This window comes from Paractinoplanes hotanensis (genome assembly GCF_023717965.1).
Classification (GTDB): Bacteria; Actinomycetota; Actinomycetes; order Mycobacteriales; family Micromonosporaceae; genus Actinoplanes; species Actinoplanes polyasparticus.
This window is the reverse complement of sequence record NZ_JAMQOL010000015.1, coordinates 1-115,089: the sequence shown is the minus strand read 5'-3', so window position 1 is coordinate 115,089 and position 115,089 is coordinate 1. Positions and strand designations below refer to the sequence as shown.

Genomic DNA, 115,089 nt, shown 5'->3' with positions numbered 1-115,089 from the left:
CTCAACGAGCGTCGGGACAGACTCGCGGACAGCAGCGGTTTCCGTTCCGACCAGCGGCCGGGTCCGCGCCCGATCAGCGGCTACTTGTTTAATTTGATCTACGACCTCAGCCCGGCCAGGCTAGGTCGAGGTGGCCAGTGGGTCGTTCTCTCTAGCGGCTGTCCACGGCATACGGGTGTGACTCTGATTTGGCGTGCGCCCACTGGTCACCGCGGCCGGGAGTGGCTCAAGAGCGCCTCTGTGTGTCAACCCCTGCCAAGGGTTAGCCTAAGTTGATCTTTGATGAGGTGGCGGTAAAGGACGTTGGTGAGGCGTCGTTTCAGTGCCCGTCGAGCCTCGGCGGGCGTTTTTCCTTCGGCGATTTTGCGTTGGTAGTAGACGCGGCCCGGGCCGGGATCGCGGGCTTGGACCAGCGCGATGGTGTGTAGTGCGGTGTTGAGCTGGCGGTTGCCGGTGGGGTTGAGCCGATGGCGGCGGCGTTCGCCGCTGGACGCTTCCAACGGCGAGGTGCCGGTGTAGCTCGCGAAGTGATCAGCAGTCGGGAAGCGGGAGACATCGCCGACGTGGCCGAGGATCTTGGCGGCGATGAGGTGCCCGACGCCGCGCATGTCCGTGATCGTGGAGTGCGTCTCGGCCAAGACCTGCCGGATCTGGGCTTGGTTGGCGGTCAACCGCTGGTCCAGGTGGCGCAGGTCGGCGATCATTTCGCGGGCGAGGTCTCGACGGCAGCTGTCGGTGGCGGTGATCGGCCGGACGCTGCGCAGCAACGTCGCGGCCTTGTCGGCGGTGAGGTCGAGTGCCGCACCGCCGGGGATCAGGTCACGCAGCACCACGTGGAGCCGGTTGAGTAGCCGGACACGTTCGCGGGCCAGGTCGTCACGGCGTTCGGACAGCAGCCGCAGCCGGGTGTGGTCGTTCTCGGCGATGACCGGCCGCAACCGCGGCCGGCGCATAGCGGCGTGCGCAACGCTGGCGGCGTCCGCGACGTCGGTCTTGCGACTCCCGCCGGTGTCGAGCAGCCGTGCTCGAGCGGCGAGCGTGGCAGGCACGTCCACAACGTCTTCGCCGGCTGCGGCCAGCAACTGAGCGATGCCGCGCCCCAGCCCGGCGGCGCCCTCGACAGCGAAGCGGCGCTGCGGCCAGCGGGCCGCCCACCCGGTCAGCGTCTTGAACGCCGCGGTGTTGATGGTGACCCGCCGCGAGTCCAACGTCTTGCCGGCCTCGTCGAGCGCGACAGCCGTTAGGGAGGACTTGTGCGGGTCGATACCGATCGTGATCACGGAGAGCTGGAACCTTCCACCAGGCGAACAGGGGAGATCGCCGTGGCGGGCAGCCTGACTTGAAGAAATTCTTAATCACGCCTCTGTTGAGCCACGCCACGGCCGGGCGCCGGCCAGCGTCGGCACGCTCTTGATGAGCCAACCCGAGAGCGGCAAGGGGATTGCGAGCCAGTGCCGACCGGCGCCCTGACGCTACGGGCTGCAGACCCATCGCGCCTGACCAAGATTCAACAAGTCAGGGGTATGCCCAGCTCAAAGTAGCGTTGCCCTCCTCGCCCATCGTCCATAGTGTACGAGCGGAGGAGAACAGCGAATGAGTCGTGCGTCAGGTCGTGTGGTGATCGGGATGGATCCACATAAGCGATCAGCCACGATCGAGGTCATCGACGCCCGGGAACGGGTACTCGCCCGGGGCCGGTACGGCACGGACACCGATGGCTACGCGCAACTACTGGCGGCCGGACGCCGGTTCCCGGACCGGATCTGGGCGGTCGAGGGATGCGCCGGCATCGGGCGGCACATCGCCCAACGGCTGGTCGCCGACGGCGAGACCGTCCTGGACGTGCCGGCGAAACTGTCCGCCCGGGTGCGGGTCTTCGACACCGGGCAAGGCCGCAAAACCGACCCGGTCGACGCGCACAGCGTGGCCGTGGCCGGACTGCGGAGCCCCGCTCTGCGCCGGGTCAAGATCGATGATGCCACCGTCGCCCTGCGGCTGTTGGTGGACCGCCGCGACGAGCTGGGCCGCACCCGCACCGAGACCGTCAACCGGATCCACCAGTTGCTGCTTGAGCTGATCCCAGGCGGCGCCAAGAAATTCCTGTCTCACGCCCAGGCCAGCTACCTGCTGCGCACTGCGCCGGCCCCGGTGGGCATCGCCGCGCAGACCCGCCACCACCTCGCCGGTGAACTCATCGACGAACTCACCGCGATCGACGCCAAGATCAAGGCGGCGGACCAGCAACTGCGCCGACTGGTCACGGCGGCCGGCAGCTCACTGACCGACCTCAACGGGATCGGCCCGTCCACGGCGGCCCGACTCATCGGCGATGTCGGCGACATCAACCGGTTCGCCACCGCGGCGCACTTCGCCTCCTGGAACGGCACCGCCCCGATCGAGGCATCCTCCGGCGATCAGAAGCGCCACCGCCTCTCCCGGGCCGGCAACCGGCGCATCAACCGGGTCCTGCACATCATGGCCGTCGTGCAACTGCGCCACGACACCCCCGGCCGCGCGTACTACCGGCGCCGTCTGGCAGAGGGCAAAACCACCATGGAAGCCCTCCGCGCCCTCAAACGCCACCTCTCCGACGTGGTCTACAAGCGCATGGTCAACGACGCCAAACGCGCCCGCATCAACGCGACGGGCCCGGGAGGACAGACGGGAGCGACTCTGCATTCCAGCGCGGACGGCCCAATCCCGACGGTCGCCTCTTCGGACAAGTCACAACCCGGACCCGCCACTCGCAAGCGTAGAACAAACCTCGCCGCAACCCCTTGACTAGAGGGGAACCAAATCAGTGCGTTGAAGGGCTCGGTCCCTCATGCTTGATCGTCGGTTTCTTGACCATCATCGTTGTTGAGAGCCGCGTAGCCGCGGTCTTGAACGAATGGGAAGCGCCTCGATGCGTTGTCTATCCATGCGTCGACGGCTTCCGGCGATTGCCTGATCGCGTCGATGAGGTTCTGGATGACTTCACGTTTGCTGGGATTGATATGTCGATCGAGTTCGGCCTCGGTCACCTCTTGATATGTCATCGCGAGCTGCCAGAAGAACTTCATCAGCACTCGGCACTCCTCCTGTTCGCGGTCGTCAGCGAGGCGCAGCATGACAACGCCCTGAGCCAGGCGGAGCTGTGCTTCGTCCCGGAAGCCGTGGCGTAGATCGACCAAGGACACGAGGGGACATTACAAGGCCACGTTTGGCGCAGCGAGCGAATACATCAGGCGCCCGCTCAACCGCAGGAGCGTGCGTCGGGGCGAACCGACCTGCGATACACCGCGTGACGGCTTACTGCCAGCCGCGCGCACGGTCGGCGGCAGATGAGGGCACTCGTCATAGCCGAGAATCGACCGACTCTGTGTATCCGAACGACGCTGGGACCAGCGACCCACTGAGTCGCTGGGCCGGATTGTCGTCACGGTTCAAAGGATGATTTGGCGCAAGTTTGGAGACGCACGCCGCCAATCCACTAGACAACGCCGTTGAGCCAACACCGTAGCTTTAGCTTACCTTCGCGTTGCCCATGGTGCATGGCCAGGGAACTGCATTTTCGATTCCTTTGGTCTGCGTTGCCACAATTTTAAGGTGAACGACGCCAGAAATCTTCAGTGACTTTATCTCTATATGCTTTCCGCGCACCGTCTTTCCCTCCTTGAGTTCCCTTCCGTCTCCAAGGATGCGCCAATGGCAGGCGCTCGGTCCTTGATCCTCAGGAGCGTCTCCTCTGAGCCCAAGCGCGATATAAAGCTTCGAGTATCGACCTTGGAGGGCGAACTCAACCGCCTCAGATTCGTCTCCGAACGTAGTGGCAAAGCTCATGGAGTAGACGTACTCCCGGCCGTCGATGTAGAAGGTCCCTTTTTCGTTGAATGAATTACTGCCCCCTACTGGTTCTAGGTCATTCAAATAGGCAGGTGGTGGGCCTTGCACCGGACTGGTTGGTGGTGATGTCGGTTGCCGGGCCCTCGAGGAGGGCAGCTTGCTGCCAGTACTACGGGGTCCGTTCGCGGCCCCACCATCCTCGGAATTCTGAAGATCATTCAGGGTGTTACCAGTGATGAAGCTGAACAGGCTGCTGACGTCAGCAACGGCACCTAGAGTGGCAAGAATTGCAACTACAATTCCGCCTACGGTGACCTTTGCGGCGGTGGAGCCTGAAGATCCACTCATTGGTCACCCTTTCGCCGGCCCAGATGCACCATTCGGGATGTTCGAGTTTAGAATCTTGGTAAGTTTCGTTGCCATGCTGGCACGGCATGCACATGCCCGACTAATATCCAATCCTCCTGGTCGGGCCCTGTCGATAGGCCGTACGGCCAGCAATCACGATGGAGGTTGGCGAGTAATCAATGTCCACTTCACGCTGGATGACATTCGCGCTGCGGCCGAGCGTAAGTGCGGGCTCGACCAACATCGGCACGGGAACCGCCCGGCGAAGCTGCGCTGCTGGCGGTGGCTGCGGATGCGGTCGGCGAGGTGGTTCAGGGTTCGGCTGGACAACGAGATCGTGGCGGGGTAGGACAGCATGGTGAGGCTCCCGGTCGGGGCATCGGGTTTGGTCGATTTGCTGTCCTACCTGGAGCCTCGCCCTCATCGATCAGCGGCCCCTGCTGGCCCGCGCTGACCTGCAAGATCAGGTTGGAAAAGGCTCAGTGAATCGCTCATGCCCCGTCCAATCCCGCTGCACCGGTGGGGCGTTCTGGCCGGTCACCGGCGAACGGCCAAGCGATTTCCTCGATGTGGCCTCGGTGCCGGGCCGAGGAGCCGCGCAGCGGCCCCGATGCCTGGGCCGCGCCGGGCATGTTCTCGTGGGGCTGGGCGATGCTGGGCACTCAAGCCCGTCTCATTCGTCGACGGCAAGAGCTTCAAATATCCGATCCAGTATGAGGCGCATACCCGACCAGTCCTGCTTGCCGATGAGGCGACGGTCTGCAAGCGCCGAAATAGCCTTCCGATCGAATGCATCCTGAATGACCTTCTTGCCGACTACTTCTCCCTGATATCGCTTCACCTTACCCATGAATCCCTTCCATTGAATCGGCGTACGATTGCCGCCTTCATCGCTCAGTATATCGTCACCGAGATAGAGCTCAATCGAGCATGCTAGCCCGTTGACGTCCATCTCCAATTCTCCCGTTGGGCCGATCGTCGGGTAACTCCGGGCACTTTCGAGCGGAGGATAGTGGACTACTTTGTAATGCGGCGGCAGGCTGTATCCAGTTAGGCCAAGTACTGCCTCGTAGGCTGCAGCATCATTGTCGAAGAGGGCTATGATTCTGTTCGACACCCCGGCGGCGGCGAAGCTCTTCAGTGTTTTAACGGTCGAGGAGGCGCCACCTTCGTTTCCGAATTCAAAGTCAAAAAACCTAATGTAGTGCGAAAGGTGAGGCATAAGTATCTCGATCGCCGCGCGAAGGACCTTCGAATCGTAGCGCCCTTCAGTTATTACGATTGGCGGGCCGGGATTGAAGACTGCGCGATAACCTGAGCCATCGGTGTCCATTAAGAATCCCCGGTCCAGAAGTCCGTCGTAGTCCATCTCGGTCACATCAAGCGTGACCAAGGCGTCCGGCTCCACAATGCAGGCCAGGATTCTAAGGAGCCAACGTGCGTCCGCCTCCTTGAAAATAGCCAGCGGCCCAGTGGTTGGATGACTGGGTGCGGATGCTTGGCGCTTAAAGGTAATGTGCGCTGAAGCGCCTTCAAGCCAAAGATCGAATGGCAAGTCCTTCAGATGCTCAAGTTTCTCATGGTTGTACTCCAACAAATGGTCCAATGCCGGCAAGCCCTGCAAATCTGCAATGACCTTTTCTAGGCGCTTGACCTCCAAGTCGCGGCTGGCTGCGTATTGTCGGCGTAATTCCTTTTCTCCATAGCCCAATACATCAAGCCTTTGCCTGAGCGTGGATGCGGTCGCTTGAAGGACCGTTACTGCGAGCTGATCGACCAGGCCATCCTCTATCCGCGGCGATCCGGCAGGAAGCAATCCCCAAGCGAATTTGGCTGCGCTGGTTCCGGCTAAGCGCTGCACCTCATTGCTTATAAACAGGTGAAGTAACTCGTCGCGGAAATCATCTTTATACGAAAATACCTCGCGGCTCTCTACATATATGCATTGGTAGGTGTTCATTTTCGCATGGTGGCGCACTGGGGGACCGAGAGTCAAGCCCATATACCCCGTCCGGTTGCCGGCCCCGCCGCTGACCGGGAACTCCGCCCCCGCAGCATGAACTCCGGTGTCCGGTTTGGAGGAGGTGGAACTTCAGACCGTGCCTCTCGCCGAATTAAGTTCTGGGTGGCCTGGGCCGGTGTTTGACATGGGCAATCAGCCGGGCAGCGGACCATCGTGTTGATCGCGTCACTGGGCGACCTTTTTACCCCGACGCAATATTCTCGGCAGATGAATGCGCTGGCGAAGCATGCGCCCTGATCGCCGGACGGATCGAGGCTTCGCGCACATCTGCCGAGCGAGCGTCCGGCCGGCCCCTGGCGTGATCCATGCGTGATCGACGGTCCCGGCGTGGGTCAACCCTGCCTGGCGATGGCCGACAGAAGCCCAAGCCTGGCAATGCTACGAAGCCATGTAATTCCGGTACAGAAAGGCACAGCCCCGGGCGGCACGGCCCAACAACGGACTCGATACCGCTTCCCGAGTCGAGCCGAGCTGATCGGCACGGGCGCCCTCCTGGCCGATTCTCGCCGCGACACCTTGTGGTCACCCCCGTCGGAAGACTCGGTCGACCACGCCCCCGCAAAGCCCGTCCTTTTCGGCCGGGCTTTGGATGACCAGGCCAACGCTAAGGCCGTCCGAAATCGCCGGCCTTTGGCCGCCCAAAGCTGGTCCTTTTGGGCCACAGAGCCCGGCGAAAAAGGACGGCCCTTCTCCTCAGTCCCCTCATAAACCTCCTCCTCAGACGTGAGCGACCCGGTCGCGCAGATCGTCGCCGCCCTCGAAATCGAGGAGGAGGAAGCCAACTTGATCCTCAAAAAGATCTTCACCAGGGCACACGGTCGATCACAGTTCGCGCGCTTCGCGCGAATTCGGGCACCCCGGCCCCGCGCCGTCGGCCCGCGGCTCGTTGCCCCACACGTATCGTGGTCGGATGCGTACGAACGTGCTCCACGTGGAGTTTGGCGTGGTGCTGGATTTGTCCCAATTGGATCTTGGCGTCTCGGAGCTGCCCGGTCTGTGGGAGCAACTGCACGGTAAGTGCAAGTCGGGCACCCTGCAGTGTATCGACCCGGATCACCCGGCCGGCGCCCCGCCGTGGCTGTACCTGCGGGAGAACGAGGACGGCACGCGCGAGGCCCGGCACATCAACTGCCCGGAGCACACCACGTCGGGCGAGAGCGACGAGCACAAGGCGCTGAAAGAGCGGATCGCCAAGGCCGCCGAGTCCGGCGGGTTCGAGGCGATCGTGGAGGACAGCCCGAAGCACCGGCGCCGGCGTACCGACGTGCTCGTGCGCGGCGCCGGCGTGGAGATCGGATTCGAGCCGCAGCTTTCGCCGATCACCGCGGCGACGGTGCGCCGCCGGTCGAAGGTGGCGACGGACGACGGCATTACCCCCGCGTGGATGACGAACAGCCGCACGTCGAAGGTGATCGACCAGGCGCCGTGGGCGCGGATCGACCGGAAGCCGTGGAACGAGTACCTGTCCGACACTGAACTGCCGGTGCGCGGCGGCGTCCGCGCCCTGCGGATCGAGGAGTGCGCGCGGATGGGAACGGTGTGCCCGGACAAGAAGGCTGGCCGCCCCTGTAGGGGCTGGCACGGATCGTGGTCGGACGCGCGCGCCCTGGAACGCTTCGATGACCTGGTGATCAAGGCCGCGGCCCGCGAGCTGGTCCCGGTGAACGTGCAGCGGACCGCGCACCGGTCGGTGTGGTTCTGGGTGCCGGCGTCGGACCTGGAAAAGGTCGACCTGACCGGCACGATCGCCGACGGTGCCACACTCGGCGGGGTCATCACCCGCGTCGACAGTCAGCCCCGTCTCACGGAGTCGGCGTGCAAGTACGGGCAGGACAGCGGCTACCGGCCGTCGGCGTCGCCCGGCGCCGACCGCACCCCGGTGGGAGCCACGCTCGCCGCGCCGCCGCGCCCACCGATGGTGTTTCTGGACTGGTCGAGCGCCGCACACTGGGCGAAGCAGGCGCTCCCGTGCCGGATCTGCCGGAAGGCAACGAACGTGCGGGACCACCAGATGCGCGCCTGCCACAAGTCGTGCGCCGAAGACGAACTCCGCCGTCAGTAACCCGCTGACGGCCCGCGGCCGGCCCAGTGGCTCGGCCCAGGCCGTTCGCGTCATAGGGACCGACGTTATCGCCGCGGTCACGTGGTAGACGCCCTTCTCCACTCGTGCCGCGCCGCGGGCCTCTCGTCGGCCCACTCCGGTCAGGGACGAACCGAGGTCACCGTGCCCTGGGCAGGAGCGCCCACCTCGAGGGTCCGGCCCAACTGGCGCCGGCCGACCTCTGGCGCTTCCGCAGATACGGCCGACGACCAGGACACAAAAATCCGTCCGACCAGGAGTACGCCCTCAACATCCCCGGACGGCTCATGCAGCACCGCCCTGATCGCGGGCTCATCCGTGGTTGGCTCGTAGGTTCGACAGACCGTCAACCCCATCGCCAGCCTGCTCATCGGCACGTCCTGCCTGCTCTTGGCGTCCCGGGCTGCGACCAAGTCGCGGCGGATCTCGTCGGCGACCTCGCCTTCGATCACCCCGTACGTCAGGCAGGCCGCGAGGTACGCGTGCTTCAGCAGCGCGATCTTGCAGCGGTCCCAGTTCGGCAGGACGGCGTCCAGGTCGAGTTCACCGGACGCCAGCATCGTCCCGAGGTCACGGTGAGCGCGCCCGTCGACCACCAGCACGAACTCGCCGGAGGGGGTGTTGCGCACCAGGAGCCGCTTCTCCTTCCGCGGCCCCTGGACGGCGTCCGACCGCAGCAGCGGCCGAGAAATCGCGCCCTCGACCCAGTCGATCAGGTCTGGCTCGACGTAGCTGCCGAGCCGGTTGTTGCACGGCTCGCACGTCAAGGTCAGTTTCTTCCCACCGATCCGCTCTGGCGGGACGTGCTCCTCGGAGGTGGCCGGGTCGCCGCAGATCGGGCAGCGCTCGAACACGCGCCGGTGGATCGGCTCGATCATGGTGAGCTCGACCGTCTCGCCCGGATCGTCGGGGCGGAGCTCGATGTCCATCGCCGTTCCGTCGGGCATGGAGATCGACATCGACTCTGGAGCACGTTGGGTCACATCCGGCAGGCTATCCGGCTTCTGCCCGACTAACGGGGTCATATGTTGTCGATCCGTGGACGTCATCGCGCGCCACTTGGCGAGTGTGATGCGCCCGTGCTCGGCGAACCACTCGCGCAGCTCCTCAGAGCCGAACCGGTCGACACGCCACGCGGGACCGGAGAACAGGCTCCGCGGGTCCACGCCGCGCGCCTCACCTTTCCTAGGAGAGCACATGCCCGCGGGTCGCCGTCGCAGCCAGCACGTACCGGCGCGCCACCTCGGCGTCGTACGCGCGGCGCACCGCCTGCTCGAGCCTTTTTTCCTGCTCGCCTCCAGTGTGAGCGGGGCGGGCAGCGCGGCGCCGGGAGTTCGGTCCGGGAAAACCGGAGCTGCGCACCGCGCTCCAGGTGTTGCGGCTCGGCCGTTTTCCGGTCGCCGCGCTCGCGGCTGCTCGGCATTCCCTCTTGCGGGCGCTACCTCTTCTTCGGCTCCCTGCCGTACTCCTTGACCAACTTCAAGACGTCGAGCCCCGCCGTTCGAGCCCGCATGATCATCCCGGTGTCGTGCGACACCATCGTGACCGGCTTACCTGCCCATGCCTGCACGCTGAGCGCCCGGTCGACGATCTCGTCATCGTCGTTCGGCAGCCGATGATGCCCGGGTGGATCGAGGAGAAGATCCAGCGCGACCGGACCCTTTTCGATCTTCATGCCGCCCTCGCTCGGTCGCTGCGGGTCGCGGAGGACGCGACCGTACACCGCGCCCGTGATGGTGGTGCAGCCGGTCTGGTGCTGGATCGATTTGGTGATGGTCGCATTCCCGTGGAGCCATCGCTCGAGATGCCGCATCTGCACGGTGTGGCCGCGGGCGCCCCACTGTCTTATTTTGACCGGATCGAGCCGGTGTCGGACGTGAACAGGCGAGGGTGACGCACGTTGTCGTTCTTGACAATGTTCACGTCTGCTGGCGGGAAGCAGCCGCTGTCGAGGATGTCGACAGCGGCTGGTGTTGGCGCTGATCACGCGTGTCAGTGCCCGGCCGTCGGCCGGAAGTCTCAATAGCTGTGGTGCAGCCGGCCAGGTGTGCATGAACTCCTCGGCGGTGCGCGAGTCGAGTAGTAGTTCAAGCGGCATCGTTCGTCTCCTCGGGGCTGCCGTGCGTGGGTGGGACCGGATTGCGCTGAGGAAGGTGGAGCTGGACGGCTGCTCACACCGGCAGATGCGGCTCTCGTTGTTCCTGGTGCTCGATGACCGATTCGGCGGTGTCGAGGGCGCTGCTGAGGGCGGCGAGATGACCTGGGGATATGGTCCCGAGCCCGAGGCCACAGGCGGACATCAGGTCGTTCAATTGACGGATTTGCTGGGCTGTGGCGAGGTCGAGGCGCCCAGGGTGGGACAGGAGGGCACGCGCGGCGTAGCCGTCGCTCATGGCCTGGCGGATCAGGCTCGCCGTGACGCGCCGTCGTGCGGGGTGGCCGCCTTCTAGAGCGTCGACGACGATGAGTCCGAGCCGGATACGGAACACCACGAGTCCGGGCTCGCCATGGTCAAGGCGTTCGTAGGCGGTGTGCGCGGCGGCCGTCGGGTCGGCCGGGCTGCCGGTGGGCACGTGGAGGGACAGGCAGGCGGTGACGGCGTCTTCCCACGGTTCGCCGGGCTGGGTTGCGGTGAGCATCGCTCGTGCCTGCTCGCTGCGGCCTGCCACGGCGTGAGCGATGATCGCGACTTGTCGGCCGTCGAGCATGCGGGCGCCGATTCCTTTGTATTGGCCGAGGCGTTGGCTCGCTTCCTCCCAGCGGCCGGCGGTGGCGAGGGCCTGGGCGCCGGTGCCGAGCAGGACCGTCCATAGCCACTTTCGTGTTTCGGCGTGCGTCCCGGGCGTGGCAGTGAGTGCGGCGGCCGGGATGGTGATGCCGTCGATCGTGATGTCCGTGCGGGTATCGATGGCCTGGAACAGCTCCTCCAGCAGCGTCCAGGCGGCGGGGCCGTTGCCCGCCCGGATGTGAAGACGTGCGAGGTTGACGATGGGTTCGAGGGCGTGCCGGGGCTCGTTGGTGTGGGCCGGGGCGATGTTGGCGAGCCGGTGGCACCAGGTCCGTGCCAGGTCGGGTGTGCCGCAGTCGGATGCCACGAGTGCAGCCAGGTTGAACACGGCGGTGGCTGCTGTCACATCGCCGTTCTCCTGGGCGTGGTGTGCGCGTTCCTGGAGGTCGGATACGCGTTCGTCCAGCGGGGCGCAGGGGGGCCGTGTCCGAGCGACCAGGGGGAACCTGCGGGCGATATCCGGGTTCATGAGGCACCGTCGGCCGCGAGAACGTCGAGCGCCGGATCGGGGCCGAAGATGATGTTCGCGGCTGTGGTAGCGAGTGCTGCCTGTTGCAAGCCGGGTATGCCTCGTCGGTTCCACGAGAAGATCACGTGGTGTGCGAGCACGTCTCGTAGCCCGCGGTGAAGGTGGCCGGTCTCGTTGAGGTACAGCAGTGTTTGACCGGCAGCGGCGTATGCCTCGATCAAGGTCTGGTAGCCGGCCAGCGCCCCTTCCTGGCGAGTGAGACTGGCCAGGTCGACGGTGAGGAGTCTCTTCACTGCGTTCAGGAGAGCTGAGGTAGCGCCGGGCGCCGGTGGGTCTCGATGTTCGGCGACGCGTGCCCATACGTCGCCTTGTTCGTACCAGTCGAGCGATGCTTCTCGCATCATCGCCGCCAGAAGCATGATCGACGTCTCGCGCTGGCGGGCGGCTGCGCCATCGTTGTCGAGAAGGAGGTGGCGGCTGTCGTGGTGCCACAGCTGATGCGCAGCGTGCATACCCTCGGCGCCGCCGAAGGCATGGACCTCCGGCTCATAAATCCCCGGGATGACGGCACGTAGGTGGTGGCCTTGGGTGAGCCGTTCCAGTTTGTTGACCACGTAGTTGTCGGCGTCGTGCGCGGCCGGGGCGAAGCGCACCCGCCAACTTTCTTTTCGTACGTAGAACCAGGCGGTGATGTGCTGCTGGCGTTCGGCTTCGGCCATGATCGGGGCGAGGTGGCTCTTGGCGGTCTGCTCGGCGGTGTGCGGGTCGGGGAAGGTGATTGTGGCCTGCCGCCATTCGAGTGTCGTCATCGACGGCCTCCGCTCGATCAGTTGAGGGCGAGGAAGGCGTCCCAGCTGGTGGCCGGGGTGCCTACTGTGGCGGTGTGAAGGGCGAGCGCTGCTCCGGCCGTGCCGTTCATCAGCTCGGGAACGTCGTGCTCGTCGGCGGTGAGCTGGCTCGCCAGGTCACCGGCGAGTCCCGGGATCAGCGCGGCGAACTGGTCCGCTCGGCTCAGGTCGGTGCTCGCGGCGCTCATCCGGCAGGCGGATTGGAGCAACCCGGCCCGGCCGTGGCAGAGCCCGATTCCGTCGAGCCGGTCGCGCTGCGTGGCGTCCTTCAGCACGGCGAGCATCGCCTCCTCCGCGTGCCGCTGACGGTTTGGATCGTTCTGCGCGATCCCGGCGAGCTGCTGCGCGCGGGCGGTTCCTGCCGTGCCGTAGCACCATGACGGCCGGTGCCGGACCGGGTCAGTGCCCGGGGTCACGTGTGCGGGCCACCAGACACCGACGTCGTCGTGTTGACGGTGGGCGTCGGTCCACCGGGTCAGGGCGGCGAGGGCGTCGTTCGCTGCTGGCGTGTTGTGGCCGTGGCCGATGGCGTAGGCGAGCAGGGCGATGACGGCGCTGATGCCATGGGCGGCGCCGAGGTTGCCGTGGCCTTCGGGGAATTTCGGGTCGGGCGTGCCGGCGAGGCCGGCGGGCATCCACCAGGGAGGTAGTCCCGTGTCGTCGCCGAGAGGCTCGGTGAGACGGGTGAGGTAGCCGACCACGCCGGTGCTGAGGGGGTGATCGGGATGTGCGTGCAGCAGGTAGAGGCCGAGTCCGGTCAGGCCGTGAACGAGGTCAAACTCGTACATCGGTAGTGGCCCGCGGCGGTCGATGCGGTCGTGAGCGGCGGCGAGTCGTTGACGGGTGAGGGTCATCGTGGCGTCGGTGAGGTCGGCGTAGGCGCGGCGGTAGCCGCCGAGGGGCCGGGCGGTGTGCAGCATGAACGCCAGTGCGGGCGCGCCGTGGAAGGGATCGGAGTTGCGGCCGATGCTGACCGGCTCGCTGGCCGCGGCACGAATCCAGCGGTGCGCGAGGGCTTCATCGCCGTGTCCGGAGACGGCTCGTTCGATGTGCAGCAGGGCGATGCCGAGCGCGCCTCCCGCGAGGGATTGAGGGCGGGTACGGCCATCGGGCGACGGGCCGACGATGGCGGGGTCGCCGAGCGTGTCGCAGACCGCCACGAGTTGGTCGGCGGGGTTGATGGTGGGAGTCATCACGGGGCGCTCCTTGTCGTCCAGCTCAGCGCGGCGGCGCGAGCGAGGTGGAGGCAGGCTCGTTCGCTGTCCAGGCCGAGCCCGGCGACGCGGACGTGGTGCAGGTGCAGCAGATCAGGCAGCAGCTCGACCGGCGGTACGGCGCTGACGGCGGGCAGCTCGGTGCGCCAGGCGGTCAGGACGAGGCGGCGCTGCGACCATCGGTCGATCACGTTCTTGCCGCCCGGGAGAGCCACTACGGCGGAGCGGTCGTACGGGTTGGCCAGAAGAACGGCCTGGTCGTAGATGTGCCGTGCAGGCGCGGGGCGATGCGTCCGAGTGTGGGCGATCAGCCATCGCAATGCCTCCGTCGGATCACCGATGACCGCCGTGACGAGGTCGACCATGCTGGCGGCGGCAACCGCCTGCCAGTCCGGCGCGGAACGGCGCTCGATGACGGCCAGCTGAGCGAGCGCGGCGGCGGAGTCCGCCGCGAAGACGGCCGTGGTCATGCGGTAGGCGTCCGGACCGCCGAAACGGCCGGGCTCCCCGAAATCGGTGTCCCATTGGACTCGCCGGGTCAGGTCTGCCTCGGCGAGTTCTCGCGTCCAGTCGGTGACGGCGTTGGTGGGCAGGCCGGTGATCCTCAGCCGGAGGTGGGGTTCGGGGTCCGCGTGGCGGAGGAACCAGCAGGTGCCTGTGTCCGGCAGGCTGGCCAGAAGCCGGGGCACGTGCGCGCTCAAGATGGCGGTTTGGTCGCCGGGGCGGGCATAGATTTTCAGGTAGAGGTGATCGCTGCCCGGCAGGGTTCCATGGTTGCGGACGTCGATCGGCGGGCTGATAAGGCGGGGCGCTGGCGGCCGTGGTGCGGTGGCGGTCAGCGGGATGACGATCTCGTGCCGGTGGCCGCCGAGCCAGGCGTCGCCGTCGCGCCCGAGGCGCAGCAGCGCGGTGGGGTGGCGAGTCAGATGGTCGCGCAGCAACGCTTGGTGAGCGGATTCGTTCAGATCGAGTCCAAGGGTTTGATCACCGACTCCGAGCAAGACGGCAGCGGGGCAGGTGGTAACCTCTCGCCACGCGGCGAGCGCCTGCTCCCACCGGTTCCAGGGGGCCTTCCGGTCCGGTAGTTCCTCAGCGCGCAGAAGCCACCGCGCTGGACTAAGCAGCGTGCGGCCGTAGCGCAACGCCGGCAGGAACGGCAGGGCTTTGGCTGCCGGCCCCCATTCCACCGGCGAGCACTGGACGGCGAAGGCCACCGGCGCCTCGGCGAGGAACCGGGCGAGAGGGTGGGCGTGACGTACCGGCTCCACGGCGTTGACCGCGATAGGCTGCAACGCCTGCTGCCGGGACACTGAGACCAGGTATAGGCGATGCGCGTCTGCGGTCACGGCGATGTCGTCCAAGCTGATCGCCGTCGGGGACCCGGGGTGGTACTCACCGACTGGTATCACATGGGGCAGGGTCTGGGCAGCACGGTTGACGTCCAGGCTGATGGTGTAGCGAGTGACCGAGGACAACTGGGCCAGGACCGCTCCTGCGCTGGCTGGCGGGCTTTCGGATGCGCGAGTGGCTATCCGCTGCCGCGCGGATTTGTCGAACAGGTCCAGGAACCTGCCCGCGGTCGCGAACGCTTGCGGGCAGGCTCGCACCACAGACAGGTGGAAGTCGCCCTCCGCTACGTCCTGAAGGGAGTCGGCGTGGACGCGGACAGTGAGTTCGGCGGTCGGAGCGATCTCTGTTGCCGTCGCGCCGGCCAATTTCTCCAGGAGGGCATCGTCGAGGAGCACCTCGTGCTGTCGGCGCAGGGCAGCGTCCTGGGCCACTGCAATCAACCGGCGGTCCCTGTCGTTCAGCACGGCCGCAGCCTCGGCGGGCATCCCGGCGAAACCGGCCGGGTAACCGAGGCCGACCTGGGCATCGACGGCGTCCAGAATAGGGACCACGGCGTGCAGGCCATAGCGATTCAAGAAGCGTGTATGCCAGTCCTGCCATCCGGCCGATGCCGAACGAGCGAGACGGGTCAGCGCTGCGGCGGCGCGACATGCCTCAGCTGTCACCGCCGTTGGCAGCACGAGATCGCAGTCCAACCAAAGGTCCACCCCCACGGCTGAACCCAGATGGATCTGAGCAGCGGAACCGCAGATGTCCCGGCGAAGCGTGGCAGTGGTCGACTTGTCCGAGGCTTGGTCGTGACGCTCTTTCAGGTCACGAAGCTCAACGAGCTGATCCAGTAGCGGAACAGTGCCGCCCTCGGCGGCGATGGCCCCGAGTTGACCCACGAGATACGCGAGTGGTTCGGTCTCGGTAGACGGCGGACGCAGATTGGTCAGCAACACGCGCTGCGCAATCATCTGCCCGACCAGCCGCTCCGCCCCTTCTCGAGGTGCTACGCCGTCCGCCACCAACGTGCCGATCAAGTCCGCACACCGGATCGGATCAGCGGCCAGTGCAAGCGTTTCACGGATGACCTCGGTCGCCTCGATCCGCAGATGTGCCGGCGCACCGCGAGGGTCGCTCGTGGCAGCGCGGTACTCCAGGATCACCTTGTCGGCCCGCTCTACCAGCAAGTTGTTCGCGCGCACCATCAGACGCCGACGGAGTTCCGCGTCGGATTCCAACCGATCGATGACGGCGGTTAGCCACGAGGCCTGAAGGCGAACAACGGGCTGATGCACAGAGCCCCATCGAACGCTGCCGTCGCGGCTTGCAGTGGCCGGGGCGACACCCGCGAACAGACCGAACGGCGTGGCACGAGTAGTGGCGCGCAGCAGGTAGCGCATGACCGCGAACAACACCGCCCGAGCATCGGCGTGGGACGCGCTCCCGCTGATCACGGCGGCGGCCCGTTCGGCGAGGTCTGGGGAGGCGTGTGCCACGGCGGACGCGAATCCGGGAATCGTCAGCGCCGTCTCTGTAAGCCACAGCCGCCATTCGGGCGCAGAGTCACTACTGGTCAAGTCAGGCCAAGAACCGAGTTGATCCGGGCGTAGCACGGCGGCCCTGAGCGTCATGGCGTCTTCGACGCTGCGGTACATGGCGGCCTCCCCAGGTCGCGGTCTGACTGACGTCGGGGTGGGAACGCCCCGGCCCTGCGCGGGCTTGCAGGGCCGGGGCATTCGTTACCTCCGACGTCAGCAGTTCGTCTCAGGGCACGGCCATCCCGGCAAGGCTGGCTGGCCGAACGACGTGCCGGAGGATGCTGCTCGTTAGCAGCTGGTGCAGGCCGACGCGCAGGTGCTGCCGCAGCCGTCCTCGGTCATCTTGATGATGTGCTCGACGGTGCCGCCGGCCTCGATGAAGTCGATGTCGAGGTCGAAGCCGTCGGTGGTCTGGCCCTCGGTGTCGGGCAGGACGATGGCGGGCGGGGACATAAAAACCTCCCTGATAGCGGTGATCGGGGTTCCCCGGTGCTCCCCGGTGAGGTCGAGGAGCACCGAAGCTTCTAGGACCTGTTGCCCGTGTTGGTGAGCCGCGGCCGTCACATGACCGCTGAGTCACTACTTGCCAGGCCAGGCCATGGACCGTGTTGATCCGGGAAGAGGGGGTGGCCGGGCGATCGGGCTGCGGAGATGCGGTTTGGTCAGCAGCTGGTGCAGGCCGACTCACACGTGGTGCCGCACTGGTCCTCGGTCATCTTGATGATGTGCTCGACGGTGCCGCCGGCCTCGATGAAGTCGATGTCGAGGTCGAAGCCGTCGGTGGTCTGGTCCTCGAGGTCGGGCAGGACCGTGGCGGACGGGGACATAGAAACCTCCCTGATAGCGGTGATCGGGGTTCCCCGGTGCTCCCGGTGAGGCCGAGGAGCACCGAAGCTCTTAGGACCAGGCGACGGTCAGGACCCCGTGTCGCTTGGCGGTGTGCCACCCGATGAGGCCGCTCGTGTCGGTCCCGTTCGGGTGGTAGGCGATCTGCGCGGCGTTGCGCCGGTAGTGCTCACCGGCCCAGGTCTGGATCATGGAGAGAAGCTCGCCGCCGACCTGCTCGGCCTGCGGACCATGCGCGATGACGCCGGTCTCGTAGCCGCTCACGGTCTCCGGGTTCTCCCGCTTGACCCGGTAGGCGAAGGATCCGCCACGCACCAGCGCCGGGGTGCCGATACGCACGGTGCGGTCGACGACGCCCTGATCGACGGCGTCCTGCGCGGCGTGCAACATCGGCATCTCCGGCCCACTGGTCAGCAGGTACAGCTCCAGCTCGTCCGGCATGTCGAACGGCTTGCCCGACCAGCTCTGCACCGGCTTGGAGTTGAGCGCCTTACGCAGCGCCGGCACGTCGAAGGTCAGCGTGCTGTTCTGGTCGACTCGCAGGCCGATATCGGGAGTGACGGCAGTCAGCTTCTCGTCGGCGGCGCCGTCGCCCTGCATCGGCACGAACGCGCCGAGCCGGTAGTTGTCGGCGCTCAGACTCGGGCTGTCCGGAGACCGGTCGAACGAGATGAGCCGGGTGATCGCAGCGAAGCGCAACGGCACCACGATCCGGCCATTCGGGGTGAGCTGATCAAGCCAGGCAGGCGGGCTATCCCACGCCCCCACCGTGACGATGATGCGGTCGTACGGCCCGTTATCCGCGACGCCGTGCTCGGCGTCGGCGTGTACCACGTTGACGTGCTCGTACCCTGCCCTGGCCAGACCCGCGCGGGCACGGTCGACGATATCGGCGTCGATGTCCACGGTTGTCACCGAACCGGTCGGTCCGACGACCTCCGCGATCAGGGCGGCGTTGTAACCCCCACTGCCGATCTCCAGCACGTTCATCCCCGGCCCAACGCCTGCCTGTTCGAGCTGAATCGCTTGGATGTTCGCGGCCGAGACCACGCTGGTCTTTCGCCCGTTGGCGTCGGTCTTGGGCCACAGTGTCGTGCCCGTCTGATAGACGTTCACCAGCGGCTCGTCGGGAGCAAACTCGTGCCGCGGCACGGTGTTCATCGCCGAGGCGACGCTGCCGCTGGTGATGGAACCTTCTTTGCGCAAAGCGGCCACCATGGCCTCACGCATGGCGCCAGCGCCATCGAGCTGCACTGTCATCGGATCGATCCCTCCGGTCTGGGTCCGCCGTAGCTACGTCCGGCGATGCCCTGTTGGATCTTTCAGTGGATTTGAGATCCCGCCCAGCAGGGCTGGGACGGGATCGGCTGATCAGGGGCGGGTGGACGATCGGCGCAACGCGCCTTTTCGACCGGTCTTTGTCCCGCCCTGGGCTATGGCCATCCTGCTCGCGGCTTGGGGTCTTGCTAGGACAACGCCTCGACTCCGTAACCCCACTGGGGGATAGCCGCTATCGGTAGGCATTCAGGTATGGCCCTTCAACAAGGGCGAGCCAGGCGGTGCCCGAGTCAGCCGGGGTTGGTCGTGATTGTCCGGTCGGGCTTGCGAACGATGACGCCGTAGGCGACGGCCTCCGCTTCGGTGATCTGCGGGTGGGGTTGGCGGTTGGGGTGCCAGTTCACGACCGATACCAGGCCCGGTGGTAGGAGCTCGAGATCGCCGAGTAGTGCGGTGATTTCGGTGTGGGTGCGGGGGCGGAAGGGGCCGTGCCCGGCGCCGGGTTCGGCGAGCTTGGTTAGTCGTTCGATGTGCTCGGGGGTGAGCGGGTCGAAGGTGACGTGGGATAGGGCGAGGTAGGAGCCGGGTGGTAGCGCGTCGATGATTTGGGCGAGGGCTCGTTGGGCGTGCTGGTCATCGACGACGAAGTGCAGGACGGCGAGGAGCAGGACCGCGACCGGTTGGTCGAAGTCGATGAGTTCGCGGACGGTGGGTGCGTTCAGGACGGCGTCGATGTCGTCGAGGCCCCCTTCGGTGACCGAGACCGCCCCCAGCGGATCGCTGAACATGAGGGCGCGGGCGTGGACAGCGACGAGGAGATCGGGGTCGACATAGGCGACATGGGCGTCCGGGTGCACGGCTTGGGCGATCTGGTGGACGTTGGGCGTGTAGGGCATGCCGCAGCCGATGTCGAGGAATTGCCGCATGCCGCAGTCGTCGGCCAGGAAGTTGACGGCACGGTGCAGGAACGCGCGTAGCTCGCGGGCGGCCTGGCCGACGGAGGGCAGTTCTTCGCGGATCTGCTCGGCGGAGGAGCGGTCGGCTGGGAAGTTGTCCTTGCCGCCGAGCAGCACGTCGTAACGACGCGCGGGCGCAGGCCGGTCGTAGTCGTAGGGGGACTCTGGCGGGGTCATGACTGCCCGCCTTCGCACGGGCCGCCGCAGCAGTGGCCGGGGTTCATGTCGGCGGTCAGGCGGGCCAATACGGCCCGGCGTTGCCCGGGTGGGGCGGCTGGGGCGTGGTCGATCAGCGCGTCGAGGCGTACCGCACACACGTCGTGATGGTCTTCGAGCCCGGGCAAGTAGTCGGTGACCAGCAGCCGGTACCGCGGTCTACCGGGCTGGTAGACATCGGGCAGCCCAGCGCGGACGCGGGTGGCGTCGCCGTTACGTCGGCAGGCGGTCAGCATCGCCTGGTAGACGACTGTGCAGCTGACCACCAGTCCGAGTTGCTGGCTGTGCTGGTTGCGGGCGTGGGTAAGGGCGTCACCGATCTCGCGGAGGGCTTGCCCGCATCGGCCGACCGCGTGCAGGTCGGCGGCCAGGGCGACCCGGTCCTCGATGTCAGCAGGATCGGCCGGCTGCCCCCGCATGCCGAGTAGTTCCTGCCAGATTCCGATGGCCTGTTGCCGATGGCCCTCGCCGCGCAGCGTTTCGGCGTAGGTGCGGGTGGCCGCCACGACCCGGTCGTATCCGGCCGTGGGGAGCTGCCGGGCGGCTCGGTAGGCGTAGCGGGCCCACGGTAGCCACAACTGGCCGTAGGTGGGATCGGCTCCGACGAACGCCAGGGCCGTGTCGATGAGTTCGACCGCGGGTGTCGCCGTGGCGGGATCGAGGCAGGTCAGCCGGGCCAGCCTCGCGTCGGCGTTGGAGTCGGTGTTGCGGTCAGATGCCATCGAACTCACTGGTCTCCAGCAGGGATGTCGGGGTACGGGGTCCGTTTGCGGCCGGGTGGCGCAGCTGGGGCGGGCATGGGGGTGGGTGATCGTGTGGGGCCGGGCGGTGCACCACAGTGGGCGTGGCAGCGGTGTGGTGCACCGCCCGGGTGCGGGGTCGCAACGGTCGGGACCCCTGCAGCTGGCCGTCCGGGCAGGCGGGTGAGAGTTCGCTGGCCCGGGCGGCTTTCCCGCTATCGGGTGGAGTGGGGTTCGGGTTGGCCGGCGGGTCGCCACATGCGGTAGAGGGGTATCTGGTCGGTCACTGCGATGGTGGGCGGGTTCATGTCGGTGTAGCCGTGCCGCTGGTACAGCGCCCGGTTCTGTTCGCCGGTGGCTTCCAGGTAGGCGGGGATGTCCTCGGCGTCGAGCCGGGCGTGCGTGTAGTCCATTAACCGGCTGCCCAAGCCTTGGCTCCACCGGCGGGGGCGCACGGCGAGGAACAGCAGGTGCCAGTGCGCGTCGCTGGGGTGGTGGGCATCCATCACTGCGTCGAGGTGCTGGAACTGTGGCAGGTCGTCACCGGCGAGCTCGGTCGGGTATTTGGCGTATCCGTCCGGTTCGCTCGGCTGGCCAGTGCGGTCAAACCAGACTGCGGCCGCGGTGCCGTCGGCGGTGAGGGTGACGTGGCCCGCGCCGGTGATGGCGTGGGCGATGTAGAGCCGGTACCAGGCGCGGGAGACCGGGCGGCGGCGGGCCGGGTTGGGGACGAGGTAGCGGATCACGTCGAGGTGCAGGAACGCGTCGGCGACGATGTCGGCGACTAGGTCGATGTCCTGCTCGGTGGCGGTGCGCAGGTCCGGGACGGTGCCGGGGCTGGTGCTACTCATCGAGGGGGCTCCTTTCAGACGATGGCGGACAGGGCGGACGTGGCGGTGCTGCTGCGGGCACCACGACCGATGCCTTCGTAGATCTCGGGTTGGGTGCGTTTGAGGATCAGCCCCCAGACGGTGCCACCGGCGAAGATCAGCAGCAGCGCGATCGGCACCACCCGGGCTGGGCCGGTGCCCGGGTCCACGCCGTAGAGCCCGGCGAGGTTGTCGACCGCCAGATACGCCACCAGCAGCAACACGACCGTGGCGAGCAGCGGCGCGATACGGCGCTGCCACATGTTCTCCCCGTGGGCGTCGCGGGCGAAGAACGCGATCACCGCGATGCTGGTCAGGGTGTAGAGCAGTAGGACACCGAGGCCCCCGGTGGTGGAACCCCAGTAGAACAGCTGCACCAGCGGGTCCCAGCCGGCCACAGCGAAGACGATCAGGACGATCAGGGCGAGGCCGGTCTGGGCGAGAGAAGCGTTACGGGGTGCGCCTTTGATGGTGGTCCGGCCGAACAGCCGGGGCAGGACGCCTTCCCGGCCCAGGGCGAAGGTGTAGCGGGTGATGGCGTTGTGGAAGGCCAGCATCGCCGCGAACGTCCCGGTACCCAGCAGAACCTTGCCGACGGTGACCGCTCCTTGTCCGAGCATGACCGCGGCCTCGTTGAAGAACAGATCCGCGCCCTCAGCAGTCGCGCGTTCGATCGGCCGGGGCCCGGCGGCGGAGATCTGCACCCACGAGGCGAGCGCGTACGCCGCGCCGATGATCGTGATGGTGACGTAGGTGGCGGTCGGGATGGTGCGTTTAGGATCTTTGCTTTCCTCGATGTACACCACCGATTGCTCGATCCCGGCGAACGAGGTCGCACCCAGCACGATCAACACGCCGAGGGCAGCGCCGGACAGGTCGCTGACGTTGATCGCCGCGGCGGAGAACGCGAACCCCGAGGTGAGCATGATGGCGACGCTGTACAGCGCGACCAGGATCGTTTCGGCCACGACCAGGAACACCAGCACGTAGCCGGCCACCTTGACCTCGTTGGCCCCGAGAACCGCCACCAGCGCCCACGCCAGGATGGCCGGGACGAGCCAGTGAACATCAAGACCAAGCCAGTCGCTGAGCAGCGGCGCGCCGATCGCCGCGCTGAACGCGCCGTAACAGCACAACTGGAAACTGTTGTACGTCGCCAGGGCGAACCACGACGTGCCGACACCGAACGGGCGACCGAGGCCGTGCGCGACGTAGGCGTAGAACGCCCCGGCGTTCGGGATGTGCCGGGCCATCGCCAGATATCCGACGGCGTAGATCATCAACAAGATGGCCACCACAAGGATCGCCACCGGGAAACCCAGCAGGCCGGTCGCGGCCAACGCGAGCGGCACGACCAAAGTGATGACCGTCAGCGGGGCCACGCTGGACGCGATGGCGGAGCCGATCGCAAACGAGCCAAGCCGGTTACGCGCCAGCGCATTAGACACGCTGGACTGCGCGACAGAGGGAGGTGCGGACACCGGGAGTGCCTCCTGCATAAAAGGGGACGAGGGGTTGGGGTGAAACCTGGAGAGGGGTCGAGCGGTGGTGCGGTTGGGCGGTGGGGAGGGCGGTCAGCGCATGGCGGCCTCACCAACGGCGGCATCAGCGGCCCGCAGCAACTCCCGCAGCATCGCCCTGATGCCGGGTTCTCCCGGGTCGGTCAGACCCGTCTTGATCAGCCCGCCCAGCAAGGACCGCTCATGTGTCGACAACGTGGCGAAGGCGTGATGGTGCAGCCCGGTAGCCAAAAGCAGACCGGCCAGAAACGCGTCCAGTCCGGGCAAGGGCCGTCCGTGGTGCACGGCCTGGGTAATCGAGTTCGCGGGTAAGCCGGAGGCATTGGCATCACAGGGCACGTACCGGGCCGTGGTGCCGCCGAACAACCGGCGGCGTTCCTCACGCCGTACCAGCCCGGTCCGCGACAACCGGTCAACGACCCGGGCCTCCGCCCGCCCCTCATAGGCCAAATACGCCATCCACGCCTTGAGCTGATGACCACGCAGACGGTGCCGAGTCTCCTGCCGCACAGGCGGGGGCCAGCTACCGCGCTCCGATGCCCGCGGCCCGCGGCCCTCGTCCTCGCGTGCCTGCACAGCCGCGCGTTCTTGCTCCTCGGCCTCCATCCTGACCAGCAACGGACGCAACGCCGGATCGGAGGGCAGGTTGGCCCCCGTCCGGAACAACTCACCCTCGCGTAGCTCCAACCACCCGGCGTGAACCAGCTCCGCCAGCAACCCAGCCGCCAGCCCGACCCCCAACGGCCGCTCACCGATCAGACGAGCACCTTTCACGCCGTCGTGCGCCGCAAGCCAAAGATCGTCGGTGAGCCACGTCGGCCCCGCTGACGGCATGACGATGTCCCTTCAACACGTGGAAATGAACAGGCCGCAGATGGCGCCCAGAGAATCGAAAACGTCGCGAGGGGCGCGTCACCCTGGCTATGGCCGCATTCCTCACCGTGGCGAACCGGGGATACGACACCGGGGAAATCCCTTCACTGGCATTGAGGGTGGGGACTCCGCAGGCCCTCGGGGCGGATCTGCGAGAGTCCGGTGGTCTGGAGGGGATGTCGCCGGCGCCAGCTTTGCCGGGCGAAGCCGCGCGACGGCCGCCACGCCCTGCCCAGCAGCGGCGACGGGCGCGTCCTCATGTGCGCGGGACGAACCGCACGTCGTCGACCGTCCCGCCAACCTCTATGCGGCTGTATAGACGGGTCAGCGCCTCGGCCGGCGCTTCCACCCAGCCAGCGGCAGTCATCACCGGATCGAGCCTTACGGCGTCCGCGTAGACCTGGCGCTCGATGGTGTCAGCGTCGATTGGCCGCAGCCTGCACCCGCACACGGCCGTGTACTCGCGTGTGGAGTCCGGTGAGCCCCACCGGCTGAAGCGTGCCCCGCAGCGACAGAACAATCGGCCGCTTAGCGGATATGGGTTGGTCAGGCTGGCCAGGGGAACGAGTTCGCTATGCACGGAGGGGTCCTTCGCCGTCGAAGCGATTGGGCACCGGGCCGCAATCAGGGCTTCTCGGCCATGCGGTTGGTCGCGCCGCACTATGGCGGACCAACCGCACGGCTGGGTCCGGCCACGATCCACGGGGTCATGCAACGACCGCGCGACCGTTGGGCGTAGCGGAGCCTCGTCCAACACTCTGAATTGCTGGCCTACGAATCGAGTCACAAGATCACCGCCGAAGCCTCGTAGCCTAGTCCTCGCAGAGACTAGTCTCAGACAGGAGACTAAGTCTAGACAAGTTGCGTAGCGAAGTTCTGGCCACCGTTTCGTTGTGGCATGCTGACTCGGTGCCAAACTGGCCTACTTTGAGACGCAGGCGCTTAGCCCGCGAGCTGAGCAACTTGCGTGAGACCATCGACATGACGATCGAGGAAGCTGCGGCAAGCGCAGGTATCTCACCGTCCCACCTGTCGCGGGTTGAGCGTGCGCTGGTCGGCGTCCGCGTACCGGCGGTGCGGGCGTTACTGACGACGTACGGCGCAAACGCTTCGATGGCCGCTAGCTTGGTAGAACTCGCTCAGACAGCTACGCAGCGTGGCTGGTGGCATCGATACGCGGGGAGCATCCCCGACAAGTACGCGACCTACATCGGGTTCGAGTCCGATGCGTCGCGCATATGGAACTTCGAGGTAATCTCGATTCCAGGATTGATGCAGACCGAGCGCTACACCCGTTCAATCCTCCAGGGCGGCGTCGCTCGACTTGGAGAGGAGGAGATCGAACGACGGGTTGAGGTTCGCATGCGCCGGCAAGCGCTCCTTCATCGCGAGAACCCTCCGGCACTGTGGGTCGTTCTTGATGAGGCGGCGATCCGTCGGCAGGTTGGCGGAGCCGAGACGATGGCCGAGCAGATGGACCATCTCGTGACCACCGCAAGTCTGCCGCACGTTGACGTCCAGGTGGTTCCGTTCGCAGCGGGCGCGCACCCTGGTACGCCCGGCGCGTTCGTAGTGCTGGGCTTCGCAGACCCCGCCGATCGGGACGTCGTCTATATCGAGACCATGGCCGGCGATCTCTATCCTGAGGTTGACGCCGATGTCCGGGGAGCGATGCAAGCCTTTGACCGGCTGAGGGCGATGGCACTCAGCCCGGATGACTCGGCGTCATTGATTCGGGATGCTGCAAAGGAGTTCGCGTGATCGACTTTAGCCGTGCAACGTGGCGAAAGAGCACAAAGTCCCAACAAAGCGGCCAATGTGTTGAGTTGGCAAAAGTGGATGGCGCTATTGGCGTCCGGGACTCCAAGGAGCCGAACGGCCCCATATTGGTGTTCACGGTCGAAGAAATCGCCGCATTCTTCGACGGCGCCGCTCACGGCGAGTTCGACGATCTTCTCTAGAGCCCGCTCCAACGCGTAGCTCCGGACGCCCGGCCCAGTTCTGTCACCACGCCGGGCGCCCTCGCCACACTCACATGCGCAACCTTGCTGATTGGGTCACAGATCGTCAAACTCGCCCTTGATCGCGCCCGCGATGAACGCACGCCATTCCGAGTGCGTGAACGCCAGCATCGGGCCGTCAGGGTTCTTAGAGTCCCGCACGGCAACACCGTCGGGTAGAGGCGCAACCTCCACACAGTCACCGTTGAGGCTCCCACTGCTCTTGCGCCACACCAGGCGTTCAGACACGTCCGACATGTTGACTCCCTTCGCTGCGTTGGGACCGAGACTGCCACAAGGCGGCGCCGACGACTAGTCTTCAAGCTCGACTAGACTTGATCGGCAGGTGGCGACAGAACGGGATAAGCCGATGCAGATGGACGAGTTGCAGCGCATGCTAAGCAAGGTCAAGCGGACAGTGTTCCGTCTCGAAACGCTGAACTCCTACAGCGCTCCAGGCGAGGCGGAGATGCTGCGCACCTTCAACGATGGGCACCCGTTGCCACCACGTAGCCCTGACACGGATCCATGGCTTCGCATGGTGGCCGACAGCGTGCAAGCTGGCAGACGCTGGAGCAGGGTTCATGTGCTGGACCGACCGCTGTCAGACTATCTTCGTTTCGAACTCTTGGGCTATCAGGGGAACGTCCTGGCCGGCGAGGACGTCCGCATCGCCGACCGGGCTGACGGACCCGAGGCACTGGGTGTCCTTAGGAACGACTTCTGGTTGCTCGACGATGAAGTGGCGGTGGTCATGGAGTACGACGGAGACGGCCGACGCCTGTCCATGGAGTCGATCAGTGATGTAGGCGGCTTTGTCAACCAACGCGATATCGCGATAGAAAACTCTGTCCCACTCCTGGACTACATCCCATCGGTCCAGGATGAGTTGCGTAGAGCCTGGTGAGTCCGGCGGCGGACGACCGAGTCGCGCTCGCGTCCCGACTGCGTGAACTCCGAGAAGACGCGGGTCTGTCGACCACGCGGCTGGCCGCGGAACTGAATTGGTCGCAGTCCAAGGTTTCCAAGATTGAGAACCGTCGCACCAAGCCTTCCGTCGCTGATGTCCAAGCATGGGTGACCGCTACGGGCGCCTCGGACGAGGTCGCTGCAGAGCTGATAGACGTCGCGGAGTCCATCCAAGTGGCGTCCATCATCTGGGACAAAACGCTAAGCGGCGGGCGAGCTGCGCATCAACGGAACATCGCACGTGTTCTTGCCGACGCTACGCGCATGCAGGTGTTCCAGAATGCGGCGGTGCCCGGCCTCCTTCAAACCGCCGAGTATGCCCGTAGCGTGCTGACCCTCGCCGACGTTTTAGGTGTCGGCGACACGGCACGCGCAGCAGCGGCACGAATTGAACGGCAGGCAGCACTCTACGAAAAGGGCCGACGGTTCGACTTCCTCATCTCTGAGGCCGCCCTGCGATTCCGCCCGGTGTCGTTCGATGCGCTCGCTGCGCAATACGACAAGATCCTTTCCGTCTCCACGCTACCCGGGGTGAACGTCGCAGTCATGCCGACTGGCGCGCCGCCGTCGACCGTCCACGCGCACTCCTTCGTGATCTACACGCTGCCCGACGGATCCCAGATGGCGACGATTGAGACCTACACCCGCGAGCTGACACTGACCGACCCCGAGGAGATCAACGTCTACTCCCGGGTGTATGAGGCGCTGTTGGCGGACTCGGCAACCGACGCACGGGCTCGTGAACTACTGAGCGGCTTGCGGACCGAAGCCATGAAGGCAGCACGACGCGGGACAGATCTATGACGGCAGAGCCGCGTACATGGGCGAGGTACGAAATGCCATCATCGTCTGGAGCGCAGACGCGGTGATTAGCGTCGGTGGCTCTTGGGGCACACTCAGCGAGGTGACCCTGGCCATGCGCCGTGGTGACGTGCCAGTGATAGCGCTTGGCGGCTGGCGGGTCGTCGGAGCGGACGGCACGGCGGTACCCGGCATCCGCCATGTGGGCACACCGGAAGAGGCAATTGCCGAAGCGCTCGGGTCCTGAACCGACAATCACCGTCTGGAATCGTCGAGTCTGATTTGACACCAGCAATTGTTAAAGCGATTCCGGTCCTTGCCGGCCGAGGCCGGCGGGAGCGCGGTGCGTAGTGGTCGTTGACCCGAATAGGAACATTCTGACCGTGTCCTGATGCCGAGACCTTCGCAATCTGTCCATCTTTCATTTCGAGGAATCGCGGAAATGAAAAGGGCCCAGCGTGCGCAGGTTGGCGGGCAAGGGTGAACCCCGGCCCGCACCTACGTTGCTATTCTTTTTCCTGATCAGCGACGTGGTCGCTGGCGCGTACTCCTAGCACGCGAACAGTCGTGCTCAGCTTGATGGGCAAATCTTCATCACCTTTGAGAAACGGCTGAATGTCGACGGTTCTGTGCAGGCTCCAGCCAGGGCCGTATGCCTGCTGCCGTTCGTGGCCCGAGACCCAGTACCGGTGATCCGGCTTTGCGCGCGTTCGCCCACTTGCTACATCCGTTCGTCTTGGACCCGATGTGGCGCTGCGGGGTTTGATCTGGACGATGCGGACTTCGGGTGCAGGGCGTCTACTGCGCTGATATGCCCTGGTGGTGCCCTTTGACAGCTTCGCCGAGACCGCTTCGGCCATCTGCTGATTGATCAGGAGCCACGTTGTGGCGAGCGGCCCCAGCGGATGGCTGCCGTCGAGCGGGGCTCTACGCGGAAGGTGTTCGGCGTGGGTGGGGAGCAGCCATCCGATCTCGTGGCGTAGGGCGGGCATCAAGTCGTCGTCGAGGGCGCTGCCAATGGTGCGGTAGCCGATGACCTGCCAACCGTCGGCGTGGGACGTCCATGAGACGGCGGCGAGGTGCCCGGTGCTGCCGACTGGTCCGGGCCAGGCGATCAACCCTGCGGATGAGGGCACAAGTTCGTCGGTGATCCTGGCGGTGGGCTGATCACTGCTGATGGTGTTGACCAGCTCGGTGAACTCGTCGTTGATCCAGTACATGGGCGCGAGGTCGAGCTGGCTGGCCAGGTCCTGGCGCTGCCCGGGATCGTTGATGGGTCCGGGGAGGTCCGCTGTGCTGCGGAGCAACCCGCTGAACCGGTCCCGGATCTTCGGCAGCATCTCGGCGGTGATCCGCGCGGCTGGCCACTTCGTGGTAGTCAGCAGCGTGCGGCCTTCGCGTCCCAAGATGATGCCGCGGTACAACAGGTCGAGCTGCGTGTACTCGTCACTGCCGGCGTGCCATCCCACGATGGCTGCACACCGAGCTGTGAGGGCGTGGATGTCGTCGGCTTCGATGTGCTGAGCGCACCGGTAGCAGACGTGCCACTGATCGTTGTAGGTCCGGAGGGCACCGGCGTCGAGCGCCAGGAATTGGATGAGACCGGTCCGGTAGTTCCAGACCGGTAGCTCGTCGGTGCAGGTGTGGCACCGGTTGAAGGGCCGCCGGACCTGGCCGGCGTCCACGGGGACCACCTCGTGCGCCGCTTCGACGACGGGGTGACGGTATTCGACCTGGCCGCCGTAGCGGTGCTCGGTGAGGACTCTGCGGCAGGTGGCGCAGGCCATGAGGGTCGTGAGGTTCATTCGCCGCTTCCGTTCTGGTCGCGGCGCCGGTCGCGCAGGCGGGACCCTCGGCGGGGGCGGTTGCCGGGCATCGTCATGCCGGGCTGGTGGAAGACGTGCCGGTTCCCGCCCTGCTTCTTGGCGTGGTACATGGCCAGGTCGGCGTGGTGCAGGGCGACGCCTTCCAGCGGGTCGGTGCTGGAGGCGACGGCGATGCCGAGGCTCGCGGTGATCGCGACGGTGACTGGGCCGCTGTCGGCGCGGACGTCTATCGGCTCGGCGATGACGGCGGTGAATTGCTCGGCGATGCGGGCGAGCCGGGTCGCGCCCAGGGGCATGATGGCGGCGAACTCGTCGCCGGAGAGCCGTGCGGCGTGCCCGCCGTGGAGTTTGGCGAGTTGCCCGATCCGGTCGGCGGTTGCCTTGAGCAGGTCGTCTCCGGCGTTGTGGCTATGGGCGTCGTTGATCTCTTTGAACAGGTCGAGGTCGATGAGGAGGGCGACGATCTGCCGGGGCTCGGCGGACGCGGCGGTGGCGGTGTGGATGGTGCGTAGGCCCTTGCGGTTGTGCAGGCCGGTGAGCGGGTCGTGGGTCAGTTGCCAGACGGCGTCGGCCAGCTCGGCGCGCAGCCGGGCGATGATGGGCCGGGTTGCTCTGTGGCTGATCAGGAAGCCGATGGCGGCTCCGAGCGTGGCCGCCACGAGGGTGGCGATCACGAGGGGTGTGGTGAACACTGGGTTCCTCCATCTCTGGTGGAGAAGCCCGGGACGCGCGTTGTCTAGGCGAGGCGTCCCGGGCTCTGGATACGACGACGGCCCGCCATCGGCGGGCCGTTTTTCGTGCTTCGGGCCGCAAGGTGCGCGGCCTGGGATCAGGTGGTTTCGGGGGTCGCGATCGTGCCGTCGAGGCTCCAGGTGGCGTCGACGCGTGCCGGGTACCGTCCGGCGGAGCTCTCGATGCCGGGGTACGGGGACTGGTAGGGCTCGTCGGTGCGGGGCCGCCGGCCGATGACATGGGTGGAGCCGCGCGGGGTTCCCTTGGGCCGCAGCTCGTGGCGCTCGGACAGCACCCTGACGTAGTCGATGTCGGAGGCGTAGGGCACGTAGATGCCGTCGCGGATGGTGCCGCCGAGCCGGTCGCAGCAGGCCACCGTGACGGGGTACCAGCCGGTCAGGGCGACGGTGACGGTGTGGCCGCAGGCCAGGTCGAACTCGAACACGCACAGCCGGTACAGATCCTCGCCGTCATCGGCCGAGCTGGCGGGCGCGGTCGGCGCGCAAGACTGGCAGATCGGTCCGAGATCCGGCTGGTAGCCACCGTCGCATTCCTCGCAGACGATGCGCAGGCAGGCGCGGCATTCACCGGAGGCGACGTCGTTGAGGTCGGTGCCGCAGAAGCCGCAGTCGCCGGTCAGACAGGCGTCGGTGTGCTGCCCCGGGCGGTGCTGGTGGCACGGGTGGTCATGCATGACGACCCTCGTTCAGGTGGTCGTAGACGGTCGTGGCGGTCAGCGCCTGACCGGTGCGGTTGTCGGGGCTGGGGATGGTTCGCCAGCCGGTGAACTCGCACGCCAGGAACGTGGTGGTCTCCTCGCGGTTGATGCCGATGACGTCCCCGGCCGACAGCGAACGCCGCCCCAGCAGCCGGTAGGTGCAGGCGAGCAGGAAGTCCAGCTCGCCACCGTCGGCCTGCCCGCGACGGCCCTGCAGGGCGTCGAGGTCGGCATTGAACACGTGGAACGCCCAATCGGCGATGTCCTCCGGGCTGGTCTCGGCGGGCAGGTGCCGCCAGTGGGACAGGACCTTGGTGAGGGCATGGCCGGGCTCGTACGGGAAGAACCGGCTGTCGGTGTTGTGGTAGACGGCGATGTAGAACAGCGTCATGACCGAGCCTTTCGCTGAGGTCTGAGGGGAACTCATGCTTCGGCCGCCGACGAGGTAAGGGCGGCTTGGAGGTGGCGCAAACCACGGCGTTCTAGGTCGCGGACTGCTTCGGTACTGCGGTCCATGAGCCGGGCGGCGGCGTCGCGGGGGTAACCGTCGAGGTAGCGCAGCTGGATCGCGCGGCGCTGCGCGGCGGTCAGCCGTGCCATCGCGTGGGCGAAGGTGATCCGGCCGAGCCGGACAGGCGTTCCATCGCCAACCTGAACTGAAGGAGCAGGCTGGTGGTCGCGGACGGCGTACGCGGCGCGGACGTAGCGGCGGCGCGACCAGTCATGCTGGTTGCACGCCTTCGCGGCATGCCAGATGAACCAGCCGCGTACGTCGAGCAGCGCGGCGGACAGGTCCGCCAGAGCACCGGTGAACGTCTCCTGCACGAGGTCCGGGATGGCGTCGCGGTCGCGGCCCCGCAAGCGAACGGCCACGTAGCTGGTGACCGGCTCCCGGAAGGTGAGGTAGAGCTCCGCGAAGGCGTCGCGGTCACCCTGCTGGGCGCGATCGAGCAGCGCCAGGATCTCCGGGGCGACTTCCGGCGTCCGGCGGCGTGAAGACACGGCGGCGTAGCGGCATGGCGTACCAGGGTCTTGGTACGGCATGGGACTCCTCCGTCCATGAGGGATGGAATCCGGGCACGCCGATCGGCCGTGCCCGGAGGATGCGCGGGGTTCGCGCGCTCGGCCGGGCACGGCCGAAGTTGTGGTACGGGAGGGGTTATGTGGGGCTCAACCGGGTCATTCGCGGTGGCGCCGACGGTTGTCGGGCTCACGGCGGTAGACGCCCTGGTTGATCATGTCCTCCTCCAGGCGCTCGACCAGGTCGTCCGGGATCACCGCGTACGGCTCGACGGCGGCCACGATGACGTCGGTGTCGAGGACCTGCTCCAACAGACCGAGTTGGACGAAGTCCGGCGAGGTGCCGGGGTCAGTGTCCGGATCGAAGCCGAAGTCGGCGACGGTGCAGAACAGGGTGCGGTGGGGGTTCCAGCCGACCTGGATGGTGTAGCGCTCGCAGCCGGGCTTGGGAGAGAGGGAGTACAGACTCATCGGTGGTCCCTTCGGGAAGACGGCGCAGGCGGGTGTGCTGGCTACTGCTCAAGGCGGCGCAGCAGCAGGTGGGCCTCTTTGAGATGCGCGGCGAGGAGTTCGCTGTTGACGCCGGCGATGCTGAGGCTGTCGGTGACGGCTCCTAGCAGCTCGGCCGGGACGTCGGCGACGCCGGGATACGCTCGGGCGTAAGCGTTCGAAGCGATGCGCTGAATCGTCTGCGTCAGGTGCGCCTGCATCAGGTTGAGACCGCAGATCAGCCGGGCTACCTCGGTGAGGTCGTGGCACCTGGTGTGGTGTCTCATGGTGTCGCCGAGGTAGTCGGCGGCGAGCAGGGCCACGTGCGTCGCGGCGACGGTGCGGGCCGGGTCGCCGGGGAAACGGTGGCTGAGCAGGTCAGCGAGTCGGGCGATGACGGCCTGGCCGTCCTTGCCGAGCTTGGGGGCGTCGGGGAGCTGGGTGAACCAGTCGGTGTCGGGCAGGTACCAGCCGGGTTTGAGCATGTCGTCCTCCTGCGGACAGCAAGAAGGCGGCCACCAGGTGGTGACCGCCGGAGAAAAAGGGGTGTGGGTTACCGCGCCTTGGCCGCGCGGGCGGAAGGCGTCAGCGGTATGGGTGCCAGATCCGAGGATGGCGGCGGCGGCCGACCGTGAAGGTGGGCGCGATGCCGTCGCGCAGGGCAGGGATGAGGACACAAAGGAAAAGAAGGAGAACCCTCAGCGTATGGGGCTGACGGGTCCGGATACCGGGCTGTCAGATCCGCCGGTCTGGCACGACCTGACAGCCCGAAGCCCCGCATCGCCTGTCAGGTCCCGCCGCTCGAGCGTGACCCGGCCGGGACCCGGCGAAGTCCCGCTCGTCGGGACTTCCCGTAGCCGGCGGTCCCGCTGCACGACCGAGGACTACCGGTCCCGACTCCGGGACTCATCTGACGGCCCTTCGGTGGTCCCGCTCCCGCGTTGCACCTGCACAGCTGGGCCCGCATGCTGCGTGACGGCAGCCCACGCAGCCGCCCTCGTCACGAAGGCACGGTCCGCACCTGCCTCACCGTCGCGGCCGACGCCGCACCGTTCTGGCCGCACCGTGACCACCTGCGCGAAGTCACCCGCGACGACGTCATCGCCCACCTCACCACGCTGCAGGGCCGACGCCGTGAGACAGCCGCGACCGCCCTGCGAGGGCTGTTCCGATGGACCAAAACCAGCAAGATGATCTTCCGGAATCCGATCCGCGGCTTCCGCGGCTTCCGTGGCATCAAGGTGCCCGATCCGATCTGGCCACTGCTCGAACCGGACGACGTCGCCGCCAGCGTCACCGCCGCCACCACCGTCCAGGCTCGGCTGTGTGTGGTGCTTGCCGCCGTCCATGCCGCCCGGCCCGACCAGATCCGCGCGATGCACCTCGACGACGTCGACATCGCCGACCGCCGGATAACCATCGCCGCCAACAGCCGCCCGCTGGACGAGCTCACCGCCCAAATGCTGCTCGACTGGCTCACCTACCGTCGCGAACGCTAGCCCCGCACCGCCAACCGGCACGTGCTGATCAGCTTTGCCAGTGCGCTGGGACACGGCCCGGTCAGCGCCACCTGGCTGCTGAATCTACGTGGCCTGCCCGGCACTCTCGAACGGCTGCGCATCGACCACCAGCTTGAAGAAGCCGTCGCCACCGGCGCGGATCCGCTGCACCTGGCCGCCGTCTTCGGATTCAGCGACGGCACCGCCATCCGCTGGGCCCTCAACGCACGACAACTCATCGGTGATCCTCACGCGACCCGCCTCCCCGAGTCGCCGTGAACCCCAGCATCCGCACGGCATGATGTCCCCTCAGAGGGTGTTCCGGGAGGCTATGTCCGTTCTGAGCTGAGGGTGAATAGGCCGGGTTGGCTTTCGGTCAGGATCTGTCGGTTGACCAGGCGTTTCAGCTTGGCGCGGATGCCTTCGGTGTCTTTGGGTTCGGTGCCGATGCCCAGGGCGAGGCAGACGTCTTTCGCGCGTAGGGCGCCGCGGTCGGCAGAGAAGACGGCGAGAATCTGCTGGTAGGGCTCGCTGATGACGGCCGGCTCGGGGGCAATCACCTCGTGTTCGAGGATCTTGGTGAGGGTGTGGCGGGTGGTCGTCAGGTCGGCCAGTTCACACTCGATGCCGGCCGCCTCGGCGGCGAGCTTGGACTGCTGCTCACGTAACTGCTCGAGAGCAGACCGCGCGGCCGTTTCACGGGCGGCGATCAGGTCGAGAATGGTCGTGGTGTTCACGCCCGTTCACCGCCAGGACGGTGTGCTGGTACCCGTCAGCCGGCGCACGAGGTTGGCTGCCGAGGCCCACAGAGTGCGCGACACCGACGACTCCGGGCGGCTTTCGTACTCGCGGACCAGACGCCGGTGCAACATCAACGTGCCGTTGACCTGCTCGACCACCCACCGCTTCGCGACAGGCACGAACCCCGGCTTGGTGTCGGAGCGTTTGACCACCTCGACGTCGATGTCCAACAGGGCTCCGTGGATGGCCAGGTCGTGCTTGAACCCTGCATCCACCCACGCCCGGGTGACGGTCGGGGTGTGCTCGACGACCTTGTCGAGCAGACGGACACCGATCACGGTGTCGGTGACCGACGCCGCGGTCACGACCACCGCGATGATCAGACCGAGTGCATCCACCGCGAGTCCTCGCTTGCGGCCGGGCACCTTCTTCCCGGCGTCCTTACCGGTGGTGGCGGCCGGGACGTGGTTCGCGGCGCGGATCGACTGCGTGTCCAAGACGATCGCGGACGGATCCTCACGGCGGCCGGCTTTCTCCCGGGCCTGGCAGCGCAGCAGATCATGAATGGCCTGGTCGGTACCGTCGTCACGCCACAACGCGAAGTAGTAGTACGTCGCGGACTTCGGCGGCAGGTCATGCGGCAGATACGCCCACTGACACCCGGTCCGGTTCTGATAGAAGATCGAGTTCAAGATCTCCCGCAACGAGTAGCGGCCCTGATGCCCCGACACCGACGGATGCTTTGCTTTCCACGCGTCCAGGAACGGGCCCACCACCGCCCACTGCTCGTCGGTGAGGTCGCTGGGATACGCCTTCCGTTCGCCCATGACCAGCTCAACCAGCATGCCCACCGATCAGACATCAGCCCGGCTCGAAGGTCACGACATCGAGCGATGACGAACTACGGAAACCTCACAAACCACCCTCTCAGGACACCCGGATTCGCCGCACGAATGCTTGGGTTCAGCCAAACTCCTGGAACATTAGGTACGGCGTAGGACCAGGACATCCTCGTGGGCGATGAGGTGGACTGGGACGCCTTCGGAGCGGGCGCGGCGGACCGCCATGAGCGCGAACATCGACGCTCGGTGCACGATTTGCCCGTCGCGGACGGCGGCGAGCATGGCCGCGCACCGCTGGACCGGGACCAGCCCGACTGACTGTGCAACGGCGATGAGTTCACCAGGCAGGTCGATGAGGTCGTCGCATTGGCGGCGTACCGGCCGGCAGGTGATCACCACGGTCCCGCCCGGACGCAACAGTGCGTATGAGGCGGTCAAGATCGCTGCGAACCCGTCGAGCAAGCGGGACCATCCCGCGTAGGCGAGGTTGCCGCGCTCGCGGTCCCCATAGAGGTGGTCCCGCTTGCGTACCCCGGTACTGTCCGCCCGCACGAGTCCGTGAGTCCCGCGTCCGTACGGCGGTGAGGTGAGCACCAACCCGACCCGGCCGACCGCAGACGCAGGCACCAGATCGAGCAGCTGGGTGGCGTCACCGTTGAGAGCCTTCGCCGCGCCGGCCGCGCCTTGAGACGCGGCGAGGGCGACGTTGTCGGCGGCCAAGGCGGCGTAGCGGGGTTCGATGTCGATCCCGATCGCCTCCCGGCCCAGGTGCATCGCTTCGACCAGCGTGGTGCCGGAGCCACACATCGGGTCAAACACCAGATCACCGGGTGCGGTGAACGACGAGATGGCATGGGCGGCCAGGTTCGGCAGCATCTTGCCGGGGTGGCTGGAGGTTTGCGGGACGTAGCGGCCCCGGCGTTGCTCCCGGGCGAGTGTCTGGCAGGTCAGCCAGACCGACGTGACCGGCATGGTGGAGTTGTCAGCCATCGTTCTTTCCGTTCTCCGATGCGCTGCGGGTCAGAATCAGCACGTCGGTGTGGATGTCGAGAGAGATCTGCTGGCCCCGCACCGGTGTCCGGTCAGCTGCCACGATGTGCTGCAAGTACGCCAGCCCGGCCGCTTTCGCGGCGAAGATGACGTCCACCGGCAGCACGACGTCGCCGTGCGGCAGCAACACCGCGACGCAGCCCCCCGGGAACAGGCTGGTGCAGCACCGGGTGAAAAACTCGTCCGGGTCGTCGGCGGGCCACCCGCTGACGATCAGGGACGCCTGCTGCCAGCCCCATCCGAACGGACGAGGGTCTTGAAGGTGGCTGCGGCGGCGGGCAGCGATGATCGCGCGGGCCAGGTGCGGCCCGGCGGTGAGATCGACGATCAGGTCGGCCGGGTGGGTGAAGTTGTGGACCAGCCGCACGCCCATCGCGTTGGACATGGTGTCGCCGACGGTGGGGGCGGGTACCGGCCAGACGGTGATCGGCACGGGCGGGTCGCCGGACACCATGTCCCCCACGGGGACCGGTGCGGGGTGGCGGATGTTGTCGGTCATGGGCACGGTGGCCCCCGGACCGGTGGGCGCACTGACGATGCACAGATCGGCGTTGTCAGGCCGATCGAACCCGGCCCCGCCCTGACAGGACCGGTCAGCACGGCCGGTCAGACAGACCCGTGAACATGGCAAACCTGTCCGGATCGGTCACGACCTGTCTCGGTCCGACAATCGCTTCTGGTGTCAGACCGGACTGTCCCAATCGGAGCTCTCGGTTCTTCGCACCAGGCGGAGGCGCTGCTTCGACGGGACAACATCATGACAACCACCGCATTGACCGCCGCCGAGAAGGCATTCGACCTACTGACTTGCGAGCCCGCGCCGTTGGCCTTCGACTGTCGGCCAGTGCCGGGCCTTCCGGACACCATCATGCCGCTCAACAAGCTGCGCGAGATGCTGGTGTTCGAGCGCTACGACGCCGACACCACCGACGGTCTGTGGAGCCAACTCGCCCGCCACGCCCGCGAATGGGGGCCAGCCTGGGTGGTCGGCGCGATCGGTGTCGCCCTTCCGGCGCTGACCCACTTCGCGGCCAAGATCAGCCGCGGCTACCCCCGGCTGGCCGACGACGTCGATTCCGAGATCTTGGCCGCGTTCCTGCTCGCCCTGCGCACTGCTGACCTGCAAGCCCCTCGGTTGTGGCTGCGGCTGTGCTGGGCGGCCTGGCGCGCCGGGCTCGCTGTGATCAAAGACGACGAGGGCGAGGAACTGCCGCTGGATCTGTCCACCGGTTCCCGGACACCGCGGATGCCGTACGGGCACCCGGACCTGTTGCTCGGCCGGGCCGCCGCCGCCGGCCTGATCACTGACGAGAACGCCGAGTTGATCAGTGCGACCCGCTTCGGGGACACGCTGATCGAGCAACTCGCCGCCGAGCAAGGTGTGACCCCTGCATCTTTGCGAATGCGCCGCCGCCGCGCCGAGCGGGCCGTGGCCGCCGCCGTCACCCGCGGCGAATTGAGCGGAGTTGTACTGGACGCAACATTCGTCGGGGACAGAGCTGTGGAAGCACACCGGAACGGTGTTCTCAGCTTGCCACCGTCGCGGGTGCGGGCAACGGCGCGACTCGCCGGTTGACCTGCTGTGATGGCTTTGTCGTGCTATCTAGTCTAGTGCAAACGCGGCCGTCAGCGAAAGGCACCGCACACCTGCTGCTCACCCAACTCGGACGCGGAGAGGTACCGCTCACCCACGAAGCCCTCGACACACTCAACACCCCCGGCAACGGCGGCACCGCCAACCACCTCGACGCCATCCTCACCGCCAACGGCGTCCTCCGACCCCGGGACCTGGAACTGGCCCGCCTCGAACGGGCCATCCCCGCCACCCTCGCCACGATCACCGACAACGAGCACCGCAAGATCCTCCGCGGCTACGCCACCTGGGACCTACTACGCCGAGCCCGCACCACCTCCATGAACAGCCCGCTGACCCCGGGGGCCCGGCACGCCGCCGGTGAACGCCTCAACACGGCCACCCACCTGCTCGACTGGCTACGCGAGCGCGGGCAGGACCTCGCCGCCTGCCGACAGCCGGACCTGGACGCCTACCTCACCGCGCACCCCACCCGCCGTCACAACCTTCACGGCTTCCTCACCTGGGCGCACCGCACCCGCCGCAGCCGCAAGCTGACCATCACCGAGGGACCGAACCCGCTGCCCAAAACACCGGCCGCCGACGACGACCAGCGGTGGAACCTAGCCCACATGCTGCTGCACGAGCCCGGCTACACGCCCGCCGACCGGGTCGCCGGACTGCTGGTCCTGCTGTTCGGGCAACGCCCGCACCGCATCAGCCGACTCGGCATCGACACCACAACCGGCCAGGTCACCATCACCCTCGGCACCAGCCCGATCAAGCTGCCCGAGTCCCTCGCCGGCCACGTCACCACTCTCCTCGCCACCCGCCGCGCCCGGGTCGCCAAACGAATCACCGACCCCGGCCCCTGGCTGTTCCCCAGCCACACCCCGACCGGCCGGCCCTGCCCGCCACCATCACCCACCGGCTCCAACGCCTCGGAATCCAGCCCAGCAACTACCGCGCCGCAGCCCTGCTCCACCTGGCCGGCGAGATGCCCCCGCCGTCCTCGGCGACCTCCTCGGACTTGGCCGCACCACTGTCCAAGACTGGTCCACCCTCGCCGGGCGATCCTGGGCGGACTACGTTGCTGGCCGCCTACCGCAGACTCAGCCGAACCCGACCAACTGGACGCCGTGAAGCCGAGAAACTACGTCGAGATCCCGCCCTGACAATCACGCCGCCGCTAACCGAACCGCACGGTTTCGGCAGGCCGAACTGATCCGGCTGCATACAGCGCACCCACGCCTTCCGTCCTGATTCACTCTCAGACCGCGGCGAGCGCACCGTGGCGGTCCCCGGTTGGCACCAACCACCCTGCCGGGCAGCGTCTCTTGCGTCCGGATGGAAGCCTGAAAGGCGACCTACGGCATGGAGGTGTGGCCGTGTCCCCACATGAGGACAACCCTGATCCGACGCTTGAGGCAATCAAAAAGATCATCGAGACACTGAACGGGGAACAGCTGGAGAAACTCGAAGGAACGCTCCACGAGGTGACTGAGTCCGAATCTCTTGCCGGACCGGGCGCATGTCCGGCACCTGCCCAGGACGACGCAGGGCTCTGGAACCAAGAGGTCCGGTCATTTATCGATCGTATTGGGTGTATTCTTCCGGATCCCGTAGACCGCCCAGTAGGCGGATCACCCGCAGCCGACGAGGCGATGACCTTCTGCAAGGCGTTGGCACACCTTGCCTCGGGCCTGGTCATACTCGCCAACGTGGTTACCGGGCCGATCAGCCTGGCCATTCAGCAAGTCGCGAAGCAGCTTCAGGCGCCACTGGTCGCCACGGGTGTGGAGCTTGCCCTCGCTGCGGCGAAGGAGTTGGCCGGCGGGGAACTGAAAGCCGAAGTGACCGGGCAACTCAGTGCGGAGGCGATCCTAAGTTTCGTCCCTTCTGGATCGCACGAACTCAAGGCCACCGCATTCCTTCTGCGACTCACCGGGGTGGTCGCGTGCATCGCGGCAGGTGTCCGACCGATAACGCAATGCCCCTGTTGTCCGGACGGGCTGTCCGACACGGGATCCGGTCTCCTCGGAGCATAGAAGGGCACCCGGCCGGACCCGATCTCGCCAGATCCTGCAAGCGATCTGGCGACGCTGTAGAGCTATTAGCTCAAGCAGGGCAAAACGGACAGAGACTGCCAAGAGGCTAGTTCGCCACCTTCTGATACCGCTCGTTCCCAGTTATCTGTCCGGCCCTCGACGCGGACTCCACAGCAGCCTCGACGGCCAGGTCGCCGCATAGCTGCTTCGTGCCAGCAGAACGACAGGGCCGCACCGGCATCCCCGCCGGTGCGGCCCTTTCTCTGTTCGCGGTCAGTCCGACCGATGCCCGCCCAAGGAGTTGCTGACCGGATCGGTCAGGGCGTGACAGGTCGAGGCCGAGTTCGATCGGCCTGACAGCCCGGATCTGGGCGGTGCATGTCATCCACGACATGCCCGCCCGACGGGGACCACCGTGCGGCGAGGCAAATGGTCCGGCATGGCTGGCGCGGCGCACTGACACCGCAACCTTTCGCCACCTGCGAGGAGGAGCGCCCCCACCGGACCTGTCCTGCCTTTGCCCGGTCCCCGCCGCGGCGGCCCGCAGAACTCCTGTGGAGCGTCGCGCATGTTCACGACTCTGTCTGTTCTCTCCGAACTTGCCGCTACGGCTGCTGTGCAGCCGCTGGCGGCTCCCAACCCGAAGCCCATCCCACAAGTGATCGACGGTCTCACCGGCTGGATCATGGGCATCATCGCGCTGGTCGCGACGCTGTTTCTGACCGTCGGCAGCCTGCGCTACATGTCCGCCGGAGGCGACCCAGCCCAGGTCGAGCAGGCCAAAGGCAACTTCAAGTCCGCCCTGATCGGTTACGCCCTGGCCGTCTTGTCCCCTGTGATCCTGCAGGCGTTGCAGGGCATCATCGGCGGCTGATCGATCATGACTGACTGGTTGATGGACGGCCTGGTCAGCTGGCTCGCGGAGAGGGTCATCGACCTTCTCGGCGGGCTGCTGACGTTGCTGGCCTCGTCGCTGTTCGTATCGCCGGACGTCACCGTCCTGCCGCAGGTGCAGTCGATCGCCGACAAGAGCGCACTGATCGTCAACGCCTGCTTCATCCTCGCCATCATCGCCGTCGGCATTGCCACCATGACCGGCGACTCGATCCAGCTGCGCTACGGCATCAAGGAGCTGATCCCGCGATTGGTCGTCGGGTTCGTCCTGTCCGCGTTCTCGGTGCCGCTGACCGGCCAGCTGATCACTATCGCCAACGCCCTGACGGTGTCGATGACCGGCACGACCGCGCCGACCACCGAGACAATCAATTTTGTTGAAACGCGCATCAGCGCGGCGTTGTCCGACCAAGGGTCCGCACTGCTGGTGGCCATCATCGGGCTGCTGATCGTCGTGCTGATGTTCATGCTCGTCGGGACCTGGCTCGCGCGTCTCGGCGTGCTGCTCATCCTCGCCGGAATCGCACCCGTAGCGTTGGCCTGCTACGCCACCCCGTGGACGCAGGGCGCAGCTGAGCTGTGGTGGCGTACCACACTCGGGGCTCTGGCCACACCCGTGTTGCAAGCCGTCGGTTTCACCACGGGCATCGATCTGCTGATCAACCCGGACTCGAACCTGCCGATCCTGCTCGGCCTGCCGGGTTCGGACACCCTGAACCTGCTGCTGGTCGTCGGGGTGCTCTGGGTCACCGTCCGGATCCCGTCGATGATGCGCCGATTTGTGACCGGCCGGGGAGCCCCGAACATCGGTGGTGTCCTCCTGCGGGCCGTGTTCATCCAGGGCGTCACCCGCCACGTGCCGCTGCTGCGGGGTGCGCGATGACCAACGAGGACACCACCCCACACGCCGTGGTTCCGTCCAACGTCAACGAGCCGGACCGGATCGCCTTCGGGCTGACCTTCCGGCAGCTCGCCATCATCGGCGGCACCGGCCTGGCCGGGTTCGGCTGCTACCGCACCTATGGGCCGGTGCTTCCGGCGCCGGTGTGGCTCGTCGCCGGGATCGTCGTGTTCGCCGTCGCCGTGGTCGTCGCGATCGGCCGACGCGACGGCCTACCTCTGGATGCGTGGCTGCGCCACGGGTTCGCCTTGTCGCGCAGCCCACGCACTCTCGCCCCCGGCACGGCGCGGGCCAGCTCGGTCGCGGTCGTGGCCGGCAAACCGAGAATCCCGGCCCCGTTGCGCTCACCGGTCACGAGCATCAGCGGTGCCGGGGTGCTCACCAGCGAGGGCCGAGCCAAGGTGCTGATCGCCTGCGGCACCACCAACATCCACCTGCGCACCGGCAGCGAGCAGAGCGCGCTGCTGGACGGGTTCGGCCGGTTCCTCAACAGCCTGACCGGCCCGGCGCAACTGCTCGTCGCGGCGCAGCGCCACGACCTGAGCACGTACGCGCAGACGACGGCCGACTTCGCGCCGCGGCTGCCGCATCCAGCGCTGCAGAGCGCCGCAGAAGGCTACGCCGCGTTCCTGGTCGATCTCGACGCCGAGCGGGACCCGCTGCGCCGCCAGGTCCTCGCCGTCGTCACCGGCGAACACGCGGGCGATGCCGCGGTCCGGGCCTTGTCCGGCCTCGGCGTCGAGGCCGCCGCGCTGGACGGCCCGGCCGTCGCGGCGGCCCTGGCCGCCGCGGTCGACCCGTTCTCTCCTCCGGTGCCCGGTCCCCGCGCGGTGCCCGGCGCCCCGATCACCGTTCGGAGCAATCCATGAAGGTACTGAGGTCCACGAAGACCGTCACGGCCGCACAGGGCATGCCAGGTCCGGCCGCGCTGTCGGTCAGCCCCGCTTATGTGCAGGTCGGCGATGGATACACCGCGACGTTCGTCGTGTGCGGTTACCCGGCCGAGGTCGGCCCGGCCTGGCTCGACCCGCTGCTGTCCTACCCCGGCCGTGTCGCCGTCGCCGTCCACATCACCCCGGTCGCCCCGCAGTTGGCCGCGCCGATGCTCAAACGCCAGCGCGCCCGTCTGGAGTCGTCGCGTCGTCTGGACGCCGACTCCGGCCGCCTCGGCGATCCGATGACCGAGGCGGCGGCCTCCGATGCCGCCGATCTGGCCGAGCGGGTGGCCCGCGGCGCGGCGAAGCTGTTCGACACCGGTATCTACGTCACCATCCATGCCCGCACGCTGGACGAGCTGGCCACGGTCACCGCCGGGGTGAAGTCGGCCGCCGCATCGGTGTTGCTGGACCTGCAGCCGGCGACGTTCCGTCACCAGCAGGGCTGGATTGCCACCCTGCCGGTCGGTGTGGATCCGCTGCGACAGCGCCGCATCCTCGACACCACCGCCCTCGCCGCGGCGTTCCCGCTCGCCTCGGCCGACCTGTCGGCCCCGGTACCCGGTGTCGTGCCCGCACCCGATGGCGTCCTGTACGGGGTGAACACCACCAGCAACGGAGTGCTGCTGTGGAATCGGTGGGCGCAGGACAACCACAACAGTGTGGTCCTGGCCCGCTCCGGGGCGGGCAAGTCGTATTTCGTCAAGCTGGAAGTTCTGCGCAACCTGTACCAGGACACCACGGTGTCGGTCATCGATCCGGAAGATGAGTACACCCCGCTCGCTGAGCACGTCGGAGGCACGGTCGTCCAGCTCGGTGTGCCCGGGGTGCGGGTCAACCCGTTCGATCTGCCCGCTGACGACCGGCCAGACACGCTGACCCGGCGCGGTCTGTTCCTGCACACCTTGATCTCGGTCATGCTCGGGGTGACGCCGCCGCCGGCTGAACGAGCCGCATTGGACCGGGCTATCACCGGCACCTACGCCCATGCCGGGATCACCGGTGATCCGGCTACCTGGAGCAAACCCGCGCCGCTGCTGCGCGACCTCGCCGCCACCCTGGCCGTGGACGACGACCCGGCCGCCACGCAGCTCGCCGCCCGGCTCGCCCCGTGGACGGGCGGGAACTTCGCCAGCCTGTTCGACGGCCCCACCACCACCGCACCGGACAGCCACCTCGTGGTCTGGTCGCTGCGGCACCTGCCCGACGAGCTCCGCACGGTGGGCACGCTGCTGGCCCTGGATGCGATCTGGTCGAGCATCGACGCACCGATCTCTCGGGGGCGCCGGCGGCGGCAGCTCGTCGTGGTTGACGAAGCGTGGCTGCTGATGCGCGACGGCGAAGGCGCCCGGTTCCTGTTTCGCATGTCCAAGGCCGCCCGTAAACGATCCGCCGGGCTGTGCGTGGTCACTCAGGACGCCGCTGATGTGCTGTCGACCGATCTCGGCCTGGCGGTCGTGTCCAACGCTGCGACGCAGGTACTGATGCGCCAATCGGCGCAATCCATCAAGGCGGTGAAAGAGGCGTTCAACCTGACCGACGGGGAAGCCCGGCTGTTGCTGTCGGCGCCGCGGGGCGAGGGCCTGCTCGTCGCGGGCCGCTCCCGGATCCCGTTTCGCAGCGTCAGCTCGGCCGCCGAACACACCATCGCCGTCACCGGGATCGGCGAGGTGGACCAGTGACCGCCGCCCCGACGTGGCCCGCCGACCTCGGGCACTGGGTCATCGCCCGGCCGTGGCTCGCGCTGGTGGCCGCCACCGTGGTCGTGGCAGGGGTTTTCGGCAACGACCAGTTCCTTGCTTGGCGGCATCGCCGGTTCGTCACCGGCGCCAGGTGGGTGACCATCGCCGCGCCGCCGGAGGTGACGGCTGAGGGCGCCGCCGCGTTCTGGACGACCCTGGCCGGGGTGCTCGCGCCCTCGGTGTGGCGGCGCAGACTTTACGGCTATCCGCACGTCGGCTGGGAGTACACGTGGACCGGCCGCGCGCTGTCGATCCGGGTGTGGGTGCCGGGCACCGTGCCGCCCGGCGCGGTGGAAGCCGCGATCCGGGCGGCGTGGCCCGCTGCCACCATGACCACGGAGGACGCCGACGCACCGATTCCGGCGACGGTCGGTGAGCAGGCGGGCGAGGCGCACTGGCCGCAGCATCCGGATGTGCTGCCGCTGCGGGTCGAGCACGACGCGGACCCGTTGCGGGCGCTGCTGGCCGCCGGGGCTGAGGTGTGGCACCGCGAGTACGCGTGTGTGCAAGTCCTGGCCCGGCCCGCGTCGGCCCGCCGGATACGGGCGGCCCGCCGGGCGGCGGCCACGACGGGTAGCCACCCGCACGGGCGGCCCGATCCGGCGACCCGCGCCGCCGCCGGGGCGGCCCGGCTGGTGATCGAGCCGTTGCTGTGGCTGCTCGAGGTTTTCCTGCCCGGCCCGTCGCGGTCGACCACGGCTGCTCGACCTGTCTCCCGATCGGAGGTCCGGGATCCGGTCGCCGGAGCCGAGGCCCGCGCGGTGGTGGACAAGGCGGTACGGGTGCCGCATTTCGAGATCGCGGTCCGGTTCGCCGTCGCGGCGCAGCCGGACAAGCACTCGCCCACGCCGGAACGGGCCACGCAGATTCAGCGGCGGCTTGCCGGGCTGGGTCATACGATCGCCTCGGCCGCCGCCGCGTACACCGGCCCGAACCGGCTGCGCCGGATGAAGATGCCGCACCCGGTCGCCGCCCTCGCCGGGCGGCGGCTGCGGCGTGGGTTCCTGGCCACCGTGCCGGAACTCGCGGTCCTCGCGGCGCTGCCGCAGGATCTGGCGGTGCCGGGTCTGGACCGGGCCCGGGCCAAGGCGGTGCCGGCGCCGGTGCAGGTACCGGCCGGCGGCCGTGGAGTGAAGCTGCTGGGCCGCTCGCAGGTCGGCCATCACAGCGTCGGCCTGAACGTCGTCGACGCGCGGCAGCACATGCACATCGTCGGCAAGACCGGCGTCGGCAAGTCGACGCTGCTGCTGAACCTGATCCTCGGAGACATCAAAGCCGGACGCGGGACCGTGGTCATCGACCCACGGGGAGACCTGATCAACGACATCCTCGACCGGCTCCCGGCTTCCTATGCCGGCAAGATCGTCATCATCGATCCGGACCAGGAGAACCCCGGTTGTTTCAACCCGCTCGACGATCAGGGCGATCCGCACCTCGCGGTGGACAACCTGGTCGGGATCTTCGCGAAGATTTTCCAGGGCCAGTGGGGGCCGCGCATGGACGACACCATGCGCGTCGCCTGTTTGACGTTGATGCGCCACGCCAAGCCAACGTTGAGTCTGGTGCCGTCGTTGTTGCAGGACCGGCAGTTCCGGGGCCGGTTCACCCAGGGCCTGGACGATCCGGACGGGCTCGGCGGGTTCTGGATGTGGTACGACGGCATCAACGAAGCCTTCCGCGGTCAGGTCATCGCGCCGGTCCTGGCTCGGCTTCGGGCGTTCCTGCTGCGCGATTTCGTCAAGAGCGTGATCGGCAACGCCCATTCGTCGTTCGACATGGGCAAGGTCCTCGACGGTGGGGTGCTGCTGTGCCGGCTACCGAAAGGGCAGCTCGGTGAGGAGACCAGCCGGATCCTCGGCTCGCTGATCGTGGCCCGGGTGTGGCAGGCCGCCATCGCCCGCGCCGCGATTCCGGAGGACGAGCGTAGGGACGCCTGTCTCTATATCGATGAGGTGCACAACTATCTGACGCTGCCTGGAAGCGTTGGCGACATGTTGGCCGAGGCACGTGGCTACCGGCTCGGCATGGCCTTCGCCCACCAGGACCTCGCCCAGCTCCCGAAGGATGTCGCCGCGGCGATCTCGGCCAACGCCCGCTCGAAGGTCGTGTTCAACGTCGACCCGGCCGACGCGCGAGAGCTGTCGCGGCACACCAAACCCGAGGTGGACGAGCACGACCTCGCCCATCTTGACGTGTTCACGGCCACGGCCCGGCTGCTGGTCGGTAACCGGGAACTCCCCGCGTTCACGTTCGTCACCAACCCACCCGCCCCGGCGGACGGGGACCCGACCGCGATCCGGCTCGCGTGTGCCGCCGCGAACACTCCCGCCGGGCAAGAGCCGCCGATGCAGCAGCTTGCCCGGACGGCGATGAAGCGGCGCATGGCCGACCGGGACCGCTGACAACCGGCCGCGTTCGGGGGCTCGTCTGGGTGCGGCATCGGGGGCTCGTTTGGGGGTGTCGGCGACACGAGGCCCCAGACGAGCCCCCTGCCCGTCGCCTGTCAGGTGTCTGAGCTGGCCAAACCTGCCTGACGGCCATCCTGATTCCAAGATCCACACATCCAGACTCCCTACAGGGTGTCCTTCTCCAACGGGGTGATCTCTATGCCGCTATCGCGGACGGCCAGTCTGCTGTCCCTTTATCCCCACATCACCAGCCGTGATCGTCTGCTCCTTCAGCTCCTCGACGACCATCAGGTCCTGACCACCGGTCAAGTCCACCGGATGCTGTTCTCCGCGCGGCGTACCTGCCAGCTGCGGCTGGCCGAGCTGGCCGCCCTCGGCCTGGTCGAGCGGTTCCGGTTCTCCCGCGACGGCGGCGGCAGCCAGCCGTGGCACTGGGTGCTCGGCCACAACGGGCACCGGTTCCAAGCCGCCGCCCACGGGCGGCCCGAGCCCACACCGAGGTCCAGCAACCAGACCGTGCAGCGGCTGTCGGCCAACCCGCACCTCGCGCACCGTGTGCTGACCAACGAGTTCTTCGTCCGGCTGGCCGAGCACACCCGCCGGCACGGCAACGCGCGGCTCGAGCGGTGGTGGTCCGAGCAGATCACCCATAAACAGTTTCGGACCGTCACCGCTGACGGGCACGGCGTCTGGACCGACACTGGCGTCACGGTCGGCTTCTTCCTGGAGACCGACACCGGAAGTGAAGCCCTCGGCAGCCGGGTCGTGGCGAAACTGCACAAGTACGGCGAGCTCATCCGCGGTGGCGGCGCCCGCTATCCGGTGCTGTTCTGGCTCGGCAGCGAGCAACGCGAGGAGCACCTGCACCGGCTGCTGCGGGGCCAGCACACCGCCGTCCCGGTCGCCACCGCCACCCACTCCACCGATCCGGCCTCTCGCGTCTGGCTTCCCCGCGAGGCCACCAGCCGGGTGTCACTGGCCGAGCTGCCCAGCGATCACGGTCAAGCCGTAGCGGCCAACCCCAACTACGACGACGGCGTCCTCCTGCTCTGACAGCGGCTGACAGCTCCACGGCTAGATCTGTCAGTGCAGGTCACGGGCATGATCACCAATCCTGACAGGAGCGAGGCTGTCAGGTCACGAAGCTACGGTGCAGTTTCTTCTTTCATTGTTCGCACCGCCGCCCGTCTCGACCCGCCTTGCGGGACTGCCCGCCCGGCCCCAGTTCACCCATAGCCCACCCTTTCGGTCGGCTCGTGATCTGCGCCCCGTGCACGTTGTCGGCAGCCTTTCCCGCCGGGTCCAGACGCCGCGATCCGGTGGCACCACCACGCACCATCCCATCCCCATCCCGCTTCGCGAAGGGAGCACCCCGTCATGCCCAAGCCCGCCCCGCTCACCGACCAGATTGTCACCGTCTGCTTCGGCCCCGGCGACGACGCCGACTGGTTCGCCGCCAGCGAAAAGGTCAACGACCTCATGGACGCCAACGGCACCCCGGCCCGCCGCTTCCGCATCCGCCACCGCCGCCTGATCGGCTGGCTGACCCGATTCTTCGGCTACTACCTGCTCGACGCCGCCCGCCAATTCGGCGCCGTCACCCTCGCCGCCGGAGGCCGCAAGAGCCGCCTCGACCTCCCCGGTATGTCGCTGATCGCCGCGAACGAAGCCACCGCCCGGTGGCGCGCCTGGCACCTGCACATCAACGCCACCACGAAGCCTGCCCGGGTCTGGGAGGACTTCCTCGCCCAGCACCACGCCGACCCGGACAAGGTCGGCCTGGCCGAGGCACGCCGCCGTTTCGAGCAGCAGCCGCGCGTCCTGGCGATGCTGGCCTACGCCGGCGGTCACGTCTTCGACCCCTACGAGCTGTCGCTATACCAGGCCGGTGAAGCCACCTACGTCGGGCTCTACTGGCGCACCGCGCTCATCGGCGACGCGCTGATCACCACCGACAACCGCATCATGCGGCCCGCCAGCAACTCCCTTGCGGACCGGTTCCGGTTCCTCAACGACGCCTGCATGTACCTGCGGTCCTTGAACGACCGCGCCCGGCTGTGCGCCGTCACCATCGCCTGAACCCCTCTATCCCGAGCGCCTCGAAGACCGGTTGCGGCCCCTGCTGTGACCGGTCTTCGGCGTGCCCGCGCCACGCGAAAGGAGACACCCGTGTACGTCGACCTGGTGGAGAGGTGGATCTGGCGGACCACCGGCCGGACCCTCGATCAGCACGCCGCCGATCCCGTCCCGGCCGCCGCAGCCCTCCCCGCGTCCGCCGATCAGCTGCGCCTCGCCCGCGAGGTGCTGCTCAACACGGTGGACGAGTTCCGGACTCAGCTCATCAACGGCGACGATCTGACCGGCTCGGCCACAGCCATGACGAGCACGCTGAACGAGATCAGTGGCTACGTCAGCGACTACGAGAGTGCTCGCATACACCTCGACAAGCTCTTCGATGACCCGGATCGCACGGTGTATGTGGCCATGAACCCGGTACATCCGGTCCATCGGCGCTACGTCAACCCCGGCGACACCGTCCTGATCGTCCTGCCGCACCACGAGTACCTCCGCAAGCAGCAGATCGCCGGGCGACCCGTACGGGCGCACATCAATACATCCGACGTCGAACTCGACCCCGCCGAATACCCCGGGCCGGTTCGCCTGTCCCACGGACTCGCCGGGATCTACCGCGATACCGAGGCCCGCCTCTACGTCCTGCGCGCCACCGGCGAACGGCGGATCTCCCGCCGCTGAACACGGCACGGCGCCCGCATCCCAGATCTCCGGACACGCGCATGCGGCCTCTACCGGGCGGCGCGATTCTCACCCGCTCGCCTGGTGCCGCTACTGCCCGCGCGGACCGGCGCACCTCCGCCCTGCACATTCAGTGCTGGGCGTCACTTTTGTTCCCGAGGAGGGAAACCCCATGGAACTGCAGTCCCTGACGCCTGCGACGCAGGCCGTTCTCAAGGCGCTGGCCGAACTCGGCCAGGGCAACGTCCACGAGCTGGCCGAGAAGTCCGGCAAGGCCCGCTCGACCACCGACAAGGCCATCCGGACCCTGTCCGAGGCCGGCCTGATCGTCGAGGTCGACCTCGGCACGGACCCGGCCGAGGGCACGCCCACCCGCTGGACCCTGTCGGAGGACACCGCCGCCGCGCTGGACGCCGCCGACCTCAGCGACGACGCCACCGCCGGCTCCGACGAGACCGACAACGACCCTGACTCCGGTTCGACCAACGAGCCGGACGCCCGCCACAACGAGCCGTTCAGCGACGGCGACGGCCAGTCCGAGGGAACCGGTGATCACGACAGTGAGGTCACTGACTCCTCCGACGAGGACGCCGCTGACGGCGAGGACGACACCGACGACGACGCGGATGACACCGGCGCCCCGGCCGAGGCAGGTTCGCGGCCGACCGTCATCGCGGCGCCGCGACCCGGCGACCGCAAGGTCATGGCGATCAAGGGCGTCCTAGCCGACCACGGCGAGGACGGCGCGACCGTTGACATGATCGTCGCCGAGAGCGGTATCAGCCACCCGACTACCATCCGGCTGCTGGCCGCGATGGAGCAGGCCGACGCCGCCCGCCGCCTGCCCGGCCTGCAGCAGCGGTGGATCAGCGGGCCGACCAAGGCATCCGAGGTCGACCCCAACCCGGAACCGCCGCGCTGCGCGCTGTGCTTTCAGGTCATCCGCGGAGTTACGAGCACCCCGGCCGCGGTAGCGGCGGTGCAGAGCCTCATCCGACCGGACGGCACGCTGCACATCGTCGGCCCGGACGACGAGACCCACGTCGTGACCCTGCCCACCCGGCTGCCCCCGCGTCAGCTGAATAACAGCGCGAGCTCCGTGGGCCGTCGCAGCGACGTGACCGTCAACGCCGACGGCAGCCAGCCTTTCGCCCGGGGCGAGCTGGAACGGCTGACCATTGATGTCCTGGCCGCCAACCCGGGCCGGGCGATGACTCCTCAGGAGATCGCCACCGCGATCAGCGCGAAACTCGACGGCCGCACGGTGAGCTCCGGTGCGGTGCGTAACAACTGCACCAAGGCGGCCGCCACGGGCAGCAGCATCCAGCTGGTCTCCGACGCCCCGCTGACGTTCGTGTTCCCGGTGCCCGAGGCCGACAGCAACGGCGAGCAGGCGCCGGACGGCGAGCAGCCTGACGCCGATACACCAGACGGTGACGACAACGCCTCTGCCCGCCCCGACCAGGAGCAGGACAACGGCGAGGCCCACCAGTCCTAACTCCAGTCCCATCCCTTCGCGGGGCCGTAGCGCATGCGCTACGGCCCCGCGCCCGTCTTGACGAGAGGAAATCAACCATGAGTGAACCCGGTGACGACGACGCGGGCAGCTCGGCCGACCGGATGGCACGGATCGCTCTGACCTGGCTCGCCGAACCAGGCAACCGATCGATGTGGTCGCTCGTGCAATCGCACGGGGCGCCGGCCACGCTCGAGCGGCTCCTCAACGGTGACGAGCCCGAGACCGCAGCGGCCGCCATCGCTCGGGCGAAAGCCAACGGTTTCGACCCGCAGCAGGTGGCCGACGCCGCCCTGCACCGTGCCGAGCGGTTCGGCGCCCGCCTGGTGGTGCCTTCCGACGAGGAATGGCCGGAGCGCGTCAACGAGCTGGCGACGTTGGAAACCGGCAGGCCGGGACGCCTCGACCAGGACACCCGGCCGCCGCTGTGCCTCTGGGTACGGGGATCGTGGCCCCTCGCGGAGACGCTGCACCGGTCGGTGGCGATCACCGGTGCGCATGCGTCAACGCCGTACGGCGTAACGGTTGCCCTGGACATCGTGTCAGGGCTGTGCGCGAAGAACTGGACGGTCGTGGCCGGCGGCGGATTCGGCATCGACACGGCAGCACACCGCACGGCGCTGGCCGAAGGCGGCCGGCCGGTGGCAGTTTTGGCGTGCGGCGTCGACCGGCCCCACCCGGTGGGCAACGCGGCATTGTTCGAGCAGATCGCCGAGACCGGGCTGCTGGTCAGTGAATGGCCGCCCGGTTTCGAGCCGCTCAGGCACCGGTTCCTGATCAGGAACCGGCTGACAGCGGCGGCCACCGTCGGCGCGGTGCTGACCGAGGCGTCCCCCCGCAGCGCAGCCATCCAGCTCATGCATCGTGCGTTGTCGCTGCGGCGGGCCGCGATGGTCGTACCCGGCCCGGTCACCTCAGTGATGTCGGCAGGCTGTCACGAACTGCTGCGCTCGCACCCGGCAACGGAACTGGTCACCGGCCCGGCCGATGTGCTGAAGGCACTCGCCCGGCCTGGCCGGCACGACAGCGCGCCCGAGCAACGCCACGGCTCGCTCGACCCCGAGTCCGCCCAGGTGTTGCAGGCCGTGCAACAGCACGGCACGGCCACCCCGGAATCGCTGGCGACGCGGACGGGTCTGCCGCTGCGCACGGTGCTGCGCCGCCTGCCCCTGCTGGAACTCGCCGGGCTGGTCCAGCGCACTGACAACGGCGTCATCGCGGCGAACCGGCCCTCATGAGATCCGCCACCACCTCACCTCTGCTCACCCACACCATCACATAGGAGAGCCCCTTGCCACACGAACTGGAGACTTTCAGCGACGGCACGACCGCGTTCGCCAGTGCCCGCCTGTCGGCCTGGCACCAGCTCGGCACCGTCACCCAGCACACGATGAAGGCCGAAGAGATCATGGCCGCCGCCCAGCTCGGCGACTGGGGCGTACGCACCATCCCCACCGTCGGCATCGACATCGTCGACGGGTTCGAGGTGCGGATCCCCGCCGACGACCGGCGGATGACCGTGCGCCGCAACCCAGTTACCGGGGCCACGGAGTATCTGGGCATCGTCGGCACCGACTACACCGTGGTCCAGAACGAGCAGTGCGCCGAGATGCTCGACCGGCTCGTCGACCAGGTCGGCGGCGCCCACTTCGAGACCGCCGGCAGCCTGCGCCGCGGCAAGAGCGTGTTCGTCACCCTCAAACTGCCCAACGCGATGGAAATCGCCGGAGTCGACCGAATGGACCTCTACCTGATCGGCACCACCAGCCACGACGGCACCGCCGCGCTGCGCGTAGACGCCAGCCCGATCCGGGTCGTCTGCGCCAACACCCAGCGAGCCGCGTTCGCCCACGCCGTCGGGCACTACACCTTCCGGCACACCTCGAACGTCAACTCCCAGATCAGCCAGGCCCGCGAGGCGCTCGGCCTGATGTGGAAGTACATGGAAACGTTCGAACAGGCCGCCGAGCGGATGCTGAACGAGGCGCTGACCATGCGCGAGTTCGAAAAGATCGTCGACCAGGTGTGGCCGGTCAAAGACAACGCCTCCGAGAAGACTCAACGCAACGCCAAGGAACGGCTCGGCACGCTGAAGTACCTGATCCGTGAGGCCGATACCCAGAAAGCCATCGCGGGCAGCCGGTGGGCCGGCTACCAGGCCATCACCGAGTACCTGGACCACTTCCAGCCCGCCAAGGACGAAACCGCCCGCGCCAACCGGGTGCTGACCGGCACCACCGGCGAGCTCAAGCTGACCGCATTCGACCTGCTGAAGGTCTGACCACCCTCCACTCATCACCCGCCCGGGGCATGTCGGCCCGAGCGGGCCGACATGCCCCGGCTCGTCCAGCGAACGGACACGAGCCGATGACCCACAAACTTTCCACCGCACCCAGCGCACGCAGGCCACCGAGTCCGGTGAAATGCACCGGAGACCCCGCCATCCGGGGATGCCGATGACCGCCCGCCGCGTCCCCCAATGGTTCCACTTCGGGCCATGGGTGTTCTCCATCGACGCCGCCGAAGCGTTGATCGCCGCCGCCCCGCACGAACAGCTTGACCTCGATGTCACCGCCTGGGCCACCGCGTACGGCATCACCCGCCTCGACGACCCACACCCGGCGGCGGTCACCCTGATCGGCCCCACCCGCGACGCCGTCGACCGCGACTACGCGATGACCACCGATCTGACCCGGCCCGTGATCCTCGGCCAGCTCAGCATCAACGGCATCCCACCCGCCGCCCTGCTCATCGACGGCGTCCACCGGCTCTACCGCGCCTGGCGCGAAGCCGTTCCACAGCTGCCGGCCTACCTGCTCACCGCCGAGGAGACCCTCCAAATCCGGCACGACAAGCTCCTCGGCCCCGGAAGGACCACCATCGTCCCGCCGGTCATCTGACCACCTTCCTTTCCCGAAACGGAGCCACGATGTCTGTCTACCTGCCGCCGTGGCAGCGCTCCTGCGACTGCTGCTGCCCCGTCCACCACCGGCAGCTCCGCGTCACCTACAACGACCCCGGCTGCGCCTGCGCCATCACCTGCGCCACCCAGCCGCTCACCCTGCTGGCCGACCGCTGGAACTGCGCGCTGTTCCTCGACCCCGCCGGTGACCTTCGGTTCGTCCCGGCACAGCCCAACGGCACCTGGGCCTGGGAGAACGCTGGAGAGGTCGACAGCCGATCCGAATTCTACGAGGCCAGCGTGACCATCGAGGACCTGCTCCGCACGGTCGCGCACGTCCTCGCCAACACCCGCACCTGAAACGAACCCATCAAGGTGGGCCGCCCATGTGGGCGGCCCACGGCCTTTTGTGTTTCACGACCCACAGGAGAACAGCTATGTATCGCGCCCCTCGCCCCGCGTATGACCGGCCCTGCGACTGCACCTGCCCGATCCACCACAGCCAGCCCCGCTCGATCTACAACGAGCCCGGCTGCCACTGCCTGACCATCTGCGCCAGCCAGCCCATGACCCTGATCGCACCGCAGATCAACGGCGCTCTGTTCCTCGACCGTCACGACGTGCTCTGGTACGTGCCCGGTCTCCAACCCGGCCACTGGGACTGGCGCTACGCCAGCCCCGTCCCGGCGGGCTACCCGATGCATGAGACCGGGGACCTGATCACCGACTTGCTCCGTGAGGCAAACACCGGGTTGATCTCGCTCACCCACGTCCAATAAAGCGACAGCTTCCTTCCTCCATGTGGCCGGCCGCGGCTAGCGCGCGGAGACCGGCCCCTATTTGTTTCCGCTGAAAGGTCCAACCACTTATGACCAAAGCCGTCATCGGCATCGTCACCGTCGTCATCGTCGCTTGCCTCGGCCTGCCCGCGCTGCTGCTGTCGTCCGCCATCGGCGGCGGCGCTGGCGGGTGCGCCTTCGTCGGCGCGCCCGCGACCGCCTCCGGGCAGCCGGCCGGAACCGAGCAATGGGACACCGACCAGCTCGCCATCGCCGTCGTCATCATCAACCGGGGCTCTGCCAACGGCATCAGTACCTGGGGCCAGACAGTTGCCGTCGCTGTCGCCATGCAGGAGTCACGCCTGCGGAACCTGCCGCATCTCGGTGCCAGCAACGACTACGACTCGATCGGTGTGTTCCAGCAACGCCCCAGCCAAGGGTGGGGTACCCCCGAGCAGCTCGCCGACCCGGCCTACCAGGCGGACCGGTTCTACGCGAGGCTCGAGACCGTCCCCGGCTGGGAGACGACGCCGCTGGCTCAGGCGGCTCAGGCAGTGCAAATCTCGGCGTATCCCCGCGAGTACGCGAAATGGACCGACGAGGCGATCCGCCTGGTCGAGCGGTACGGGAGCGGGGACACCGCTGTCGGTTGCCCCGTCAACGTCTTCGGAAGCGCCGCTCCGGCACCGCGCAACCCCGACGGGTCCTGGCCCGACCAGACCTGCTCCATCCGGCCCGACCCCACTACCGGCAGCGGCTGTATCACTCCACGCGTGCTGCACCTCGTTCAGCAAGCTACCGCTGCCGGCTTCGGCGAGCCCGGCTGCTATCGAGTCGATGACCACGGCGAGCATCCGCGCGGGCGTGCCTGTGACTGGATGATGACCTCCGGCGGCGAAGCCACCGGCTCCCAGAAAGCGCGGGGCGACGCGATGGCGGCGTGGGCCGTGGCCAACGCCGATCGGCTCGGCATCATGTACGTCATCTGGTACCGCATGATCTGGACAAACGACGAGCAGGGCTGGCACCCCTACAACAACCCGTTGGGCGGTAACGATCCTTCCGGGTGGCACACCAACCACGTCCACATCAGCGTCGAGCGATAAATTCCGTGTGCACTAATTGGAGATGTGAGCGCGTCGCTGGAGGCGAGCGTATCTTGTAATAAGTCGGGGTGTCGTAACAGGTAGGCGTGATTGACGCCCCCACTGACATTGCTCCACTAAGGCCGTTGCAGCGTTTCGATGTTGTTCCGCTTGTCACGTGCTTTTCCCGTCTGGGTGATCATGGCGGCCAATTCAACGTTCCCCAGCACACTTCGCACGATGGTCGCCCCATATACACGAGGCTCGGTCAAAACGGAGCCCCTCACACCGTCATTACCGCCATGTCGCTTTCGTGGCGCGAAGCATTGCCACGCGAGCTCGGCCGGTCGAGGTGGCCGGGGCACATGGGGCTAGATTTGGCGGGTATGCAGACGGTGGGCTGGGCCGGTGTCCGCGACGCCGTCCACGTCAAGGCTCCGGGCGGCAAACTGGGTGCGCCCGGAGCCGCCTCCGGTGGCGGGAGTGTGACATGGCAACGTCCGAACAGCCCGATGACGGCCGCGGGGCTCAGGGCCGGCCGTCGGACAGCTACACCGGTCAAGGTGAGGGCGGCGAGCTGGCGCAGATGCTCAGCGACATGGCCCGCTCGTTGCAGGACGAGAAGAGTATCGAAGACACGCTGCAGGGCATCGCGGCGGCCGCTGTGGGCATGGTGCCCGGCGCTGAGCATGCCGGGCTGACGGTGGTGCGCGGTCGCCGTGAGGTGACCACTCGGGCCGCCAGCGACGATCTGGTGCGGCGTGTGGATCGCGTCCAGTACGAGGCGGGACAGGGGCCGTGTCTGGACGCCGTCTACGACAAACGGACGGTACGGCTGAGTGACATGGCAACCGAAGACCGGTGGCCGGATTTCACCCGCCGGGCGCTGGGCCTCGGCGTCCACAGCATGCTGTCTTTCCAGCTGTACGTGCAGCACGACGATCTCGGTGCCCTCAATTTGTACTCGGCGAAGGCCGACGCGTTCGACGACGAGTCGGAGAACGTCGGCTTGTTACTGGCTTCGCATGCCGCGATCGCCATGGCCGGTGCGCAGAAGGAACACGACCTGTCGGTGGCCATCTCCGCCCGGGACCTCATCGGCCAGGCCAAGGGCATCCTGATGGAACGCCACAAGATCACCGGTGATCAGGCGTTCCACCTGCTCGCCCGCACGAGTCAGCACGCCAACATCAAGCTCGCCGAGATCGCCCGCTACCTGGTCGAGACCGGCGAGCTCACCGACATCCGAGACCGGTAGCCGCCACCGTGAGATTCCGTCGCCGGTGATCAAGGGGACGACAGTGCCCTACGGCATGCCGAGTCGCAGCCGTCGCAAGGAGTCGTCGCGGCGCATCGCCTCAGCCCGTTCCCGGGTCTGCCGGGCGGCCTGCCGGATCGCTGCGGACTGCGCCAGCAACTCCTGCATCGGAACGGGGCCGTGCGATCGAACGATGTCACCGGAAGTGGTGGCCCTGCGCCACACGGTCGGTACCGCCGGCACCGGCAAGCCGAAGATTTCCAACAAGCCGGTGATCTCCAGAACCTGTGCCACCACCGGGGCCGGGTCGACCAGCACCAGCCGACTACCGGCGGTTTGGGCGTCGGCGCGGCACATCAGCAAGCACTGGATCCCGGAGGAGTCCAGAAAACTGATACCGCCGGCGTCGATCTGCAAGATCACCGGCGCCTGATCGCGCACTATGCCGACGATCGTGTCGCGCAGCTGTGCGGCACTGCACCGGTCGAGTTCACCGGCTACCACCAGTCGCACCGGCTCACCACCGGCGGCATTGACGACCTCAAGGTGCAACCCGTCTTCGCGGGCACCGGACGCGGCGCCCATGGGTTCACGATTCATCAGCGGCTCCTCGCGCCCGATGCGATGACCAGCCCACGCTGTTGAAGGCACGACCATCTGCGCCCATGACCCTACGCGTGGCCGACATGCATGTGTAGGTGGCAACCACGCCAACATGCGCTCATGGACTCGCAACGTTCGATGTCATCACTCACGGTGCCATCTCGACGGACCTCAGCCTGGCGTGTCGGGCCGGAGACGCCGCTCCTGGCACAGTCCCACCGTTACCACCGAAAGAGCGCCCCCAGAGCCGCTCTCTCCAGACCCGGCTCGAGCGGACTGGCAGTCAGGAAGTCTGCGGCAATGACGGTGAGAGGTCGGCGTTCGGCTGTTTTCGTCGTTGTTGTTTGGTGGCGTACATGGCGGCGTCGGCTTGGTCCAGGGCGGCGGGAAATCCGTCTTCGGTGGTGACGGCGACCCATCCGATGGAGGCGGCGACGCCGGCGGCCTCGAGTTCCTGGTTGAGGCGGGCGACGGCGATCTCGGCGTCGGCTTCGGTGCATTGGGTGAGGATGATGCCGAATTCGTCGCCGCCGAGGCGGGCGATGAAGTCGGTGTCGCGGATGGCTCGGCGGGCTGCGGTGGCTGCTGCTTGGATGTAGGCGTCGCCGGCGGCGTGTCCGAGGGTGTCGTTGATGGTTTTGAGGCGGTCGAGGTCGAGCATGGCGACGACGGTGGGGTCGGCGAGGCGTTGGAACCGGGCGCTGGTTTGTTCGATGATGCGCTGCCAGGCGCGCCGGTTGGGCAGGCCGGTGAGGGCGTCGGTGTCGGCGCTTAATTGTTCGCGGAGCAGGGCGTTGAGGGAGTGGTCCTGGATACGGTCGGCGGCCAGGGCGGCGGTGAGTAGTTGGCCGAGCATCGCGAGCAGGGGTTCGGCGCTGGCCATGCGGGGGTCGTTGGTGTGGGTGTTGGGGTCGATGCCGCAGATGGCGCCGAACAGGGAGCCGTCGGGTTCGGTGATGGGGGCGCCGGCGTAGGTGCCGATGTCGACGGCTTGGTTGACGGCGGCGTTGGCATAGGCGGGGACGGTTTGGGCGTCGCGGGCGACGGTGGGGGCTTCGCCGGCGGCCATGTGGATGCAGTAGCTGTCCTGCCAGGGGTGGCTGTCGCCTTGGCGCAGGCCGTAGCCGTTGTCGGCGTCCAGGTACAGATACATTTGGCGGCCGTTCTCGACCCGGGTGACGGACCAGAAGGCTAGCGGTATCTGTTCGTGCAGGTAGTCGAGCACAAGCTGGGCGGCGTGCTCGAAGCCTGCCGCCGGGGGCAGGGTGCGCCGATCCGGTAGCTCAGAGGCCGGGGGTTCGGCTGTGGGCTGGGGATCTGGTGTCGGGAGGTGGCTGGGGCTCGCGGTGGGGGCGGTGTTGTCGGGGGTGGGTGCTGTGGTGGCGTCGGCGGGCAAGGTGAAGGTGAACCGCGAGCCGCGGCCGGTTGGGTTGGGTGTGGCGGTGATAGTGCCGCCGTGGCGTTCGACGATGCGTTTGCCGATGCCCAGGCCCAGCCCGGTGCCGCTGTAGCCGGCGGTGCGGTGGGCGCGGTGGAAGGTTTCGAAGATGCTGTCGTGCTGGCCGTCGGGGATGCCGATGCCGTTGTCGTCGATCGTCACGCGAACGTGGTGATCAGCGATGTCGCTGTGGATGCGGATGGCCGGGGTGACGTCGGGGGCGGTGTATTTGATGGCGTTGCTGATCAGGTTTTCGAGCAGTTGATGTACCAGGACGGGGTCGGCGTAGACGGTGTTCAGGTCGCTGATGTCGAAGGACGGTACGGGTGTGCCGTTGCTTTGCGCTTGGTCGATGCGGGCGATCGCGATGTCGTTCACGACGTCGCCCAGCGGGACCAGGGTGGGGGCGAGTGCGGCGTCGCGGGCGGTGGTGTAGTCGAGCAGGTCGTCGATCATGCTGCGCATGCGGCGGGCGGCGCGGGCGATGCGGTTCAGTCCGTCGCGAGCCTTCGCGGGGTCGATCGGCGTTGAGTTGTTCTCGAGGATGTCGGTGAGTGCTTCGGTCCAGCCTTTGACGGTGGTCAGTGGGTTGAGCAGGTCGTGGGCTACCACGCCGGCGAAGGTGGCCAGTTCGTCACGGTGCCGGCGTTCGGCGGTGACGTCATGGAAGATTGTGACGGCGCACCGCCTGCCGTCGAGGTCGCCGGGCAGGGCGGCGGAGCTGACACTGAGCAGACGCCCTTCGGGCACACCGGGGTTGCGGACCAGGATGTCCATGCCGTGCACGTCGGTGCCGGCTAGCGCTCGCCGATTCGGCATCTCCTCGGGTGCGATCGGCTTGCCGTTGGGGTGGAACAGGCCGTAGTAGTCGGGTTTGGCTATCTGCCCGGAGCTGCTGACAACACCGCCCAGCAGCCGGCGCACGGCCGGGTTACGCAGCAGCAGACGGCCCTGGTCGTCGACGACAGTCAGGCCTTCGGTCATGGAGTCGACGATGGCCGTCATCAGCTTCGCCTGTCCGGCGGCTGCTTCCTGCTCGGTTCGCAATTGGTTGACCAGGGCGGCGCGTTCGTCACGGCCTAGAGCGAGAGCCAGGCCGACCACGGCGATCACCCCAACGAAGGCCTGAGCGACCAGGGCCCGGGCCGGGTGCGACGCGATGTTCGCGAACGCGCCGGTGCCGTGCAGGGTGAACAGCACGGCGATTGACCCGAAGAGCAGGTCGTGCAGGACTACGAACGCGGTGGACAGGCGTGAACCGGCCCAGACCGTCATGACCAGAAGGGCGAAGGCCAGGGGCAGGCCGTGTTTGATGCCGAAGACCGCGCTGTAGGCCGCCGCGGACACCCCGACAACGGCGACGTACTCCAGGCGGCGGCCCGTTGAAACGTGCGACCAGCGGGCCCGGATCTGGGCCACATAGCCTGTGGCGGGCCGGGTACGCCACAGGTATCCCCAGGTGAGAAATACCACGCCGATCAGCAGGATGCTGACGGTGTTGCGAGTCATCCACACCGCGGTGGCAGGCCAGGAGTAGGTGCCGTTGACCACCCACACGCCGGTCGGGCCCAGCAGCGCCCCAGCGCCGGTCCCCAGCACCGCAGCGGCGATCAGCCGCCACAACTCGTGAGTGCGGGTCAGCGGGGCTTCACCGCCGGCCGCCCACAGATGTGGCAGCCACCGCTGCACCAGGTAGGCAAACAGCCCCGCTTGGAGCACGTTCGCGAGCACGAACCACACGGCGAGCGTCAGTGATGCCCCGGTGGCGGTGTTCACCACGACCGTCACCACCGACAACGCCAGCACGTCCAGGACGCGCCAGCGGGAGCGGTACTGGGCCAGGAACCACGCCGCGGACACACCGGCGGCCGGCCAGACCAAACTCAGGTTCGTCGCGTCCATCACGGTCAGCCGCCCGGCATAGGTGGCCGCCAGGTAGACGAGCGCGAAGCACAGGGTGCGGATCACCGCCGAGCGCAAACCCATGCCCCCTGTCTCACCCGACGAGCGGCTGCCGCCCGCATGACTGCATGGCAGGCCGCTGAAACAGCGGCCACGTCCAACCATTCGGCACCTGCGGCGGGCTTCTGAGCAGCAAGTCCGGCCTTGGACCCTTGGACCGGATCGATCGCTGGGGTGTGCTCCGGCTCGATGAGTGGAGGGCCTGCAACTGCCGACGGCAGTGATGCTCCCGCATTGCACCCACTGATGTTCTGGCGCACCGCCGCCGGTGCGTCGATGGCATAGGCGGCGGCTCCAGGCCGGTGTGAGCAGGTAAGCAGTGTAAGGCCGCCGGGCGGGCCTGGAGGCCTGTCGGCGTTGCCCTAGGCCCCATCGGGCACGGTGGCCTTGATGGATTCGGGCAACTCGGCTTCCCATTCGCGGCGCTTGCGGCGGCCCAGGCCGATTGCTGGGTGGTACACCGACGGCGCGGGAGAGTGCGGCTCCTGTGGGTACGCGTCGCTGTGCGATCTCGGTGTCCCAGAATCGGCGCATGGCCTTGACGGCGGACTGGTCGGCTTCGTCGTCGCTGGGTTCGTCGAGATCGCCGCTGCCGTCCCGGTCAGCGGCAGTGCGACGACGGCGAGCCCGGCGACGGTTTCGACCGCGTAGGGCGGCGCGCCGATGCGCTGCCGCACCGGTGCAGCGCCCGGTGGGTGCGACCGCCCCGGTCCGCAGCGGTCGACCGCAGGTACAGGCCGTGCGTCACGGCTTGGTGGTCGGGCACGCTGTGCACGGCGATGGACCATCGCAGCACGGGTGTGAACGCCAGCGTGGGCAGCAGGCGGAGGCGACGGCGGATAGCGGTGGTGGTGATGGGGGTCATTTGTCGTCCAGGCTGGTGCGCAGCTTGTGAGCCAGTTCGATGGTGGCCTCGCGGGGTTCGGCATCGAGGTCGGCGAGGGCCTTCGTGAGGGCGCGCAGCAGGGTGCGGATGCCGTCCGCGTCGCCGAGCGCGTGGCGGGCGTGCATCGCTTTGGTGTAGAGAGCCTCGTTGTAGCGGTCTAGGCCGATGGCCGTGTCGAGTAGGTGGGACGCGGCTTGCGGGTCGCTGTCGAGCAGGTCGTCAGCCAGCAGGAGGTGAGCTTCGGTGCCCCAGCGGCGTACCGTCTCGCGGTGCGGCTGGATCCACTCGTAGTCCTGGCCCTCGGCGAGCGGTGCGGCGCACAGGTCGCAGGCGGCGGTGAGTAGTTCGCGGCGGCGCGGCGCGGTGGCGATGGTGGCTTTGCGCATCAGGTCACGCAGGGTCCACACGTCTACGTCGACGGTCGCCGCATCGAGCCGGTACCGTCCGGCGGATTTGATGACGTAGCCGTTCTTCGTTTCTGCGGTGCCGGCGCGACCGAGGACGTGCCGCAGGTTTGAGGCGTTGGTGTGCACGCGCTGGTCGGCTTGGCTGATGCGGGCGTCGGGTTCGAGGTATTCGCCGATCTCGCGGGTGCTGGCGCCGTCGGGGTGGACGGCGAGGTACACCGCCAGTTCGAGGGCTTTGGCGCGTAGCGGGCGGCCGTCAGCGGTGATGTTTTCGATGCGCGGTTTGCCGAGCACCCGCAATAGGGCTCGTTGCGGTGGTGTCGAGGCGGATGCCGGCTCGGCGGGCGTGGTCCGGTTGGCGCGATCAGCCTGCAGAGGAATCGTGGTGGCTGGGACGGTGGCTTCGTCGGTGGACGAGGCTTGGGTCGGTTCGCCGGTCGGCGCTGGTTCCCCGGTGTGGGCTTCTCGGACGGTGGTGAGCAGGGCGCGCGTGGTGGTGATGTCGAGGACAGCCAGCCGCAGCGCGGAGTCGCGGCTGTCGTGGGAGAAGTGAGCGTCGCCGTCGTCGGTGACCGACAGGACCGGGCCGCGCGGCCAATGCCCGAGGACGACGGGGGTGACCTGCAGGTCGTGGGTGAGGCCGAAGGTGACACGGGCCCGGGTGCTGGTGCTGGCGTGCTCAGTGTGGGTGATCAGCAGCAGCGGTGGCAGTGCCTGTTCGGAGGGTGCGTTCTCGCGCAGGGTGTCGATGTCGGTGAGGCTGTGCTCGTCGAGGATGCGGGCGCGCTGCAGCAGATGGGTGTCAAGCAGGGTGAGTGATCGCTCGAGGCTGTCGGTGATGTGCAGGCGCGGCCATTCGGTGACTGGGGCGTCGCCGAGCAGGGTGGCGAGGGTGTGCTGGTCGATGATGACTTCGGCGCGTTGGTCAGGGTTGGCGGGTGTGCCTGCGGTGAGTGCGGTGACGATCAGGCCTCGGGCGGCGGCGTCGGCGCCGGAGCCGACGAGTCCGACACCACCGGACGGCAACCACTCGGGATGATCCGCAGTGGCGGGCGGTGCTGTGATGGCGTGTCGGGTGTGGTGCTGGGCGGCGAGAACGGGGGCGGGCAACTCGTGCAGGTCGTCGTCGGTGGTGCCGGGTAGGTAGCGGCGGCGGCGTTGCAACCAGATGAGGGCGGCGGTGGCGGTGATCGCCACGGCCAAGGTCCAGGGGATGATGCTGCCGTCGGGCAGGATGAGCTCCTGCCCGGCGGTGTCGCGCGCGTTGTCCTCGGCGGAGTCCGCGCCCCATGGGTCAGCGGCAGATGGGCCGGTGGGGCTGGTGGTCTCGACGCCGGGGGTCTCCGGCGGCTGGCCCGGGCCCGCCGATGCCGAGCTGCTGGGTTCGGTCGGGGCGTCTTCGGGTGGTGGGGCCGGGCGCGACGGTGTCCGGGGAGGACGCGCCGGTGTCGCGTTCGGCGGCGGGACCGCGTCGGCGGGCAGCCGCAGTTGCCAGCCGGGGTAGATCAGATCGCAGTCGGTCAGGGTGCGACCGCCCGCGAGGTGGCGGTGTTTGTTGAGGGCGCAGATCTCAGGCCACCGGTCCGGGTCGCCGAGCCACGTGCCGGCGATCTTCGACAAGGTGTCGCCGCGGCGGACGCGGTGCTCGTAGCGGGACTCTCCTGAGACGACCGTGGTCAGGCCGTCACCGGCTTTCGTTTCTTCGAAGCTGTCGGCGTTGTCCCGCACCGGTGACGGTGGGGCGTCTGCCGGTCTGAGCGCTACAGCCGAGACGTTCTGCCCGTACTCGGGTGCCGGTGCGGCGTGAGCTGCTGGAGCGGCAACAGCAGCGGCGGCCGGGCTGCTGACCACCGCGACGGCGGCGGTGCCCGTGAGCCCGACGACGAGGCGGTGCAGCGGCATCGGTAGCCGCCAGCGCCGCGGCCGACGACCGTTCGGCACACTGAGCAGAGTGCCGACCAGCAGGACGGCGAGTACGGCCCATCCGATCCACGCCGCCCAGATCAGCATCACCCCGAACCCGGCGGCGGACGATGCGCTCGTGGCTGCGGTGAACGGGCTTGTGTTCCACCAGGACGACCACACGGTGATGGGGTTGCCGAAGACCGTCCACAGCAGCCAGGGCGGCGCGCCGAGCAAAGCCGCGACCGTCATCGCAGTCCGTATTAGCTGCGCCCACCGTCGCACGGGGCGGGAGGCAGTCGACGGCGCGGCAGCAGCAGCGGCCCACAACGACGGCTGCCGCGCGTACTGCGCCGCCCGGCGGCGCGCCGGTTCCGACATGTGCTCGTCGTCGGTCAACGGTAACCCTCCCAGAGTTTCGGACGAGTCATCTCGATAGCGGACGGTGATCACCGCCCGCTAGATCGCAGCATCGATCTTTCACGATACGGAGAAGTCGTCACGGACCGTCATCACGGTTACCGTCACGGGCCGCGAGGACGGGACACTTCCCGGCATGGCTACCGACGATCATCTCCACCTGAGCATCTACCTCGGCGCGCGCTGGACCGCAGCCGTTGCCTCGGTCGGGTCGCGGACGTGGCCAGTCACCTTCGACGGTCAGACCCGCATACCGAGCGGCGTCTGGATCGACCCGCAAACGGGGAGCGCGACGGTCGCCGCATCCGGTCTCGCTGCCGCAGCCAGCCGTCCCGATGGATACATTCCTGATCCCTTGACGGTCATGCGTATTACACCCGACGACGCCGACACCCGGCCGCTGACGGCTGTCACCGAATTGCTCGCCTACGTGGCCAATACGACTTCAGCGCAGGCCGGGAGCGCGGTGGCGGCGCTGACCGTGACAACCCCGCAGCCATGGGGACCGAAATCGAGGCAACGACTCGCCCACGCCGCCACCGCCGCCGGACTGCCCGAACCGGCCATCGTCACCACAGCAGCGGCGGCGGCAGCGGTAGCGCCGGGCGAACTCGAGAACCAGGCGGGCCGGTTGGTGCTCGTCTGCGCCATCGGAGACGACTTTCCCCACCTCACGGTCCTGGACACCGCCAACCAGTACACCCAACTCGCCGCCACCACCGCGCGTGACCCCGATGTCCCCGGCATCGACCACGCCTTGGCCGCCACGACCCGGCAACGCCTCGGCGTCGAGGACACCTCCGACGGCTTGGACTGGCAGACTACGGCCGAGATCAGCCGCGCCCGCACCGCCTTGGCCGGCATCGCTCGCACACCGGTGCTGCTACCCGGGCACACCGACCCGGTCGTCCTCGAACGCGCCGACCTCGCCAAGGCCTCACAACCGCACCTCGACCGGATCGCACCAGCGCTGCGCCAAGCACTGGACGACGCCGCCATCGACCAAGCCGACATCGCCGCGACCGTTCTGGTCGCCGACGACGCCACCGTCTCGGCTGCAGAGGCCGCCCTCACCGACGCCGGGCTGACACCCCGGACGAATCTCACCCAGCCCGACCAACTCGCCAGTGGAGCCGCACGCCTCACCAGAGCCACCCACCCGAGTGCAGGCCCCACAGCAGCCACCACACGGCTACCGCGCGCCCGGCTCACCGTCAGCAGCCTGACGGCGGTCGTCGTGCTCGCCGCCGCCTCCGTCGCGCTGCTTCTGCAAACCGTCAGTACCGCCGACATCTCCACCATTTCCACCATCATCGTCGGCGTGCGCCTGCCCGTCTCGCAGCTCGCGCTGGCCGCGGTGCTCGCGGCCACCGCGGTCGTCGCGGCAGCGCAGTTGGCCCCCACCACCTGGCTCTCGCCGCAAGGCATGAACGACACCGCCTCCACCGGCTACCTGCTGCGCCGCTCCTACCTCGGCGCAGCAGCAGCCGGCCTCGCCCTCGCCGGTCTCTGGGGCCTGGGCACCGGCGTCGGAGTCGGCTGGACCGACCCGGCCTATCTGCGCTGGACGCTGACCGCCGCCACCCCGATCGCTGCCTGCGCGGTCGTCACCGCCGCGGTATCGCCACGCGTTCCCGCCGCCCGACTCGGCGACTGGCTACCCCGGATGCGACCCCCTGTCTGGCCCATCGCCGTTGCCGCAGCCGGCGTCTACCTCGTCCGTTCCGCCTACACCCTGACCTTCCCCACCAACCTGACCGGCTTTCCCGCCCTCACCGCCAGCGTCGGAGCCGCTCTGCTCGGCGCAGCGACCGCCGCTACCGTCACCCACCGTCTCGGGATCCGACTCGCTCTCGGCTTCATCCTCGTGCCTGGCTACGCCTTGGTCGTATCGGTCAACACCATCGGCTACCTCACCGCCACCTACGTGGCAGCACTGTTGTGGTGGCACCTCGCCGCCACCGCCCGGACGGTGCGCGAGGCCGCCCCGGACAATTTCATCACCCGCTGGCTCACCGAGATTTAGTCTCTCTGATCCTCGGAGAACGCGGCGTGATGTCTCGCAGTGATTGCGGCGCGCAGCGATCACGGCGGGGCAGTTCGCGACGAGCCGATGAGGATTCGCCTGGCCGTGACGACGGAGGCCATGACCTGTTGCACCGCCGGAGCGAGGGCAAAGCTACGGCTCGCGGGCAAGGGGGATCTCGTCGGGACGGAGCTGTTCTCATCGCCGATGACGGATACTCATGATCTTGGCGGGCGCTTTGGCGAATCCGCCATGATCACGAGAATCGATGGGCGCTGTTGTCCGGTCTCCGTGAGGTTGGCGGATTCTCAGACAGCTACAGTAGCGGGTTTCCCAACAGATTCTCGTGCATGGCGGCGGCAGGGGGCCCGCTATGTACACGTATGCGCGGAAGACGTCTCAGGCGATCTGGCAGGTCTCAATGGATCAATGCGATCCGGACGGACTTAACGTTTTCCCCGCGTGCCGCCCGGGGCTGCCGGGAAAGCGTCCCGCGTCTCTGGTAACGCTCCGTAGCTTCGATCGTGGCGCTTCCGCTGGTGCTGCGCTTCCGGATTTGCCGAGTTGAGTGCAGTCGACCATGCGCGGAGTGCGAGTCTGAGCCAGCCTTGAGCTGAACCGCATTTCAACTTCTAGGCTCGCTTCGAACACTTCGCTACCGGAGGAGCCGAGCGTGTCCACTTTCATCCCCGAGCATTACCGATACGCCGCCATCCCGCACATCATGATCGACGGGGCCGCCGACGCGATTGAGTTCTACGCAGCCGCGTTCGACGCCGAGGAGCTGCTGCGTATCCCTCGCCCGGACGGCAAGATTTTGCATGCCGAGCTGCGCATCGGGGCCTCGGTGGTGATGATGGGCGATGTTGAAAGGCCCTTCGTCGCACCGAATGTCGCCGGCGGCACTACCGTGGGGCTGCACGTCTACGTTGAGGACGTCGACGCCCTTCATGAACGGGCTGTAGCAGCCGGAGCGACCTCGATGCAGCCGCCAACGAACATGTTCCATGGCGACCGAACGATTGTGCTGAGGGATCCTTACGGGCACATGTGGATTTTCCTCACCCACATGCATGACGTACCGATCGACGATCTCGTCGTACGGGGTGAGGCTCAGCTGTGAACCCAACGAATTGAACCCTCCGGCCGACCACCGGCAATAGTCCGACCGGCATCCGGATTTGCCGCGTAGAGCGCTGGCTCAGGGCTCGTCAGTCAGGGCGAAATGCTCCGGTGTTTCTTCGAAGACCTCGCGCCGCTCCGGATCCAACTCGCGAGCAGCGTGCTGCCTGATCAGCTCGACGAGCAGCGCACGATCACTCTGGCTCAGGCTGCTCCTGAGGTCAGTGGTGAGGTCACCAAGTACGTCGGAAACGAAGCCTGGATCTACCAACTCATCATCGGAGAGCTCCAGCGCCGCGACGAGATGAAGCCAGGCCCTCAGTAGTGCGTCACGGATGCTGTCGGACATGGCGGTGATCCTAGACGTACGGCCACATCCATTTACGGAAGCGATCCCATCTCTGGTGGCGCAAGCACCTGAGCAGTCGAAACGTGCGCACCGATCTGCCGCAAGGAGTTGGCCTTCTGGCTGGCCGTCGTCGCCGGGATGCGTGGCCACCCCCGACCGCTAGGTGCTTCCGTCGCGCCGCTCGCCTAGCAGGTCAGGGTTATTAGACCGCTGTAGCAGCGCTTCACGTGCCCCGGTGATGAACTGCGTGTTCAGGGTGAACGTCACCAAAGTCGACCACCGAAGGGATTTACCGCGACTTGGCTCAACCCGAACCTCGACGATCGCCGTATATGGCCCGTCGTCGAGCTTCACCTCCGGCCGGTTGCACTGGAACTCGAGGAACTTCTCCACTGCCCGACGACCCTCGACCGCGAAGGGGGAGGCGAACACGCGTGTCTCGTTCACGCCTGTGATCGCGGTCTGGATGGCGTGCCAGTAGAAGACCGTGGTCGTGCCGCCAGCCTTTGGGTGCAGAAGTAGCCGCGCGTTAACTACCGCCAGCGGAGCAGGGGCAGGATTATGGATGATCAATGGAAGGATGAGTAGCTTCTTGTTGCCGGCGAGGCAGCCACCATAGGCATGCGGTGCGTACAGGCATCCGAGGCGCCGAATAATGGAAGAGCCTGAGGCATCTGCGCACCGTACAGCAATTGCTCGGCAGTCCGCCCCGTCGCTTCGGCTGAAGCCCTTCCGGCCATCCGGATCTGGCCGCCGATAAAGCGCACCGACGACTCGCGTCGCGCCTGGCGCGCGGGCCGACGGGCGGTTGCGGGAACAACGCCCGCCGGCGTTGGGCAACGGTACGAGGTCCGACCGCTCCGTGGTGCCCGACATGCTGCGCACTTTGCGCGGTCCTCGCAGGGAGCATCGCGGGCGATTTACCCTGCTATGGGTGAAAGAGTCTGTCATGGGCTGGCGAGCGGTCGCTCTGCGCGCGAGCTTCGATGCTGGTCATGAGCAACAAATCCACGGCGGCGGCGCCGAGCACCGTTTGGCTCGTCGATCGATGTCCGCCGCCTTCCGCTTCACCTCTCCACCCCTCCTGAGTGAGGCCGTCGGGCCCTGGCACGCGAGGTTGAAACCGCCGCTCAGATCCAGGCAGACGCCGGGGTTCGTCACCGTTCCCGTTGAGCACGGCAGTCGGACTGTGTAACGCCGCCGACCTCCGGACCGGAGGGACAGCCGCAGACAGCTACACCGACGTGGGGTCTACAGGCAGGGTCGGTGCTGTGGCGGCTCGGTCTGACGCTTCGCATTTCCGAAGTCCTCGACGCGTAGAAACGCGGACCCGCCCAGTAGCGCCGGCTCAAGCGCTGACACAGCCCTTGTGGCCATGACGGGTGCGGAGCTTGTCGGTCCCAGCGGCCGTAATAGCACCGCGGCTCCACACAGCTCGCTTACGAATACCAGCAGTCCGATCCGACGAGCCGTCGGCCACCCGACCCGACCCATTCACAGCCTTGGAATATCCCCACATCCCCGGCACCAACTTATGCTGCGATTGGCCGATCGCTCTGCAAAGATACTGATTTAGGCTGTGGGTTCACTCATGTCGAGAGCGACGCGATGTAAAGGATGTGGGCTGCAAGCTGCTGCGTCTCATCCTCATGCGCCGGCCGATCATCTCGGCTGGAAGCCTTCAGATCCGGAAACCGGCGGCGGATTTCGGCGGTAAGCTCCTGCAGTGGAACCCAGGCGGGAATTTCTTCAACATGCACCCCGATGCTGACGGTCCGACTAAAGTCATCCCGATCCAACTGTTCGGAGTATTGTGCTAAGCCGACGATAATCGGTTCAAGCAGCTCAGAACGATCAGAAAGTGCCGCGGCAACGCGATCCCGTACCTCGTCATCGGTCTGAATGGACGCAGTCCATCCCAGTAACGGGCGAATATGGAATCGGTTAGTGGACCAGGCCTCGGCCTCGGTCCAGTCGGCAGTCGTCAGCAGGTGCGTAGCTTGGTCTCGCGATTTTGCTTCTAGTTCGGCGCGCTGAGCCTCTCTTGCGACGAACATCAGTGCACGGGCAAGGTGCACAGCGACAGCCAGCGGCTGTCGTGTGGATGCTTCGTCAATCAGTTTCTCGAAGGTAGCGTCGTCCGCATTTCGTGCGACCTTGGCCGTTAATCTGGCTGTTGCGCCTAGCTCAACGGTGAGGAACGACATTAACGGAGGAATGTTGAGGGCGAATCGGGCGGCCTCAACCAGTTCCGCGTAAAGGGTGGGGTCGAATGGGCGCGTATCCACCCGCGCCCAGGGGCGGGCGCGATCTAGGAGTTCTGAATGTTCGCGTGCCAAACGTGCCGTTTCAGTCTCAGTGGGTTGAGGGGAGGGTGCTGCCGGCTCCGGAGGTTGGTCGGCTGGCTGGCCCCTCCATGTTGCACTCAGGGCCGCAGAGCTGCGCAGCAGCTCCGCAATCGCTTCGCCAAGGATGTCGTCGTCTTCCTCGGGCGGACGTCCCGGCCATCGACCAGACGCTCGGAGGACCACTCCTGCAATGCTCTCCACCCAGTCACACCATGGTCGGGTTGCCGGAGCCGCGGCGCGGACCGCGTGCAGCTCGGCCACGAGCGTCGCAACCAGGGGAAGCAGCGCCTCTTCCGATTGCCTGAGGGCCAGCTCGAGGTTTTGAGCGAACGGCACCGTCTCGACGTGCGATGGCTCAGCCGGAGGCAGGAGATCACCTGTCTCAGCGTCCCAGCCGCGGGGCATGCTGCGCTGAACACCAATCCTCATGACGTTCCACGAAGCTGCGGCTTCACGGGGCACCCGCCGCTGCTGGCGAGCAGACTCGACGAGGTGCCCCGCCGCTCGTGCCGCAGCCGTCACGCTGGATGCCGCTGCGATGGCGATCCCATAGTCATCTGGCTGGAACGACGCCTCGATGACCTGCGCAGCCTCGTCGTCGGTCAGCGGCCACGCCTTCTGCACCTTGAAGTGCTCAGCGACCTGGTCCCGCTTCCACTCGCGAAGAAGGTCGACTGGGTAGTGCTCCGGCGTAACGTCGATCTCGCGAGCGTGCTCCAGGCACATCGGCATGAGGTTCGACGAGCTGCGGTTTTCCGCCTCGCTCATCATTGGATCCCAACGCGGACCGCCTTCACTGCGTGCGCAGATATGGGCCACGTGGCTGTTGAGAAGCGTCTCACCAGTGTCGTTGTTCATCGTATACAGTGGCCGACCACAGTCGGGTTTGCCGCACCGGAACGCGGTTCCGTAGAGCTCTCGCACGGTCGCAAGGTCAGGTTTCCTGTGCGAGATGGGCTTGGTCTTCTGCGAAGCGCTCTCCGTCACCGGGCCATTGTCCTACCGCTAGCCGAGCGCCGGTGAGGGGAGGCGTCCCCCACCACCAGTGTCAGCCTTCGCTTGCACCGCCGCCGGCGTCGGCTTCGAGCTGAGGGGCGGGGAGCTGTCGGGGCAGAATCTCCTTTGGGGCCGCTTCGGGAAACACCTCTACCGGCACGGTCCATGGCTCGAATCCGGCTTTCCTGCACCGTAGTAGGAGGCGGATGGGTTGACCCTCGTACTCCTTGGCCCATGAGTCCGTCGTGGCGTGTGTGCTCCAATGCGGCGGGTCCTGCGGGTCCATCGCGAACTTCATGCCCTCGCCTAGCGGCAGTGCGAAGGTCGCTACCGAGCGCCCGTTGCTCGATGCCCCATCGATGCCGGGACGGAACCTAAAGGGTCCCCACACGTGGTTGGCGATCTCCTCGTCAGTGCGGGCGCCCCCGAGGCCGGACCCTCGGCGTTCATGGAAGTCGTCGCGCACGATCATGTCGATGGCGTCGAGGCCGTCAAGCATCAGGGGTCCAACAAGCTCCACGCGGAGAATGCCGTACGTAGCCGTCTGCCGCTGGAACTCGATTTTGAACTGCGGAATCCGGTCCCCTCCCTGTCAGGATGTCGTGAGACACCCCGGCGATCGGGGTTGGCTTGCAGGGCGTGATTGGAGATGCGTACGTGAGCAGCAACAAGCAACCGTCCGAGACCAATGGATCCGGGCCGGTCAACCCGGCTCCGCGTCCGGTCCGGCGTAGCTTCACCGCTGAGTACAAGGCCGCGGTCGTGGCCGAGTACGAGGCCGCCGCACACGGCGAGAAATCCGCGGTCCTACGTCGCGAGGGATTGTTCCATTCTCACGTGCAGGAATGGACCCGGGCGCGTAACACCGCCGCGCCGGCCGGAGCGGCGAATGGTTCCGGGAACACGTCGGCGACGACGGCCCGCCTGTCGCGGGCCGAACGCGAGACCGAACGGTTACGCGCCGAGAATGCCCGGCTGAACGCGAAACTCACCCAGACCCAGGCCGCGTTGTCGATCATGGGAAAAGCACACGAGCTCTTGGCATCACTGGCCGAGAGCACGGACACACCGCCGTCATCGAGCCGCTGATCGAGCAAACCTTGCAAGCCCTCACCACCGCCGGGACACCGGTGCGGACCGCGTGCCGCCTGGTGGGACGGTCCCGGGCCACCCACTACCGCCACGCCCGCGGCCCGGTCCTCGGACCCAAACCCCGGCGCCGGCCCGGTCCGCAAGCCCTCGACACCAGCGAACGCGACACGGTCCTGCAGGTGATCAACCAAGCCGGCTACAGCGAACTGTCGATCGGTCAGATCTGGATCCGCGAACTCGACGAAAACCGTTACTGGTGCTCACTTTCCAGCATGTACCGCATCGCCGCAGCCGCCGGGCAGACCCGCGAACGCCGCCGGCAAGCCACCCACCCGGCGAAGGTCAAACCCGAACTCGTCGCCGACGCACCGTCACAGGTCTGGTCCTGGGACATCACCAAACTGCGCGGCCCGGCCAAAGGCGTCTGGTACCACCTGTACGTCCTGATCGACATCTACTCCCGCTACAACCCAGGCTGGATCCTCGCCGCCGCCGAGGACTCCGTGCTGGCCCGCGACTTCATCGACGAGGCCATCGCCCGCAACGGCCAGGTCCCGCACACCGTGCACGCCGACCGGGGCACCTCGATGACTTCCCAGCCGGTGTCCGCGCTGCTGGCCAACCTGGGCGTGACCCGCACCCATTCCCGGCCCCGGACATCGGATGACAACCCGTTCTCCGAAGCGCAGTTCAAGACCCTGAAATACCTGCACGACTTCCCTGAATCGTTTCCGAATCTGTCCGCCGCGCGGGCGTTCTGCGATGGTTTCTTCGCCGAGTACAACCACGTCCACCGCCATTCCGGGATCGGCTGGCACACCCCCGCATCGGTCCACTTCGGAACCACCGGCCCGATCGACGCCGCCCGCCAGAACACCCTCGACACCGCCCGCGCCGCCCACCCGCAACGCTTCGCCCGACGACCCCGACCACCACAGATCCCCGACCACAGCTGCATCAACCAACCAGCCGAGAAACTACAGAAGATTTAACCCCAAAATGTCTCATTTGACTTGACAGATACCGGTCCGCCCACTCTCGGCGAGCTTCAATCTCAGTCAGCTTGTCGGCGGACGTTGCCGCGTTTCGTGACGCCTGGTAGGTGAACCATGCGATGAATCCGACTGGTATTGCGATGACCGCGCTGGCGACCTGACCCACCGCGCTGGCGAATTCCACCATATCCACGAGGGTCAGGTTAGGCCCTTCGCGCATATAGACTAGGGTGCGGCACGCGGGCGGGGACATCTAGTGGGCTTCCGGGTCGCGCGAACGGCATGCCGCGCCTTCCGCGGTACCGAGCTAGCCGAGTGCGTCACAGCTCGGATCTAGGTAGCTGCGCCCTGGCAAACAGTTCGCCGACGACCGCCACGCCCTCGGCGGTGAGGTCGCCTATGGGCCATGTTGACAGGTGGGGGACAGCTCGAGACAGCTTCACGGACGTGTAGTCCTACCGGGAGGGTCGTAGCTGTGGTTGCGGGGACGACACCTCGCATCGCCTTTCTCCCCGAGGCGGAGGAACACCGGACCTCCCAGCAGCATCGGCAGCGATCCCCGCAGTGACACTTTGGCTACAGAAAGCTTCCTGCGGCTACAGCGACCCCGCACCGGCGAGAGGTCGGCCTCGCAGCCCGACTCATTCAGAACGTTGAAATACCCGCACTTCCCCGGCAAACCAGCAACAGATCACACGCACGGATTTGCTTGATATGCAGGTAATCCTTGGTGATCCAGGGACTGTGCCACGAACGGTGTTTCTGGCCCGATTCGCCGGATTTCGGTCCGGCGGGATGGGCACTGTGAGTAATGACCGCAGAGATCGTGGACCCACCGAAGAAGACCACCGCCAGAGGCCGTTCGCTGTCGCCTGAGCAGGCCGCGGTGGCGGCGATGATGGCCGAGGCCCGGGAACGTGGCCTGGAGCTGACCGGCCCGAACGGGTTGTTGAAGCTTTTCACCAAGAATGTTCTCGAGGCGGCGTTGAACGAGGAGATGACCGAGCATCTCGGTCATGAGAAGAACCAGGCCGGTCAGGGTCGCGAGTCGACGAATGTACGTAACGGCGCCCGGTCGAAGACGGTCGTGTCGGACGCGGCCGGTGAAGTCTCGATTGCTGTTCCCCGCGATCGTGCGGGAACTTTCGAGCCGCACATCGTGAAGAAGCGGCAGCGCAGGCTCGGCGAGGTCGACGAAATGGTGTTGTCGTTGTATGCAAAAGGATTGACCACCGGGGAGATCTCGGCGCATTTCGCGGAGATCTACGGTGCTTCGATTTCGAAGGAAACCATTTCGCGGATCACTGACACGGTGGTGGCGGAGATGACGGAATGGTCATCGCGGCCGTTGGACGCCGTGTACGTCGCGGTGTTCATCGACGCCATCGTCGTCAAGGTCAGGGACGGTCAGGTCGCGAACCGGCCTGTCTACGCGGCTATCGGGGTCACCGTGGACGGCCGTAAGGATGTCCTGGGGCTGTGGGCCGGCACGGGTGGTGAAGGCGCGAAATTCTGGATGAGCGTGCTGGTCGACCTGAAGAACCGGGGCGTCCAGGATGTGTTCTTCCTCGTCTGCGACGGGCTGAAAGGACTCCCCGGCGTCGTCGAGAGCGTGTGGCCGCTGACAACCGTTCAGACCTGCATCATCCATTTGATTCGTAATACGTTCCGGTTGACGTCTCGCGCGGACAGCGACGCGATCAAACGAGACATCAAATTGATTTACACGGCGCCGAACGCTGAAGTCGCATCGGCTGCACTCGACGACTTGGAGGAGGAATGGGGAACCAAATATAGGGCGATGATCCGGTTGTGGCGTAACGCGTGGAACGAGTTCATTCCGTTCCTCGACTATGACGTCGAGATCCGGACGGTGATCTGCTCGACCAACGCTATCGAATCGTTGAATGCCCGCTACCGTCGTGCAATCCGGGCCCGTGGGCATTTCCCGACCGAACAAGCTGCCATGAAATGCCTGTACCTTGTAACTCGCAGCCTGGACCCCACCGGGGCCGGCCGCACCCGATGGACGATGCGTTGGAAGCCGGTATTGAACGCCTTCGCCATCACTTTCGGTGACCGCTGGCCGGCCGCCGAGAACTACTGACCGAACGCCAGAAACACCGTTCGCGTTACGGACCCTTCCCGTTAGAACGTCTCGTGCGTTGTATCGCCCGCAGTTGGTCGAATGCGGCGTTGTTGGTGAGCACGACAGGGAACACGGGCCGTCCGGATTGCCGACTGGCCGTACACCGCCTCAGTAACCGATCCATTATGGCGGAGGAAACAGGTCATTTACTGCAAAGCGGCCGAGTGTAAATGCAAGCTAGCAACTTGCAACCTGGCAGGTTGTTAGCCTCGATCCGTCAGAGGGTTTGCTCCCTGCCTGACCGATTCGGCTTGACCGTTTTGTCCGCGGGGTTCGGGCGTGGGATTGCCACGTGTCGCTGTGGACGCGCGAGGTCTCCGGCCCTCGGGAAGCGACCCTTTCTGCTGGTAGGGCCGGGGTCGGTGGGTCAGGTGGTCAGGGGTAGTGAGCCGAGGCGTTGCCAGCAGAGGGCGAACGCGTTGGCCCAGGGCCAGGTGTCGGGGATGGATAGGACTCGGCGGCGGGCGTGGGTGGCGAGTTTGGCGGGAAGGTGCAGCAGCCGGTAACGCAGGGTTTCGGGTTCGGTGTGGGCGAGTTCGGGTTGGTCGTGCAGGCCGAGCAGTTTGGTCCAGGCGGCCAGGTCCGCGGCGATGTTGCAGGCGAGGATCCAGCCGCGGTTGACGGTCCAGGATTTGCTGGGCAGGTTCCGCAGGCCCAGGGCCTTTCCCACTCGGACTTGATCTTCTACTCCTGCGTGAGAACGATGCAGCACGTCCAAGAACTGCGGGTGGTGCGAGCCTGGCACCCGGTGGATGCGGCGGATGTTGGTGGCGACGATCGCGTACCGCCAGCCGGTCTTGCGTTTCAGATCGGTGAGTTTCTTGGCGTGCCGGGCGGTCGGCCGGGTCCGCCGGACGATCAGCCGCAGTCCCGGTGTCCAGGTGCCGACCCGCTGGTTGAGGCCGGTCAACTCGGCCGTCTGAGCTTGGTCAGTGGCGGTGCCGTCCTGCTGGAGGCTGTCGCTCCAGGCGCCGGCCGGCAGGGCGGCGATCGCGGTCTCGTCGGTGTCGGTGATGGTCCAGCCGACGGTGAACTTCACCGTGCGCCACAGCCGGTTCAGCTGCTGGATGTGTTCGAGCAGGTCGTGGGTGGCTCCGGCCCCGTCGATCCGGATCAGGATCTTGCGCCGGTATTTCACCGGCACCTGGGCGATCGCCTCGCCGAGGACCCGGATGTGGTCGGTGACCGTGTTCGAGCCGGCGTTACCAGGGCGCAGCAGCATGGCCAGGCTCTCGCCGGTGTTCGCGCACCACGCGCCGAGCGGGTGGAACCCGAACCCGCGTTTGAACGTGGCCGCCGCGCCTTGTTTCGGTGAGTGGGCGGTGATCAAGGTGGCGTCCAGGTCGATGACGATCCATCCGGTCAGCAGCTTGCCGGCCACCGCCAGCCACGGGAAACCCTGCGGCCGGCGCTCGAGCAGGTCCCAGACCCGGGCCCGGACCTTCGCCCGAGCCTTGCCGATCCGGCCCAGCAGCACCGGGTCCAGGCCGGCCAGGGCCCGCCGGACGGTTGCCTCCGACGGCGGATCAGCGAACACGAGGGCTTGATGCGCGAGCAGGCCGATGTCGGACATGCTGGTCGCACCGAGCACGATCGCTATCGCCAGGCAGATCAGGACCGTGCCCCGATCCCACCAACCCGGCCCCCGGCCACAGGGCAACGCCTCGTTCAACGCACCGGTCAGACCGGCCCGGTCCGCGCACCGCCGCAGCAGCACCGCACCCACATGCCCCACCAAACCCTTACCACCGGCCGCGACCTGCAGCCGCTGGTCCCATCCGCTACCCTTGCTCACCGGAAAGGTGCACCCGATTCTGCTATGGACTTGATCTAGACACTCAAATCCTTGCAGGTCAGGCGCACCTTTCCTTCATCGGCCTCGATGGCTCAATTCCCCTCTGAACGAGGGAGGTTAGTGCCGCAGGGGCGCCGTCGGGAGTCGCTGGGTGCGCTCGTTTGCCGCTGTGCGTGCTCGTCGATCATTGAGTGGCACCGCGCCTTCCCTACGCCTTCAAGGTGGCCCTCTGGGCCGCACGTGAACCAGTTCGCCGGCCGAGCGCACCTTGCCGCTGCGTTCACGGCGCGGACCGGCGGTGACTTGTGCGCCATGTGCCGCAGATGCCGATGCCCCGCGCTGACGGGGAGCCCGGCGTTGTGGGGCTGGCTACCGACCTCTATCGACGTAGTAATCGCGGGTGCCTTGCATCGGACAAGTTGTCAGGGCTAGCCTGACGCATGTCAGGGTCCGCCTGACACGTGTTGGGAGGATACGCATGACCGCTACGACTCCATCCCGCGAGCTTTTGGAGCAACGATGCTCCTTCTGCGGCAAATGGCCAAACGAGGTCGAGCAGCTGATTGCCGGACCAGGACCGGCCATCTGCAATGAGTGTGTCGGCCTCTGCAATGACGTTCTCGCCGGACGGCGTCCGGATGGAATCCCTTCCTGGGACGGCCAGTCCGACGAGGAACTCACCGCAACGATGGTGCGGATATCGTCACTGCGGATTCAAGTTGATGAAGCCGTCGGACGGGTCGCCCGCATCTTGCGCAGCCGTGGAGTGACCTGGGCGTCAATCGGGGGTGCACTCGGAATCACCCGACAGTCCGCCTGGGAACGCTTCTCCGGCGAGGACTGACAAGGACAGCCAGCCTCCCGCGGCCCTGCCGAGGGCGGCCAGCCGGCCCCCGTTCCAACGGCATACCTCCAGCGGGCGCTCGAGGAAGCCCTCCCGCCGCCCGCCGGAGGCAATTAGACGGGGTCGGCTTGGTTCAAGCGGTGGAGCGTGCTTGCTCCGACTGAGCCGATCAAGACAGTGACATCGGCGGTCACCGCTAGTGTTCGGGTGGCTGATCCTGCCAGGCGGGCTCAAGCAACCGTGTGGCTTACACTCCACGATCGTGCCCCCTCGGGGCAGCACAGCCCATATCCGGATTTGCCGCTGGGCGTGCGCGCACCAGCCAGTCGATGGCTGACGGGCACGAACGAGATCACCCGCGGTGCCCACCCGTGCCGATGGTGGCGTGGTGGTAGGCCAGCTCAGCTGGCATTGTCGCGGAAGTACGGTCGCGCAACGTCGTGCTTTTCGAGTGCCGACTCGTAGAAGCGCAGGATCTGAGTCAGATCCTCGACGGCGGAGTCGAGCGCCTCCCATGCGTCGGTATCATCCCGGGCATGGCGCACCCGGCTGACCGCATCGGCAAACTGTCGCTGTAGCTCGGCGAATGTGTCGCCCTGGATATGGATCCCGGGAAACGCGCGGCCGGCCAGCTGAGTTACCGCAACGTTCCCGTCGCGCGCCAGCACGCGCGCCTGCTCGTCGGTCACCTCCTGATGATTGCACCTCGCCACTGAGCTCCCCCCGCGGTCCACAGGCGCCCTCATCTGGCCGCCGATCGTGCGCGCCGGCAGTTCCGGTCGACCAACGCGTCTCCGCCGCAGCCAGACGTCGCGGTGTAGCGGGCCGGGGAACCCTACGAGTTGTTGATCAGTAGGCGTTAAGCTCTCGGCGGGTTCGGGATCGATCGACGAGCTGGAGAGTCAGCATGGGCACCTGGGACGTTGGGCCGTTCGACAACGACACCGCTGCCGACTGGTGCGGTGACTTGGACGAGGCCGCCCCAGAGCAACGAGCTGGGCTGATCCGCGATGTGCTGAGCCGGGTCGCCGAGCACGGCGACGAATACCTCGACAGCGACGAAGCGGCGAAGGCCATCGCTGCTGCGGCCGTTGTCGCCTCACAACTGCCGGATGCGACGGTGATCGACACTCCTACGCGCCCGACTTCCTGCTGGAGGGCGGCAACGTAGAGGTAGACGACGAGGTCCCTGCGACAGCTGTGCGAGCCCTCGACCGGATCGTCCAGGAGGATTCGGAGTGGCGCGAGCTGTGGGAAGAGTCCGAGGAGTTGTATCCGCTGGCGCTCGCCTCGCTGCGATCCATCCGCGCCACCCTCGAGCAGGCGATCAACCGGTGAACTGGGCTGCTCGTAAACCGGCGCACGGCTTAACCGGCACTGCGTTCTGAACCAACTTCGCACGCGATTCACCGCGTCCAAATCTGCCGCGATCTGAACGCTACGCCGCGTCACGGCGTGCACCCGACGCCTGGCTCACGGACATGCCGAATTGAGTGCGTTCCTGGAGTTCACTGGACCATTTCTGCTTGCACGAGACAAGACGCGATCAGCTTAATGGATCGGGTTGCTGCTCCCTTTGTAGCGAATCTCGTGCCTCGTTCAACAAAACAAGCAGACGATCGAGTTCACCGAGCTCGCGCACGGTACCTTCAGCCAAGCGCTCGCCGTCAAACTTAAAATGGAGAGCCACCGATATTCCTGCGGCGATCTTCGGACCCAATGAACCTATCTCGTCGAAGATTGCAATCAAGTTGTCCGGCGCCCACGCACCCACCAGACTCTGAATATCAGGCAGTTCGTCGAGGAAGCGACGTCTTAGAATTCCGGCTCGGGCCTCCAAGTCCTCCACCTCACGCGCGTCTGTGCTCGCGTGGGCGGACCAGTCTTCAAGTGCAGCTAGCCGCGCCCGCATCTCCAACACGAACAATCGCGTACGCGCGACGAAGCGGAGGATCTCTCGGTAATCGTTGCGGATCGCTTCCCGTCGCTCCCTTGCGAGAGCGTCAAGGCGGTCGTCAGCGCGTCGTTTCGCCTCGACAGTCTGAGCCCGTTTAGCCCGCTTCGCTTCCCCCAACTGAGCAAGGAAGGTGGCGGCCAAGGTCCCTAGGATGCCCATACCAGCGATCAAGACGGCGACCCACCACGGCAATGGCTTCACGCGACTAACAGTATGCGGTGAGCGGCAGAGGCTCACTCTTGCGGTGCCTCGCGTCGCACGGCACGTACGAATGGTGGTTCGAGGGCACGCAGGGCCAACGGCGTGGCGGGGAGTCTACGGAGGTTTCGAGTGTCCCCGATCCGCACCTTCCTGTCTGGCGGCGCCCTGATCAGGTGCGCGGATCAGCCGCGATCCGAGCGATGTTGGATCAGGCCAAGTGGTCGCAACTCGGCGAGCAGGTACGGCCCAGGAGATGGCCGAGATCCCGCAGGAGCCTTCCGAGTCGCTCGACTTCATCAGTGGTCGGCGAGGTGATCGGGGAGCCGGCCGCGACATGCTCGCCGACCTCATACAACGTCGCGTAGAGGCCCTCTGCGGTCGCCCGGTCGAGCCGTAGCGAGATGTCGTCGGTCACGCGTTGAAATTACTCTCATGCCGCGAGTCGCTCGCCACAGAGCGTGATCGAGGGCTGGGGCGGCTCTTGTGGACATTCCGGGGATCGGCGTCGTTCTACAGCGAAAACGGGTTGCGGATGCCGATGTTCGAGGATGACAGTTGCGGTCGTGACAGATTTGCCGCGCTCCGAGCGTCACGGTTAGTGGTATTCGGCGCCGGACGTGGGCCGAGGCCTGGTCGGGTGGATCACCGCCCTGGGCGACCGTGGGGCCGAGGCCGAGTCGGTAGCATCCGGGGATGCAGCCGCGACGGCATCGGATGCGTAAGCAGCAGCGCCGTGACTCTGCCCGGGAGTGGATCCGCTCCGGTGCGGCGATCACCGTGAAGAGCTACGCGAAGCGGTACGGCGTCGACCGGTACACCGCGTACGACGACCTCACCACGCTCGGGGTCACGCTGCCAGCCTCGGCCCAGCGGTGGGTGCAGCGCCCACCGTCTACCCCGCGACCGGTGGCTCGACGCGACGCCGGTCCGGCCGACAATTCGTGGATCATGTTGGAGGGGCGGCCCTTCTTCGTTGCGGGCTGCACCTCGGGAGGGCTTCCGTACGGCATCTACGAAGATGAGATGGAGCCGTACGATGGCATGCTGTTCTGAGCCGGCGCGGACCACCAGGCGTGGCGCTCATGCCGGCGGTGACGCACCGTGAGTTATGACTACCTCTTCTTTTCCCGATCAAGCAGTTGCTGCGTCCGACGAGCGGGTGCTGCGTGCGGCGGTGGCCGCGTACCTGGGCCGCTACCGTGGCGAGTCCCGGGTGCACACCGGATCTGATCTCAAGGTGTTCCTGACCTGGTGTGCAGGTCAGGGTTTAGATCCGTTGAACCTGGGCCGGGTCGAAATCGAACGCTACGTGCGCTGGCTGCAGGAAGTCCGCCGCTACCAGCCATCGACCGTGTCTCGCCGGCTCTCGGTCGTGGTCGGTTTCTACCGGGTGTGCGTCATCGACCGGCTCCTCGCGCACTCGCCGGCCGACTATGTGCGCCGGCCACCGATGCCCGCCGAATCACCGACTCTGGGGCTGGGGCATCTGCAGTTCGAAGCCCTGATCACCACCGCCCGGCTGTCGGCCAACCGCAACGACTTCGCGTTGATCGCGATGCTGGGCCTGCTCGGGTTGCGGATCTTCGAAGCTTGCGGGGCGAACATCGCCGATCTCGGCGAGGAACACGGCCACCGCGTCCTGAAGGTCCGCGGCAAGGGCGACAAGACCGTCCTGGTCCCGTTGCCGCCGGCGGTGGCCCGGGCGATCGACCGCGCCGTCACCGGCCGCGAGCAGGGCCCGATCCTGCGCAACACGGTTGGTCGGCGGATGGATCGGCACGCCGCGACCCGCCGCCTCAAGCGCCTGGCCGAGACGGCCGGGATCCGGATGCCGCGGATGCACCCCCATATGCTCCGTCACACGTTCGTCACGACCATGCTCGACGCGGGCGTCAGCCTTCGCGACGTCCAGATCGCAGCTCGGCACGCCGACCCGAAGACCACGATGCGCTACGACCGGGCCCGTAAGAACCTCGACCGGCACCCCAACTACATCCTCGCCGCCTACATGGCCTCCGGGACCTGACGAGGCCTGCTGACTCCGAAATCCTGCTCAACCAGCAGGCGACGTGCAAAGTGAGGCCTGCCACCCGGTCTGCCCCCTCACCAGCCGGTCAGTCGCCTGGAGCACATCCACGCAATCGCGAGAGGGACGATCATGCGCAATCGGCACTCGGACATGCCGATGAGCGAGCGGTGGCGGAATCTACTCACTTGACCGGACGCAAGTAAGGATCTCTGGGTCAAGAAGCGAGCAGATTGGCATCGACGACACGGTATGCAGCGGGCCTGGCTGGGTTAAGCGCTAGTTTCGGTGGCGGTAGATCGTCGAACCAGGTCGGTCAGCAGGTCATGCTCGGCGGCGCCTTTGACGCCGTCGATGCGTAGGCCTGTACACCGCAACGTGCGATGCAAGCTGATCGGAGGTCCCACCTTCCAGTCGTCCATGAGCGGGAACAGGTTCATCGTCCGGTCAACTCCGCCAGACAGAGCGAATCCGCCGGAGAGCCGTACGCTGCTGACCGCGCCGGTGTGCGCCGTTATCTGCCACAGCGGTCTAGGCTCCGCGGTGCCGTCGAGGTCGACGCTCCACAGTGACAGCTGCCCGTCGGCGTGCCCCAGTAGCAAAAGCGCCTCGGTCTGGTCGAGAAGCCGGCCGTCCAGACAGATCGACGATGGGAGCGGCAGAACCCGGCGAGGGGCCGAAAGACCGTTAACCGGCCCAGACCACATAACTGTCTGCGCTTTGTCCTGAGAAATCACGCAGTCCGGCCCGAGCGCCAGCATTGAATAGCCTGAACCCCGGATTACCTTGGCGGACTCCAGCACGCGCCCGTCAGGTAAGAAGACCTCGATCTTCGAGGCGCCCGATCGCTGCTTGCGCCGCTCCAACACGGCCCTCTGCTTCCGGACCGCTACAGAGATAATGGTGGAGTCCGCTGTAAACGCGCAGAGCGGCGCCCACTGGTCGTCAGCTCCGGCGCCGAGCACGGTGACGCGGCGATGCGGGTCGGTGCCGCCCATCACGAAGACGTCCTTCTGCGGTGTGAGGCTCAGCGACTCCGGGCGGAAGTCCAAGTCGGCGATCGTGACGCAGATTGCGCGGCGGCCTGCCTCGACGCGCCAGCGGCGAATGCTGTTGTCGGTGTATCCGGCGAAGACCGTACTGTTGTCCTCGTCGAGCGCGATGGACACAACTGCCGCGGTTTCCTCGAGTTGCACTCCAGTGAGATCGCAGTGGCTGAGGTCCGCGCCGGCCAGGCTGGTGTTGTCCAGGTTGGCGTACCGCAGGGTGGAGTGCCGGAACGTCATTCCGTCTAGGTCCGCCCCGGCCAGATAGACGTAGTCGAGGGCCAGGTGGGACCAGTCGCCGTGCGGCAGATTGCCGTTCAGGGTGTAGAGCAGGGTCATAGCGTTGCCGCCGAGCGTTTTGCCGGCGTAACGGGGCAAGGTCGCGCGGCGTGTAAGGCTGTGCAGGACGTCGGTGAACGTCTCCACGGCGGTGTTCGGAGCGACGTCCGACGGGTCGCGCATCAGGTGTGTCGCGAAGTGCACGATCTCCGGCTGCAGGGGGACCCGGGAGAGCATCGCGACCGCCTGGTCGGATTCGCCGGCGATGGCACGGACCAGTGCCCTGGCGATGAAATACTCCCGCATTGAGCGGTGGAAGAAGTCGACGGTCCAGGTCTGCGACGCTCCGTCCCGGACGGGCTTGAGCAGTGACCGAGTACCGACGCGGGCTCTGGCGTCAGAACCGGTCGTCTCCGGGTCGGCGCTCGAGGCGCCAGACATCTGCCACAGCATCTCCGCGAGGTCATCGCTGCGACCTACGGCGATTTCCCGCAGATCGACGTACTCGGTGGTGGACTCGTGCAGCTGCAGCGCCACCTCTTCGAGGATCGCCTGCAGGTTATTGATGAGGTCGTCGTCGATCGCCGGCGACGCCTCGATGCGCAGGTCGCGGATCTTCCGGGTCAGGCTCTCCCGGACGTAGCTGCGGTACAGGATGAGCTCGTTGAAATGGTCATTGGGCAACGCCGGCAGCGTCGCCTTGATCATCTGCAGAAACAGCGGTTTCGCTGCGAGCCCGATCGGATCGTACAGGCGCTGCAGCCGCTTCAGCTTCGCCTCGGCGCCGATTGTCCTTGCATGTGCGCGTAGGTGTTCGAGGCGCGCCTCCAGGGAGATCGGCGCGATCCGGACAACTCGCGGATCGCCCGCGTCGTTGACAAAGTTCTGATAGTCCCGCAGGTGGCTGTAGAAGTGCGGGCGCGAGGTAATGAGGATCTTGGAGTGGGGAAACTGTGCGATGCACTCCGACAGCCGTGCGAAGTTCTTCGCCATCGCGTCCGGGTCGAGTCGTGCTGACATCTCGTCGAACCCGTCGAGCACGATCAACGTCCGATAAGTCTCGGAGAGGTCCTGCCACTCCCTGGAATTCGACTGGATCTCGGTCAGCCGAGCGGCCAGCAGGTCCGCCGCGCCGGGATGCTGTCGGATTGCCCGCAGCGGGATCCGGAGAGGAATCGTGCCGCTTTCCGGATCGGCGAGGAACTCCTGCGCCAAGGCCCAACCGAGTTGGTAGCTGAAGAAGGTCTTGCCGTCCCCGAAGTCGCCCAGCAGCAGCAGACACTGCCGGGTGTCGTCGTCGAGCCAGTCACGCACGGTGGACATGAGGGTTCCAGGCAGCGGCGCGCCGGTGTCCGAGAGGGCCTCAAGACTTACCGGATGGTGCCAGACCTCGGTGAAGTCCTCGGGGTCTTCCCCGATTACGTGGTGCCGCGACGGGGTGCGCAGGTAGCGCAGCCAGTGGGCGGCAAGGTTAGGCACCGGCTTGATCCGATCGCGCCACTTCTGGACGATCGTCGCTTGTTCGTCGTCGCTCAGCGGGCCCGGCTCTCGGTCGTATATCGCCCGATACACCTCGGGAACCAGGCGGAATAGGTCGACGATGCCGTGCTCCGGCGACCAGACCTGGATGGTGAACGGGAAACGGCGTGTCTCGTTCCAGGTCTGGATCATCAGGCTCAGGTCGTTGGTGGGGTCCAGGTGCGGGGAAACGAAAATCAGGTGGTTGACCAGGTTCTCACGCCAGTGAAAATCGGTCTCTAGGAGCTTCGGCGCGACGGCGGCCAGCGTCAGGTGGTCCTGGCTGCGGTAGTTCTTGCATTCGACGTGACATCGGACCAGCCCGGTCACCGCGTCGGTTGCATCAAACTCGATGTCGTGGCCGAACTGCGTGCCGCCGTTCTGTCGGCGCAGTCGCTCGATGATGCGGCCTTCGGCGCGCGCGGCCGGCGTGAACAGTCGTTGCAGCAGCCGTACGAAGGCGACCTCCAGCGTCGCGCCTGCCACCTCGGGACGGCTCGTCGGGATCGCCGGAGGCTGGACCGCCGGAATCTCGGTGAGTTCATCGGCGGCCGGTGGTTCCGGGGCGTCGTTGCGGGACTCGAGCACGCGGGTCGCGGTTAAAGCTACCCAAACACCCGTGATCCACTCGACGCGGGCAATGTCACCAGTCTCTACCAGCCGCAGCACGTTTTCGATTTCCGCCCGGAACCCGTTCGACTTGAGTTCGTCCATCGCCGCCCGAGCTTCTTCATAGCGGCGCTCGACGATCAGTTGCCGGACATCGTCCCACTGACCACTGTCCTGTTGCTCTACGATCGCGGAGATCAATTGACCTTTGCGCATCCGTGCGGTTCCGCCGATTCCCAGGCTCGCTGCCAGCGACTGCAACTCAGGAAACAACATCGCGCTCAACCCGGTACCGCCACGTCGCCTCTTGGCCGACGACGGCCCCGACACGGCTTCACCTCGGGAATCGGTTTCACCCAGAGGGACGGTGTCGCTCGAAGCGACGGTGTCACCCGGAGAGCCGACCGAATTTTGTCGGCTCGCTATCGCGGAGATCAACTCACCTTTGCGCATCCGTTCGGTGTCGGAGATTCCCAGGCTCGCTGCAAGTGCCTGCAATTCTGGAATTAACAGGGCATTCAATCCGGTACTGCCGCGTCGCTTCCTAGTCCGCAATGGCGATGGCTCCTCTCCGCCCGAAGGGTGGGCCGGATCTTGCCGGCTCGCGATTGCAGAGATCAATTCACTCTTGCGCATCCCTGCAGTTTCAGAAATTCCCAGGCTCGCCGCAAACGCCTGTAGTTCCGGAAGCGGCATTTGAGACAGGTGCGCGGGCGGAGCAGCGGTCACATTCTCTCCTGAACCAGGCACGGTGAACACGGGGGTGAGATCCGCCGACTCTACCTGTAGAAATTGATCACCCGTTAGTAGTGGATCGCCGCGCCGGGGCACACCTACGTTGCCAGACGGCAGGCACTATGACGGAACACCGCGACCATCCGGATCTGCCGCGATCCGCGCTCGGTTGGCTCTGCTCGCGAGTTGTGACACCAGCGGCCCGTGAGTTTTGCTTCCACTGATCGGTTCACCCGATGATCAATCTCCGCGAGTTGTGACCGCATTTTCGTCGGCTGCCGGAGGTTCGGCGCGGCCGGCTGAGCACTCCATGCGGCTGCGCGTGAGCGCGAGCATGTCGATCAGCCACCCGGGGCCGCCGGTGATGTCGCGGGCGCGCATGAGGGTGTCGAGCTCGCGGCGGACGGCTGGGCTGGTGCTGGCAAAGAACTCCTCGCAGATTCCGAGGATCGTCGGCAGCAGATCATCCTGGGGTTCGCCCGAATCCATGAACACCTCGGCGGCGACATTGAGTGGTGCAAGCGGGCTCAAACCCGTGCGTGGGTGGACTGATCGGTGCGTGCGCGGGTCTGGGCGAGCCGGTAGGAGTCGGTCCCGGTCTCGATGATGTTGCCGCCGAAGGTGAGCCGGTCGACGATCGCGGCGCAGAGCCGCGGGTCGGTGAAGGTCTTGGTCCAGCCAGAGAAGGCTTCGTTGGACGCGATGGCGACGGAGGCCTTCTCTTCCCGCTCGGTCAGGACTTGGAAGAGCAGCTCTGCGCCGCGCCGATCAAGTTCCATGTAGCCGAGTTCATCAATGCAGAGCAGGTCGACGCGTCCGTAGCGGGCGATCGTTTTGGCCAGCATCTTCTCATCGGCGGCTTCGACGAGCTCGTTGACGAGTTTAGTGGCCAGGACGTAGCGGACGCGATGCCCGGCCATAGCTGCCTCGGTGCCCAGAGCGATGAGCAGGTGGCTCTTGCCGGTGCCGGAGTCACCGATCAGGCAGAGCGGTAGCCCCTTCTTGACCCAGTCGCATTTGGCGAGGGTGTGGACGATGGCGGGGTCGACGTTCGGGTTAGCGGTGAAGTCGAAGGTCCGTAGGGCCTTGTCCCGCGGGAAGGCGGCAGCTTTAATGCGGCGTTCGGAGCGGCGGCGAGCCCGGTCGTCGCACTCGGCCATGAGTAGTTCGGCAAGAAAGCCGCGGTAGGTCATCTGATCACGAGCGGCGGCTTCGGCGAGGTCGGTGAACTGGGATCGGATAGTGGGCAGGCGCAGCAGCCGGCAGGCGGAGTCGATCGCGGCGTCGGCGGCTTGCTCGGTCAATCCTCGGTGGCGGTTGGTCATGACCCCGTTCCTTCCGCTCGGCGTCGTAGGAGTTGGTCGTAGGCGGTGACCGTGGGCAACGGCCGGGTGTCGGCGGGTAGCTGAGCGAGCCGCCGCTCGGTCAGAGAGATCACGTTGGCCGGCAGTGCCCGCGGCGCGGGCGGTGACATGGACGGGCGGTCGTCGGCCTCGGCGAACTTGCGGGCCTCGAGTGCGACGGCGTCCGCGGTCAGCGCTCCGGCGCGGACGGCGGTAGCCAGGCCGGCAACGACGTGCTCGTGGAGCATGTGCCGATGCAGCAGGAGCACCTCGATCAACGCTCGGGTTCCGGCGGCGTCGCCGTGGGCTTTGCGGGCCGCGGCCCACCAGGCGTCGTGGACCGGGGTGAACCTGCCTGCCGCGCGGGCCTGTTCCAGGGCGGTGGCGCCCGGCAGCGCCCCGGGCTTGCGAATCAGGCCTTCCAGGTAGTGGTCGAGATCGAGCCGTGAGCCGCCTTTGGCCATCAGCCGTTCATGCCAGGCGACCTGTTCCCGGCCGTCATAGACGACCAGGTGGGAGGCGTGCAGCTGGACCCGGACCGGGCGGCCGACCAGGCGCACCGGGACTGAATAGCGGTTCGTGCGAACGGTGACCTGGCTGTAGCGGTCGACGCGAGGTGTCAGCCAGATGCCGGTCTCGAAGTCGTCGTCCGGCAGCCGCATCAGTAGCGGCTGTTCGACAGCGAAGTCATCGCCGACAGTACGGTCCCGGGCACCGATGCGCCGGACGTCGTCCTGATCGTCCCACTGGTCGATCATGGCGTTGAGCTGATCGAATGAGTCGACGCGCGGCACTGGAACAAGATGGTTGCGGCGGAACCAGCCGATCTGGCCCTCGACGCCGCCCTTCTCGTGGGCCCCTTCGATGCCAGGCTGGCAGTAGAAGACATCCAGGCCGTAATGGGAGCGGAACGCGGTCCAGCGCTGGGTCTCGATCCGCTGCCGCGAGAAGCCGAGCACCTTGGCGACCGCCGAGCGCAGATTGTCGTAGCGAATCTTGCCGGTCGGCACCCCTCCGAGCCGCTTCAGCGCATGGGCGTGCCCCTCGAAGAAGGCCTCCTGACCGCCGGACGCGAAGATCCGGTGGATCGCCTTGCCGGAGAACGACATCCGGAACGAGAACAACATGCAGGTCACCGGCTCACCCCGCAGGTTGATCACCACCTCGCCGAAATCGACCTCCGCCTCAGCGCCCGGCCGGTGAGTCTGCGGGAAGAACACCTTGATCGGACCGCGACCTGACTCGGCCCTGATCTTCGGCTTGCGGTCCGCGACGTAGGTCCGCACAACCTGGTAGGAGATGTCAGCCATGCCGTGTTCGTCGAGCAGCCGGTGATAGATCCGCCGAATGGTGTGCCGCTGCTTGCGCGGGGCATCGAGATCGGCCCGCAAGATGTCGTCGATCGCAGGCTTGAACGGGTCAAGCTTCGATCCCCTCGGCGGCATCGTCTTGCGTGGCGGCGGTAACGCGGACGCCATCGCCGCACTGACCGTGCGCCGGCCGACGCGGTGCTTTTCCTCGATCGCCCGGCCCGACATCCCCGCAGCGAGATCGCGGCGGATCGCCGCGAACAGCTCGATCTTCGACATCCGCGGCATCGGCCGGCCTCCGTCTCGGGTCAGCCGATGCTCCCACCGCCAAGCTTGGTGTCGAAACTCGCGGACATCGAATCCATCCGATCGAGCGTCCACCTCCAGTGGTGTCGAAACTGACGGACAAACGCCATGTCAGAGCAGGTCCTACTCAAGATCCGGGGGCAAAAGAGATAGTGACCAAGAGCGCGGCAGGCGCGACTCCCTGGCTGATCAGGGCGCAGTCTCAACGGCGTTTGGTGTGGCAGACAGGCCGGATTGGTCCGTGCCGCCGGCTGCTGCCTGCGCCGCCCGCTCGATCGTCGCCCGGTGTGTCGCGCGGGCCGCCGTGTCGATCGGCTCCTCGTACTTAGCCATCACCCCGGTCCGGCCATCGAGCTGCTCGCGCAGGATGTCGGCGTGGCCAGCATGCCGGGTGGCGTCCTGCAAGACATGGACCATCATGTTGAACAATTTCACGTCGGGGCTCGGCCACCACGGCACGTGACCCAAGGCGTCGATGGGAAGCTCTTTGATCGTCGCGTCTGCATGGTTCCAGGCGCGCTGGTAGAAGCCGATAATCTGCTCGCGAGTCTCATCCGGTGCCACCCACAGATCGCTGCCGTCCGCGTCCTGCCAGCGCGGTAGCGGCTCCGGGAACGGGCGGGCGAAGATCTCACCGAGGTACCGGGCCTCCCAGGTCGCCATGTGTTTGACCAGGCCGAGGAGGTTGGTTCCGGTCACCGTCAGAGGACGTCGGATGTCGTACTCGGACAGGCCGTCAAGCTTCCACACCAGTGCCTCACGGGTCTCCTTGAGCTGGCAGTGCAGGTAGTCCTTAGCGAAGTCATCGATCACGGGAAACGAGCTTGCCACGCGGCAACAAGACGGGCCGCCCTGAAGCTCACAAATCTGTGGTGTCAAAACTCGCCGACATGAAATCCAGCGACGATCTTGCGGTGCCGAAAGTGGTGTTCATCCGGTGTCCGGACCTACGGAGATAACCACTCGGTCCGGGCCACCGCCGTCACGGTCGGTGGACGACCACGGCAGGCCGGCCTCCTGTCGTGCCGATCAGGGGATGTCTGCAGAACGGCGTCGTACGATCACCGCAGCCGACGGACAGTGTCACAGCTAGGGAGCGCCGAAGTGGCTGAGCACGCACTCATCCTCACGCTCGGACTCGGCGGGAGCAGCCTGCCGAACGAGGAAGAGCTCACGGCCGTCCGCGGTCTCGAGCGAGAGGTCGAGGCGGCACTTGCCGCCGATGACGTCGGCGAGTTGGACGGGGACGAGTTCGGTGCGGGATCGGTCACCATCTACTTATATGGCCGCGACGCGGACCAGATGTTCGCTTCAGTCGAAGGCATCGTTCGGCGATTTCCCTCGACATCGCGCAGCGCATACCTGCGCTACGGCGATGTTGGCGATGACACAGCGGCCGAGAAACGTCTCCAGCTGTAGCTGGCGAACGTCCGCTCATACCGCCGACCGGGCGCGGCGGAGCGTTGCCTATCTGCAGTCCGACGCGATGTGACCGTTGCCTTGCTTCCCTACGCTCTGGCGTGCTTGATCCGCGTTATGAGATCGTCCAAGGCAATCGCGCCGCTGGTAACGACCGTTATCACCGGGCAGACGCCGAGAGGCGCGGCTTCCTTCTCCCAGCGCGGCCACCCATCGTCGAGTTGGCGCTCGTCGTTGTGAATCCAATGTCGGCGTCGCGCTGCGTACCGGGTCTTGGCGAGCTGCGCGGGCACGTCGCACCAGACCTCGACCACACTAGTCGCGCCGCATCGGCCCAGTCCGGCCTCGACGAAGCGCAGATCTCGCGGCTTGAACCACCAAGACTCCATGACGACCTCACCGGACATGGCTGCTGCGAGGGTCCACATCATCTCACTCGACGCAATCCCCAGAGCCTGGTGCGCATCCGCGGATATGACGTCCGCGACGGCTTCCTTGATCGCGTCCTTGGAGATCAATGGCGCATCGAGGGCGCCCGCCAGTTCCGTTGCCAGGGTGGTCTTGCCTGATCCAGGCAGCCCGTTGACGATCACCAAATCGAGCACTTGGCGATGATGCCAGCACGCCGATGCTGCGCGCTCGCCGGTGCACGGATGTCTGCCGCGATCCGGGTGGTGTCGGCTACCTAACGTCCGGTTGTCGCCGCGTGATGTCATCGGCTGCTCCCAGCAGTTCAGGCGCGAGCTTTGAACGGGCGCCGAGAACTTCTATGCCAACAAGTCGGCCGGCGGCATCAAAATCGAGGTTGATCATGCCCTCTACAGCGACAGGGTCGCAGGGGTACATCTTCGCTATCTGAGCTCCTTGCGGTTGAAGGTAAATGTAGGCCGCATCGGCCTCCTGGTCATACGTGATCTGCAACGGCAGCATGGCTGAAATCCTCCCAGCCATGGCCGGGCCACGAGCCAGCAGTGCTCACACACCCATCTAATAGGTTCTGGTCAGCCTGCTGGTGCAGGATGGCTCCGGTAGCGGCCGGCGGGTCAGCACTCCACTCATTTGACCTTCTGAGGTCTTGCGGCAGACCGTGCGCCCGCTTGGTCGTGAGGAGATGGGACAGCCGATGGGATGACGCGCCCCGCCCGCAGGCGGTGAGCACTTGACTATTAGATCGCTGACGTCTCCTCCGCGCTGCTGCCACCACCATGGTGTCGACACTGGAGGCGAGGATGATCTGGGTCGGAGACGATTGGGCCGAAGACCACCACGACGTCGAACTACTCGACGACGACGGGCGGCGGTTGGCCCGCGCACGACTGCCTGAAGGTCTCGAGGGCATCAGCCGGCTGCACGCGCTGATCGCGGAGCACATGCCCGCCTCGTGGGCGGACCTCGAGCCGGCCGAAGCGGCTGCACGGGTGCAGATCGGGATCGAGACCGACCGCGGAACCTGGGTCCAAGCGCTGCTCTCCGCTGGGTATCAAGTGTTCGCGATCAACCCCATGTCGGCGGCCCGATACCGGGAACGGCACTCCACCTCGGGCGCGAAGTCTGACGCCGGCGACGCTCACGTCCTGGCCGAGGTCGTACGCCTGGATCACGCTCACCACCGGCAGGTCGCCGGTGACAGCCCTCTCGCGGAGGCTGTGAAGCTGGTGGCGCGGGCGCATCAAAGCCTGATCTGGGACCGCACCCGGCAGGTCCTGCGGCTGCGGTCCACGCTTCGGGAGTTCTTCCCCGCCGCACTGCAAGCCTTCGACGATCTGACCGCGGGCGAAGCCCTCGAACTGCTGGACCGGGCACCGGATCCAGACCGGGCCGCCCGCCTGCCCCGGGTCACCATCGTGGCCGCACTGCGCAGGGCCGGCCGTCGTGATCTCGACGGCAGAGCCACCACGATCCAGCAGACACTGAAAGCCGATCAGCTGCGTCAGCCGCGGCCGGTCCAGAACGCTTACGCGGCGATCGTGTCCAGCCAGGTGCAACTCATCAACATCCTGAACATCGAGATCGCCGAACTCGGGCAGGTGGTGACCTCCCATTTTGGCCGGCACCGGGACGCTGAGCGCTACCTGAGCCTGCCCGGCCTCGGGGCCGTGCTCGGCGCCCGGATCCTCGGCGAGTTCGGCGACGACCCACACCGCTACGCGGACGGCAAAGCTCGCCGCAACTACGCCGGCACCTCGCCGATCACTCGCGCCTCCGGCAGCCGCCGGGTCGTGCTGGCCCGCTACGCCCGCAACCGTCGTCTCGCCGACGCGGTGCACCAATGGGCGTTCTGCGCCATGCGCGGCTCACCCGGAGCACGCGCCTACTACCAAGCCTTACGCGAACGAGGGACCGGTCACCAAGCCGCTCTGCGCCAGCTCGGCAACCGGCTCGTCGGCATCCTCCACGGCTGCCTCAAAACCAGCAGCGCCTACGACGAAGCAACCGCCTGGGCCCATCTCCAGCCCACCACTTGACTTTGAAAAACATGGGATGTCTGCCGCGATCCGGTGCGTCCATGTTCAGACCAAAGCCGGCGGCGAGGCCAATGTGGTGACTCACGGTCACGGCCGCGCAGGCGGGTGAGTGCGGTGGGCGGCTATTGGCGATCCGCCGAACCGGTTGATGTATCGAATCCGCCAGAATCACCGAGAATCGTGACAACCAAGCCTCGCTGTACCTGTCGAAGTCCAGCTCACGGCACCGACCGATGACATGATCCTCGGGACATCGAGACACGTCGGATCGTTGTCGACGCGAGAGTCGGAGCCGAGACCGCCTTTTTCGTCTTCATCTACGTGTCGCAAGCCCGCTCGCCGCATGGTCATCCGACATGATTCCGGAGACCGGACAGCTGTCCGGCCTCAGCGCTGGCCGGGGGAGCGATTGATCATCGCCGTGGTCTGGACCGGTAGCGTCCCAGACCGTTCGGCACCTAACGATGCTGGTGGGACTTTGCGCCGTTGCCGTAGCCGGGGTACCCGATTGGAGTCGCCGTGCCCGCCGTTCGGATGCGGTGCACCGTCGACCATTCACCTGCCCCGGCTCAGATCCCGTCGTTACGACTCATTGGGAGGGGCCATTGTCCGCACCAGCCGCCCCTCTTGCGTCACCGCCCCATCGGCGCGGAAGAATGCCCTCATGACCGAGGACCGGGGGCGCCCCGCAGACTCCAAACTGGACACGACGGTTCCGCACTCGGCGCGAATCTGGAACTACTGGCTCGGCGGCAAGGACAACTTCGAGGTCGACCGGGCCGCCGGCGATGAGGTGATCGCCCACATCCCGGACATCCCGATCGGGGCGAAGTCCGAGCGCGCGTTCCTCAAACGCGTGGTCAGGTTCCTCGTCGAGGATGCCGGCATCCACCAGTTCCTCGACATCGGCACCGGGCTCCCGTCGGCGGACAACACCCACGAGGTCGCGCAGTCCCTCGACCCGCGCTGCCAGGTGGTCTACATCGACAACGACCCGCTCGTCATGGTACATGCCCGTGCGCTGCTGACCAGCACGCCGGAAGGTCGTTGCGACTACGTCGAAGCCGATCTGCGGGAACCGGAGACGATACTCGCGGCCGCGCGGCAGATGCTCGACTTCTCGCAGCCGATCGGGCTCATGCTCCTCGGCGTCGTCAACCACCTCATGGACGACGACGTGGCGTACGGCTCCGTCGCGCAGCTGGTGCAGGCGATGCCCACCGGTAGCTACCTGGTGCTCACTCACTCCACCGCGGAGATCCACGGCGAGCCGATGCTGCGCGTGATGCGGGAGACCACCAAGCGCGGCGGCACGCCAATCCGCGCCAGGACGAAGGCGGAGCTCGAGCGCTTCTTCGACGGGTTGGATCTGCTGGAGCCCGGCGTCGTCACGTGCTCGCGCTGGCGCCCCGACCCGGAGTCCGGCGAGCCGGAGGTCTACCTGTTCGGCGGCGTCGGCCGCATCGGCTGACCCGAGCCCCTCGACGCCGGCCAGCCACGAGCGCAACCTATACGCGGGGCCCCCGCGGATCACCGCAGGATCAGCGGCCACAGACCCGTCTCGCGGCGACAAGCCCGCAGCGATCTCCATCGAGGAATCCGCCACGTCGGGTGAGAAACCCGGCCGCCACACCGGCTGAGAAGCCACCGGCAAGGGCCAGGTCAGCAGGCATCGCCGCCGCCAGAATCAGCGGCCGCTGGAAGACGTCCCGCTGATGCCCGCCGGTCGGGGCGCCGTTGCCGGGCTCAACGTCCGCGACGATGCAGATGCCACCGACGAAGCAGCGGGGTCCATCATCGTCCGCGCCGGCAACGGATTGCGGGCGGCTTCGTCCCTGGCTCGCCGGAGGCAGAGCGCTTCCGCAGCGGCCTGCTCAGACGGCGAGCCATGAGTGAGGCAGACGGTACCTCGGCCCGGGCTTTCCGGGGACGGTCTGCAAACCCACCAGAGCGTGCCTGCGGCAGCCAGGACCAACAAGGTCAACACAAGCCCGAAGATCTGGCGCGTCGTAAGGCGGGCGGCACCGGAGCGGCGGTCACAGCCAAAAGCATCCCTGCCGGCGGCGGCAAACGAGTCGCTATGCCGAAAGAGGATCGTTTCAGTGGCTCGAGACGCACACATCTGGCGCCGACAGCGTGCGCCTGGTGATCAAGCTGTCGGCCCGACCTGCCCGTTACGCCGCGCTCGTACCAGATCCGCATAGTCCTCGCCCGCCACGCCATGGTTGACCGAGCGGGCAGGTGACGCCCTCCTCAGCCTGCCGGAGGGCACCCACAGGCCAAGCCCTTCGTCGCGCACCGACAAGGTGTGCTTGCACGCCCCACTCACGTCACGGACCGACCCCGACCGCGCCCGCCGGATCTGCCTTCGGCGGGCGTTTCGTGTGCCACCCGCCGGAAGGAGATTCATGATGACCGGCTCCAACACCCTAAACCGCCATCTCGGCCCGCCCGGGCCGCGAAGCCGCCGGACTGCCTATGGCTGAGCAGTCACCCAGCCGGAGCAACGCCGACGAACCCCAGCCCCGCAAACGACCACGACCCGTTCGAGTGCTAGCGCCCGACGTCGTCCCCATGTCCACCGACGACTACGAACAGGCCGTCACCGCGCTCGCCGCGATGATCGCCGCTTGGTGGCACGACCACCGATCCGAACTCGACCCCTAACCATCCACGCACCAACGCCCGGCACCGAACACTCTCCACGACAGAGCGTCCGGTGCCGGGCCTTTCGTGTTTCTGACCCCTACGCGGGCGGCTTGACCCCAGCCACAGATGGACCGACGGTCGACATCCCACCCGACAGATGATCTTGAGGTGATGATCATGGCTAAACGAACCCGCACACCACACCGCGTCCGGCACATCATCGAGGACACCAACCGCCGGATCGCGATCTATCTGCGCCGCTCCACCGACGAGGACCACCAGCCGTTCAGCCTGGAAGCTCAGGAGACCAAACTCCGGGCTTTCGTCGCCTCCCAGCCCGGCGACTGGCAGATCGTCGCCGTCTACTCCGACGACGCCTCAGGCGCCAGCACCGACCGTCCCGAACTCCAGAAGGCCTTGCGCGCTGCTCGGGCCGGGATGTTCGACACCCTGCTGGTCTACCGCGTCGACCGGTTCTCCCGCAGCCTGCGCGACCTGACCGGCCTGCTCGACGAACTCGCCGACGCCGAGGTCGTCTTCCGGTCGGCGACCGAGCCGTTCGACACCGCCACCCCGGTCGGCCGGATGCTGGTCCAGATGCTCGGCGTGTTCGCCGAGTTCGAACGCGAAACCATCATCGACCGCGTCATCGCCGGAATGGAACGCAAAGCCGCCAAAGGACTGTGGACCGGCGGCGCCCGGCCCCTCGGCTACACCATCGACCGACGGCTCGACAAACTCGTCCCCAACCCGGTCGAGGCCACCACCGTCCGCACCATCTTCGACCTCTACACCACCGACCGGCTCGGCACCAAGACCATCGCCGGACGCCTCAACGACCAAGGACTACGCACCCGGCTCGGCAAACCATGGTCACAACACACCGTCGAGATAACCCTGACCAACCGGATCTACCTCGGCGAAAAGACCTGGCGCGACATCGTCGTCCCGGACGCCCACGAGGCGATCATCAGTCCGGTCCAGTTCGACCGCGCTCAGCACATCCTCGGCCGGCGCTCCGCCGACATCGGTCAGCGCGCCGCCAATCCTTCCGCCTACACCCTCACCGGGCTGATCCGTTGCCCGCAATGCGGACGCGGGTACATCGGCACCGCTGCCACCGGCCGTTCCAAGACCTACCGCTACTACACCTGCTGGAGCCGCGCCCGCTACGGCAACAAAGCCGGCTGCGATATCCACCGCTTCAACGCCGACGACCTCGAAGCCGCCATCGGCGACGCCCTGCTCGACTTCTACACCACCGGCCACCAACTGATCACCGACGCCATCACCCGTTTCCAGCAAACTCACGCCAGCTCGACAGCGACCAAACGCGAACAGCTCACCACCGTCAAGAAGGAGATCCGCGACAACGCCGCCGCCGTCGACCGCTACCTGACCGCCTTCGAGAAAGGCACCCTCGACGACGGCGCCCCCGAGATCCGCGCCCGCCTGGACACCCTCAAAAGCCAGTCAAAGGCTCTACGCGCCCGCAAAGCCGAACTCGAACTCGACCTTGAAGAGCCACCTCAAGCGCTCACCCCAGCCGACATGAACGCCATCCGGGCCGAAATCCGACACATCCTCACGAACGAGACGCACACCGCCCGCAAGGCACTCTTCGAAACCCTCATCCAAGAAGTCACGATCATCGCCGACGACACCGTGCGACCGGTCTTCAAGCTCCCGCTGGCCGAAAACGACGAAGGGCCAGCCCCTGACGGGCTGACCCTTACCGAACGTGACGCGAACCAGGTGGTTCGCGCACTGCCAACTTTGGTGGGCGATACTGGGATCGAACCAGTGACCTCTTCCGTGTCAAGGAAGCGCGCTCCCGCTGCGCCAATCGCCCTCAGGACTTGCAACCTCTTGCGAGGTGGAGACGGGATTTGAACCCGTGTAGACGGCTTTGCAGGCCGTTGCCTCGCCTCTCGGCCACTCCACCGAGCCGGCCCAGCACGACTGTGAAGGCCTCTCCGAGCGGACGACGGGATTCGAACCCGCGACCCTCACCTTGGCAAGGTGATGCGCTACCAGCTGCGCTACGTCCGCATGTCGTTCGGCCTGACCGGCGTTCCGGCTTGCCTGGCGACGGAAGAAACATTAGCCGGTCACCTGGCGCCTTGCCAAACCGGGGTCCCCCGGCGCGTCGCGCAGCGGGGTTCACCTGGGCGTTCCGGTTTATCCACAGGTTGGAAACCGGGCGGGCGGCCAGGAGCCTCCGCGGTGTTGGATGAGGCCATGGAGTTCCGAGAGATCAGCGCGGCTGAGCGTACGGCGACGATGTTTCCCCTCCAGTCCTACGCGTTCATGCCCTCGCCCTGGCCGGCGGACGACGAGGCTGCCTACGAGCGGCGCATGGCTTACTTCCAAACCGCGATCAACCTGATCGCCGAAGAGGGTGGCAAGGCGCTGGCCTGCGCGGCCTCGTTGCGGATGCGGCAGAACGTGCGTGGGCGGGTGCTCGACATGGCGGGGGTGGCGTCGGTGGCGTCGCATCCCTCCGCGCGGCGGCGTGGGCTCGTGCGGGGTGTGCTCGAGCGGCTGCTGCGCCGGGCCCGTGACGAGGGGGCCGTGGTCAGTGCGCTTTATCCGTTCCGGCCGAGTTTCTATGCCCGGTTCGGCTACGTCGGCACTCCGCGCCACCGCATTGCGACGTTTGCGCCCGACGGGCTGTCGCACCTGACGCGGGCCGATTTGCCGGGCGAGGTCGAGCTGTTACCCATGCGTGACGGCTTCGGTGCCTGGCAGGGTCTCCAGCAGCGTCTGCTCGGCGAGCGGCACGGGTTCGCCGTGTACGACGAGACCCACACCGCCGGATTCCGGGAGGACAAGCGCTGGGTGGCGGTCGCCCGCTCCGGCGGCGAGGTGGTCGGCGTGGTGGACTACCGCATTGGTGCGTACGGCGGTGATCTGCACGCTTCCGACCTGCTGACCACCGGGCCGATGGGGCGGGCGCTGCTGCTCCAGTTCTTCGGGCGCCACGTCGACCAGGTGGCGCGCGTGCACGTCCGGGTCAGCAGCGACGAGGTGCCCGAGCTGTGGGGCACCGACTTCACCGTCACCACCGAGGCCAAGGTCGACCAGCCCCGGCACGGCGGCGCGATGGTGCGCGTGCTCGACATGCCGGCCCTCACCGGCACGGCCGCCGGCGACGGCGACATCACCGTCGAGATCGGTGACGACCCGCTGGTGGGCGGGCTGTGGCGGCTGACCGGCGAGGGTGGCCGGCTCACCGTGTCCAAGGGCACAGCCGCCCCGGCGGCGACTCTCTCGGTGGGCGGCTTCAGCGCTCTGCTGTACGGCGTACTCGATCCCGTCGAGGTTGTGATCCGCGGGCTGGGCCAGGTCGACGGCGCCGCGGTGGCCACCCTGAGCGGTCTGTTCCCGCGCCGGATGCCCTACATCTGCGCCGACTTCTGAGCGTTCGGGGGGGGCACACCGGGCATGGGCGGGCGGGTGATAATCACGGGATGAAGGGCTCGATCCTGTCGTACAAGTCCGAGGATTCCGTGCTGAGCATCTACTCCAAAGGATCCGTGCTGTCGATCGGGTCCGTCGGGTCGTCGCTCTCCATCGGGTCGGTCGGATCCAATCTGTCGATCCTGTCGATCGGGTCGTGGCTGTCGATCGGGTCGATCATGTCGGCCGTCTCGATCGGCTCGGTCATGGCCTGGCGGTCCCGCTGGGGAATCCTGTCGGCGCCGCCCGAAGACCTCAAGCGTGTGCAAGCCAACCTCCGGAAGCGCAAGCGCTGAGCCGTCCCGCCCCTGGGGGGAGGGACGACGGCGGTCAGCGAGTGGGCAGGTCGAGGTAAGAGCCGCCCGCGATGGTGATGCTGCGGCCGGGGTCATTGGAGTCGTAGTACAGCGGGTCCACCGTGTCGATGACCAGGGTCAGCGAGTGGCCGGCGGGGACGTCGTAGGCGGCCGCCGAGAGGGCTACGTCCACCTCGCCCGCGCCGGTCCACGTGACCGGGGCGTGGGTGATCAGCCGGGCGGCGCCCAGGTTGTCGAGGTCGTAGAGGTAGGCGACCAGGGAACCGGCGGCGGGGCTTCCGGCCAGGTTCAGGTGTACGCGGGGAATGCCCCGGATCTTGAGCGGTGTACCGGGGCGGGCAGCGGCCCAGACGCCGGCCCGGGTACGGCTGACCGCCGGGAGCCAGACCGACGGGCGCTGGTTGGTGAAGGCGGCCACCCCGTTGGTCAGCAGCACCACGCCGCCGTTGGCGGTGGTGTCCAGGTCGGTGGGCACGTTCTTGGTCCAGCCCGTGGTGGGCGCCCCGCCCAGCAGGCCGGTGCCGTCCAGAGTGCGGATGCGGCCGAGTCCGTAACGGGTGGTCGACGTGCTCAGGGCCGACCAGTCGGCGTACGACTCCGTGCCGGCGTTGTCGGGGCGGATCAGCACGGGCGGGCGGGCCTCGGCGGGGCGGCCGGCCAGGTGCTGGTCGAACCAGTTCCGTACGCCGGACCAGACGTCGTTCTCGAAGCCGAAGATGCCACCCAGCTCGGCGATCGCGTGATCGCCGGGGCGGAGCTCCAGCCGCTTGGGGCCGGTGAGCCCGCGATAGAAGTCGACCAACTGGTTGGGCGGGAAGAACGAGTCGCCCCAGGCGTTCGCGATCAGCACGGCCGGGCCGTTGGCGTTGATCTGGGACAGGTACGTGGCGGGTGAGCGCACGCGCGCCCACGCCATCACGTCGGCCACGTCGCGGTTGGCCTTGAAGTCGGCCAGCTTGCCGCTGAGCTCGGGGCCGGAGTTGCCGAGCAGGGCGGCCGCCAGTTCGAGCAGGCCGGCCGATTGGCGATGGCGGGTCTGGTCGCTGTAGAGCGAATACACCAGGTCGGTCCAGCCGCTCATCATGGCCACGACGCGGATCCGCTTGTCGAACGCCGCGCCGAGAAGGCTGAGACCGGCGCCGTACGAGATCCCGGCCGCACCGATGCGGGCCGGGTCGGCGGGCGTGGCGGCCAGCGTCCAGTCGATCACCTTGGACAGGTCGGCCATGTCCTTCGGCCCGGCCGTGTCGATCTCACCGCCGGAGGCCCACCAACCGCGCGGCGTGTACGAGACGACGACGTAGCCGCCCTCGGCCAGCTTCCGGGCCTGCGCCAGGTACTCGAGGTCGTTGAGCCCCCAGCTCGCCGGCAGGATGACGGCCGGGTAGCGGCCGGCGGCCACCGGAGCGATGACGTTGGCCTTGAGCACCACGCCCGCTCCCGCGATGTCCACGAATCTGAACCCGGTCGTGGCGACGGCCGCAGAGACCCTCTTCGCGGCGGAGGCGCCTGTCGCACGAGCCGCTTCGGAGGCAGCCGCGAGACGAGACGTCTCGTCTCGGACAGGCCGCGAGGAGAGGGATCCGGTGGTCGCTTGGACCGCGGCGGCCGCCGGGGTGGGTACGGCGCCGGAGAGGACGAGGCCGGCGGTCAGGGCGACGCTGAGCAGGATCTTGCGGCGGTGCTCCATGCGCACTCCTCGGGCAGAGCAAGGACGACGAGCCCGAGCCGGCGGACGCGGTGGCACGTCCGTACGGATCGGGGTCGCGTATGGGAGGGGCTGGAGCGCTCCGGTTTCGGCAGCGTAGGAGCCGGTTCCGAGAAATTGAACTTCATGACATTATCGTTACCAGCCAGTAACGTAGGTCACTTCGAGGCGTGATTACGCAGGCCACGGCCTCGCGCTCAGCTACGGCCGGGCAAGGCAAGGCCGGGCAAGGCCGTGAGGCGGAGGGAGGCGAGCCGATGCTCTACGGAGTGCAGGCGCCGCGCCGGCGAGACGCGCAGCGCAACCGGGAAGCGATCGTGCTGGCCGCCTGCGACCTCATGACCAGCGGCCGCGACGCCGTCGGCATGCCGGAGATCGCCCGCAAGGCCGGAGTCGGGCAGGCCACCCTCTACCGGCACTTCCCCGACCGGTACGCCATGACCGCAGCCGTCATCGCCCACCAGGTCGAACGCCTCGAAGCCTGCGTGGCCGCCGCCGGACAGCAGCCCGCCGCCTTCCGCCCGATGCTCGACGCCGTGCTGCGCGCCCAGGTGACGATGCGCCCGCTGGTGCACCTGGCCCGTCGCCTGGAACCGGCGGTGCGGGGCCGCTACCTGCGCCGGATCGTCGCCCTGCTGGCCGAGCCGTTGCGCCGGGCCCAGGAACACGGCCACGTACGCCGCGACCTGGAACCCGCCGACCTGATCCTGATCTTCACCATGGTCGAGGGCGTCCTGGAAGGCTCCCTCGACGGCACCCTCCCGGCCCAGGCCGCCGCCGGCCGCACGATCGACCTCGCCTTGGACGGCGTCTTCCGCACGAGGTGAGGAGGGCCGGCCGGCGCCGTCATGAGTTCTGGTCGCTGTGCCAGGAGCGCCACAGGGCGGCGTACGGGCCGTCGGCTGCCACCAGTTCGTCGTGGGTGCCGACCTCGATGATGCGGCCGTCCTCCATGACCACCACGCGGTCGGCGTCGTGGGCTGTCTGCAGGCGGTGCGCGATGGCGATGACCGTGCGTTCGTGCAGGACGGCGGCCAGGGCGCGTTCGGCGGTGCGGGCCGCGGTGGGGTCGAGCAGGGCCGTGGCCTCGTCGAGGATGACCGTGTGGGGGTCGGCCAGCACGACACGGGCCAGGGCCAGCTGTTGGGCCTGAGCACCGTCGGGGGGCTGCTCGCCGAGGTCGCGGTCGAGGTCGTCGGCCCAGTCGGCGCCGACCATTTTCAGGGCGCGGCGCAGGTCGTCGTCGGGGGCGGCGATCATCAGGTTGTCGCGCAGGGACTCGCGGAAGACGTGGTGTTCCTGTGTCACCAGGACTACCTGGCGGCGCAGCACGTCCGGTGGCAGGTCGGCGACCGGCACGCCGCCCACCGTGAGCGTGCCCGAGCCGGGGCGGTCGACGCCGGCGATCAGGCGGCCCAGCGTCGACTTGCCGGCGCCGGAGAGGCCGACGATCGCCAGCCGCTCCCCCGGGCGCACGGTCAGGTTCACGTCGTGCAGCACGTCGCGTCCCTGGTCGTACGCGTACCGGACCCCGGTCATCTCGATGCGGTCGTCGGTCGGCAGGGTCGTCGCCGACGGGGGCGCGGCCGGGACCGCGGTCAGGCCCTCGATGCGGGCGAACGACGCGCTGCTGCTCTGCAACGACTCGATCCAGATCAGGATCATGTCGAGCGGGCCGACCAGCTGACGCAGGTAGAGCACCGCGGCGCTCACCGTACCCAGGGTGACGCGGCCCTCGAAGAACAGCCAGCCGCCGAGCAGCAGCACCAGCACGCTCGGCACCGCGTACGAGATCTCGACCGACGGGAAGAAGACGCTGCGCAGGCGCAGGGTGCCCAGGCGGGTGCGCCGGGTCTCGGCGATCACCTCGCGGCCGACCTCGAGCCGGCGGCCGGACAGGTCGAAGGCCTCGATCGTGCGGGCGCCCGCGGTGGTCGCGGCCAGTTCGTCGGCGAGCCGGGAGTTGGCCTCGCCCTCTGTCAGGTAGGCCGAGCGGGCCCGGCGCAGATACCACCGCGTCGAGAACCAGATGCCGGACAGGCCGAGCACACCGACGATGCCGAGCAGCGGGTCGAGCACCAGCACGGCGATGATGATGAAGACGATCTGGACGACGCCGATGAAGATGTTGGGCAGGATGTCGCGCAGCGTGTTGGCCACCGCGTCGACATCGGTGGTGCCGCGGGCGGCCAGGTCGCCGGCCGGCACCCGTTCGATCACCGCCGCGGGCAGGGCGAGCGCGCGGCGCAGGAAGTTCTCGCGGATGCGGGCGGCGGTGCGCTCGCCGAAGCGGTAGGCGATCGACAGCGAGTGCCGGGACAGCAGCGTCTGCACGACCGCGCAGGCCAGCACGCCGGCGGCGAGCTTGTCGACCGCCTCGGCCCCGCCCCCGGCGGCGACCTCGTCGATGATCCGGCCGAGCAGCCACGGCCCGCCCAGGGCGGCCAGCGCCGCCAGGCCGTTGAGGGTCATCATCACGGCGACCGAGCGGCGGTCGGCCTTGACCAGGCGCAGCGCGGCCCGGCCGACCTGGCGCTGATCGGCGACGGGGAGATTCACGCGCCCTCCTCGGAGTCGAAGGCGCGAGTCACCAGGTCGCGGTAGCCCGGCGTGGTGGCCAGCAGCGAGCGGTGGGTGCCGGACGCGGCGACCCGGCCGTCGACCAGGTAGTGCACCACGTCGGCCCGGTCGAGCAGCACCGGCGACGTGGTGGCGACGACCGTGCCGCGGCCGCGGCGGGTCTCGCTGAGCCGCTCGGCGATGGCTGCCTCGGTGTGGGCGTCGACGGCCGAGGTCGGCTCGGCCGCCAGCAGCAGCTCGGGGTCGGCGTGCACGGCCCGGGCCAGCCGCACCCGCTGGCGCTGGCCGCCCGAGATGTTGCGGCCGGACCACTCGATCGGGCGGTCGAGTCCGGAGGCGACGTCGTGGGCGACGGCGGCGGTGATCGCGGCGCGGACGCGGTCGTCGTCGGGGTCGTCGCGGCCGGCGATCACGTCGCGCAGGTCGCCCGCGAACAGGGCCGCGTCGGGTTCGGCGACCAGGATGCGGGCGCGGACCTCGGACTGGGCGATGCCGGCGAGCGGGCGGCCGCCCCAGGTGGCGTCGGTCGGCCCGTACGCGCCGAGCCGGTCGATCACCGCGGCGGCGTCGGAGGGGCGTGCGCCGGCCAGCGCGGTCAGCCGCCCGGGCTCGACGGTGACCCCGGACTCGGGGTCGTGCAGCGGGGCCGGGCCGTCGGGAGCGGGCTCGCCGGACGGGTCGTCGGCGGGCAGCCGCAGGAAGTCGACCACGCGCCGGGCCGAGACCAGGCCCCGGGTGACGTCGAACGAGCAGAAGATCAGCACGTTGACCGGGATGACGAGCATGGCCGTGTAGCCGTAGACCGCCACCAGCTCGCCCACCGTGAGCTCGCCGGACGCGGCCAGCCGGGCCGCCAGCCAGACGACCACGGCCAGGAACACGACCGGCAGCCCGTCACCGAGGGCGCCGATCCAGCTGAACGGCCCGCCGACCTGGTAGCCCTGGTCGCGCAGCCGCGCGGACTCCCGGTCGTACCGCTCGAGGTGGGTCTGCTTGCCGCCCAGTCCGTTGAGGATGCGCAGGCCGCCGAGCACGTCGACGAGGCGGGTGTTGAGTTCGCCCTGCTGCTCGCGGTAGCCCAGGCCGGCCCGCTGGCCGCGCTGCAGCAGCGGCCCGACGAGGATCGCGAGCACGGGCACGCCGATCAGCACGACGGCAGCGAGCATGTGGGACGTGCGGAAGAGCACCACAGCGACGACGGAGATCGCCAGGGCCGCGGCGACGCCGACGCCGCCGACGTTCATGGCCCGGCCGATCGTCCACACGTCGGAGATGCCGATGGTCACGACCTCGCCCGCGGTGATGCGGCGCGGCAGCGCCGATCCGAGCCGGGTCGCATGACCCATCACCAGGTCGGCCGTCTGCAGGGCGGCCGCCATGCGCATCTTGGTCATGCTGCGGTGCCGCATGATGCCGAGACCCGCGCTGGCCGCGCCGACGACCAGCACGGCCGCGGCCCAGCCGATCAGCGCGCCGGGATCACGCGCCGCGAGGCCGTGGTCGATGGCCCGGGAGAGCAGCCAGGGGGCGGACGCCAGGCTGAGAAACCACAGCGACCCGAACATCGCGCCGAGAGCCACCCGGCCCTTGTTGCTGACACCCAACCACCAGAGAAATCTTGCCGGTCCCCGTATGTCCACGCCGTCATGCTGCCTCAAGACGGTCGATGAACGCCGCCCAGTTTCACCCGGTTGTGGATAACAGCACGTCCACCCCCAGGGGCGCGCGGGACAACCGTCAGACAGCGGCCGGCAGGTTGGCCGAGCTGAACGCGCGGCCGTCGTCGGTCACCACAGCCGAGTCGTAACCGTCGGCCGCCCGCTTCGCCAGCCAGGCGATGCCGGACTCCCCCATCGCCAGCGCCGCCGTGGCGTAGGCGTCGGCGACCGACAGATCCGGCCCCACCACCGTCACCGACCGCAGCCCCTGCGCCGGGCGGCCCGTACGCGGGTTGAAGATGTGGTCGCCGCGCTCGTACGTCCCCGAGGTCGCCACCGCCCCGTCGTGCAGCGCGAGCACCCAGCTGACCTTGTCGGCCTCCCACGGGTGCCGGATACCGACCCGCCAGGGCCCGCCGTCGGGGTGGTTGCCGCGCATGCGGATGTCGCCGCCGGCGTTGATGTAGTGGTCGTGCGAGCCGGCGGCCAGCAGCCGGGCCGCCGCCACCTCGACCGACCAGCCCTTCACGTAGCCCGACGGGTCGAGCGGCCCCGAGGCGTACGTGTCGAAGTAACCGTCCGTATCGCGCCAGAGATCAGCACACGCGTCCAGGACGTGCCGCAGATCGGCCGAGGCGTCCTCCAGCCGCAGTTCGCCGCGGCCGAACCGGGACACCTCGCTGTCCGCCTTGTACGTGCTGAAGCGCGCGTCCACCTCGTGCAACCAGTCGCACACGTCCGCGACGAGCCGGCGCAGCTCATGGTCGGGCCGGTCCTCGCCCAGCTCGATGCTGACCGTCGTCCCCATCACCTGCTCGACATGGCGCACAGAGCGTGACCCTACGCCTTTGCCGCGTCCAGCGCCGCCTGGAGTGACTTGACGTAGGAGTCGCTGGTGTAGGTGGCGCCCGAGACGGCCGAGACGTCCGCATTCTGCGCCTGCAGCGTGGACTCCTTGAGCGCGGCGATGGCGGGCGGGTTGATCGTGGCGCTGTCGTTCGCGGTCGGGAAGGTCGCGGCCGCGTCGGTGATCTCGCCGCCCTCGACCTTGATGGTGACCTGGATCTTCCCGTACGGGTTGGCCGCCGCGTCGCCCTTGAAGACGCCGTCCTTGAGGCCGCTCTTGGGCTTGGCGGCCTCCTTCTCCTTCTCTGGCTCCTTCTCCGGCGCCTTCTCCTTGGAGCCCGAGGCGGCCGGCTTCTTGGACGACGGCTTGGGCGCCGGCGTGCCTTCGGCCAGGTTGCCGACCGGCGCGGCCACGACGGGGGCCTCGGGCGGCGTCACGCTCAGTCGCACCCCGATGATCAGGGCGGCGCCGGTGAGGGTGCCTACGGCGGCTGCGGTACTGCGTCGCATCGGGAAACTCCTAATCAGAACTCGAACGGGTCGAGGTGCAGCTGGCTGTCCGGGACATCGAGATCACGCAGCGTGCCGACCGCGGCCTCCACCAGCCCGGGCGGGCCGCACAGGTAGACGTCGCGCCGGCTCACGTCCGGCACCAGGCCGAGCAGGCCGTCCGGGGTGAACAGCCGGCGCGGGCCGGGGTCGTTGCGCCCGCCCACGATGTAGCGGACCCAGGCGTCGCGCTGCTCGGCGAGCTCCTCGAGCTCACCGCGGAAGACCAGCTCGTCGGGGCGGCTGGCCCGGTAGATCACGATCGTGTCCGGCGGCATGTCCTCGAGCAGGGCGCGGATCGGCGCGATGCCGCTGCCGCCGGCGATCAGGAGCGCACGACGGCGCGTACGCCGCTGGGCCGTGAACACCCCGAACGGGCCTTCGGCCCAGACCGGCGTGCCCGGCTTCATGGTGCCCAGACGCGAGGTGTGGCCACCGACCGCGGTCACGGTGAGCCGCAGCCACTGCGAGTTGGGCGCGGCCGACAGCGAGAACGGGTGCGACTGCCACCAGCCGTTGCGGGTCAGGAACCGCCAGCGCATGAACTGACCGGCCTGGGCGGGCAGCTTCTCGAGCTTCTTGCCGTCGATGTAGATCGAGAACGTGTTGCCGCCCTCGGAGACGACCTCGGCCACCTCGAACTTGTGGCGCAGGTTGAGCCAGAGCGGCTCGACCAGGCGGCCCCAGACCAGGGCCGAGATCACCAGGGCGGTCAGGGCGGGCCAGAAGATCGACGCGAACGGGCCGCTGAGGTTGGCGCCGGTGGCGACCTGGTGGCCGTAGCCGAGCAGCAGGACCAGGTAGCCCGTGAGGTGGATCAGGTGCCACAACTCGTACGGAAGCTTGGCCCTGGCCCCGCGGATCGAGATCAGGCTGATGACTACCAGGATGATGGTGGCGGCCGTGGCGCTCAGCATCTCGGGCAGCGTCGTGATGATCGTCCAGCCCTGCTCGACGACGCCGGTCTCGGCGGTGAGCGCGTAGCCGTACACGATGAAGACGACGTGGGCGAGCACGAAGACGGTCAGTGAGGTGCCCAGCCAGCGGTGCCAGCGCAGCAGGTCCCGCGCGCCCACCCATTCCTCGAGCCAGCTGACCCGGCTCATCATCAGCAGCTGGATGAAGAGCAGGTAGCCGCCGATCAGCCCGGTGATGCGGCCGGCCGCGAGCATCAGGCTGGCGGTGTCGCCGATCTCGCCGGACTGCGTCTCGAACAGCCACAGGGCGACGCTGGTGGCCAGGCCCGCGAAGAACAGCATGACGGTCAGCAGGCGGTTGCCGGAGATGGCCTCGGCCGGCGGGCGGTCGTCCGGAATGGGCGGTTGCGCCGGGCCGGACGCCTTCCAGCCGGTCGGGTCGGTCTGCGACTCGATCAGGATGTCACTGCGGCGGTACGGGTCGTCCCGGTTCGGGTCCTCGGGCCAGGGCTCCTGAGACGCCCAGCGGTCGTCCTCGTCGGGCATGGACCGCAGGTCGGCGAAGAACTGCGAGTCATCGTCCGGTTCGTAGCGCTGATCCTGGAACGTCTGGAACGTCGGCGGTCCCTGCGCCATGTTCGTCACCCGTTCAGCGGTCGGTCTGGGCGTCTGCCACCCCCTGCGGCCGACGTGACGACCCGGTCTCGGGGAGCCGTCGGGCTGTTGTACGCACCCGGCGCTGCCTTCGCTCAAACGGATGCGGAAATTCTCGGCCCCGCGCGGTTCGATAGGTTCGGCCCATGAGCGCCGACAACCCCCACCTGGTCACGGTGGTCGGCATCGGCGCCGGCGGCTGGTCAGAGCTTTCTCGTACGGGCCATGACACCCTCCGGTCGACCGGTGTGATCATGGGTGGCAGCAGGCAGCTCGCGTTGTTGCCGCCCTCGGTCCCGGCGCGGCGGGTGTTGCTGCCGTCGCCGCTGCTCCCGGCCCTGGGCGAGCTGATCGAGGAGCATGCCGCAGCGGGCCTGGCCGTGCTGGCCAGCGGCGACCCGATGTTCCACGGCATCGGGGTCACGCTGGTGCGACTGCTCGGGCCCGATCGCGTACGGGTGATCGCGCACCCGTCCTCGGCCGCGCTCGCGGCCGCCCGGATGGGGTGGCCGCTCGCCACGACCGAGGTGCTGAGCCTGGTGACCGCCGACCCGGCCACCGTGCGGCGGGCGCTCAACCCCGGGCAGCGCCTGCTGGTGCTGTCCCGCGACGCCGCGACGCCCGCGACGGTGGCCGGACTGGTCGCGGCGGCCGGCTTCGGATCGGCCACGATCACCGTGCTGTCGCAGCTGGGCGGCCCGTCGGAGCAGGTCGTCACGGGCACGGCCGGTTCCTGGGAGCACCCCCCGGGCGATCCGCTCAACGTGATCGCGATCGACTGCGGCCCCGACGGCCCGGCGACCTCGCTCGCGCCCGGCCTGGCCGACTCCGCCTACCAGACGGACGGGCAGCTCACGAAGCGCGAGGTGCGCGCGGTGACCATGTCCGTGCTGGCCCCGGTGCCCGGCGCGTTGCTGTGGGACGTCGGCGCCGGCTCCGGCAGCATCGGCATCGAGTGGATGCGCAGCCACCCGTCGTGCCGCGCCATCGCCATCGAGTCGTCCGCGCCCCGAGCCGCAACAATCGCGACGAATGCCGCAGCGCTGGGCGTACCCGCCCTTCAGCTCATCACCGGCCGAGCCCCCGAAGCCCTCGCCGGCCTCCCCACCCCCGACGCCATTTTCATCGGCGGCGGCCTGACCCGCGACGGCGTGCTCGACGCCTGCCTGACCGCCCTGCGCCCCGGCGGCCGCCTGGTCGCCAACGCGGTGACGGTCGAATCCGAGGCCGCCCTGGCGGCGGCCCACGCCAAGCTCGGCGGCGAGCTGATCAGACTCTCCGTGAGCCGAGGCTCCCCGGTAGGCAACTTCACGGGTTGGAGACCGATGATGCCCGTAACGATCTGGTCGGTGACCACGCCATGACAGTCCATTTCATCGGCGCCGGACCCGGCGGCGCCGCCGACCGGACGCAGGTGATGACGCGATGACGGTGCACTTCATCGGGGCCGGGCCCGGAGCCGCCGACCTGATCACCGTGCGGGGGCAGCGGCTGATCGCAGCGGCGCCGGTCTGTTTGTACGCGGGCAGTCTCGTGCCGCCGGAGCTGCTCGAATGGTGCCCGCCGGGCTGCCGCGTGGTCGACACCGCCGGCCTGAACCTCGACGAGATCATCGCCGAGCTGGTGGCCGCCCACGAGGCCGGCCACGACGTCGCCCGCCTGCACTCCGGCGACCCGTCGGTCTTCAGCGCGGTGGCCGAACAGATGCGCCGCCTCGACGCCGCCGGAGTCCCCTACGACGTGATCCCCGGCGTCCCCGCCTTCGCCGCGGCGGCCGCCTCCCTGCATCGCGAGTTCACCGTCCCCGGCGTGGCCCAGACCGTGATCCTCACCCGAACCGCCGAACGCGCCACCGCCATGCCCACCGGCGAGGATCTCGCCACCCTCTCAGCGAGCCGAGCCACGATGGTGCTGCACCTGTCCGTGCACCGCATCGAGGCGGTGGCCGCCGAGCTGATCCCCCACTACGGCGCCGACTGCCCGGTAGCCGTCGTGGCCCGAGCGAGCCGCCCCGACGAACTGATCGTCCGGGGCACGCTGGCCGACATCGCCCCGCGCGTCAAAGAGGCCGGCATCCGCCGCACGGCGATCGTCGTCGCCGGCGCCGCACTCACCGCCTCCCAGTTCCCCGACAGCCACCTCTACTCCACAGACCGCTGTCGCACCGACCCCCATGCCTGACCCAGCCACCAACCACCCGCACGCCCAGGCCGCTGAGCAGGCAGCCGCTGAACACGCGCTCACAAGAACCGGCAGCCCAGAGAACACAGCCGTTAAGCACCCGCTCGCACAAACCGGCAGCGCACAAACGCAGCTGTTGAGCACCCGTTCACACAAACCGGCAGCCCAGAGAACACAGCCGCTGAACACGCGCTCACAGTGCGCGGCAACCCGGAGAACGCGGGAGGGGCCGCCGTGGTCGACCCTCTGAATGCGCTCGCAGCCGCGTGGTCGCCGGTACCGAGCGACTCGCGGCCGCGCGTGCTGATCCTGGGCGGCACGAGCGAGGCACGGGCCCTGGCGGGCTCACTGCCGGGATTCGCAGTGATCACGTCGCTGGCCGGGCGAACCTCCTCTCCGCTACTGCCTGCCGGGGAAGTGCGAATAGGCGGATTCGGAGGCGTCGACGGGCTGACCGGCTATCTGGGAGCACACCGAATCGACGCGCTGGTGGACGCGACCCACCCCTTCGCGGCGACGATCAGCGCCAACGCGGCACAGGCGGCGAGCCGGGCCGGGGTGCCGTTGGTCGTGCTCCGGCGCCCGGGCTGGGTCGAGCAGCCGGACGACGCGTGGCATCGCGTGCGCAATCTCGGAGAAGCGGCCGCCCTGCTCGCCGGCGGCACCCCGAGAACCGGCCGCACCCCGAGAACCGGCCGCCTGGGATCGACGCCCCGGGTATTCCTGACGACCGGACGCCAGGGCATCGCCGCGTTCGCCGGCGTCGACGCCTGGTTCCTGGCGCGCTCGGTGGAACCCCCGGAACCGCCCATGCCGCACCGGCTCGAGGTGGTGCTCGACCGCGGCCCCTTCACACTCGAGGGCGAGCGCCGGCTGCTCGCCGAGCACCGCATCGACGTGCTGGTCAGCAAGGACAGCGGCGGCCCCGACGCCAAGCTCGTGGCAGCCCGGGAGCGCGGTCTGCCGGTGGTCATGGTGGACCGGCCGCCCGCGGCGGCGACGGCCCACACCGTGGCATCTGTCGCCGAGGCGGTCGAGCAGGTGCACAGCCTGCTCGGCACCAGCCCGAACGATCGCTGAAGTTACTGGCCGAGCAGCCATCGGTGCGGGGCGACGAGCTTGCGGGCGACGGACGGCCCCCACGAACCCTGCGCGTACGGCACGGGCTTCGGGCGGTTGTCGAGCAGCGGCCCGACCGCCTTCCAGGTCGCGCTGAGCCCGTCCGGGCGGGTGAAGAGCGACCTGTCCCCCAGCAGCACGTCGTGGATCAGGCGCGAGTACGGCGGTAGCGGCTCGGCGTCCGGAACCTCTTCGAGCGGCAGCCGCACCGAGCCGCCCTCGACGTCGAGGGCCACCCCGGGCCGCTTCACCAGCAGCGACAGGTCGATCTTGCCGTTGCCCGCGAGGTCGAACGACAGGACGTTGCCCTGCGGGGGCAGGTCCGGCAGGGGCTTCGGCGGCGTCTTGAGCACGAGGCTGACGACCTGCCTGCTGTCGGCCATTCTCTTTCCCGTACGCAGCAGGAAGGGCACACCACGCCAGCGCGCGTTGTCGATCCAGAGCTTCGCGGCGACGTACGTGTCGGTCGTGGAGCCCCGCTTGATGCCCTTGATCGACTTGTAGCCCGTGTACTGCCCCAGCACCACCTCGGCCGGGTCGAGCGGGCGGAACGAGCGGATCACCCGCTCCCGGGCGGACTGCAGGTCGGCCGCCCCGAGGCTGGCCGGGGGCTCCATGGCAACCTCGGCGGCCACCTGGAACAGGTGCGTCACGAGCATGTCGAGCACCGCGCCGGTGGCGTCGTAGAACCCGGCCCGATCCTCCACCCCGAGCGTCTCGGGCACGTCGATCTGCACGCTCTCGAGGTGCTCGCGGGTCCACAGGGCGGCGAACGCCTCGTTGGCGAACCGGGTCACGTGCAGGTTCTGCGTCGCCTCCTTGCCCAGGAAGTGGTCGATCCGATAGACCTGATCCTCGCCGAAGACCCGGTGCACGAGCCGGTTCAGCGAGCGGAACGACGACGGCGACGTGCCGAACGGCTTCTCGTAGACAGCCCGCGCACCCTCGGCCAGGCCGTGCTGGCCCAGCGCCTTCGTCGTCTCCTCGAACGCGACCGGCGGGATGGCCAGATAATGCACGAGTTGCGGCGAGCCGCCCAGTTCGGCCCGGGCCGAAGCGATCACGTCGAGCAGGCTGCCGGGATCGTCGGAGCGGAAACCGCCGCCGGCGAAGCGGAGCCGGTCGGCGAACGTCTTCCACGGCCCGTCGCCGGGGGCCGGGCCGAACTCTTCGAGCGCCTTACGCACGTGGGCCCGGAAATCCTCGTGCGAGACGTCGCCGCGGCCGTTGCCGACCAGGAGCCACTCGTCGGGCAGCAGGCCCTCGATCGCGAGCGTGTAGAAGGCCGGCAGCACCATCCGCCGGGCCAGGTCGCCGGTCGCGCCGAACAGCACGAACACCGTGGGGCCGGGAGTCTTCGCCATGACCAGCCTTTGCCCGGCCGATCGGGGCCTCACACCGGCTGTGACGACCGGAACGTCCCGCGGTAGGCCTGGGGCGTCGTCGACAGGCGCTGGGCGAAGTGGTGCCGCAGCGTGGCGGCGCTGCCGAAGCCCGTACGGTCGGCGATCGCGTCGACGCCGAGGCCGGTCTCCTCCAGCAGGTTGCGGGCGAGCAGCATGCGCTGGCTGATGAGCCAGTCGTGCGGGGTGGCGCCCGTTTCGTCGCGGAACTTGCGGGCGAAGGTGCGCGGCGCCATGTGAGCCAGTTCGGCCATGGTGTCGACGGTGTGCGCCTGGTCGAGGGTGGCCAGCACGGCCGTCAGCACGGGCTGGAGCGTCTCGCACTGCACGGACTTGAGCGGCGTCTCGATGTACTGCGCCTGGCCGCCCTCGCGGTGGGGCGGCACGACCATGCGCCGGGCCAGCATCCGGGCCACCGCGGTGCTGTGTTCCTGGCGGATCAGGTGCAGCCCGGCGTCGATGCTGGCGGCGGTGCCGGCGCTGGTCAGGATGCGCCCGTCCTGCACGTAGAGCACGTCGGGGTCGACGACGGCGGCCGGATAGAGGCGGGCCAGGCGGGCCGTGTGCAGCCAGTGGGTGGTGCAGCGGCGGCCGTCGAGCAGGCCGGCCGCGCCCAGGGCGAACGCGCCCGTACACACGCTCATCACCCAGGCGCCGCGCTCGTGGGCCCGGCGCAGGGCCTCGAGGACGGGCGTGGGCGGCTCGAAGGCCGGGTTGTCGAAGGGGGCGATCACGACCAGGTCGGCGTCTTCCGCCCGGCTCAGGTCGTGGCGTACGGCGATGTCGAACCCGGCCCGGCTGGGCACCGGCCCGCCGTCCAGGGAGCACACGGCGAAGTCGTAGGCCGGGAGCCCGTCGGCCGTGCGGTCGTAGCCGAACAGCTCGCAGAGCACGCCGAGCTCGAAGACGGCCACCTCGGGCAGGGCGATCACAGCCACGTTACGGAGCATGTGACGGAGCATACGGCGGGTTGGCAGGATATTGAAGGTGTATGGCATCTCTGCCACTGTCGAGCCTGCGCGGCCACGACGAAGCTCTATGTCATGGCTATCGCAATCGCAATCTTCTTCCTGGTCATCCTCGCTTTCGCCGTCGCCGGCCGCACTGTGGACTCACGCGACAGCGCCGACTGGAAGCCTTCGGACGGCGGCTTCCGCCACCCCTGAGAAGTGGGGGGGGGGGCCCCCCCCCCCCCCCCCCCCCCCCCCCCCCCCCACCCCCCCCCGGGGGGGGGGGCGCGCCCCCCG

104 protein-coding genes, 3 tRNA genes and 4 pseudogenes are annotated in these 115,089 nt (G+C 67.5%); 49 read left to right on the top strand and 62 right to left on the bottom strand.

The window, feature by feature from the left end; translation table 11 throughout:
- Positions 1-245 precede the first annotated feature (245 nt).
- The gene (locus tag LXN57_RS12125; RefSeq protein ID WP_251798151.1) at positions 246-1,280 is read right to left on the bottom strand and encodes an IS110 family RNA-guided transposase; all 1,035 of its coding nucleotides are present in this window, start codon (positions 1,278-1,280) and stop codon (positions 246-248) included.
- A 346-nt stretch (positions 1,281-1,626) separates the two neighbouring features.
- Between LXN57_RS12125 and LXN57_RS12120 the strand changes: the two genes are divergently transcribed.
- On the top strand, positions 1,627-2,781 hold the full coding sequence (locus LXN57_RS12120) for an IS110 family RNA-guided transposase (protein ID WP_251798150.1): 1,155 nt from the start codon (positions 1,627-1,629) through the stop codon (positions 2,779-2,781).
- 41 nt (positions 2,782-2,822) lie between these two features.
- On the opposite strand, the gene LXN57_RS12115 is transcribed toward LXN57_RS12120, so the two are convergent.
- The 4 genes and pseudogenes from LXN57_RS12115 to LXN57_RS12100 form a co-directional block, all read right to left on the bottom strand.
- Positions 2,823-3,179, bottom strand: coding sequence for a hypothetical protein (locus tag LXN57_RS12115; protein WP_251798149.1), 357 nt, complete (start codon positions 3,177-3,179; stop codon positions 2,823-2,825).
- 325 nt (positions 3,180-3,504) lie between these two features.
- The gene (locus LXN57_RS12110) at positions 3,505-4,173 is read right to left on the bottom strand and encodes a hypothetical protein (RefSeq protein WP_251798148.1); all 669 of its coding nucleotides are present in this window, start codon (positions 4,171-4,173) and stop codon (positions 3,505-3,507) included.
- 270 nt (positions 4,174-4,443) lie between these two features.
- Positions 4,444-4,530: pseudogene (locus tag LXN57_RS12105) on the bottom strand (IS5/IS1182 family transposase); the annotation flags it as partial.
- Between the two features lie 316 nt (positions 4,531-4,846).
- Positions 4,847-6,133, bottom strand: a complete 1,287-nt coding sequence (locus LXN57_RS12100; RefSeq protein ID WP_251798147.1) for a HEPN/Toprim-associated domain-containing protein — start codon at positions 6,131-6,133, stop codon at positions 4,847-4,849.
- Positions 6,134-7,106: 973 nt separating this feature from the next.
- Between LXN57_RS12100 and LXN57_RS12095 the strand changes: the two genes are divergently transcribed.
- Positions 7,107-8,258, top strand: coding sequence for a competence protein CoiA family protein (locus tag LXN57_RS12095; RefSeq protein ID WP_251798146.1), 1,152 nt, complete (start codon positions 7,107-7,109; stop codon positions 8,256-8,258).
- Between the two features lie 140 nt (positions 8,259-8,398).
- Here LXN57_RS12095 and LXN57_RS12090 read toward each other — a convergent pair whose 3' ends face one another.
- The 14 genes from LXN57_RS12090 to LXN57_RS12025 all read right to left on the bottom strand — a co-directional run bounded on the left by LXN57_RS12090 (position 8,399) and on the right by LXN57_RS12025 (position 23,730).
- Complete coding sequence (locus tag LXN57_RS12090) at positions 8,399-9,442, bottom strand: HNH endonuclease (RefSeq protein WP_251798145.1); 1,044 nt, start codon at positions 9,440-9,442, stop codon at positions 8,399-8,401.
- A 272-nt stretch (positions 9,443-9,714) separates the two neighbouring features.
- Positions 9,715-10,374: a hypothetical protein gene (locus LXN57_RS12085; protein WP_251798144.1), complete on the bottom strand. Its 660-nt coding sequence runs from the start codon at positions 10,372-10,374 to the stop codon at positions 9,715-9,717.
- Positions 10,375-10,447: 73 nt separating this feature from the next.
- Positions 10,448-11,410 (bottom strand): hypothetical protein, encoded by a 963-nt coding sequence (locus tag LXN57_RS12080; protein WP_251798143.1) that lies wholly within the window; start codon positions 11,408-11,410, stop codon positions 10,448-10,450.
- 119 nt (positions 11,411-11,529) lie between these two features.
- On the bottom strand, positions 11,530-12,342 hold the full coding sequence (locus LXN57_RS12075; protein ID WP_251798142.1) for a thiopeptide-type bacteriocin biosynthesis protein: 813 nt from the start codon (positions 12,340-12,342) through the stop codon (positions 11,530-11,532).
- A gap of 17 nt (positions 12,343-12,359) precedes the next feature.
- Positions 12,360-13,574, bottom strand: coding sequence for a lanthionine synthetase C family protein (locus LXN57_RS12070; RefSeq protein ID WP_251798394.1), 1,215 nt, complete (start codon positions 13,572-13,574; stop codon positions 12,360-12,362).
- Complete coding sequence (locus tag LXN57_RS12065; protein ID WP_251798141.1) at positions 13,574-16,588, bottom strand: lantibiotic dehydratase; 3,015 nt, start codon at positions 16,586-16,588, stop codon at positions 13,574-13,576. The genes LXN57_RS12070 and LXN57_RS12065 overlap by 1 nt, the downstream gene beginning before the upstream one ends.
- A gap of 171 nt (positions 16,589-16,759) precedes the next feature.
- On the bottom strand, positions 16,760-16,924 hold the full coding sequence (locus tag LXN57_RS12060) for an FxLD family lanthipeptide (RefSeq protein WP_251798140.1): 165 nt from the start codon (positions 16,922-16,924) through the stop codon (positions 16,760-16,762).
- A gap of 209 nt (positions 16,925-17,133) precedes the next feature.
- Complete coding sequence (locus LXN57_RS12055; RefSeq protein ID WP_251798139.1) at positions 17,134-17,298, bottom strand: FxLD family lanthipeptide; 165 nt, start codon at positions 17,296-17,298, stop codon at positions 17,134-17,136.
- A gap of 70 nt (positions 17,299-17,368) precedes the next feature.
- Positions 17,369-18,577 (bottom strand): methyltransferase, FxLD system, encoded by a 1,209-nt coding sequence (gene fxlM / locus LXN57_RS12050; RefSeq protein WP_251798138.1) that lies wholly within the window; start codon positions 18,575-18,577, stop codon positions 17,369-17,371.
- A 308-nt stretch (positions 18,578-18,885) separates the two neighbouring features.
- A complete protein-coding gene (locus LXN57_RS12045; RefSeq protein ID WP_251798137.1) occupies positions 18,886-19,728 on the bottom strand; it encodes an SAM-dependent methyltransferase in 843 nt (280 codons plus the stop codon).
- Positions 19,725-20,489, bottom strand: a complete 765-nt coding sequence (locus LXN57_RS12040) for a hypothetical protein (RefSeq protein ID WP_251798136.1) — start codon at positions 20,487-20,489, stop codon at positions 19,725-19,727. Before LXN57_RS12040 ends, LXN57_RS12045 begins: the two co-directional genes overlap by 4 nt.
- 233 nt (positions 20,490-20,722) lie before the next feature.
- Positions 20,723-21,358: a GNAT family N-acetyltransferase gene (locus LXN57_RS12035; RefSeq protein ID WP_251798135.1), complete on the bottom strand. Its 636-nt coding sequence runs from the start codon at positions 21,356-21,358 to the stop codon at positions 20,723-20,725.
- 14 nt (positions 21,359-21,372) lie between these two features.
- Positions 21,373-22,758 (bottom strand): APC family permease, encoded by a 1,386-nt coding sequence (locus LXN57_RS12030; RefSeq protein WP_251798134.1) that lies wholly within the window; start codon positions 22,756-22,758, stop codon positions 21,373-21,375.
- A 192-nt stretch (positions 22,759-22,950) separates the two neighbouring features.
- Positions 22,951-23,730: a GPP34 family phosphoprotein gene (locus LXN57_RS12025; RefSeq protein ID WP_251798133.1), complete on the bottom strand. Its 780-nt coding sequence runs from the start codon at positions 23,728-23,730 to the stop codon at positions 22,951-22,953.
- Positions 23,731-24,678: 948 nt separating this feature from the next.
- Between LXN57_RS12025 and LXN57_RS12020 the strand changes: the two genes are divergently transcribed.
- Both LXN57_RS12020 and LXN57_RS12015 read left to right on the top strand, forming a co-directional pair.
- Positions 24,679-25,530, top strand: coding sequence for a helix-turn-helix domain-containing protein (locus LXN57_RS12020; RefSeq protein ID WP_285904617.1), 852 nt, complete (start codon positions 24,679-24,681; stop codon positions 25,528-25,530).
- The gene (locus tag LXN57_RS12015; protein ID WP_251798131.1) at positions 25,527-25,730 is read left to right on the top strand and encodes a DUF397 domain-containing protein; all 204 of its coding nucleotides are present in this window, start codon (positions 25,527-25,529) and stop codon (positions 25,728-25,730) included. The genes LXN57_RS12020 and LXN57_RS12015 overlap by 4 nt, the downstream gene beginning before the upstream one ends.
- 96 nt (positions 25,731-25,826) lie before the next feature.
- Here the strand turns inward: LXN57_RS12015 and LXN57_RS12010 are convergent, their stop codons facing one another.
- Positions 25,827-26,027: a DUF397 domain-containing protein gene (locus tag LXN57_RS12010; RefSeq protein WP_251798130.1), complete on the bottom strand. Its 201-nt coding sequence runs from the start codon at positions 26,025-26,027 to the stop codon at positions 25,827-25,829.
- A gap of 112 nt (positions 26,028-26,139) precedes the next feature.
- Between LXN57_RS12010 and LXN57_RS12005 the strand changes: the two genes are divergently transcribed.
- From LXN57_RS12005 to LXN57_RS11995, 3 genes and pseudogenes are all read left to right on the top strand, one after another.
- Positions 26,140-26,676, top strand: a complete 537-nt coding sequence (locus LXN57_RS12005) for a DUF6879 family protein (RefSeq protein ID WP_251798129.1) — start codon at positions 26,140-26,142, stop codon at positions 26,674-26,676.
- Entirely contained in the window at positions 26,673-27,542 is an 870-nt protein-coding gene (locus LXN57_RS12000; protein ID WP_251798128.1) for a helix-turn-helix domain-containing protein, read from the top strand. Before LXN57_RS12005 ends, LXN57_RS12000 begins: the two co-directional genes overlap by 4 nt.
- A gap of 16 nt (positions 27,543-27,558) precedes the next feature.
- Positions 27,559-27,786 (top strand): annotated as a pseudogene (locus LXN57_RS11995) (SLOG cluster 4 domain-containing protein); the annotation flags it as partial.
- 259 nt (positions 27,787-28,045) lie between these two features.
- Here LXN57_RS11995 and LXN57_RS11990 read toward each other — a convergent pair.
- The 7 genes from LXN57_RS11990 to LXN57_RS11960 form a co-directional block, all read right to left on the bottom strand.
- The gene (locus LXN57_RS11990) at positions 28,046-29,344 is read right to left on the bottom strand and encodes a hypothetical protein (protein ID WP_251798126.1); all 1,299 of its coding nucleotides are present in this window, start codon (positions 29,342-29,344) and stop codon (positions 28,046-28,048) included.
- Positions 29,341-30,057, bottom strand: coding sequence for a GGDEF domain-containing protein (locus LXN57_RS11985; protein ID WP_251798125.1), 717 nt, complete (start codon positions 30,055-30,057; stop codon positions 29,341-29,343). Before LXN57_RS11985 ends, LXN57_RS11990 begins: the two co-directional genes overlap by 4 nt.
- A gap of 137 nt (positions 30,058-30,194) precedes the next feature.
- Positions 30,195-30,791 (bottom strand): hypothetical protein, encoded by a 597-nt coding sequence (locus LXN57_RS11980; RefSeq protein WP_251798124.1) that lies wholly within the window; start codon positions 30,789-30,791, stop codon positions 30,195-30,197.
- A complete protein-coding gene (locus LXN57_RS11975; RefSeq protein WP_251798123.1) occupies positions 30,784-31,206 on the bottom strand; it encodes a hypothetical protein in 423 nt (140 codons plus the stop codon). Before LXN57_RS11975 ends, LXN57_RS11980 begins: the two co-directional genes overlap by 8 nt.
- A 32-nt stretch (positions 31,207-31,238) precedes the next feature.
- On the bottom strand, positions 31,239-31,859 hold the full coding sequence (locus tag LXN57_RS11970; RefSeq protein WP_251798122.1) for an RNA polymerase sigma factor: 621 nt from the start codon (positions 31,857-31,859) through the stop codon (positions 31,239-31,241).
- Positions 31,860-31,994: 135 nt separating this feature from the next.
- Complete coding sequence (locus tag LXN57_RS11965) at positions 31,995-32,306, bottom strand: hypothetical protein (RefSeq protein ID WP_251798121.1); 312 nt, start codon at positions 32,304-32,306, stop codon at positions 31,995-31,997.
- Positions 32,307-32,347: 41 nt separating this feature from the next.
- On the bottom strand, positions 32,348-32,809 hold the full coding sequence (locus tag LXN57_RS11960) for a hypothetical protein (RefSeq protein WP_251798120.1): 462 nt from the start codon (positions 32,807-32,809) through the stop codon (positions 32,348-32,350).
- 480 nt (positions 32,810-33,289) lie between these two features.
- Here LXN57_RS11960 and LXN57_RS11955 point away from each other — a divergent pair, with 480 nt between their 5' ends.
- Together LXN57_RS11955 and LXN57_RS11950 are read left to right on the top strand one after the other, a co-directional pair.
- On the top strand, positions 33,290-33,823 hold the full coding sequence (locus LXN57_RS11955) for a hypothetical protein (protein ID WP_251798119.1): 534 nt from the start codon (positions 33,290-33,292) through the stop codon (positions 33,821-33,823).
- 21 nt (positions 33,824-33,844) lie between these two features.
- Positions 33,845-34,102 carry a hypothetical protein gene (locus LXN57_RS11950; protein WP_251798118.1) on the top strand — a complete coding sequence of 86 codons (258 nt, stop codon included), beginning with the start codon at positions 33,845-33,847 and terminating at the stop codon, positions 34,100-34,102.
- Positions 34,103-34,152: 50 nt separating this feature from the next.
- Here LXN57_RS11950 and LXN57_RS11945 read toward each other — a convergent pair whose 3' ends face one another.
- From LXN57_RS11945 to LXN57_RS11930, 4 genes are all read right to left on the bottom strand, one after another.
- A complete protein-coding gene (locus tag LXN57_RS11945) occupies positions 34,153-34,560 on the bottom strand; it encodes a hypothetical protein (RefSeq protein WP_251798117.1) in 408 nt (135 codons plus the stop codon).
- Between the two features lie 6 nt (positions 34,561-34,566).
- Entirely contained in the window at positions 34,567-35,391 is an 825-nt protein-coding gene (locus LXN57_RS11940; protein WP_308206613.1) for an IS5 family transposase, read from the bottom strand.
- Positions 35,392-35,547: 156 nt separating this feature from the next.
- A complete protein-coding gene (locus LXN57_RS11935) occupies positions 35,548-36,396 on the bottom strand; it encodes a TRM11 family SAM-dependent methyltransferase (protein WP_251798116.1) in 849 nt (282 codons plus the stop codon).
- A complete protein-coding gene (locus tag LXN57_RS11930; RefSeq protein ID WP_251798115.1) occupies positions 36,389-36,955 on the bottom strand; it encodes a hypothetical protein in 567 nt (188 codons plus the stop codon). The genes LXN57_RS11935 and LXN57_RS11930 overlap by 8 nt, the downstream gene beginning before the upstream one ends.
- Positions 36,956-37,300: 345 nt before the next feature.
- Between LXN57_RS11930 and LXN57_RS11925 the strand changes: the two genes are divergently transcribed.
- The 19 genes from LXN57_RS11925 to LXN57_RS11835 all read left to right on the top strand — a co-directional run bounded on the left by LXN57_RS11925 (position 37,301) and on the right by LXN57_RS11835 (position 57,251).
- Entirely contained in the window at positions 37,301-38,032 is a 732-nt protein-coding gene (locus LXN57_RS11925) for a hypothetical protein (RefSeq protein WP_251798114.1), read from the top strand.
- A 35-nt stretch (positions 38,033-38,067) separates the two neighbouring features.
- Positions 38,068-39,204, top strand: coding sequence for a hypothetical protein (locus LXN57_RS11920; protein ID WP_251798113.1), 1,137 nt, complete (start codon positions 38,068-38,070; stop codon positions 39,202-39,204).
- Positions 39,205-39,417: 213 nt separating this feature from the next.
- Positions 39,418-40,077, top strand: coding sequence for a hypothetical protein (locus tag LXN57_RS11915; RefSeq protein ID WP_251798112.1), 660 nt, complete (start codon positions 39,418-39,420; stop codon positions 40,075-40,077).
- A gap of 568 nt (positions 40,078-40,645) precedes the next feature.
- Positions 40,646-40,951 carry a pilin gene (locus LXN57_RS11910; RefSeq protein ID WP_251798111.1) on the top strand — a complete coding sequence of 102 codons (306 nt, stop codon included), beginning with the start codon at positions 40,646-40,648 and terminating at the stop codon, positions 40,949-40,951.
- A gap of 6 nt (positions 40,952-40,957) precedes the next feature.
- Positions 40,958-41,854: a conjugal transfer protein TrbL family protein gene (locus tag LXN57_RS11905; RefSeq protein WP_251798110.1), complete on the top strand. Its 897-nt coding sequence runs from the start codon at positions 40,958-40,960 to the stop codon at positions 41,852-41,854.
- Positions 41,851-42,741: a PrgI family protein gene (locus LXN57_RS11900; protein ID WP_251798109.1), complete on the top strand. Its 891-nt coding sequence runs from the start codon at positions 41,851-41,853 to the stop codon at positions 42,739-42,741. The genes LXN57_RS11905 and LXN57_RS11900 overlap by 4 nt, the downstream gene beginning before the upstream one ends.
- Positions 42,738-44,489 (top strand): VirB4 family type IV secretion system protein, encoded by a 1,752-nt coding sequence (locus LXN57_RS11895; RefSeq protein WP_251798108.1) that lies wholly within the window; start codon positions 42,738-42,740, stop codon positions 44,487-44,489. Before LXN57_RS11900 ends, LXN57_RS11895 begins: the two co-directional genes overlap by 4 nt.
- A complete protein-coding gene (locus tag LXN57_RS11890) occupies positions 44,486-46,951 on the top strand; it encodes a type IV secretion system DNA-binding domain-containing protein (RefSeq protein WP_251798107.1) in 2,466 nt (821 codons plus the stop codon). Before LXN57_RS11895 ends, LXN57_RS11890 begins: the two co-directional genes overlap by 4 nt.
- A gap of 204 nt (positions 46,952-47,155) precedes the next feature.
- Complete coding sequence (locus LXN57_RS11885) at positions 47,156-48,010, top strand: replication-relaxation family protein (RefSeq protein ID WP_251798106.1); 855 nt, start codon at positions 47,156-47,158, stop codon at positions 48,008-48,010.
- Between the two features lie 324 nt (positions 48,011-48,334).
- Complete coding sequence (locus tag LXN57_RS11880; protein ID WP_251798105.1) at positions 48,335-49,036, top strand: hypothetical protein; 702 nt, start codon at positions 48,335-48,337, stop codon at positions 49,034-49,036.
- A 90-nt stretch (positions 49,037-49,126) separates the two neighbouring features.
- A complete protein-coding gene (locus LXN57_RS11875) occupies positions 49,127-49,711 on the top strand; it encodes a hypothetical protein (protein ID WP_251798104.1) in 585 nt (194 codons plus the stop codon).
- Positions 49,712-49,883: 172 nt separating this feature from the next.
- On the top strand, positions 49,884-51,209 hold the full coding sequence (locus tag LXN57_RS11870) for a MarR family winged helix-turn-helix transcriptional regulator (protein ID WP_251798103.1): 1,326 nt from the start codon (positions 49,884-49,886) through the stop codon (positions 51,207-51,209).
- Between the two features lie 77 nt (positions 51,210-51,286).
- Positions 51,287-52,465 carry a DNA-processing protein DprA gene (locus tag LXN57_RS11865; protein ID WP_251798102.1) on the top strand — a complete coding sequence of 393 codons (1,179 nt, stop codon included), beginning with the start codon at positions 51,287-51,289 and terminating at the stop codon, positions 52,463-52,465.
- 53 nt (positions 52,466-52,518) lie between these two features.
- Entirely contained in the window at positions 52,519-53,508 is a 990-nt protein-coding gene (locus LXN57_RS11860) for a DUF932 domain-containing protein (RefSeq protein WP_251798101.1), read from the top strand.
- 169 nt (positions 53,509-53,677) lie between these two features.
- Positions 53,678-54,127, top strand: a complete 450-nt coding sequence (locus LXN57_RS11855; protein WP_251798100.1) for a hypothetical protein — start codon at positions 53,678-53,680, stop codon at positions 54,125-54,127.
- Between the two features lie 29 nt (positions 54,128-54,156).
- Positions 54,157-54,489, top strand: a complete 333-nt coding sequence (locus tag LXN57_RS11850) for a hypothetical protein (protein WP_251798099.1) — start codon at positions 54,157-54,159, stop codon at positions 54,487-54,489.
- A 77-nt stretch (positions 54,490-54,566) separates the two neighbouring features.
- A complete protein-coding gene (locus LXN57_RS11845; RefSeq protein ID WP_251798098.1) occupies positions 54,567-54,908 on the top strand; it encodes a hypothetical protein in 342 nt (113 codons plus the stop codon).
- Between the two features lie 89 nt (positions 54,909-54,997).
- On the top strand, positions 54,998-56,014 hold the full coding sequence (locus LXN57_RS11840) for a VldE C-terminal domain-containing protein (protein ID WP_251798097.1): 1,017 nt from the start codon (positions 54,998-55,000) through the stop codon (positions 56,012-56,014).
- 469 nt (positions 56,015-56,483) lie between these two features.
- Positions 56,484-57,251 carry a GAF and ANTAR domain-containing protein gene (locus LXN57_RS11835; protein WP_251798096.1) on the top strand — a complete coding sequence of 256 codons (768 nt, stop codon included), beginning with the start codon at positions 56,484-56,486 and terminating at the stop codon, positions 57,249-57,251.
- A 48-nt stretch (positions 57,252-57,299) separates the two neighbouring features.
- On the opposite strand, the gene LXN57_RS11830 is transcribed toward LXN57_RS11835, so the two are convergent.
- From LXN57_RS11830 to LXN57_RS11815, 4 genes are all read right to left on the bottom strand, one after another.
- Entirely contained in the window at positions 57,300-57,851 is a 552-nt protein-coding gene (locus LXN57_RS11830; protein ID WP_251798095.1) for an STAS domain-containing protein, read from the bottom strand.
- A gap of 286 nt (positions 57,852-58,137) precedes the next feature.
- Positions 58,138-61,278, bottom strand: a complete 3,141-nt coding sequence (locus tag LXN57_RS11825; protein WP_251798094.1) for a diguanylate cyclase domain-containing protein — start codon at positions 61,276-61,278, stop codon at positions 58,138-58,140.
- 577 nt (positions 61,279-61,855) lie between these two features.
- On the bottom strand, positions 61,856-62,119 hold the full coding sequence (locus tag LXN57_RS11820; RefSeq protein ID WP_251798093.1) for a hypothetical protein: 264 nt from the start codon (positions 62,117-62,119) through the stop codon (positions 61,856-61,858).
- A complete protein-coding gene (locus LXN57_RS11815) occupies positions 62,116-64,848 on the bottom strand; it encodes a LysM peptidoglycan-binding domain-containing protein (RefSeq protein ID WP_251798092.1) in 2,733 nt (910 codons plus the stop codon). The genes LXN57_RS11820 and LXN57_RS11815 overlap by 4 nt, the downstream gene beginning before the upstream one ends.
- A 157-nt stretch (positions 64,849-65,005) precedes the next feature.
- Here LXN57_RS11815 and LXN57_RS11810 point away from each other — a divergent pair, with 157 nt between their 5' ends.
- Both LXN57_RS11810 and LXN57_RS11805 read left to right on the top strand, forming a co-directional pair.
- Positions 65,006-66,895: an Hsp70 family protein gene (locus LXN57_RS11810; RefSeq protein ID WP_251798091.1), complete on the top strand. Its 1,890-nt coding sequence runs from the start codon at positions 65,006-65,008 to the stop codon at positions 66,893-66,895.
- 673 nt (positions 66,896-67,568) lie between these two features.
- Entirely contained in the window at positions 67,569-68,018 is a 450-nt protein-coding gene (locus tag LXN57_RS11805; RefSeq protein WP_251798090.1) for a VOC family protein, read from the top strand.
- A gap of 78 nt (positions 68,019-68,096) precedes the next feature.
- On the opposite strand, the gene LXN57_RS11800 is transcribed toward LXN57_RS11805, so the two are convergent.
- From LXN57_RS11800 to LXN57_RS11785, 4 genes are all read right to left on the bottom strand, one after another.
- Positions 68,097-68,366: a hypothetical protein gene (locus LXN57_RS11800; RefSeq protein WP_251798089.1), complete on the bottom strand. Its 270-nt coding sequence runs from the start codon at positions 68,364-68,366 to the stop codon at positions 68,097-68,099.
- A 159-nt stretch (positions 68,367-68,525) separates the two neighbouring features.
- Positions 68,526-69,242 (bottom strand): hypothetical protein, encoded by a 717-nt coding sequence (locus LXN57_RS11795; protein WP_251798088.1) that lies wholly within the window; start codon positions 69,240-69,242, stop codon positions 68,526-68,528.
- Between the two features lie 713 nt (positions 69,243-69,955).
- A complete protein-coding gene (locus tag LXN57_RS11790) occupies positions 69,956-71,572 on the bottom strand; it encodes a hypothetical protein (RefSeq protein WP_251798087.1) in 1,617 nt (538 codons plus the stop codon).
- Between the two features lie 190 nt (positions 71,573-71,762).
- Positions 71,763-72,209, bottom strand: coding sequence for a hypothetical protein (locus tag LXN57_RS11785; RefSeq protein ID WP_251798086.1), 447 nt, complete (start codon positions 72,207-72,209; stop codon positions 71,763-71,765).
- A gap of 158 nt (positions 72,210-72,367) precedes the next feature.
- On the opposite strand from LXN57_RS11785, the gene LXN57_RS11780 reads away from it, so the two are divergent.
- The 3 genes from LXN57_RS11780 (at position 72,368) to LXN57_RS11770 (ending at position 75,904) form a co-directional block, all read left to right on the top strand.
- A complete protein-coding gene (locus LXN57_RS11780) occupies positions 72,368-72,799 on the top strand; it encodes a hypothetical protein (RefSeq protein ID WP_251798085.1) in 432 nt (143 codons plus the stop codon).
- Positions 72,800-72,810: 11 nt separating this feature from the next.
- A complete protein-coding gene (locus tag LXN57_RS11775) occupies positions 72,811-73,794 on the top strand; it encodes a DDE-type integrase/transposase/recombinase (RefSeq protein ID WP_251798084.1) in 984 nt (327 codons plus the stop codon).
- Between the two features lie 829 nt (positions 73,795-74,623).
- Positions 74,624-75,904, top strand: a complete 1,281-nt coding sequence (locus tag LXN57_RS11770; protein WP_438872870.1) for an IS256 family transposase — start codon at positions 74,624-74,626, stop codon at positions 75,902-75,904.
- Positions 75,905-76,313: 409 nt separating this feature from the next.
- Here the strand turns inward: LXN57_RS11770 and LXN57_RS11765 are convergent, their stop codons facing one another.
- On the bottom strand, positions 76,314-77,741 hold the full coding sequence (locus LXN57_RS11765; RefSeq protein ID WP_251798083.1) for an IS1380 family transposase: 1,428 nt from the start codon (positions 77,739-77,741) through the stop codon (positions 76,314-76,316).
- A gap of 478 nt (positions 77,742-78,219) precedes the next feature.
- Here LXN57_RS11765 and LXN57_RS48585 point away from each other — a divergent pair, with 478 nt between their 5' ends.
- Complete coding sequence (locus LXN57_RS48585) at positions 78,220-78,585, top strand: ClpX C4-type zinc finger protein (RefSeq protein WP_285904613.1); 366 nt, start codon at positions 78,220-78,222, stop codon at positions 78,583-78,585.
- Positions 78,586-78,986: 401 nt separating this feature from the next.
- On the opposite strand, the gene LXN57_RS11755 is transcribed toward LXN57_RS48585, so the two are convergent.
- Positions 78,987-79,274 (bottom strand): DUF6959 family protein, encoded by a 288-nt coding sequence (locus LXN57_RS11755; protein ID WP_251798082.1) that lies wholly within the window; start codon positions 79,272-79,274, stop codon positions 78,987-78,989.
- Between the two features lie 218 nt (positions 79,275-79,492).
- On the opposite strand from LXN57_RS11755, the gene LXN57_RS11750 reads away from it, so the two are divergent.
- Both LXN57_RS11750 and LXN57_RS11745 read left to right on the top strand, forming a co-directional pair.
- Positions 79,493-79,756, top strand: coding sequence for a DUF4259 domain-containing protein (locus LXN57_RS11750; RefSeq protein ID WP_251798081.1), 264 nt, complete (start codon positions 79,493-79,495; stop codon positions 79,754-79,756).
- Positions 79,757-79,785: 29 nt separating this feature from the next.
- Positions 79,786-79,923 carry a DUF4259 domain-containing protein gene (locus tag LXN57_RS11745; protein ID WP_251798080.1) on the top strand — a complete coding sequence of 46 codons (138 nt, stop codon included), beginning with the start codon at positions 79,786-79,788 and terminating at the stop codon, positions 79,921-79,923.
- 208 nt (positions 79,924-80,131) lie between these two features.
- Here the strand turns inward: LXN57_RS11745 and LXN57_RS11740 are convergent, their stop codons facing one another.
- The gene (locus tag LXN57_RS11740; RefSeq protein WP_251798079.1) at positions 80,132-80,743 is read right to left on the bottom strand and encodes a hypothetical protein; all 612 of its coding nucleotides are present in this window, start codon (positions 80,741-80,743) and stop codon (positions 80,132-80,134) included.
- A gap of 208 nt (positions 80,744-80,951) precedes the next feature.
- Positions 80,952-81,158 carry a hypothetical protein gene (locus LXN57_RS11735; RefSeq protein WP_251798078.1) on the bottom strand — a complete coding sequence of 69 codons (207 nt, stop codon included), beginning with the start codon at positions 81,156-81,158 and terminating at the stop codon, positions 80,952-80,954.
- A 278-nt stretch (positions 81,159-81,436) separates the two neighbouring features.
- Here LXN57_RS11735 and LXN57_RS11730 point away from each other — a divergent pair, with 278 nt between their 5' ends.
- Together LXN57_RS11730 and LXN57_RS11725 are read left to right on the top strand one after the other, a co-directional pair.
- Positions 81,437-81,796: a hypothetical protein gene (locus tag LXN57_RS11730; RefSeq protein ID WP_251798077.1), complete on the top strand. Its 360-nt coding sequence runs from the start codon at positions 81,437-81,439 to the stop codon at positions 81,794-81,796.
- 55 nt (positions 81,797-81,851) lie between these two features.
- A complete protein-coding gene (locus LXN57_RS11725) occupies positions 81,852-82,769 on the top strand; it encodes a tyrosine-type recombinase/integrase (RefSeq protein ID WP_251798076.1) in 918 nt (305 codons plus the stop codon).
- A 272-nt stretch (positions 82,770-83,041) separates the two neighbouring features.
- Here the strand turns inward: LXN57_RS11725 and LXN57_RS11720 are convergent, their stop codons facing one another.
- From LXN57_RS11720 to LXN57_RS11700, 5 genes are all read right to left on the bottom strand, one after another.
- The gene (locus LXN57_RS11720) at positions 83,042-86,950 is read right to left on the bottom strand and encodes a Rho termination factor N-terminal domain-containing protein (protein WP_308206611.1); all 3,909 of its coding nucleotides are present in this window, start codon (positions 86,948-86,950) and stop codon (positions 83,042-83,044) included.
- A 246-nt stretch (positions 86,951-87,196) separates the two neighbouring features.
- Entirely contained in the window at positions 87,197-87,487 is a 291-nt protein-coding gene (locus LXN57_RS11715) for a hypothetical protein (protein WP_251798075.1), read from the bottom strand.
- Entirely contained in the window at positions 87,484-88,281 is a 798-nt protein-coding gene (gene istB, locus LXN57_RS11710) for an IS21-like element helper ATPase IstB (RefSeq protein ID WP_251798074.1), read from the bottom strand. Before istB ends, LXN57_RS11715 begins: the two co-directional genes overlap by 4 nt.
- The gene (gene istA, locus LXN57_RS11705; RefSeq protein WP_438872864.1) at positions 88,278-89,897 is read right to left on the bottom strand and encodes an IS21 family transposase; all 1,620 of its coding nucleotides are present in this window, start codon (positions 89,895-89,897) and stop codon (positions 88,278-88,280) included. The genes istB and istA overlap by 4 nt, the downstream gene beginning before the upstream one ends.
- A gap of 207 nt (positions 89,898-90,104) precedes the next feature.
- Positions 90,105-90,728, bottom strand: coding sequence for a DinB family protein (locus LXN57_RS11700; protein WP_251798073.1), 624 nt, complete (start codon positions 90,726-90,728; stop codon positions 90,105-90,107).
- Between the two features lie 291 nt (positions 90,729-91,019).
- On the opposite strand from LXN57_RS11700, the gene LXN57_RS11695 reads away from it, so the two are divergent.
- A complete protein-coding gene (locus LXN57_RS11695; RefSeq protein WP_251798072.1) occupies positions 91,020-91,334 on the top strand; it encodes a hypothetical protein in 315 nt (104 codons plus the stop codon).
- 89 nt (positions 91,335-91,423) lie between these two features.
- On the opposite strand, the gene LXN57_RS11690 is transcribed toward LXN57_RS11695, so the two are convergent.
- Together LXN57_RS11690 and LXN57_RS11685 are read right to left on the bottom strand one after the other, a co-directional pair.
- Positions 91,424-91,939 (bottom strand): P-loop nucleotide/nucleoside kinase family protein, encoded by a 516-nt coding sequence (locus LXN57_RS11690; RefSeq protein WP_251798071.1) that lies wholly within the window; start codon positions 91,937-91,939, stop codon positions 91,424-91,426.
- A 76-nt stretch (positions 91,940-92,015) separates the two neighbouring features.
- A complete protein-coding gene (locus tag LXN57_RS11685) occupies positions 92,016-92,264 on the bottom strand; it encodes a DUF2283 domain-containing protein (protein ID WP_251798070.1) in 249 nt (82 codons plus the stop codon).
- 299 nt (positions 92,265-92,563) lie between these two features.
- Here LXN57_RS11685 and LXN57_RS11680 point away from each other — a divergent pair, with 299 nt between their 5' ends.
- From LXN57_RS11680 to LXN57_RS48295, 3 genes and pseudogenes are all read left to right on the top strand, one after another.
- On the top strand, positions 92,564-93,799 hold the full coding sequence (locus tag LXN57_RS11680) for an IS110 family RNA-guided transposase (protein WP_251798069.1): 1,236 nt from the start codon (positions 92,564-92,566) through the stop codon (positions 93,797-93,799).
- A 664-nt stretch (positions 93,800-94,463) separates the two neighbouring features.
- Positions 94,464-95,270: an SAM-dependent methyltransferase gene (locus LXN57_RS11675; protein ID WP_251798068.1), complete on the top strand. Its 807-nt coding sequence runs from the start codon at positions 94,464-94,466 to the stop codon at positions 95,268-95,270.
- Between the two features lie 1,304 nt (positions 95,271-96,574).
- Positions 96,575-97,633, top strand: a pseudogene (locus LXN57_RS48295) (recombinase family protein); the annotation flags it as partial.
- A gap of 297 nt (positions 97,634-97,930) precedes the next feature.
- On the opposite strand, the gene LXN57_RS11660 reads toward LXN57_RS48295, so the two are convergent.
- From LXN57_RS11660 to LXN57_RS11645, 4 genes are all read right to left on the bottom strand, one after another.
- Positions 97,931-98,086, bottom strand: coding sequence for a hypothetical protein (locus LXN57_RS11660; RefSeq protein WP_251798065.1), 156 nt, complete (start codon positions 98,084-98,086; stop codon positions 97,931-97,933).
- 139 nt (positions 98,087-98,225) lie between these two features.
- Positions 98,226-98,300, bottom strand: a tRNA-Val gene (locus LXN57_RS11655).
- A 22-nt stretch (positions 98,301-98,322) separates the two neighbouring features.
- Positions 98,323-98,393 (bottom strand) — tRNA-Cys (locus LXN57_RS11650).
- A 34-nt stretch (positions 98,394-98,427) separates the two neighbouring features.
- A tRNA-Gly gene (locus tag LXN57_RS11645) sits at positions 98,428-98,500 on the bottom strand.
- A 189-nt stretch (positions 98,501-98,689) separates the two neighbouring features.
- Between LXN57_RS11645 and LXN57_RS11640 the strand changes: the two genes are divergently transcribed.
- Positions 98,690-99,871 (top strand): GNAT family N-acetyltransferase, encoded by a 1,182-nt coding sequence (locus tag LXN57_RS11640; RefSeq protein ID WP_251798064.1) that lies wholly within the window; start codon positions 98,690-98,692, stop codon positions 99,869-99,871.
- A gap of 50 nt (positions 99,872-99,921) precedes the next feature.
- Positions 99,922-100,149, top strand: a pseudogene (locus tag LXN57_RS11635) (hypothetical protein); the annotation flags it as partial.
- A gap of 91 nt (positions 100,150-100,240) precedes the next feature.
- On the opposite strand, the gene LXN57_RS11630 reads toward LXN57_RS11635, so the two are convergent.
- Positions 100,241-101,917: a CocE/NonD family hydrolase gene (locus LXN57_RS11630; RefSeq protein ID WP_251798063.1), complete on the bottom strand. Its 1,677-nt coding sequence runs from the start codon at positions 101,915-101,917 to the stop codon at positions 100,241-100,243.
- Positions 101,918-102,192: 275 nt separating this feature from the next.
- Between LXN57_RS11630 and LXN57_RS11625 the strand changes: the two genes are divergently transcribed.
- On the top strand, positions 102,193-102,762 hold the full coding sequence (locus LXN57_RS11625; RefSeq protein ID WP_251798062.1) for a TetR/AcrR family transcriptional regulator: 570 nt from the start codon (positions 102,193-102,195) through the stop codon (positions 102,760-102,762).
- Positions 102,763-102,781: 19 nt separating this feature from the next.
- On the opposite strand, the gene LXN57_RS11620 is transcribed toward LXN57_RS11625, so the two are convergent.
- The 5 genes from LXN57_RS11620 to LXN57_RS11600 all read right to left on the bottom strand — a co-directional run bounded on the left by LXN57_RS11620 (position 102,782) and on the right by LXN57_RS11600 (position 109,121).
- Positions 102,782-104,494 (bottom strand): ABC transporter ATP-binding protein, encoded by a 1,713-nt coding sequence (locus tag LXN57_RS11620; protein WP_251798061.1) that lies wholly within the window; start codon positions 104,492-104,494, stop codon positions 102,782-102,784.
- Complete coding sequence (locus LXN57_RS11615) at positions 104,491-106,080, bottom strand: ABC transporter transmembrane domain-containing protein (RefSeq protein WP_251798389.1); 1,590 nt, start codon at positions 106,078-106,080, stop codon at positions 104,491-104,493. Before LXN57_RS11615 ends, LXN57_RS11620 begins: the two co-directional genes overlap by 4 nt.
- Positions 106,081-106,252: 172 nt before the next feature.
- Positions 106,253-106,981, bottom strand: coding sequence for an FAD:protein FMN transferase (locus LXN57_RS11610; RefSeq protein ID WP_251798388.1), 729 nt, complete (start codon positions 106,979-106,981; stop codon positions 106,253-106,255).
- Positions 106,982-107,013: 32 nt separating this feature from the next.
- The gene (locus LXN57_RS11605) at positions 107,014-107,529 is read right to left on the bottom strand and encodes an FMN-binding protein (RefSeq protein ID WP_251798060.1); all 516 of its coding nucleotides are present in this window, start codon (positions 107,527-107,529) and stop codon (positions 107,014-107,016) included.
- Positions 107,530-107,543: 14 nt separating this feature from the next.
- Positions 107,544-109,121 (bottom strand): ferredoxin reductase family protein, encoded by a 1,578-nt coding sequence (locus LXN57_RS11600; protein WP_251798059.1) that lies wholly within the window; start codon positions 109,119-109,121, stop codon positions 107,544-107,546.
- Between the two features lie 164 nt (positions 109,122-109,285).
- Between LXN57_RS11600 and cbiE the strand changes: the two genes are divergently transcribed.
- From cbiE to LXN57_RS11585, 3 genes are all read left to right on the top strand, one after another.
- On the top strand, positions 109,286-110,503 hold the full coding sequence (gene cbiE, locus LXN57_RS11595) for a precorrin-6y C5,15-methyltransferase (decarboxylating) subunit CbiE (RefSeq protein ID WP_251798058.1): 1,218 nt from the start codon (positions 109,286-109,288) through the stop codon (positions 110,501-110,503).
- Between the two features lie 61 nt (positions 110,504-110,564).
- A complete protein-coding gene (gene cobM, locus LXN57_RS11590) occupies positions 110,565-111,320 on the top strand; it encodes a precorrin-4 C(11)-methyltransferase (protein ID WP_251798057.1) in 756 nt (251 codons plus the stop codon).
- Between the two features lie 234 nt (positions 111,321-111,554).
- Positions 111,555-112,400 (top strand): cobalt-precorrin-6A reductase, encoded by an 846-nt coding sequence (locus tag LXN57_RS11585; protein WP_251798056.1) that lies wholly within the window; start codon positions 111,555-111,557, stop codon positions 112,398-112,400.
- A 2-nt stretch (positions 112,401-112,402) separates the two neighbouring features.
- Here LXN57_RS11585 and LXN57_RS11580 read toward each other — a convergent pair whose 3' ends face one another.
- Together LXN57_RS11580 and LXN57_RS11575 are read right to left on the bottom strand one after the other, a co-directional pair.
- A complete protein-coding gene (locus LXN57_RS11580; protein ID WP_251798055.1) occupies positions 112,403-113,803 on the bottom strand; it encodes a glucose-6-phosphate dehydrogenase in 1,401 nt (466 codons plus the stop codon).
- A 29-nt stretch (positions 113,804-113,832) separates the two neighbouring features.
- Positions 113,833-114,792 (bottom strand): GlxA family transcriptional regulator, encoded by a 960-nt coding sequence (locus LXN57_RS11575; protein ID WP_251798054.1) that lies wholly within the window; start codon positions 114,790-114,792, stop codon positions 113,833-113,835.
- A 93-nt stretch (positions 114,793-114,885) separates the two neighbouring features.
- On the opposite strand from LXN57_RS11575, the gene LXN57_RS47870 reads away from it, so the two are divergent.
- Positions 114,886-115,008 (top strand): hypothetical protein, encoded by a 123-nt coding sequence (locus LXN57_RS47870; RefSeq protein ID WP_255644855.1) that lies wholly within the window; start codon positions 114,886-114,888, stop codon positions 115,006-115,008.
- Positions 115,009-115,089: the final 81 nt, after the last annotated feature.

Coding starts and splice junctions, on each gene's coding strand:
- LXN57_RS11835 (WP_251798096.1), top strand. CDS start 56,484: ATGGCAACGTCCGAACAGCCCGATGACGGCCGCGGGGCTCAGGGCCGG.
- LXN57_RS12085 (WP_251798144.1), bottom strand. CDS start 10,374: ATGCCGCTTGAACTACTACTCGACTCGCGCACCGCCGAGGAGTTCATG.
- LXN57_RS11825 (WP_251798094.1), bottom strand. CDS start 61,278: ATGGGTTTGCGCTCGGCGGTGATCCGCACCCTGTGCTTCGCGCTCGTC.
- LXN57_RS12010 (WP_251798130.1), bottom strand. CDS start 26,027: ATGTCGGACGTGTCTGAACGCCTGGTGTGGCGCAAGAGCAGTGGGAGC.
- LXN57_RS11580 (WP_251798055.1), bottom strand. CDS start 113,803: ATGGCGAAGACTCCCGGCCCCACGGTGTTCGTGCTGTTCGGCGCGACC.
- fxlM (WP_251798138.1), bottom strand. CDS start 18,577: ATGACAGTGCAGCTCGATGGCGCTGGCGCCATGCGTGAGGCCATGGTG.
- LXN57_RS11955 (WP_251798119.1), top strand. CDS start 33,290: ATGCTGCGTGACGGCAGCCCACGCAGCCGCCCTCGTCACGAAGGCACG.
- LXN57_RS11840 (WP_251798097.1), top strand. CDS start 54,998: ATGACCAAAGCCGTCATCGGCATCGTCACCGTCGTCATCGTCGCTTGC.
- LXN57_RS48585 (WP_285904613.1), top strand. CDS start 78,220: ATGACCGCTACGACTCCATCCCGCGAGCTTTTGGAGCAACGATGCTCC.
- istB (WP_251798074.1), bottom strand. CDS start 88,281: ATGACCAACCGCCACCGAGGATTGACCGAGCAAGCCGCCGACGCCGCG.
- cobM (WP_251798057.1), top strand. CDS start 110,565: ATGACGGTGCACTTCATCGGGGCCGGGCCCGGAGCCGCCGACCTGATC.
- LXN57_RS12095 (WP_251798146.1), top strand. CDS start 7,107: ATGCGTACGAACGTGCTCCACGTGGAGTTTGGCGTGGTGCTGGATTTG.
- LXN57_RS12060 (WP_251798140.1), bottom strand. CDS start 16,924: ATGTCCCCGCCCGCCATCGTCCTGCCCGACACCGAGGGCCAGACCACC.
- LXN57_RS12055 (WP_251798139.1), bottom strand. CDS start 17,298: ATGTCCCCGTCCGCCACGGTCCTGCCCGACCTCGAGGACCAGACCACC.
- LXN57_RS11625 (WP_251798062.1), top strand. CDS start 102,193: ATGCTCTACGGAGTGCAGGCGCCGCGCCGGCGAGACGCGCAGCGCAAC.
- LXN57_RS11630 (WP_251798063.1), bottom strand. CDS start 101,917: ATGGAGCACCGCCGCAAGATCCTGCTCAGCGTCGCCCTGACCGCCGGC.
- LXN57_RS11935 (WP_251798116.1), bottom strand. CDS start 36,396: ATGGCTGACAACTCCACCATGCCGGTCACGTCGGTCTGGCTGACCTGC.
- LXN57_RS11975 (WP_251798123.1), bottom strand. CDS start 31,206: ATGACGCTGTTCTACATCGCCGTCTACCACAACACCGACAGCCGGTTC.
- LXN57_RS11800 (WP_251798089.1), bottom strand. CDS start 68,366: ATGTCCGACAGCATCCGTGACGCACTACTGAGGGCCTGGCTTCATCTC.
- LXN57_RS12100 (WP_251798147.1), bottom strand. CDS start 6,133: ATGAACACCTACCAATGCATATATGTAGAGAGCCGCGAGGTATTTTCG.
- LXN57_RS11965 (WP_251798121.1), bottom strand. CDS start 32,306: ATGAGTCTGTACTCCCTCTCTCCCAAGCCCGGCTGCGAGCGCTACACC.
- LXN57_RS12005 (WP_251798129.1), top strand. CDS start 26,140: ATGCAGATGGACGAGTTGCAGCGCATGCTAAGCAAGGTCAAGCGGACA.
- LXN57_RS11880 (WP_251798105.1), top strand. CDS start 48,335: ATGCCCAAGCCCGCCCCGCTCACCGACCAGATTGTCACCGTCTGCTTC.
- LXN57_RS11895 (WP_251798108.1), top strand. CDS start 42,738: ATGAAGGTACTGAGGTCCACGAAGACCGTCACGGCCGCACAGGGCATG.
- LXN57_RS11885 (WP_251798106.1), top strand. CDS start 47,156: ATGCCGCTATCGCGGACGGCCAGTCTGCTGTCCCTTTATCCCCACATC.
- LXN57_RS11680 (WP_251798069.1), top strand. CDS start 92,564: ATGATCTGGGTCGGAGACGATTGGGCCGAAGACCACCACGACGTCGAA.
- LXN57_RS12035 (WP_251798135.1), bottom strand. CDS start 21,358: ATGAGTAGCACCAGCCCCGGCACCGTCCCGGACCTGCGCACCGCCACC.
- LXN57_RS11830 (WP_251798095.1), bottom strand. CDS start 57,851: ATGAATCGTGAACCCATGGGCGCCGCGTCCGGTGCCCGCGAAGACGGG.
- LXN57_RS12045 (WP_251798137.1), bottom strand. CDS start 19,728: ATGACCCCGCCAGAGTCCCCCTACGACTACGACCGGCCTGCGCCCGCG.
- LXN57_RS11820 (WP_251798093.1), bottom strand. CDS start 62,119: ATGACCCCCATCACCACCACCGCTATCCGCCGTCGCCTCCGCCTGCTG.
- LXN57_RS11725 (WP_251798076.1), top strand. CDS start 81,852: ATGACTACCTCTTCTTTTCCCGATCAAGCAGTTGCTGCGTCCGACGAG.
- LXN57_RS11605 (WP_251798060.1), bottom strand. CDS start 107,529: ATGCGACGCAGTACCGCAGCCGCCGTAGGCACCCTCACCGGCGCCGCC.
- LXN57_RS11600 (WP_251798059.1), bottom strand. CDS start 109,121: ATGGCGCAGGGACCGCCGACGTTCCAGACGTTCCAGGATCAGCGCTAC.
- LXN57_RS12075 (WP_251798142.1), bottom strand. CDS start 12,342: ATGACGACACTCGAATGGCGGCAGGCCACAATCACCTTCCCCGACCCG.
- LXN57_RS11865 (WP_251798102.1), top strand. CDS start 51,287: ATGAGTGAACCCGGTGACGACGACGCGGGCAGCTCGGCCGACCGGATG.
- LXN57_RS11730 (WP_251798077.1), top strand. CDS start 81,437: ATGCAGCCGCGACGGCATCGGATGCGTAAGCAGCAGCGCCGTGACTCT.
- cbiE (WP_251798058.1), top strand. CDS start 109,286: ATGAGCGCCGACAACCCCCACCTGGTCACGGTGGTCGGCATCGGCGCC.
- LXN57_RS11640 (WP_251798064.1), top strand. CDS start 98,690: ATGGAGTTCCGAGAGATCAGCGCGGCTGAGCGTACGGCGACGATGTTT.
- LXN57_RS12070 (WP_251798394.1), bottom strand. CDS start 13,574: ATGACTCCCACCATCAACCCCGCCGACCAACTCGTGGCGGTCTGCGAC.
- LXN57_RS11810 (WP_251798091.1), top strand. CDS start 65,006: ATGGCTACCGACGATCATCTCCACCTGAGCATCTACCTCGGCGCGCGC.
- LXN57_RS11970 (WP_251798122.1), bottom strand. CDS start 31,859: ATGCCGTACCAAGACCCTGGTACGCCATGCCGCTACGCCGCCGTGTCT.
- LXN57_RS11575 (WP_251798054.1), bottom strand. CDS start 114,792: ATGCTCCGTAACGTGGCTGTGATCGCCCTGCCCGAGGTGGCCGTCTTC.
- LXN57_RS12025 (WP_251798133.1), bottom strand. CDS start 23,730: ATGCCGTCAGCGGGGCCGACGTGGCTCACCGACGATCTTTGGCTTGCG.
- LXN57_RS11785 (WP_251798086.1), bottom strand. CDS start 72,209: ATGCTTGACGGCCTCGACGCCATCGACATGATCGTGCGCGACGACTTC.
- LXN57_RS11980 (WP_251798124.1), bottom strand. CDS start 30,791: ATGCATGACCACCCGTGCCACCAGCACCGCCCGGGGCAGCACACCGAC.
- LXN57_RS11685 (WP_251798070.1), bottom strand. CDS start 92,264: ATGCTGCCGTTGCAGATCACGTATGACCAGGAGGCCGATGCGGCCTAC.
- LXN57_RS11795 (WP_251798088.1), bottom strand. CDS start 69,242: ATGTCGGGCACCACGGAGCGGTCGGACCTCGTACCGTTGCCCAACGCC.
- LXN57_RS11675 (WP_251798068.1), top strand. CDS start 94,464: ATGACCGAGGACCGGGGGCGCCCCGCAGACTCCAAACTGGACACGACG.
- LXN57_RS12110 (WP_251798148.1), bottom strand. CDS start 4,173: ATGAGTGGATCTTCAGGCTCCACCGCCGCAAAGGTCACCGTAGGCGGA.
- LXN57_RS12040 (WP_251798136.1), bottom strand. CDS start 20,489: ATGGCATCTGACCGCAACACCGACTCCAACGCCGACGCGAGGCTGGCC.
- LXN57_RS11990 (WP_251798126.1), bottom strand. CDS start 29,344: ATGAACCTCACGACCCTCATGGCCTGCGCCACCTGCCGCAGAGTCCTC.
- LXN57_RS11910 (WP_251798111.1), top strand. CDS start 40,646: ATGTTCACGACTCTGTCTGTTCTCTCCGAACTTGCCGCTACGGCTGCT.
- LXN57_RS11845 (WP_251798098.1), top strand. CDS start 54,567: ATGTATCGCGCCCCTCGCCCCGCGTATGACCGGCCCTGCGACTGCACC.
- LXN57_RS11855 (WP_251798100.1), top strand. CDS start 53,678: ATGCCGATGACCGCCCGCCGCGTCCCCCAATGGTTCCACTTCGGGCCA.
- LXN57_RS11790 (WP_251798087.1), bottom strand. CDS start 71,572: ATGAACAACGACACTGGTGAGACGCTTCTCAACAGCCACGTGGCCCAT.
- LXN57_RS11615 (WP_251798389.1), bottom strand. CDS start 106,080: ATGTTCGGGTCGCTGTGGTTTCTCAGCCTGGCGTCCGCCCCCTGGCTG.
- LXN57_RS11960 (WP_251798120.1), bottom strand. CDS start 32,809: ATGCTCAAACCCGGCTGGTACCTGCCCGACACCGACTGGTTCACCCAG.
- LXN57_RS11930 (WP_251798115.1), bottom strand. CDS start 36,955: ATGACCGACAACATCCGCCACCCCGCACCGGTCCCCGTGGGGGACATG.
- LXN57_RS11610 (WP_251798388.1), bottom strand. CDS start 106,981: ATGGGGACGACGGTCAGCATCGAGCTGGGCGAGGACCGGCCCGACCAT.
- LXN57_RS12065 (WP_251798141.1), bottom strand. CDS start 16,588: ATGTACCGCAGCGTCGAAGACGCCATGACGCTCAGGGCCGCCGTGCTA.
- LXN57_RS11900 (WP_251798109.1), top strand. CDS start 41,851: ATGACCAACGAGGACACCACCCCACACGCCGTGGTTCCGTCCAACGTC.
- LXN57_RS11850 (WP_251798099.1), top strand. CDS start 54,157: ATGTCTGTCTACCTGCCGCCGTGGCAGCGCTCCTGCGACTGCTGCTGC.
- LXN57_RS11870 (WP_251798103.1), top strand. CDS start 49,884: ATGGAACTGCAGTCCCTGACGCCTGCGACGCAGGCCGTTCTCAAGGCG.
- istA (WP_438872864.1), bottom strand. CDS start 89,897: ATGCCGCGGATGTCGAAGATCGAGCTGTTCGCGGCGATCCGCCGCGAT.
- LXN57_RS11905 (WP_251798110.1), top strand. CDS start 40,958: ATGACTGACTGGTTGATGGACGGCCTGGTCAGCTGGCTCGCGGAGAGG.
- LXN57_RS11940 (WP_308206613.1), bottom strand. CDS start 35,391: ATGGGCGAACGGAAGGCGTATCCCAGCGACCTCACCGACGAGCAGTGG.
- LXN57_RS47870 (WP_255644855.1), top strand. CDS start 114,886: ATGGCTATCGCAATCGCAATCTTCTTCCTGGTCATCCTCGCTTTCGCC.
- LXN57_RS11750 (WP_251798081.1), top strand. CDS start 79,493: ATGGGCACCTGGGACGTTGGGCCGTTCGACAACGACACCGCTGCCGAC.
- LXN57_RS12120 (WP_251798150.1), top strand. CDS start 1,627: ATGGATCCACATAAGCGATCAGCCACGATCGAGGTCATCGACGCCCGG.